The 110407-nt window shown below is 66.3% G+C and carries 115 protein-coding genes and 4 pseudogenes (2 of these 119 running past the window's edge); 57 read left to right on the top strand and 62 right to left on the bottom strand.

Features of this window, described 5'->3' with window-relative positions:
* Nucleotides 1-613, bottom strand: the 5' portion of a protein-coding gene (locus ACFW6D_RS09530) for a DUF2993 domain-containing protein (protein WP_379326509.1). It extends 83 nt beyond the left edge of the window; the window shows 613 of its 696 coding nt (coding positions 1-613); its start codon is at nt 611-613; its stop codon lies off the left edge, out of view.
* 206 nt (nt 614-819) lie between these two features.
* Here ACFW6D_RS09530 and ACFW6D_RS09535 point away from each other — a divergent pair, with 206 nt between their 5' ends.
* Nucleotides 820-1590, top strand: a complete 771-nt coding sequence (locus tag ACFW6D_RS09535; RefSeq protein WP_379326511.1) for an SDR family oxidoreductase — start codon at nt 820-822, stop codon at nt 1588-1590.
* Nucleotides 1591-1635: 45 nt separating this feature from the next.
* Here the strand turns inward: ACFW6D_RS09535 and ACFW6D_RS09540 are convergent, their stop codons facing one another.
* Nucleotides 1636-2028 (bottom strand): DUF4345 domain-containing protein, encoded by a 393-nt coding sequence (locus tag ACFW6D_RS09540; protein ID WP_379326513.1) that lies wholly within the window; start codon nt 2026-2028, stop codon nt 1636-1638.
* A gap of 271 nt (nt 2029-2299) precedes the next feature.
* Here ACFW6D_RS09540 and ACFW6D_RS09545 point away from each other — a divergent pair, with 271 nt between their 5' ends.
* The gene (locus ACFW6D_RS09545) at nt 2300-3403 is read left to right on the top strand and encodes a metallophosphoesterase (RefSeq protein ID WP_379326515.1); all 1104 of its coding nucleotides are present in this window, start codon (nt 2300-2302) and stop codon (nt 3401-3403) included.
* Here the strand turns inward: ACFW6D_RS09545 and ACFW6D_RS09550 are convergent.
* Both ACFW6D_RS09550 and ACFW6D_RS09555 read right to left on the bottom strand, forming a co-directional pair.
* Entirely contained in the window at nt 3372-4421 is a 1050-nt protein-coding gene (locus tag ACFW6D_RS09550) for a PQQ-dependent sugar dehydrogenase (protein WP_379326517.1), read from the bottom strand. The two genes, ACFW6D_RS09545 and ACFW6D_RS09550, sit on opposite strands and share 32 nt — an antisense overlap.
* A gap of 27 nt (nt 4422-4448) precedes the next feature.
* On the bottom strand, nt 4449-4880 hold the full coding sequence (locus tag ACFW6D_RS09555) for a PaaI family thioesterase (RefSeq protein ID WP_379229981.1): 432 nt from the start codon (nt 4878-4880) through the stop codon (nt 4449-4451).
* A 55-nt stretch (nt 4881-4935) separates the two neighbouring features.
* Here ACFW6D_RS09555 and ACFW6D_RS09560 point away from each other — a divergent pair, with 55 nt between their 5' ends.
* On the top strand, nt 4936-5553 hold the full coding sequence (locus tag ACFW6D_RS09560) for a TetR/AcrR family transcriptional regulator (protein ID WP_379326519.1): 618 nt from the start codon (nt 4936-4938) through the stop codon (nt 5551-5553).
* Nucleotides 5543-6259, top strand: a complete 717-nt coding sequence (locus ACFW6D_RS09565; RefSeq protein ID WP_379326521.1) for a hypothetical protein — start codon at nt 5543-5545, stop codon at nt 6257-6259. The genes ACFW6D_RS09560 and ACFW6D_RS09565 overlap by 11 nt, the downstream gene beginning before the upstream one ends.
* A gap of 4 nt (nt 6260-6263) precedes the next feature.
* On the opposite strand, the gene ACFW6D_RS09570 is transcribed toward ACFW6D_RS09565, so the two are convergent.
* Entirely contained in the window at nt 6264-6857 is a 594-nt protein-coding gene (locus tag ACFW6D_RS09570; RefSeq protein WP_379326523.1) for a TetR family transcriptional regulator, read from the bottom strand.
* A 144-nt stretch (nt 6858-7001) separates the two neighbouring features.
* On the opposite strand from ACFW6D_RS09570, the gene ACFW6D_RS09575 reads away from it, so the two are divergent.
* From ACFW6D_RS09575 to ACFW6D_RS09595, 5 genes are read left to right on the top strand one after another with little or no spacing between them, the layout of a single operon-like run.
* Complete coding sequence (locus ACFW6D_RS09575; RefSeq protein WP_379326525.1) at nt 7002-8219, top strand: acetyl-CoA C-acetyltransferase; 1218 nt, start codon at nt 7002-7004, stop codon at nt 8217-8219.
* On the top strand, nt 8216-8971 hold the full coding sequence (locus ACFW6D_RS09580) for an SDR family oxidoreductase (protein ID WP_379326527.1): 756 nt from the start codon (nt 8216-8218) through the stop codon (nt 8969-8971). The genes ACFW6D_RS09575 and ACFW6D_RS09580 overlap by 4 nt, the downstream gene beginning before the upstream one ends.
* 42 nt (nt 8972-9013) lie before the next feature.
* Entirely contained in the window at nt 9014-9769 is a 756-nt protein-coding gene (fabG, locus tag ACFW6D_RS09585; RefSeq protein WP_379326529.1) for a 3-oxoacyl-ACP reductase FabG, read from the top strand.
* Nucleotides 9766-10218, top strand: a complete 453-nt coding sequence (locus tag ACFW6D_RS09590) for a MaoC family dehydratase (RefSeq protein ID WP_379326531.1) — start codon at nt 9766-9768, stop codon at nt 10216-10218. Before fabG ends, ACFW6D_RS09590 begins: the two co-directional genes overlap by 4 nt.
* Complete coding sequence (locus tag ACFW6D_RS09595; RefSeq protein WP_379326533.1) at nt 10218-11276, top strand: phosphotransferase family protein; 1059 nt, start codon at nt 10218-10220, stop codon at nt 11274-11276. Before ACFW6D_RS09590 ends, ACFW6D_RS09595 begins: the two co-directional genes overlap by 1 nt.
* A gap of 10 nt (nt 11277-11286) precedes the next feature.
* Here the strand turns inward: ACFW6D_RS09595 and ald are convergent, their stop codons facing one another.
* Nucleotides 11287-12387, bottom strand: coding sequence for an alanine dehydrogenase (ald, locus tag ACFW6D_RS09600; protein WP_379326535.1), 1101 nt, complete (start codon nt 12385-12387; stop codon nt 11287-11289).
* 120 nt (nt 12388-12507) lie between these two features.
* Here ald and ACFW6D_RS09605 point away from each other — a divergent pair, with 120 nt between their 5' ends.
* Nucleotides 12508-13020, top strand: a complete 513-nt coding sequence (locus tag ACFW6D_RS09605) for an Lrp/AsnC family transcriptional regulator (RefSeq protein WP_379326537.1) — start codon at nt 12508-12510, stop codon at nt 13018-13020.
* Nucleotides 13021-13022: 2 nt separating this feature from the next.
* Here ACFW6D_RS09605 and ACFW6D_RS09610 read toward each other — a convergent pair whose 3' ends face one another.
* The gene (locus ACFW6D_RS09610; RefSeq protein ID WP_379326539.1) at nt 13023-13244 is read right to left on the bottom strand and encodes a hypothetical protein; all 222 of its coding nucleotides are present in this window, start codon (nt 13242-13244) and stop codon (nt 13023-13025) included.
* Between the two features lie 134 nt (nt 13245-13378).
* Between ACFW6D_RS09610 and ACFW6D_RS09615 the strand changes: the two are divergent.
* Together ACFW6D_RS09615 and ACFW6D_RS09620 are read left to right on the top strand one after the other, a co-directional pair.
* A pseudogene (locus ACFW6D_RS09615) lies at nt 13379-14156 on the top strand (transposase family protein).
* A 119-nt stretch (nt 14157-14275) separates the two neighbouring features.
* Nucleotides 14276-14485 (top strand): hypothetical protein, encoded by a 210-nt coding sequence (locus tag ACFW6D_RS09620; protein ID WP_379326541.1) that lies wholly within the window; start codon nt 14276-14278, stop codon nt 14483-14485.
* Nucleotides 14486-14654: 169 nt separating this feature from the next.
* Here the strand turns inward: ACFW6D_RS09620 and ACFW6D_RS09625 are convergent.
* Nucleotides 14655-14801 (bottom strand): annotated as a pseudogene (locus tag ACFW6D_RS09625) (IS5/IS1182 family transposase); the annotation flags it as partial.
* Between the two features lie 38 nt (nt 14802-14839).
* Here ACFW6D_RS09625 and ACFW6D_RS09630 point away from each other — a divergent pair.
* Nucleotides 14840-16144: a hypothetical protein gene (locus ACFW6D_RS09630; RefSeq protein ID WP_379326543.1), complete on the top strand. Its 1305-nt coding sequence runs from the start codon at nt 14840-14842 to the stop codon at nt 16142-16144.
* 7 nt (nt 16145-16151) lie between these two features.
* Entirely contained in the window at nt 16152-16625 is a 474-nt protein-coding gene (locus ACFW6D_RS09635) for a hypothetical protein (RefSeq protein ID WP_379326545.1), read from the top strand.
* A gap of 55 nt (nt 16626-16680) precedes the next feature.
* On the opposite strand, the gene ACFW6D_RS09640 is transcribed toward ACFW6D_RS09635, so the two are convergent.
* Nucleotides 16681-17445, bottom strand: coding sequence for a VOC family protein (locus ACFW6D_RS09640; protein ID WP_379326547.1), 765 nt, complete (start codon nt 17443-17445; stop codon nt 16681-16683).
* Nucleotides 17446-17633: 188 nt separating this feature from the next.
* Between ACFW6D_RS09640 and ACFW6D_RS09645 the strand changes: the two genes are divergently transcribed.
* Complete coding sequence (locus ACFW6D_RS09645) at nt 17634-18920, top strand: MFS transporter (RefSeq protein ID WP_379326549.1); 1287 nt, start codon at nt 17634-17636, stop codon at nt 18918-18920.
* 119 nt (nt 18921-19039) lie between these two features.
* Entirely contained in the window at nt 19040-19855 is an 816-nt protein-coding gene (locus tag ACFW6D_RS09650) for a cyclase family protein (RefSeq protein ID WP_379326551.1), read from the top strand.
* A gap of 3 nt (nt 19856-19858) precedes the next feature.
* On the opposite strand, the gene ACFW6D_RS09655 is transcribed toward ACFW6D_RS09650, so the two are convergent.
* Nucleotides 19859-21415, bottom strand: a complete 1557-nt coding sequence (locus ACFW6D_RS09655; protein WP_379326553.1) for an FAD-binding oxidoreductase — start codon at nt 21413-21415, stop codon at nt 19859-19861.
* Between the two features lie 184 nt (nt 21416-21599).
* On the opposite strand from ACFW6D_RS09655, the gene ACFW6D_RS09660 reads away from it, so the two are divergent.
* Nucleotides 21600-21950 (top strand): hypothetical protein, encoded by a 351-nt coding sequence (locus tag ACFW6D_RS09660; protein WP_379326555.1) that lies wholly within the window; start codon nt 21600-21602, stop codon nt 21948-21950.
* A gap of 5 nt (nt 21951-21955) precedes the next feature.
* On the opposite strand, the gene ACFW6D_RS09665 is transcribed toward ACFW6D_RS09660, so the two are convergent.
* The gene (locus ACFW6D_RS09665) at nt 21956-22804 is read right to left on the bottom strand and encodes a GTP pyrophosphokinase family protein (RefSeq protein WP_379326557.1); all 849 of its coding nucleotides are present in this window, start codon (nt 22802-22804) and stop codon (nt 21956-21958) included.
* Between the two features lie 196 nt (nt 22805-23000).
* Here ACFW6D_RS09665 and ACFW6D_RS09670 point away from each other — a divergent pair, with 196 nt between their 5' ends.
* Nucleotides 23001-25061: an AMP-binding protein gene (locus ACFW6D_RS09670; RefSeq protein ID WP_379326559.1), complete on the top strand. Its 2061-nt coding sequence runs from the start codon at nt 23001-23003 to the stop codon at nt 25059-25061.
* Between the two features lie 22 nt (nt 25062-25083).
* On the opposite strand, the gene ACFW6D_RS09675 is transcribed toward ACFW6D_RS09670, so the two are convergent.
* The 3 genes and pseudogenes from ACFW6D_RS09675 to ACFW6D_RS09685 form a co-directional block, all read right to left on the bottom strand.
* Nucleotides 25084-25377 carry a hypothetical protein gene (locus tag ACFW6D_RS09675; protein WP_379326561.1) on the bottom strand — a complete coding sequence of 98 codons (294 nt, stop codon included), beginning with the start codon at nt 25375-25377 and terminating at the stop codon, nt 25084-25086.
* 95 nt (nt 25378-25472) lie between these two features.
* On the bottom strand, nt 25473-25805 hold the full coding sequence (locus ACFW6D_RS09680; RefSeq protein WP_379326563.1) for an RNA-guided endonuclease InsQ/TnpB family protein: 333 nt from the start codon (nt 25803-25805) through the stop codon (nt 25473-25475).
* A gap of 121 nt (nt 25806-25926) precedes the next feature.
* Nucleotides 25927-26619, bottom strand: a pseudogene (locus ACFW6D_RS09685) (RNA-guided endonuclease InsQ/TnpB family protein); the annotation flags it as partial.
* Nucleotides 26620-26642: 23 nt separating this feature from the next.
* Between ACFW6D_RS09685 and tnpA the strand changes: the two are divergent.
* Complete coding sequence (tnpA, locus tag ACFW6D_RS09690) at nt 26643-27059, top strand: IS200/IS605 family transposase (protein WP_379326565.1); 417 nt, start codon at nt 26643-26645, stop codon at nt 27057-27059.
* 155 nt (nt 27060-27214) lie between these two features.
* On the opposite strand, the gene ACFW6D_RS09695 is transcribed toward tnpA, so the two are convergent.
* Nucleotides 27215-28012: an SAM-dependent methyltransferase gene (locus tag ACFW6D_RS09695; RefSeq protein ID WP_379326567.1), complete on the bottom strand. Its 798-nt coding sequence runs from the start codon at nt 28010-28012 to the stop codon at nt 27215-27217.
* Between the two features lie 171 nt (nt 28013-28183).
* Between ACFW6D_RS09695 and ACFW6D_RS09700 the strand changes: the two genes are divergently transcribed.
* Both ACFW6D_RS09700 and ACFW6D_RS09705 read left to right on the top strand, forming a co-directional pair.
* Complete coding sequence (locus ACFW6D_RS09700) at nt 28184-28507, top strand: hypothetical protein (RefSeq protein ID WP_379326569.1); 324 nt, start codon at nt 28184-28186, stop codon at nt 28505-28507.
* A 205-nt stretch (nt 28508-28712) separates the two neighbouring features.
* Nucleotides 28713-29942 (top strand): cytochrome P450, encoded by a 1230-nt coding sequence (locus tag ACFW6D_RS09705; RefSeq protein WP_379326571.1) that lies wholly within the window; start codon nt 28713-28715, stop codon nt 29940-29942.
* 47 nt (nt 29943-29989) lie between these two features.
* Here ACFW6D_RS09705 and ACFW6D_RS09710 read toward each other — a convergent pair whose 3' ends face one another.
* The 3 genes from ACFW6D_RS09710 to ACFW6D_RS09720 are packed head-to-tail and all read right to left on the bottom strand — an operon-like array spanning nt 29990 to nt 32876.
* Nucleotides 29990-31216 (bottom strand): cytochrome P450, encoded by a 1227-nt coding sequence (locus tag ACFW6D_RS09710; RefSeq protein ID WP_379326573.1) that lies wholly within the window; start codon nt 31214-31216, stop codon nt 29990-29992.
* Nucleotides 31213-31641, bottom strand: a complete 429-nt coding sequence (locus ACFW6D_RS09715; protein WP_379326575.1) for a roadblock/LC7 domain-containing protein — start codon at nt 31639-31641, stop codon at nt 31213-31215. Before ACFW6D_RS09715 ends, ACFW6D_RS09710 begins: the two co-directional genes overlap by 4 nt.
* Nucleotides 31641-32876 carry a sensor histidine kinase gene (locus tag ACFW6D_RS09720; protein ID WP_379326576.1) on the bottom strand — a complete coding sequence of 412 codons (1236 nt, stop codon included), beginning with the start codon at nt 32874-32876 and terminating at the stop codon, nt 31641-31643. Before ACFW6D_RS09720 ends, ACFW6D_RS09715 begins: the two co-directional genes overlap by 1 nt.
* A 434-nt stretch (nt 32877-33310) precedes the next feature.
* Here ACFW6D_RS09720 and ACFW6D_RS09725 point away from each other — a divergent pair, with 434 nt between their 5' ends.
* The 12 genes from ACFW6D_RS09725 (at nt 33311) to ACFW6D_RS09780 (ending at nt 45840) form a co-directional block, all read left to right on the top strand.
* Entirely contained in the window at nt 33311-33469 is a 159-nt protein-coding gene (locus tag ACFW6D_RS09725) for a hypothetical protein (RefSeq protein WP_379229916.1), read from the top strand.
* 237 nt (nt 33470-33706) lie between these two features.
* The gene (locus ACFW6D_RS09730) at nt 33707-34657 is read left to right on the top strand and encodes an MHYT domain-containing protein (protein ID WP_379326578.1); all 951 of its coding nucleotides are present in this window, start codon (nt 33707-33709) and stop codon (nt 34655-34657) included.
* Nucleotides 34658-35099: 442 nt separating this feature from the next.
* Nucleotides 35100-35339, top strand: a complete 240-nt coding sequence (locus ACFW6D_RS09735) for a hypothetical protein (RefSeq protein WP_379326580.1) — start codon at nt 35100-35102, stop codon at nt 35337-35339.
* 413 nt (nt 35340-35752) lie between these two features.
* Nucleotides 35753-36943: a lipid-transfer protein gene (locus ACFW6D_RS09740; RefSeq protein WP_379326582.1), complete on the top strand. Its 1191-nt coding sequence runs from the start codon at nt 35753-35755 to the stop codon at nt 36941-36943.
* A gap of 36 nt (nt 36944-36979) precedes the next feature.
* Nucleotides 36980-37420, top strand: coding sequence for an SRPBCC family protein (locus ACFW6D_RS09745; protein ID WP_379326584.1), 441 nt, complete (start codon nt 36980-36982; stop codon nt 37418-37420).
* Nucleotides 37417-38289, top strand: a complete 873-nt coding sequence (locus tag ACFW6D_RS09750) for a MaoC/PaaZ C-terminal domain-containing protein (protein ID WP_379326586.1) — start codon at nt 37417-37419, stop codon at nt 38287-38289. Before ACFW6D_RS09745 ends, ACFW6D_RS09750 begins: the two co-directional genes overlap by 4 nt.
* Before the next feature lie 12 nt (nt 38290-38301).
* Complete coding sequence (locus tag ACFW6D_RS09755) at nt 38302-39180, top strand: SDR family oxidoreductase (RefSeq protein WP_379326588.1); 879 nt, start codon at nt 38302-38304, stop codon at nt 39178-39180.
* Nucleotides 39181-39182: 2 nt separating this feature from the next.
* Nucleotides 39183-41390 carry an acyl-CoA dehydrogenase gene (locus ACFW6D_RS09760; protein ID WP_379326590.1) on the top strand — a complete coding sequence of 736 codons (2208 nt, stop codon included), beginning with the start codon at nt 39183-39185 and terminating at the stop codon, nt 41388-41390.
* A gap of 286 nt (nt 41391-41676) precedes the next feature.
* Nucleotides 41677-42360: a TetR/AcrR family transcriptional regulator gene (locus ACFW6D_RS09765; RefSeq protein ID WP_379326592.1), complete on the top strand. Its 684-nt coding sequence runs from the start codon at nt 41677-41679 to the stop codon at nt 42358-42360.
* Nucleotides 42361-42443: 83 nt separating this feature from the next.
* Nucleotides 42444-43403: a diiron oxygenase gene (locus ACFW6D_RS09770; RefSeq protein ID WP_379326594.1), complete on the top strand. Its 960-nt coding sequence runs from the start codon at nt 42444-42446 to the stop codon at nt 43401-43403.
* Nucleotides 43334-44728, top strand: a complete 1395-nt coding sequence (locus ACFW6D_RS09775) for a lipase family protein (protein ID WP_379326596.1) — start codon at nt 43334-43336, stop codon at nt 44726-44728. Before ACFW6D_RS09770 ends, ACFW6D_RS09775 begins: the two co-directional genes overlap by 70 nt.
* Nucleotides 44729-44808: 80 nt before the next feature.
* Nucleotides 44809-45840 carry an alpha/beta fold hydrolase gene (locus ACFW6D_RS09780; protein WP_379326598.1) on the top strand — a complete coding sequence of 344 codons (1032 nt, stop codon included), beginning with the start codon at nt 44809-44811 and terminating at the stop codon, nt 45838-45840.
* Here ACFW6D_RS09780 and fadD5 read toward each other — a convergent pair.
* Genes fadD5 through ACFW6D_RS09795 form a run of 3 tightly spaced genes read right to left on the bottom strand, consistent with a single transcriptional unit; the run spans nt 45830 to nt 49190 of the window.
* Nucleotides 45830-47392 carry a fatty-acid--CoA ligase FadD5 gene (gene fadD5, locus ACFW6D_RS09785; protein WP_379326600.1) on the bottom strand — a complete coding sequence of 521 codons (1563 nt, stop codon included), beginning with the start codon at nt 47390-47392 and terminating at the stop codon, nt 45830-45832. The two genes, ACFW6D_RS09780 and fadD5, sit on opposite strands and share 11 nt — an antisense overlap.
* The gene (locus ACFW6D_RS09790) at nt 47392-48207 is read right to left on the bottom strand and encodes an enoyl-CoA hydratase (RefSeq protein ID WP_379326602.1); all 816 of its coding nucleotides are present in this window, start codon (nt 48205-48207) and stop codon (nt 47392-47394) included. The genes fadD5 and ACFW6D_RS09790 overlap by 1 nt, the downstream gene beginning before the upstream one ends.
* A complete protein-coding gene (locus tag ACFW6D_RS09795; RefSeq protein ID WP_379326604.1) occupies nt 48204-49190 on the bottom strand; it encodes an NAD(P)H-dependent flavin oxidoreductase in 987 nt (328 codons plus the stop codon). The genes ACFW6D_RS09790 and ACFW6D_RS09795 overlap by 4 nt, the downstream gene beginning before the upstream one ends.
* 170 nt (nt 49191-49360) lie before the next feature.
* Between ACFW6D_RS09795 and ACFW6D_RS09800 the strand changes: the two genes are divergently transcribed.
* Both ACFW6D_RS09800 and ACFW6D_RS09805 read left to right on the top strand, forming a co-directional pair.
* Nucleotides 49361-50857 carry an aldehyde dehydrogenase family protein gene (locus ACFW6D_RS09800; protein ID WP_379326606.1) on the top strand — a complete coding sequence of 499 codons (1497 nt, stop codon included), beginning with the start codon at nt 49361-49363 and terminating at the stop codon, nt 50855-50857.
* 35 nt (nt 50858-50892) lie between these two features.
* On the top strand, nt 50893-52038 hold the full coding sequence (locus ACFW6D_RS09805; protein WP_379326608.1) for an acyl-CoA dehydrogenase family protein: 1146 nt from the start codon (nt 50893-50895) through the stop codon (nt 52036-52038).
* 49 nt (nt 52039-52087) lie between these two features.
* Here the strand turns inward: ACFW6D_RS09805 and ACFW6D_RS09810 are convergent, their stop codons facing one another.
* From ACFW6D_RS09810 to ACFW6D_RS09870, 13 genes are all read right to left on the bottom strand, one after another.
* Complete coding sequence (locus ACFW6D_RS09810; protein WP_379326610.1) at nt 52088-52792, bottom strand: class I SAM-dependent methyltransferase; 705 nt, start codon at nt 52790-52792, stop codon at nt 52088-52090.
* Nucleotides 52793-52887: 95 nt separating this feature from the next.
* Nucleotides 52888-54132 (bottom strand): TetR/AcrR family transcriptional regulator, encoded by a 1245-nt coding sequence (locus ACFW6D_RS09815; protein WP_379326612.1) that lies wholly within the window; start codon nt 54130-54132, stop codon nt 52888-52890.
* Between the two features lie 52 nt (nt 54133-54184).
* Nucleotides 54185-54853 carry a hypothetical protein gene (locus tag ACFW6D_RS09820; protein ID WP_379326614.1) on the bottom strand — a complete coding sequence of 223 codons (669 nt, stop codon included), beginning with the start codon at nt 54851-54853 and terminating at the stop codon, nt 54185-54187.
* 11 nt (nt 54854-54864) lie between these two features.
* On the bottom strand, nt 54865-56049 hold the full coding sequence (locus ACFW6D_RS09825; RefSeq protein ID WP_379326616.1) for an MCE family protein: 1185 nt from the start codon (nt 56047-56049) through the stop codon (nt 54865-54867).
* A complete protein-coding gene (locus ACFW6D_RS09830; RefSeq protein ID WP_379326618.1) occupies nt 56046-57158 on the bottom strand; it encodes an MCE family protein in 1113 nt (370 codons plus the stop codon). Before ACFW6D_RS09830 ends, ACFW6D_RS09825 begins: the two co-directional genes overlap by 4 nt.
* Nucleotides 57155-58249, bottom strand: a complete 1095-nt coding sequence (locus ACFW6D_RS09835; RefSeq protein WP_379326620.1) for an MCE family protein — start codon at nt 58247-58249, stop codon at nt 57155-57157. The genes ACFW6D_RS09830 and ACFW6D_RS09835 overlap by 4 nt, the downstream gene beginning before the upstream one ends.
* Entirely contained in the window at nt 58249-59247 is a 999-nt protein-coding gene (locus ACFW6D_RS09840) for an MlaD family protein (protein ID WP_379326622.1), read from the bottom strand. The genes ACFW6D_RS09835 and ACFW6D_RS09840 overlap by 1 nt, the downstream gene beginning before the upstream one ends.
* Entirely contained in the window at nt 59244-60266 is a 1023-nt protein-coding gene (locus ACFW6D_RS09845) for an MlaD family protein (RefSeq protein WP_379326624.1), read from the bottom strand. Before ACFW6D_RS09845 ends, ACFW6D_RS09840 begins: the two co-directional genes overlap by 4 nt.
* A gap of 4 nt (nt 60267-60270) precedes the next feature.
* Nucleotides 60271-61698, bottom strand: a complete 1428-nt coding sequence (locus tag ACFW6D_RS09850) for an MCE family protein (protein WP_379326626.1) — start codon at nt 61696-61698, stop codon at nt 60271-60273.
* Between the two features lie 4 nt (nt 61699-61702).
* Nucleotides 61703-62566 carry an ABC transporter permease gene (locus ACFW6D_RS09855; protein ID WP_379326628.1) on the bottom strand — a complete coding sequence of 288 codons (864 nt, stop codon included), beginning with the start codon at nt 62564-62566 and terminating at the stop codon, nt 61703-61705.
* 1 nt (nt 62567) lies between these two features.
* Nucleotides 62568-63416 carry an MlaE family ABC transporter permease gene (locus ACFW6D_RS09860; protein WP_379326630.1) on the bottom strand — a complete coding sequence of 283 codons (849 nt, stop codon included), beginning with the start codon at nt 63414-63416 and terminating at the stop codon, nt 62568-62570.
* Complete coding sequence (locus ACFW6D_RS09865; protein WP_379326632.1) at nt 63413-63595, bottom strand: hypothetical protein; 183 nt, start codon at nt 63593-63595, stop codon at nt 63413-63415. The genes ACFW6D_RS09860 and ACFW6D_RS09865 overlap by 4 nt, the downstream gene beginning before the upstream one ends.
* Nucleotides 63595-63819 (bottom strand): hypothetical protein, encoded by a 225-nt coding sequence (locus tag ACFW6D_RS09870; RefSeq protein WP_379326634.1) that lies wholly within the window; start codon nt 63817-63819, stop codon nt 63595-63597. Before ACFW6D_RS09870 ends, ACFW6D_RS09865 begins: the two co-directional genes overlap by 1 nt.
* 252 nt (nt 63820-64071) lie before the next feature.
* On the opposite strand from ACFW6D_RS09870, the gene ACFW6D_RS09875 reads away from it, so the two are divergent.
* Complete coding sequence (locus tag ACFW6D_RS09875) at nt 64072-64950, top strand: oxygenase MpaB family protein (RefSeq protein WP_379326636.1); 879 nt, start codon at nt 64072-64074, stop codon at nt 64948-64950.
* Here ACFW6D_RS09875 and ACFW6D_RS09880 read toward each other — a convergent pair.
* Nucleotides 64943-66226: an MFS transporter gene (locus ACFW6D_RS09880; protein ID WP_379326638.1), complete on the bottom strand. Its 1284-nt coding sequence runs from the start codon at nt 66224-66226 to the stop codon at nt 64943-64945. The two genes, ACFW6D_RS09875 and ACFW6D_RS09880, sit on opposite strands and share 8 nt — an antisense overlap.
* 112 nt (nt 66227-66338) lie before the next feature.
* On the opposite strand from ACFW6D_RS09880, the gene ACFW6D_RS09885 reads away from it, so the two are divergent.
* From ACFW6D_RS09885 to ACFW6D_RS09905, 5 genes are all read left to right on the top strand, one after another.
* Nucleotides 66339-66695, top strand: coding sequence for a winged helix-turn-helix transcriptional regulator (locus ACFW6D_RS09885; protein WP_379326640.1), 357 nt, complete (start codon nt 66339-66341; stop codon nt 66693-66695).
* 69 nt (nt 66696-66764) lie between these two features.
* Nucleotides 66765-66929: a DUF5993 family protein gene (locus ACFW6D_RS09890; protein ID WP_379326642.1), complete on the top strand. Its 165-nt coding sequence runs from the start codon at nt 66765-66767 to the stop codon at nt 66927-66929.
* 4 nt (nt 66930-66933) lie between these two features.
* Complete coding sequence (locus ACFW6D_RS09895; RefSeq protein ID WP_379326644.1) at nt 66934-67590, top strand: disulfide bond formation protein B; 657 nt, start codon at nt 66934-66936, stop codon at nt 67588-67590.
* Between the two features lie 93 nt (nt 67591-67683).
* A complete protein-coding gene (locus ACFW6D_RS09900; protein WP_379326646.1) occupies nt 67684-68808 on the top strand; it encodes a hypothetical protein in 1125 nt (374 codons plus the stop codon).
* Nucleotides 68805-69077 carry a hypothetical protein gene (locus tag ACFW6D_RS09905; protein WP_379326648.1) on the top strand — a complete coding sequence of 91 codons (273 nt, stop codon included), beginning with the start codon at nt 68805-68807 and terminating at the stop codon, nt 69075-69077. The genes ACFW6D_RS09900 and ACFW6D_RS09905 overlap by 4 nt, the downstream gene beginning before the upstream one ends.
* Nucleotides 69078-69081: 4 nt before the next feature.
* Here ACFW6D_RS09905 and ACFW6D_RS09910 read toward each other — a convergent pair whose 3' ends face one another.
* On the bottom strand, nt 69082-69540 hold the full coding sequence (locus ACFW6D_RS09910; protein ID WP_379326650.1) for a YybH family protein: 459 nt from the start codon (nt 69538-69540) through the stop codon (nt 69082-69084).
* A 154-nt stretch (nt 69541-69694) separates the two neighbouring features.
* Here ACFW6D_RS09910 and ACFW6D_RS09915 point away from each other — a divergent pair, with 154 nt between their 5' ends.
* Complete coding sequence (locus tag ACFW6D_RS09915) at nt 69695-70222, top strand: hypothetical protein (RefSeq protein WP_379326651.1); 528 nt, start codon at nt 69695-69697, stop codon at nt 70220-70222.
* Nucleotides 70223-70257: 35 nt separating this feature from the next.
* On the opposite strand, the gene ACFW6D_RS09920 is transcribed toward ACFW6D_RS09915, so the two are convergent.
* The 4 genes from ACFW6D_RS09920 to ACFW6D_RS09935 form a co-directional block, all read right to left on the bottom strand.
* Nucleotides 70258-70821 (bottom strand): VanZ family protein, encoded by a 564-nt coding sequence (locus ACFW6D_RS09920; RefSeq protein WP_379326653.1) that lies wholly within the window; start codon nt 70819-70821, stop codon nt 70258-70260.
* A 35-nt stretch (nt 70822-70856) separates the two neighbouring features.
* Nucleotides 70857-71171, bottom strand: a complete 315-nt coding sequence (locus ACFW6D_RS09925; protein WP_379326655.1) for a hypothetical protein — start codon at nt 71169-71171, stop codon at nt 70857-70859.
* A 225-nt stretch (nt 71172-71396) separates the two neighbouring features.
* A complete protein-coding gene (locus tag ACFW6D_RS09930; RefSeq protein ID WP_379326657.1) occupies nt 71397-72197 on the bottom strand; it encodes an NAD(P)H-binding protein in 801 nt (266 codons plus the stop codon).
* A 29-nt stretch (nt 72198-72226) separates the two neighbouring features.
* Nucleotides 72227-73150 (bottom strand): NAD(P)H-binding protein, encoded by a 924-nt coding sequence (locus ACFW6D_RS09935; protein ID WP_379326659.1) that lies wholly within the window; start codon nt 73148-73150, stop codon nt 72227-72229.
* Nucleotides 73151-73515: 365 nt separating this feature from the next.
* Between ACFW6D_RS09935 and ACFW6D_RS09940 the strand changes: the two genes are divergently transcribed.
* The 3 genes from ACFW6D_RS09940 (at nt 73516) to ACFW6D_RS09950 (ending at nt 75268) form a co-directional block, all read left to right on the top strand.
* Nucleotides 73516-73689, top strand: a complete 174-nt coding sequence (locus tag ACFW6D_RS09940) for a CsbD family protein (protein WP_379229844.1) — start codon at nt 73516-73518, stop codon at nt 73687-73689.
* A gap of 86 nt (nt 73690-73775) precedes the next feature.
* Nucleotides 73776-74606: a DUF1206 domain-containing protein gene (locus ACFW6D_RS09945; protein WP_379326661.1), complete on the top strand. Its 831-nt coding sequence runs from the start codon at nt 73776-73778 to the stop codon at nt 74604-74606.
* Nucleotides 74607-74614: 8 nt separating this feature from the next.
* Entirely contained in the window at nt 74615-75268 is a 654-nt protein-coding gene (locus ACFW6D_RS09950) for a DUF998 domain-containing protein (RefSeq protein ID WP_379326663.1), read from the top strand.
* Between the two features lie 348 nt (nt 75269-75616).
* Here the strand turns inward: ACFW6D_RS09950 and ACFW6D_RS09955 are convergent, their stop codons facing one another.
* The 8 genes and pseudogenes from ACFW6D_RS09955 to ACFW6D_RS09990 form a co-directional block, all read right to left on the bottom strand.
* Nucleotides 75617-76915: a diacylglycerol/lipid kinase family protein gene (locus tag ACFW6D_RS09955; RefSeq protein ID WP_379326665.1), complete on the bottom strand. Its 1299-nt coding sequence runs from the start codon at nt 76913-76915 to the stop codon at nt 75617-75619.
* Nucleotides 76916-76936: 21 nt separating this feature from the next.
* Nucleotides 76937-77227 (bottom strand): amphi-Trp domain-containing protein, encoded by a 291-nt coding sequence (locus tag ACFW6D_RS09960; RefSeq protein WP_379326667.1) that lies wholly within the window; start codon nt 77225-77227, stop codon nt 76937-76939.
* Nucleotides 77228-77240: 13 nt separating this feature from the next.
* Nucleotides 77241-78542, bottom strand: coding sequence for a cation:proton antiporter (locus ACFW6D_RS09965; protein ID WP_379326669.1), 1302 nt, complete (start codon nt 78540-78542; stop codon nt 77241-77243).
* Between the two features lie 277 nt (nt 78543-78819).
* On the bottom strand, nt 78820-81111 hold the full coding sequence (locus ACFW6D_RS09970; RefSeq protein WP_379326848.1) for a RelA/SpoT family protein: 2292 nt from the start codon (nt 81109-81111) through the stop codon (nt 78820-78822).
* 168 nt (nt 81112-81279) lie between these two features.
* Nucleotides 81280-83439 (bottom strand): annotated as a pseudogene (locus ACFW6D_RS09975) (ATP-binding protein); the annotation flags it as partial.
* 122 nt (nt 83440-83561) lie between these two features.
* Entirely contained in the window at nt 83562-84035 is a 474-nt protein-coding gene (locus ACFW6D_RS09980; protein WP_379326671.1) for a hypothetical protein, read from the bottom strand.
* Nucleotides 84036-84267: 232 nt separating this feature from the next.
* Entirely contained in the window at nt 84268-85431 is a 1164-nt protein-coding gene (locus tag ACFW6D_RS09985) for a hypothetical protein (RefSeq protein ID WP_379326673.1), read from the bottom strand.
* Between the two features lie 12 nt (nt 85432-85443).
* Nucleotides 85444-86370 carry a metal-dependent hydrolase gene (locus tag ACFW6D_RS09990; protein ID WP_379326675.1) on the bottom strand — a complete coding sequence of 309 codons (927 nt, stop codon included), beginning with the start codon at nt 86368-86370 and terminating at the stop codon, nt 85444-85446.
* 120 nt (nt 86371-86490) lie between these two features.
* Here ACFW6D_RS09990 and ACFW6D_RS09995 point away from each other — a divergent pair, with 120 nt between their 5' ends.
* Entirely contained in the window at nt 86491-87099 is a 609-nt protein-coding gene (locus ACFW6D_RS09995) for a TetR/AcrR family transcriptional regulator (protein WP_379326677.1), read from the top strand.
* A 37-nt stretch (nt 87100-87136) separates the two neighbouring features.
* Here ACFW6D_RS09995 and ACFW6D_RS10000 read toward each other — a convergent pair whose 3' ends face one another.
* The 5 genes from ACFW6D_RS10000 to ACFW6D_RS10020 form a co-directional block, all read right to left on the bottom strand.
* A complete protein-coding gene (locus ACFW6D_RS10000; RefSeq protein ID WP_379326679.1) occupies nt 87137-87682 on the bottom strand; it encodes an ABC transporter permease in 546 nt (181 codons plus the stop codon).
* A 24-nt stretch (nt 87683-87706) separates the two neighbouring features.
* Entirely contained in the window at nt 87707-88726 is a 1020-nt protein-coding gene (locus tag ACFW6D_RS10005) for a medium chain dehydrogenase/reductase family protein (protein WP_379326680.1), read from the bottom strand.
* Between the two features lie 87 nt (nt 88727-88813).
* Nucleotides 88814-89383 (bottom strand): TetR/AcrR family transcriptional regulator, encoded by a 570-nt coding sequence (locus ACFW6D_RS10010; protein ID WP_379326681.1) that lies wholly within the window; start codon nt 89381-89383, stop codon nt 88814-88816.
* A 33-nt stretch (nt 89384-89416) separates the two neighbouring features.
* Complete coding sequence (locus ACFW6D_RS10015; RefSeq protein ID WP_379326682.1) at nt 89417-90232, bottom strand: SDR family oxidoreductase; 816 nt, start codon at nt 90230-90232, stop codon at nt 89417-89419.
* A gap of 4 nt (nt 90233-90236) precedes the next feature.
* A complete protein-coding gene (locus ACFW6D_RS10020; protein ID WP_379326683.1) occupies nt 90237-91016 on the bottom strand; it encodes a crotonase/enoyl-CoA hydratase family protein in 780 nt (259 codons plus the stop codon).
* A 254-nt stretch (nt 91017-91270) separates the two neighbouring features.
* Between ACFW6D_RS10020 and ACFW6D_RS10025 the strand changes: the two genes are divergently transcribed.
* Both ACFW6D_RS10025 and ACFW6D_RS10030 read left to right on the top strand, forming a co-directional pair.
* The gene (locus tag ACFW6D_RS10025; RefSeq protein ID WP_379326684.1) at nt 91271-91690 is read left to right on the top strand and encodes a YciI family protein; all 420 of its coding nucleotides are present in this window, start codon (nt 91271-91273) and stop codon (nt 91688-91690) included.
* A 6-nt stretch (nt 91691-91696) separates the two neighbouring features.
* Nucleotides 91697-92977, top strand: coding sequence for an RNA polymerase sigma factor (locus ACFW6D_RS10030; protein ID WP_379326686.1), 1281 nt, complete (start codon nt 91697-91699; stop codon nt 92975-92977).
* A 100-nt stretch (nt 92978-93077) separates the two neighbouring features.
* On the opposite strand, the gene ACFW6D_RS10035 is transcribed toward ACFW6D_RS10030, so the two are convergent.
* Nucleotides 93078-93875: an LLM class flavin-dependent oxidoreductase gene (locus ACFW6D_RS10035; protein ID WP_379326688.1), complete on the bottom strand. Its 798-nt coding sequence runs from the start codon at nt 93873-93875 to the stop codon at nt 93078-93080.
* A 103-nt stretch (nt 93876-93978) separates the two neighbouring features.
* Between ACFW6D_RS10035 and ACFW6D_RS10040 the strand changes: the two genes are divergently transcribed.
* Nucleotides 93979-95337, top strand: a complete 1359-nt coding sequence (locus ACFW6D_RS10040) for an MFS transporter (RefSeq protein WP_379326690.1) — start codon at nt 93979-93981, stop codon at nt 95335-95337.
* A gap of 55 nt (nt 95338-95392) precedes the next feature.
* Here the strand turns inward: ACFW6D_RS10040 and ACFW6D_RS10045 are convergent, their stop codons facing one another.
* The 6 genes from ACFW6D_RS10045 to ACFW6D_RS10070 all read right to left on the bottom strand — a co-directional run bounded on the left by ACFW6D_RS10045 (nt 95393) and on the right by ACFW6D_RS10070 (nt 101717).
* Nucleotides 95393-95857, bottom strand: coding sequence for a nucleoside deaminase (locus ACFW6D_RS10045; protein WP_379326692.1), 465 nt, complete (start codon nt 95855-95857; stop codon nt 95393-95395).
* Entirely contained in the window at nt 95854-96834 is a 981-nt protein-coding gene (locus ACFW6D_RS10050) for an ornithine cyclodeaminase family protein (RefSeq protein WP_379326694.1), read from the bottom strand. The genes ACFW6D_RS10045 and ACFW6D_RS10050 overlap by 4 nt, the downstream gene beginning before the upstream one ends.
* Nucleotides 96835-96862: 28 nt before the next feature.
* The gene (locus tag ACFW6D_RS10055) at nt 96863-97789 is read right to left on the bottom strand and encodes an ABC transporter permease (protein WP_379326696.1); all 927 of its coding nucleotides are present in this window, start codon (nt 97787-97789) and stop codon (nt 96863-96865) included.
* Nucleotides 97786-98847, bottom strand: a complete 1062-nt coding sequence (locus tag ACFW6D_RS10060) for an ABC transporter permease (RefSeq protein ID WP_379326850.1) — start codon at nt 98845-98847, stop codon at nt 97786-97788. Before ACFW6D_RS10060 ends, ACFW6D_RS10055 begins: the two co-directional genes overlap by 4 nt.
* Before the next feature lie 152 nt (nt 98848-98999).
* On the bottom strand, nt 99000-100718 hold the full coding sequence (locus tag ACFW6D_RS10065; protein WP_379326698.1) for an ABC transporter ATP-binding protein: 1719 nt from the start codon (nt 100716-100718) through the stop codon (nt 99000-99002).
* A gap of 6 nt (nt 100719-100724) precedes the next feature.
* The gene (locus ACFW6D_RS10070) at nt 100725-101717 is read right to left on the bottom strand and encodes a BMP family protein (protein ID WP_379326700.1); all 993 of its coding nucleotides are present in this window, start codon (nt 101715-101717) and stop codon (nt 100725-100727) included.
* Nucleotides 101718-101897: 180 nt separating this feature from the next.
* Here ACFW6D_RS10070 and ACFW6D_RS10075 point away from each other — a divergent pair, with 180 nt between their 5' ends.
* A complete protein-coding gene (locus tag ACFW6D_RS10075) occupies nt 101898-102587 on the top strand; it encodes a GntR family transcriptional regulator (RefSeq protein WP_379326852.1) in 690 nt (229 codons plus the stop codon).
* Between the two features lie 75 nt (nt 102588-102662).
* Here ACFW6D_RS10075 and ACFW6D_RS10080 read toward each other — a convergent pair whose 3' ends face one another.
* On the bottom strand, nt 102663-103535 hold the full coding sequence (locus ACFW6D_RS10080) for a LysR family transcriptional regulator (protein ID WP_379326702.1): 873 nt from the start codon (nt 103533-103535) through the stop codon (nt 102663-102665).
* A gap of 70 nt (nt 103536-103605) precedes the next feature.
* On the opposite strand from ACFW6D_RS10080, the gene dapA reads away from it, so the two are divergent.
* Both dapA and ACFW6D_RS10090 read left to right on the top strand, forming a co-directional pair.
* Entirely contained in the window at nt 103606-104496 is an 891-nt protein-coding gene (gene dapA, locus ACFW6D_RS10085; protein ID WP_379326704.1) for a 4-hydroxy-tetrahydrodipicolinate synthase, read from the top strand.
* 65 nt (nt 104497-104561) lie between these two features.
* Nucleotides 104562-106094 (top strand): DHA2 family efflux MFS transporter permease subunit, encoded by a 1533-nt coding sequence (locus ACFW6D_RS10090; protein WP_379326706.1) that lies wholly within the window; start codon nt 104562-104564, stop codon nt 106092-106094.
* Nucleotides 106095-106144: 50 nt separating this feature from the next.
* Here ACFW6D_RS10090 and ACFW6D_RS10095 read toward each other — a convergent pair whose 3' ends face one another.
* Nucleotides 106145-106576: an SRPBCC family protein gene (locus tag ACFW6D_RS10095; protein ID WP_379326708.1), complete on the bottom strand. Its 432-nt coding sequence runs from the start codon at nt 106574-106576 to the stop codon at nt 106145-106147.
* Nucleotides 106577-106872: 296 nt separating this feature from the next.
* Here ACFW6D_RS10095 and ACFW6D_RS10100 point away from each other — a divergent pair, with 296 nt between their 5' ends.
* The 5 genes in view from ACFW6D_RS10100 to ACFW6D_RS10120 are tightly spaced (each overlapping or abutting the next) and all read left to right on the top strand, a layout consistent with a single transcriptional unit that may run on beyond the window.
* Complete coding sequence (locus ACFW6D_RS10100) at nt 106873-108249, top strand: sensor histidine kinase (RefSeq protein WP_379326710.1); 1377 nt, start codon at nt 106873-106875, stop codon at nt 108247-108249.
* Nucleotides 108227-108640 carry a roadblock/LC7 domain-containing protein gene (locus ACFW6D_RS10105; RefSeq protein WP_379326712.1) on the top strand — a complete coding sequence of 138 codons (414 nt, stop codon included), beginning with the start codon at nt 108227-108229 and terminating at the stop codon, nt 108638-108640. Before ACFW6D_RS10100 ends, ACFW6D_RS10105 begins: the two co-directional genes overlap by 23 nt.
* Nucleotides 108637-108987, top strand: coding sequence for a DUF742 domain-containing protein (locus ACFW6D_RS10110; RefSeq protein ID WP_379229794.1), 351 nt, complete (start codon nt 108637-108639; stop codon nt 108985-108987). The genes ACFW6D_RS10105 and ACFW6D_RS10110 overlap by 4 nt, the downstream gene beginning before the upstream one ends.
* Nucleotides 108962-109564 carry an ATP/GTP-binding protein gene (locus ACFW6D_RS10115; protein WP_379229792.1) on the top strand — a complete coding sequence of 201 codons (603 nt, stop codon included), beginning with the start codon at nt 108962-108964 and terminating at the stop codon, nt 109562-109564. Before ACFW6D_RS10110 ends, ACFW6D_RS10115 begins: the two co-directional genes overlap by 26 nt.
* Nucleotides 109561-110407, top strand: partial view of a cytochrome P450 gene (locus tag ACFW6D_RS10120; RefSeq protein ID WP_379326714.1) — the 5' portion only. Its footprint extends 359 nt past the window's final position; only the first 847 of its 1206 coding nucleotides appear in the window; its start codon is at nt 109561-109563; the stop codon falls past the right edge of the window. Before ACFW6D_RS10115 ends, ACFW6D_RS10120 begins: the two co-directional genes overlap by 4 nt.

A 110407-nucleotide genomic window follows, 5' to 3' on the forward strand; every position in this document is an offset into this window, starting at 1 on the left:
GCGCACCCAGTGGCAGTTCCTTCAACGGCACGACGAAGGCCAGGGATTGGCGCACCAGCGCCAGCGAGACAGTCGGCCCGCCGCCCACAGCCTGGACGGAGACCGGTGTGACCTCGATGCCCGCCTCGGTCGGCGCGACGGTGGCGAAGACCGTCGCGGGCACAGACAGCCCCGCCACCTTGAACGTCCCAGTGGCCCGCAGCCCCTCCGGACTGTTGGAGATCGACTCCACCCCCGACGGTGCGAAACGCTGCACGACATCGAAGGGAACCACGGCCGTCGCGGTCGCCGTGCCCGCGACAAGATTCGAGGTGCGATTGCTGATCACATCGGACAGCGGTGCGGCGACGTCGGCCAGTGCGACTTCGAGGTTGTGGACCGAGATATCGTGCCCACTCCAGTCCCCGATCCGGATGTCGATGTCGCGATAGGTGCCATCGACGGCCTGAGTCAGAAACGGAAACCCACCGATTTCGACGTCGGGTTGATGCGGCAGGTTGTACTCGGCCGCGACCTTGCGCCCGATCTCGTTCTGCGCCATCACGACCCCGACACGATCGCCCACGACCAGCGCGATCGCCAGCACAACGATCAATATCAGTAGCGCGCGCATACATTCACCCTCTCGGCCATCCCACCATCATGGCGCGAATCGTGGACGTGTGGCGATTTCGATCCCGCGCCCTTGTTCTTCGCGTTCCCGTTCGACACTGCGCCGCAAGGGTTTTCGGTGTGTTGTTCGGCACCGGATTGCGTGCTTCACGTCGCGTGTTCGACTCGCTACCCTTCGACTACATGCTGTAGTAGACAGGGGTTGTCATGAACGGGCTGCAGAACAAGACGGCGTTGGTCACCGGATCGAGCCGAGGAATCGGGCGTGCCATCGCGACCAGGCTCGCGCACGACGGGGCGTTGGTCGCGGTGCACTACGCGACGAACAAGGAGGCAGCGGCCCAGACTGTCGCATCGATCGAGAACGCCGGTGGCAGCGCCTTCAAAGTCCGGGCCGAACTGGGTGAGCCGGACGCGGTTTCGGAACTGTTCGCGGCGCTGGAGGCAGAACTCGAAAACCGAACCGGGGCACCGAGATTGGACATTCTGGTGAACAATGCCGCGCACGCCGGGTTCGACGAGATGGCGCCAGAAGCGGTGACGCCGGAAATCTTCGACCGCTTCATCGCGGTCAACGCCAAAGCGCCATTTTTCCTTACCCAGCGTGCGCTGAGGCTGATGCCGTCCGGCGGGCGGATCATCAATATTTCGTCGGGCATCACCAGAACTTCCCATCCTGGTCAAACGGTCTATGCGATCAGCAAAGCCGCCATGGAGCAGATCACGGTGCAACTGGCGCGGCACATCGGCCCCAAGGAGATCACGATCAACACCGTCGCGGCCGGCGTGACGAACAACGGCAGCCCGGTCTTCTCGAACCCACAGGCTGTCGCGGAGATGGCGGCATGGTCGGCCATCGGCCGCGTCGGTGAGGTCGACGACATCGCCGATGTCGTGGGATTCCTCGCATCCGATGACGCACGCTGGATCACCGGCGCGTACCTCGATGTTTCCGGCGGCATCCTGGCCGGACGGTGACGCGAGAGCACGGACCGGCTGCGGCGCCGGTCCGGCTCCCGGGACCTAAGCGGGGAGTGTGCTCGCGTCGCGTTCGAACCTCCGCACGAGGACCGCATGCGCTATCGGGATGAGTAGCTCGACGGGGATCATCAGGATGTAGAACCCGTGCGGTGCTCCCGCCACTGCCCACGCCAGGATCCGGGCCAGCCCGCCGAGAAAGAACAACAGCCCCAGCACATCGATAACTCTGGCGCGCCCGACGACATCGGCCGCCGCCCAGATGAACGCCGCACCGTACGCGGCGAAGAGCACGCTGTAGAAGCGCAGATCCGACTCCATGGTGGCGTTGACCTCGCCGCCACCGAAATACGTCACCTGGCCGAACAGCAAGTGCGCCAACGCAATACCCACCACAGCAACGCCGAACACTCGAAGCCATACCTGGAATACGCGCATCGCCAACCCCCCCTTGTTTGACAAATGTCTGATAGGGATACCGTAGCCGCCTCGAACCACCGGCACGGCGCTCGACGCCACCTTCGGAGCACACGCCGCGTCGCGCGGGACGGTCCGCTGAGGGCCCGATCTGGTGCAGCCGGTCGTGGTCCATGACCGAGCCCGCGACGTGCCAGGCGGTTCGGCCTGAAATGATCTGTGGTGGCGTGCCGCCCGGTGGGGGTGGCCTCGGCTGGAACGGGAACTCGTGAGCTCCGCTGTACTTCTGATTGTGGTCGTGCTGGTTGTGGCGGTGATGTTCGCGGTGCCGTGGTGGGTGTTGGTGGCCGCGCCGACCGGGCGGAGTGGGCGGCTGTATCGGGTCGGCACCGGGATGTGTGTGGTCGGGTTGCTTGGTGTTCCGGTCGCCATGTTCTTCGGGCACGGGCCGCCGCAGTTCGACCCGGCGGCGATCGTGGGGGACATGCTGCTCGGGGTGTTGTGGGTGGTGTTCGTGTGGTCGGTGATCGGGGCGGTGGTTCGGGGTGGGCTGAGCATTGCCGGGGTGAAGGGGGTGCGCGCGAGTCGGGGCGTGGCGCTGGCGGTGGTGGTGATCTCGGTGGGGCTCACCGGGTACGGCGTGTACGAGGCGCGGAAGGTTCCGCAGGTTCGGACCGTCGACATCGCGATTCCGTGTCTGGACGACAGGCTCGACGGGTTGCGCGTTGTGGTGCTCACCGACACCCATTTCGCGGCGATCGATCGCGAGGACTGGTCGCGCGAAGTGGTCGAGGTGGTCAACGCGCAGCGGCCCGATCTCGTGGGTCTGGCCGGGGATCTGGTCGACGGGTCGGTGGAGCAGCGGCGCGATCAGGTCGCTCCGCTCGCCGAGGTGAAGGCACCGCTCGGCCGGTTCTATATCACCGGCAATCACGAGTACCTCGATGATGCGCAGAGCTGGATCGACTACATGGCCTCGATCGGCTGGCAGCCGCTGCACAACGCGCACCAGACCGTCGAACGCGATGGTGGTCGATTGGTTGTCGCCGGTATCGATGACCCAACCGCTGACGTTCCCGGCCACGGCCCCGACCTACCGGCCGCGCTCGCGGGCACCGACCCCGCGCTGCCGGTCGTCCTGCTGGCTCATCAGCCGAAACAAGTTGCCGATGCCTCCGCCGCAGGGGTCGAATTGCAGATCTCGGGGCACACGCACGGCGGTCAGATCTGGCCGTTCAACTACCTGGTCCGGCTCGATCAGCCCGTCGTCTCGGGCCTGAGCCGACACACGAACACCCAGCTCTACACCAGCCGCGGCACCGGCTACTGGGGTCCGCCGATGCGGGTGTTCGCGCCGAGTGAGATCACCGTGCTGGTGTTGCACCCGCAGCGGTGAGGTGGACGATGCGGTCGTCCCCGGGAGCGGGGTCGCCGCGTCCGTCGGTGTTGTTCGTCAGCACCCAGAGCGACCCGTCCGGTGCGACGGCCACATCGCGAAGGCGCCCGTATTCGCCGACCAGGCTTTCGGTCGAAGATGAGAGGTTGTCGAGCGGTATTCGACGTAGCCGCTCGCCGCGCAGATTCGCGACAAACAGCGACCCGTCGACATTCGTCATCCCGCTGGGACTGGCCTCGGCCGGTTTCCACTGCTGAACAGGGTCGATGAGACCCGCCCGCCCTGCGATGCCCTCGACCTCGGGCCACCCGTAATTGCCGCCGGGTTCGATGAGATTGAGTTCGTCCCAAGTGTTCTGGCCGAATTCGCTGGCGAACATCCGCCCGTCCGGTGTCCAGGTGATGCCCTGCGGATTCCGGTGACCGTAGCTGTAGACGAGCGAACCCGGTGTCGGATTGTCGGCCGGCGCTTGCCCATTCGGCGTCATGCGCAGGATCTTCCCGCCGAGGCCGGCGCGATCCTGGGCACTCGGTCGATCGCCCGCATCGCCGACGGTGGCATACAGCATTCCGTCGGGTCCGAATGCGATCCGGCCGCCGTTATGGTTGGCGGCGGCCGGTAGCCCGGTGAGAATCGTCGTGCCGCCGCCGAGTGCGAGGTTGCCCGGCTGTCCGGTGAGGTCGAATCGTTCGATGCGGTTGTCGCCCGTGGCGGTGTAGTAGACGAACAGCTGCCCCGCACGCACGGCGAGACCGAGCAGACCACCTTCACCGGAAGCCTCGACCCCGTCGATGACCCCCACCTCGAATTGCGTTCCGTCGCCGCCGATTTCGAGAATCCGCCCGCTGTCCCGTTCGCTCACCAGCGCGGCAGTGCCGTGGAATGCGATGGACCACGGCGCGTCGAGTTCGTCGGTGACGGTCGAGTTGTGCGGGCTCGAGCGGGTGCTCGACGGGTCAGGCGCACACGCGCACAGCAGACCGAGGACGACGAGCAACGCTGCCTTGCGGAACTCCATGCATCGAGGTTAAGCCCAGCGAACAGTTCACCCCACCTTGTAAGTCCCCGCGCCCGCCGCGATGAGGCGACCGTCGTCGGTGGCGACGATGTCGACCCGGCAGGTGCTGAGTTGGCGCCCGGCGCGCAGGCGAGTGCCGATGATGTCGACGCTTTCGGCGTGTGCGGGCTGGATGAAGTCGATCGACATCGAGACGGTCACGCCGCGTAATTGTTCGGGCAGTCGGTCTCCGGCCCAGGATGCGGCCATGATGCCGATGTCGATGCAGCCCGCGAGGGCGCCGCCGTGAACCATGTTGCCGACGGTGACGAGTTCTTCGCGGAAGGGCATCCGCAGGCGAGCCCGGCCCTCTTCGATGTCGACGAGTTCGATGCCCATGTACCGAACGAAGGGGGATTGCGGGAGGAACAGAGCCATGGCTTCGCTGCCGGTTCGGGGGAGCTGCGGGGAGAGGGTCATCGGGACTCCTATCGGAAGTTGACTACGATATCAGAATAAGACTACGGTATTCGGTATGACGTTGGAACCCCCGACCGACCGACGCAAACGTCGGACCCACACCGCGGTACTCGACGCCGCGCAGGTCTTGTTCCTGCGAGAGGGCTACCGCGGCACCACCATCGACATGCTCGCCACCGAGGCCGACGTGGCGGTCAGTTCGATCTACGCCAATTTCCGCGAGGGCAAGGCTGACGTCTATGCCGCGCTGGCCTGGCGCATCGCGACCCTGCACGCGGATGCGATGTCGGCACCGATCGACGGTGAATCGACCCCGCGCGACGATGTAGCCGCCGTCTACGACCGCTACGTCGCCTTCCATCGGGAGAGCCCTCTAGCTCTGCGAATCCTCGCGCTGACCGACATCGACGTCAGCGAATCCGAACTGGCGACGACGGCGAAGGCGCGGATCGACGCCGTACTCGGCGGCTTGATCGAATCCTTCGCCACCGCAGTGCGGTTGGTGGGCTGCGATGTCGAACCCCATGCGCTGGTGATGGTTTCGTGGGCCGCGGTGAACGGGGCCTACTCCCTGTTCCAGCGCAGGATCATCGACGAATCAACCCTGGAAACCATGCTCGCCATCGCCCGAGCTGATCTGCTGTCCCACCTAGGAGATAACCGTGCGTCGTGACGGCGAACTGAGTCTGATGCAGCAGATCCGCACTGCGGGTTCAGCATTGGGCTCGCAGACTGTGGCCTTACCGCATCTGATCCGAGGGCTACGTCGGGTGGGGGACGGTTCGGGGTGGGCAGCGCCGGTGCCGCCGGATTCGAGACTGTGTCGGTCCGCCCTGGCAGAAGCCACCGAGACACTCACTCCCGCGCTGCTCGCCCACAGCTTGCGATGCTGGGAATTCGGCATGGCCCTGGCGCAGGTGGACAACGTCCGGCCCGATCCCGAGGCGCTCTACATCGCCTGTGTGCTCCACGATGTCGCCGTCGGCGAACCGGCCGATCCCACCGTGGGTTGCTTCGCGCTGCTCGGCGCACGCCACGCCCGCGCCTTCGTCCTCGACCGTGGCGCCACGCCCGAGCTGGGTGAGTGCGTCCACACCGCCATCGCCCGCCACCTGGACCCGGCGACGCCGCACACACATGGTGCGGAAGCGGCACTGCTGCACGACGCCGCCCACTTGGATGTCACGGGTTTGCGTGCCCACCAAGTGGATTCGCGCCAACTCGCCGCCATCGACGCCCGCCACAGCAGGGCCGGATTCGCCACCGAGTTCACCGCTGCCATGCGAGATGAGGCGCGCATCCGACCACGTTCGACAGCGGCGACGCTCTGGTACTCGGGCATGCGGGTAGCCATCGCGCTCAACCCGTTGGATCGCTGACAGCTCAGCGCGCCCCGACGATGCGCAGGGCCATGTCGGCGTAGGCGGCGGCGATGTCCTCCGGGCTCCAGTCGCCCTCGTCGCGGTACCAGCGGGCGATATCGATGCCGAGCGAGAGCAGGGCGACCCCGGCCATCCGCGGGTTGGGAGTGTCGAAAACGCCCGCTGCGACGCCACGTTCGACCAGATCGCGGATCTCGCGGTCGATCCGGTGGCGGATGTCGAGGATCTCGGCGTAGTGCTCAGGCGTGAGCGCGGACAGCTCGTAGTTCACGACCCTGGCGCCGGTGTGGCCCCTGGCGTGATGAGCGGCGAAGGCGTGCACTACATTTCGCAGCGCGGTGGCCGGTTCATCGGACGACTCGACCCCCTTCAGGACGAGGTCGAGTGTTTCCTCGTGCCCGGACCGCGAGATCAGATAGAGCAGCTCTTCCTTCGATTTGTGATGCACATACACCGCGGCCGGACTCAGGCCCGCGGCTGCGGCGATGTCGCGCGTGGTGGTGCCGTTGAAGCCCTTCTCGGCGAAGGCGGCGATGGCCGCGTCGAGGAGACGCGCGCGGGTCGCGTCGGAGCGGGCTTCTGTCATGTCGGTCATCGCCGGGTCATTATCTCGCCCCGGAACCGCCTCCCTCGGAGCAGGTGGTGTGACATGGATTACAGAGATCGGCATATTGACGCCCGCCGTCGGCCTGATGCACGATGCTGACTAAGCAAGCGCTTACTTAATTGAGGAGATTCGATGCCGGAAGCCGTAATCGTCGCCGCCGCCCGTTCCCCGATCGGCCGGGCAGGCAAGGGGTCGCTGAAGGACATGCGCCCCGACGACCTGACCGTGCAGATGGTCCAGGCGGCATTGGCACAGGTACCGGCGCTGAACCCCGCCGAGATCGAGGACCTGGTGCTCGGCTGCGGGCAGCCCGCGGGCGAGTCGGGCTTCAATATGGCCCGGGTGGTCGCGGTGCTGGCCGGCCTCGACGCGGTGCCCGGCACGACCGTCAACCGCTATTGCTCCTCGAGCTTGCAGACCACCCGCATGGCCCTGCACGCGATCAAGGCCGGTGAGGGCGAGGTCTTCATCTCGGCCGGTGTGGAGACGGTGAGCCGCTACGTCAAGGGCAACGCCGACGGTCTGCCCGACACCCAGAATCCGTCTTTCGCCGACGCGGTGGCACGCACCGAAACGCGGGCCGCGGGCGGCTCGACCTGGGCCGATCCGCGCATCGACGGACTGGCTCCCGATGTGTACATCGCGATGGGACAGACGGCGGAGAACGTCGCCCAGTTCACCGGCATCACCCGCGCGGAGCAGGACGCCTTCGGTGTCCGGTCACAGAACCTGGCGGAGAAGGCGATCGCCAACGGCTTCTGGGCCACCGACATCACCCCGGTCACGCTGCCGGACGGCACGGTGGTCAGCGCCGACGACGGCCCGCGCGCGGGCGTCACCCTGGAGGCGGTCTCGGCGCTGAAGCCGGTGTTCCGCCCCGACGGCACGGTCACCGCGGGCAACTGCTGTGCGCTCAACGACGGCGCGGCAGCGCTGGTGATCATGTCCGACACGCGCGCGAAGGAACTCGGGCTCACCCCGCTGGCTCGGGTCGTCAGCACCGGCGTCTCGGCGCTCTCGCCCGAGGTCATGGGCCTTGGTCCGATCGAGGCGTCGAAGAAGGCGCTGCAGCGCGCCGGTCTCACCATCGATGACATCGACCTGGTGGAGATCAACGAGGCCTTCGCGGTGCAGGTGCTCGGCTCGGCCCGCGAGCTCGGCATCCCCGAGGACAAACTCAATATCAACGGCGGCGCGATCGCGGTGGGACACCCGTTCGGCATGACCGGGGCGCGGATCACCAGCACGTTGATCAACTCACTTCGCTTCCACGACAAGCAGTTCGGTCTCGAGACCATGTGCGTCGGCGGCGGCCAGGGCATGGCGATGGTGCTGGAGCGTCTGTCGTGACCGGCCGTTTCGCGGGCAAGACCGCGATCGTGACGGGGGCGAGCCGGGGCATCGGTTACGGCATCGCTGAGCGCCTTGTCGCCGAGGGGGCGAAGGTCGTGATCACCGCCCGCAAACAGGACGCGCTCGATGACGCGGTCGAGCAGTTGGGTGGCGTGGAGCATGCGCTCGGGGTGGCCGGGCGCGCTGATGACACCGATCATCAGGCCGATGCCGTGGCCCGGGCGATCGAGGCGTTCGGCAGCGTCGATCTGCTGGTGAACAACACCGGCATCAACCCGGTGTACGGGCCGATGATCGAGATGGATCTGCAGGCCGCGCGCAAGATCATCGAGGTCAACTGCCTGGCCGCACTGTCGTGGGCGCAGCAGGTGCACAAGGCGTGGATGGGCGAGCACGGCGGCGCGGTCGTGAATGTCTCCTCGGTCGCCGGGTTGCGGCCCGCGCCGGGCATCGGTTTCTACGGTGCCAGCAAGGCGATGCTCACCTACATCACCCAGGAACTGGCTGTCGAGCTCGGCCCGAACATCCGGGTCAACGCGGTGGCACCGGCCGTGGTGAAGACGAAGTTCGCCACCGCGCTCTACGAGGGGCGCGAGGAGGAAGTCGCCTCGACCTACCCGCTCAAGCGACTCGGCGTCCCCGAGGACATCGCCGGTGCGGTGACGTTCCTGCTCTCCGCCGATGCCGCCTGGATCACCGGCCAGCTGTTGGTCGTCGACGGTGGCATGACCTTGACCGGCGGCGTCTGAAACACCCACTTGCACAGACACATCGAACCCATCAGGAGTGACATGAGTACCACCAACACCGCGATCGTCACCGGTGCCGCCCGAGGCATCGGCGCGGCCGTGGCCCGCCGCCTGGCCGCGGACGGATTCGCCGTCGCCGTCATCGATCTCGACGAAGCCGCGGGCAAACCGGTGGTCGCGGAGATCGAAGCCGCTGGTGGCCGGGCGATCGCGATCGGCGCCGACGTCGCCGACGAGGCCGCGGTCGAAGCCGCCGTCGAGCGGGTCGCCACCGAGCTCGGCGCGCCCACCGTGCTGGTCAACAATGCCGGTGTCCTGCGCGACAACCTGCTCTTCCGGATGACCGCCGACGACTGGGACACGGTCATGAACGTGCACCTGCGCGGGTCGTTCCTGATGACGAGGGCGGCCCAGAAGTACATGACCAAAGCCGGTTACGGACGCATCGTCAACCTGTCGAGCACCTCGGCGCTCGGCAATCGCGGCCAGGCCAACTACGCCGCCGCCAAGGCCGGATTGCAGGGATTCACCAAGACCCTCGCCTTCGAACTCGGCAAGTTCGGCATCACGGCGAACGCGGTCGCACCCGGCTTCATCGAAACCGAGATGACCGCGGCGACGGCGGCACGCATGGGTGTCGCGTTCGAGGACCTCAAGGCCGGAGCGGCAGCGGAGATCCCTGTGGCGCGCACCGGTGTGCCCGACGATATCGCGCACGCGGTGTCGTTCTTCGTCAGCGAGGGCGCCGGTTTCGTCTCCGGACAGGTGCTCTACGTCGCGGGCGGGCCGAAGGCATGAGGACTTTCCAGGGCATCGACGAACTCGTTGGCGCGGTCGGCACACACCTCGGCTACTCCGAGTGGCACACCGTCACCCAGACCCAGATCGACACCTTCGCCGATGCCACCGGCGATCACCAGTGGATCCATGTCGATCCGGCGAGGGCGGCGCAAGGCCCGTTCGGAACCACCATCGCGCACGGCTATCTGACGCTGTCGCTGGTTCCGGATCTGGTCGGCCAGGTCTATCGGATCGAGGGCGTCCGCATGGGAGTCAACTACGGCGCCAACAAGCTTCGGTTCCCGGCACCGGTGCCGGTCGACTCGAAGGTTCGCGCCGGTGTCGAGTTGCTGTCGGTGCAGCCGGGCGGCGGCGGACATCTGGTCACCGCGAAGGTCACCGTCGAACGCGAGGTCGGCGACAAGCCGGTGTGCGTGGTCGAGACCGTCTCGCTCGTGGTGGTGTGATGGTGGACCGGACCGAACTTCCCGGACTCGATCTCGAACGCTTCTCGGCGTGGTTTCGGGCCGAGATCCCCGGCGTCGACTCGGCGATCAGTGGTCGGCTGATCGCGGGCGGGAAGTCGAACCTGACCTACGAGGTCACCGATGGAGCCCGGCGGTGGATCGTCCGTCGTCCACCACTGGGGCATGTGCTGGCGACCGCGCACGACATGACGCGTGAGTACCGGGTGATGGCGGCGTTGCGGCCGACCGGTGTCCCGGTGCCCGAGATGTACGCGTTCTGTCAGGACTCCGAAGTGCTCGGCGCGCCCTTCTACGTGATGGAACGCGTCGAGGGCACGCCATATCGCGACGCGGCCGAGCTGATTGCGCTGGGACCTGAACGGACCAGGGCGATTTCGATCGATCTGATCGACACCCTCGCCGCGCTGCACGCTGTCGACCCGGAGGCGGTCGGGCTGGCGGACTTCGGTCGACCGACGGGTTTCCTTGCGCGCCAAGTGAACCGGTGGCGCAAGCAGCTCGACGCATCGCACACCCGCGACCTGCCCGCGGCCGTCGAGTTGCACGCACGCCTTGCCGCCGACGTCCCCGCCGAGTCACCGGTCGGGATCGTGCACGGCGACTTCCGGCTGGACAACGTGTTGACCGACGCCGACGACCGACCCGCTGCCGTGATCGATTGGGAGATGGCCACTCTCGGTGACCCACTCACCGACCTGGCGTTGATGATCGTCTACGGCCGCCTCGCAGCCGGAACCTCGGCCAACGCGAACGTGGCGGACGCCTCTGTAGCGCCCGGTTTCCTCTCCGAAGCCGAGATCATCGCGCGCTACACCGCCCGCAGCGACCGCGATATGTCGCGCTTCGGCTTCTACCTGGGTCTCGCGGCCTTCAAACTCGCCGCGATTCTCGAGGGCGTGCACTACCGCTACCTGCACGGCCAGACTGTGGGCGCGGGCTTCGATTCCATCGGTGCCGCGGTCGAACCGCTGCTCGAAACCGGCCTTGCCGCACTGGGTTCCGAGGAGAAAGCGGTCGATATCCCCAGCCCGCGATAAGACTGCCTACTCACCCGACCTGTGTCACGAGGTCGTGTGCGGCGGCGACCGGGGCATTGGTGACGTTGCCTGCGTGGGTGTTCAGGCCCAGCGCGAGGCTGGGATCTTCCGCGCAGGCGCGTTCCCAGCCCTTGTCGGCCAAGGCCACCACGTACGGCAGCGTCGCGTTGGTCAGGGCGTAGGTCGAGGTGTGCGGCACTGATCCCGGCATGTTCGCGACGCAGTAGAACGTCGACCCGTGCACCGGATAGGTCGGATCCGCGTGGGTGGTCGGGTGCGTGTCTTCGAAACAACCGCCCTGGTCGACGGCGATATCGACCAGCACCGAACCCGGTTTCATCTGCGCGACCAGTTCGTTGCTCACCAGTTTGGGTGCGGCGGCGCCGGGGATCAGGACCGCGCCGATCACCATGTCCGCCGCGCGCACCTCCTCGGCGATCGCCAGCTTCGACGACGCCAACCCGTGCACGCGATTATTGTAGCGCCAGAACGACATTCGCAACTTGTCGAGGTCGGTGTCGAGCAGCGTCACGTCCGCGCCCATGCCGAGGGCGATATTGGCCGCGTTCTGGCCCGCGACACCGGCGCCGATGATGACCACCTTGGCCTGATCGACGCCGCCGACCCCGCCGAGCAGCACCCCGCGACCGCCGTAGGGCTTCATCAACGCGTGCGCGCCGACCTGCGGCGCCAGACAGCCCGCGACCTCCGACATCGGATACAGCAGCGGCAATCCGCCGGAGGGCAGTTGCACGGTCTCATAGGCGATGGCCGTAACCCGTTGTGCCAGTAGCTGTTCGGTCAACGGCCGATCCGCGGCCAGATGCAGGTAGGTGAACAGGATCAACCCTTCGCGCAGGCGGTGGTATTCCTGCTCGACGGGCTCCTTGACCTTCAACACCAGGTCCGCGCCCGCCCAGACATCATCGGCGTCGGCGAGGATCTGCGCGCCCGCGGCCAGATATTCGGAATCCGGAATCGATGATCCCACCCCGGCCCCGGCTTCGATGATCACGGAATGACCGTTCGACACGAGTTCGTGCACCCCGATCGGCGTGATCGCGACACGGAATTCGTTGTTCTTGACTTCCTTGGGGACACCGATGCGCATGATTGCTGCTCCTTCAGGATGCTCGGGTTCTGTTACGAGCATCGAGAATTTCTGCGGCAATCGTCTATAACTCCTGCACAAGCTACGGAATTTGTTACATATGCCGAGTATTCTGCGGTGATGGCGTCGCCACAGCAACATCAATCGCACCCCGTGCAGCCGTTCCGCGGGTCGCCATCGAACCTCGACGACATCGACCGCCGCCTACTCGCCGAACTCGCCGAGGACGCCCGCGTCCCCAACAACGTCCTGGCCGCCCGGGTGGGCATCGCCGCGTCCACCTGTTCACTGCGACTACGCAGGCTCCGCGACCTCGGCGCGATCCGCGGCTTCTACACCGACATCGCCCCGGAGGCACTTGGCCTGCCGATCCAGGCGATGATCTCGGTCCAGGTCCAACCGGCCGCCCGTGCCCGCATCGGTGAACTCAGTACCAAGCTCGCCGCACTCCCGGGCGTGGTGAACGTGTACTTCCTCGCAGGCACGGTCGACTTCCTGATCCAGGTATCGGCAGCCTCCCCGGACGCACTGCGCGAGTTCGTCACCCAGGAACTCAGCGCAACCCGCGAATTCGCCTCGACCGAAACAAGTCTGGTCTTCGAACACATCCGAAGCACCCACCCCACCCACTGAGGTCAGGCGTGTGGTTCAGCGGGGGACGGTGCGGCGGCGAGGTTGGTTGCGGCCCAGTTGGCGAGCAGGGCCAACGCGTCGGCTGATGGGCTGGCGGGTTCGGGGCTGTAGAACGTCAGGACCAAGCCCGGCTCGGCCGGTAGCGGCATCGTCTCGTAGCCGACCTCGATGTCACCGACCACGGGGTGGTGGAAACTTTTGGTGCCGGTGTAGTGCAGGCGCACATTGAGCCTTTTTCATCCTGTCGCTGAACCATGTTGCACCGCAGCGTGATTGACCTACGGCTCGGGATGCGAACTGGCGAAGCCCCTGATAAGAGAGCTGATTACCACATCCACTCGTCCACCAGAGGCTTCACTTGCTGTTCTACCCTGCCGCGCTGCCGCTGTCACCTTCGACCCTGCACTTCGTCGCCGGCGTGATCCGCCGCCACCGCCGCGAAATCGGTTCACGCTGGCGGGTACTGGATCCGGGTCAACAAGCGATGCTCGTGCTGGTCTACCTGCGCAAAGGCGAACCGTTCACCGAGCTCGGGGCAGGGTTCGGCATCTCGACTACGACGGCGTGGCGCTACGTCGAGGAAACAACGACGGTGCTCGCGGCACGAGCACCAGGATTGAAATCAGCGCTGCGGACAGCGAAAGCCGCAGGTCATAGTTATTTGATCCTCGATGGCACCGTGATCGCGATCGATCGGATCGCTGCGGATCGACCGTTCTACTCGGGCAAGCATCGGTTGCACGGGATGAACGTGCAGGTCCTGGCCTCGCCGGACGGTGAGATCGTGTGGCTGTCACCGGCGTTGCCGGGCAGTGTCGATGACAGCAAAGCTGCTTGGATCTGGCAGATCGTGAGCGAGTTGGTCCTCGGCGGCTGGATAGTGCTGGCGGACAAGGGATATCAAGGTTTCGTAGGTGTCCTCACTCCGTACAAGGGCAGGAACAAGCCGACGTCGCAGAAGGAAGCCAACCGTGCCCACGCACGGCTACGCGGCCGCGGGGGAGCGGGCATTCGCCCAGCTCAAAGTGTGGAAGATCCTGAGAAAGCTGCGTTGTTGTCCCGACAAGACGACTCGGCTCGTCAAGGCGATCGGAGTTCTTCAGGACCGTGAGCTTCAGGCTGCGGCAGCAGGATGAAAAAGGCTCACTGGTCGACCGCGCTCGCCGCTGTGTCGGCAACGCTCGCGGTGGCAGTCGGCGCTGTAGCCATCTACCATTCGATGAACAAGCCCACACCCGCTTCGAAGGAGCACTCGGTGGTCAACAAGCAAAACCCCGTCGATCAGCCCACCGATCCCGAGGAGCCCACCGATCTCGAGGAGCCGATCATCGAAGGGCCCGAACCGCAAACAGCGCGGGACTTCTTCGAGGATTCCCGGCCCGGCCCGGGAACGGCCCGTGAGGAAATGTCCCCATCCGGGCCCGCTGTATCCGGTGAGGGGTGGACGGCTACCGTGCCGGAATAGAAGGATAGACCGGGCTTTTAGGCGGATCCGAATCCAATTCCCTTGACGGAATAAAGATCTTGTGAGGCAAGGAGGTCCCGCGCTAGGCGTGATCGACGCCTGGAGCGGGATCTTTTTGCACCCTCACGCGGCGAAATCGTGTGCGACCGGAACCTGCTAAGAGTTTCTATCAGGTTTGGTTGCTGAGTCGTCGCCAACAGATCAGTGCCGCACCAAGATTCAGGAATCCGTAGTGGATGTCGGTGCGGCGTTCCCTGCGGATGGCCAAGCGGCGGTACTGGTGGAGGAGGGCGAAACTCTGTTCCACGATCCACCGGCCAGCGGTGACCTTGTGCGGGCATCAGCCTGAGTGTGGTGACGAAGTGGGCCGCGCGCAAGGAATCGGTGACGTTGCCGGAATTCTTTGCAGGACTGATGCATTCGATGCTCGAACATGCGACACCGCAACAGCGGGCCATGTTCGAGCGATTGCGGGCACCAGTCGCCGCGCTGGGCACCGTGGCCGCCGACACCGATCCACCGATCTGGACCGCCGATGCCACGTCCATTGCACACGACTTGGTGCGGAAGGATCTGATGTTGGATCGCAGGACGGCATCGACCACATTGCTCGGGGTGGTCGTCGGAGTTGGGCTCCTCGAACCGCTCGAACGCTGGCTCGCGCGTGCTACTGGAGTCGAGGCGCGGCCGGTGGCAGGGGGTGGCATGTACGACATCGACCAGATCGAGCATGCTGCCCACCTGTTTCGGGAATGGGACGATACGTTCGGCGGCGGGCTGCGTCGTAAGGCCGTAGTAGGCCAGTTGGACGAGGTCAACGACCTGATCGGCAACACCGGAAGTGCTGCCGTGCGTCAGCGGCTACTCCGTGTGCTGTCGCTGTTGTCGGAGACCGCAGCGACGATGTCATGGGACTCCGGCGAGCAGCACACCGCGCAGGGGTACTACATGCTGGCGCTCCGTTCGGGCCGCGAAGCCGGGGAACCGGCACTGTGCGCGAACGCGATCGCCGGAATGGCCCGGCAAATGCTCACACTCGACACCATCGGATCGGTAACCGAACGAGCTGCCTATCGGCAGGCGCGGGCGATGGACTCATTGGAGCTGGTGCGGGTTGCACAGGACCACTTCGCAGGTGACGTAACACCCTCCATGCACGCATTGCTGCGAATGCGAGAGGCATGGTCGTATGCGGTATTGGGGCGGGCGTCAGCTTTTCGGCGCGCCGCTGAACGGGCACACACGGAGTTCTCCAAGGTCGACCGTGATCAGGAACCATCCTGGCTTGGCTATTTCGATTCGGCCGAGATCGACGGCACGATCGGAGGACGGCTGCTCGAGCTGGCGCGTCACCAGTCCGACTGCGCTGGAGAAGCTGCTGAGACTATCGACCGCGCCATTGCTGCTCGGCGGCCCAACATGTGGCGGTCGTCTTCACTCGACAGGCTTGGCTCGGCGGAAGCGCGTCTGATTCAGGGCGAACATGAAGAGGCCTATCGGATCAGTGCGCTTGCGCTGGAGTCTGTGGCGCAGACGAATTCGCACCGCGTGCGCGCCAAGGTATCCGAGCTCTATACCCGTGCCGGTGAGTGCGGAGATTCGCCAGCGGCGGCGGGGCTGCGGGAACTGCTGGGACCTTTGGTGGCCTCCCCGGCATGATGTGGGTATGAGGATCAGCGTCACCGGGCACATGGACATCAACGCGGCGACGGCGAAGCTCGTCCGCGCCGAGCTGGACCGGTTACTTGCTGGAGTGCCGGATTTGGTCGGAGTCTCCTGCATCGCGCGTGGTGCCGACAGCGTATTCGCCGACGCCGTGCTCGCTGCTGGCGGAAAGTTGGAGGTTGTGTTGCCATGTCGTGGTTACCGAGAGGCGAAGGTGAAGCCAGATCACCTCGAACAGTTCGATCGACTGCTCGGCATGGCCGATACCGTTCGGGAGATGCCGCATGAGGTCGCCGGGCGGGCGGCGTACGAGGAAGCGAACGCGGTCATCGTCCGCGAGGCGGACCGACTGATCGCGGTGTGGGACGGGCAGCCCAGCCAACGGGGCGGAACCGGCACCGTCGTAGACCTGGCACGGGCGGCCGGTGTGGTGGTGGAGGTCGTGTGGCCAGAGGGCGCTGGAAGAGGGCACTGATCTCGGTCGGCCCCGGGGCAGGTCTGGGATTTCCTCTGGACGGTCCAAACGGTCGCTAGGACGATTCGGACTGGTTGGTCGGGACTGTGAGCGGCGCCGGCGCGAGTCCGACGACGGCCTCTAGGTCTTCGAGGCCGGCCAAGTGCGCAGTGAGTTCGCTGCGTTCGGCTTCGGTGAGGGGGACGGCGCGGGCACGGGTGAGGGCGTCGACCGCAGCGGTGGTGTCGTCGGCGCGGATGGCGAGTTCAGCGCGGTAGGCCAACGCCTCGACCAGTTCGGCGGCCGGTGCGCGACCCTGCTCCCGGGCCAGCGTGGCGTCCAGGATCTTCGCTGCCTGCTGATTGTCGCCCTTGGAGTCGCCGAGAACGACGGCGCTCTCCAGCGCCCTGGCCAGCTTGCCGACCGCGGACGAACCGGCGCCGCCGCTACCTGGCGACGCGAAGATCCGGATCCAGTTCCCGCCGGGGTCGATGACCGTGAACCCGGAGTAGTTGTCGGCATTATTGCGTTTCCGTGGGCGGGTCATCCGCGGGATGCCGGAGACCAGGAGTTTGCCGTGGACCTCGCGCATGCCCGCGGCGAACGCCTCGAAGAGCTGCTGGGTGTCGGGCACGAGGACGATACAACTGCCGTAGGAGTCCTCGGGTCTGAAGTCCGGCATGCCGAAGAACTGCAGCTGGAGGTCTTCTCGCTGTAGGCCCACACACGGGTTCGGGCGGACCTGGTAGTAGGTCTGGGTGAAGCCGAGCATGGTGTAGAACTCGACGATCTCGTCGATGGACCCGCAGGGTAGCAGCGGGACGGTTATCTCGTGGGCCATGACATTTCTCCGTCTCGAAGGGAGGTTTCGTTGACGCGCGGCTGTACCTCGGCCGACTGTGTGCGCAGCGCTCCGTTGACCAGAAGTCGTACCGGCTTCATCTAACCCATTCCCGCATAGTAGACAAATTTGACTACTGTGAGAAGCGTACCCGGCGTCGGGACGGATCCTCTGCGACGATGTGGGCCATGAGTACCACCGCCCGACCGGGTGTGATCACGGCTGGCACGTTGGTTCTGTTGTCGTCGCTGTACTTCGCGCAGGGGTTGCCGTTCGGGTTCTTCACTCAGGCGTTGCCGGTGGTGCTGCGGGAATCGGGGTTCTCGCTGGTGGCGATCAGTGCCTCGGGGGTGCTGTTTCTGCCGTGGGCATTGAAGTTCCTCTGGGCGCCCTGTGTCGATCGGTACGGCACTCGGCGGACCTGGCTGCTGGTGTTGCAGTTGCTGTCGGCCGCGGTGGCGATGGTGTTGGCCTGTCTGGATCTATCGGCTTCGCTGCGGTGGTTGTTCGTCGGCATCGTGGTGGTGAATCTGTTGTCGGCGACGCAGGATGTGGCCACCGACGGGTTGGCCGTGCGGATGTTGGGGTCGCGTGAGCGCGGGCTGGGCAACGGCATACAGGTCGGTGCGTATCGGGTCGGGATGATCGTCGGTGGTGGTGCGCTGCTGTGGTTGTACGCGCTGGCTGGGTGGCGGGCGTTGTTCCTGGCGATGGCGGTGTTGATCGTGGTCACCACGGTGCCGGTGTGGTTGATGCGCGAGCCGGTCGCGGATCGGTTGCCGCGTCCGAAGCCCGCGCAGTTGCTCGGCGGGTGGTGGATCAGATTGCGCCGCCCCGGGATTCTGGCGTTCATCGCGTTGATCGCCGCGTTCAAATTCGGGGACTCGATGGCTGCGGCGCTGACCGGGCCTTTCCTGTCCGACGCAGGGCTCGACCTCGGTGAGATCGCGCTGATCAAAGGTGTGCTCTCCTCGGCGGGCGCGCTCGCGGGCGCAGCTCTGGGTGGTTGGCTGGCCTACCGTTTCGGTCGCCGGAAGGCTCTGCTGATCGGTGGCGTCACCCAGACCGCCAGCATCGCGCTGTACCTGGTCGCCGCGCTCGGTCTCGGTGGTTTCGAACTGCTCGTCGCCGCGAGTCTCGCCGAACACGTCTTCGGTGGCGCCGCCACCGTCGCCGTCTTCGCGCTCATGATGGACGCCTCCGAACCCGACCACGCGGGCAGCGACTACACCCTCATGGCCTGCGCCATCGTCGTCGTCCAGGGTGTGGCGGGCATGGTCGCGGGACTCGTCGGCGATGTGGCCGGTTACCCCGCCATCTTCATCACGGGGCTGGTTCTCTCCGGACTCGGCTGTGGCGCAATGGTTCTCGGCCTCGATCGAGGTCTCGGGCCCGCGAACCTGTACTCCGGCGAGCCGCAGGACGGCGGCTCAGGTGTCGTCGGACAGCACCGCGGCAAGGAATTCGCCGAGTAATCAGCGGTGATGGGTGTCCACGCCTGGGTCGCGGCGATCGGACGCGTCTGGGCGCCGACACCGGGTTCGTCGGCCGCAATCAGGCGCCGGACCCGGTTCCCTCGGCTATCTTGAGTCCGATGTGTTCGCCCGAGATCGTTCGTTTCGCCCGAGAGCGCGCCCCGCAGCCGAGTCGGCGGGCGATGCTCGGTCTCGCCGGGCTCACCGCACTGGCCGCGGTGGCTCCCGCGCCCGCTGTCGCCGCGCCGCGCTCCGGCGTCGTCGACCTCACCCACACGCTCACCCCGCACCTGCCGGTGTGGCCGGGTAATCCGCCGATGGTGATGGTCCCGGTGGCCTGGCATGCGACGGGTGGGTTCGGGCAGTTCGCGCTCGGATATTGGGAACACACCGGCACCCACATCGACGCGCCTGCCCACCGGATTCCCGGTGGCGCCACCACCGAGGCCATCCCCGTCGACGATCTCGTCGCGCCGCTGGTCGTCATCGATATCAGCGCCAAGGCCGCCGTCGACGCCGACGCGGTGGTGACCGTTGCCGATATCGACAACTGGCGCTCGCAGCACGGGGACATCCCCGAACGTGCTTTCGTCGCGATGTATTCGGGGTGGGAGCGGCGCATTGCCCAATCGTCGACTTTCCTCAATCTCGACGAACGAGGAACGCCGCACGCGCCGGGATTCGCCGCCGAAGCCGCGCAATACCTTGTCGCCCAATGTGGGATCGTCGGAGCCGGTGTCGACACACTCAGCCTCGATTGCGGCGCCGACCCCGAATACGGTGCGCACACAGCCCTTCTCGGTGCGGGCCGCTACGGCGTGGAGATGCTCGCCAACCTCGCCGCGGTACCGGCGGCCGGTGCGACGATCATCGTCGGGGCACCGAAACACGCAGGCGGTACGGGCGGACCGTGTCGGGTACTCGCACTCACCTGAGCGTCACCAGTCCGGTCGACCGATCGAAAGTCGGTGCTGGAAAACATTTCTCGGATCAGCGGCGGCCTTGGCCCGAAGCAGTCGCTGGTAGTTGTCGCCGTAATAGAAGGCGTGCCACGGCAGCCCGGAAGTGTTCCATGCGGCATCGGCCAGATCGGGGTCCGGATAGTTGATATAGCTGCCGCCGTAGACCTCGTTCGGAACCGGAACGCCGCCGGTATCGGCATGGACGTCGCGGTACATCTCACGCGCCCACCGCACATACCGATCATCATCGAAAAGCAGTCGCCACGACGCGTGGATCAGCATCTTCATGAACGAATCCCGGGCAGGCATGGCCGTCGCGTCGGCGGCGACAGCATTGATCGCGCCGCCGAACGGCAGGAATTCGAGCTGGGATTCGCCGAGGAAACCGAGATCGGTGATGTAGCGGTAGAAGATCCTGAGCTGTTCGGGGGAGTAGGCCTTACGCAGATACGCGGCTTTCACCTTGACGCGGGTGGTGTTGACGCCCTTCGCGTAATACACCTGGTTCACCGTGTCCGGGTAGGACAGCTGGGTGACCGGGGTGAGTATCGGCGGCGGGAACACACCCTCGCTCACGGTCGCCACGAATTCGTCGAAACGGGTTCGCGCATCAGGTGTTTCGGCATCGAACAGGATCAGCATCTCGGCCGCGCCGGTGCCGGTCGTCCTGATCATCAGCGGCGCGTAGAGCCCGGCGAACTCGTTGCCGGGCGCACTGTGACGTTCGAAGAACCCGAGGTAGTTGCCGAGCAACCGGACGAACGAGTCCTCGGTGGTGACCGGCAGGATCAGTCGCGCATTCAGCATGCTGCCAGGCGGTTTCGGCAGTGCGCGTGCGGGATCGGAGCCGTCGGAATCGGGAGACCGGAGCAGGTACCGGGTCACCACACCGAAATTGCCGCCGCCACCACCGGTATGTGCCCACCAAAGATCATGGTGGGGACCGTCTTTGGTCGCGACCACGACTTTCGCGGAGCCATCGGCGTCGACGGTGACAACCTCCACCCCGACCAGGTGATCGGCTACCAGGCCTAACCGCCGCGACAACGGACCATAACCACCACCGCAGACATGCCCGCCCATCCCGACGCCGAGACAGATCCCGCCCGGCACCGTCACACCCCAGCGGTGCAAGGCGTTGTAGACGGTGCCGATGTCGGCGCCCGCGTCGACCGAGAACGCCCGGTGATGCTCGTCCCAGAACACCGCGTTCAGCCGACCGAGGTCGATGATCGACCGGGTCTGCGCGCTGTCGACGAAATCGTCGAAGCAATGCCCGCCCGAACGCGCCGCGATCCGCGAGTCCGCACCCACCGCCGAGGCCACCGCCCGACGAACGTCCTCGGCGCTGGTCGGCACATAGATCTTCGCCGGTTGCGCCACGAACCGCCGGTTGTACCCGCGCGCAGCGAGGGACTCGAAATCACCCGCACCGACCACACGCCCTTCGGCGCGCACCGTGGGCATTCCGAGCGCGACCACCGCACCGCCCGCCACGGCCGCGGTGATCAATTTCCGACGTGAGAGCGACACCGGATTCCTTTCCCGCCACGATCTTCGCGATGACCTGCTCGGACAGTAACGGAGTTGCCGATGCGCGGACGGCAGAAATGCGGAGCGTCGTAGGGTCGGCGAACTCTTCGATGGGTGGGCAGGGCGTAGATCCTGTGCTCTGATGGAGGTAGGACCGCCGCCCCACTCACGGGAGGTACCAGCATTGGCTGACGACGTCGCGAAGACCGAGGACCAGGCTTTTCGACTGGCCGTGCGCTATGGCCTGTCGGTGATCGCGGCGGCTGCGGTGGTGTGCGCGATCGCCACCGTCTGGGCGGCGAACAGAAACGCCTGCGCGACAGCCGACACCCGACTGTGCGACGACCCGGCCAAGATCGCGGTCCTGTTCGGTCCCGGCCTGATCCTGCTCGCGGGAGGCATAGGCGCGTTCGTGCACACCTATCAGCGGTGGCGCGACGGTCGGAGCTGGCGGGCGTGGCAGGGCGCGGGCTGGTTCCTGTTCATCCTGATGACCGCCTATCTGGCGATCGGCGCCGGTTCGTTCACGAACTGAACCAGTCAGGCCGGCGGATCGGCCGGGCGCAGGTAGACGGGGTGACCGCCGGTGATGCTGTTGTACAACATGCTGAGGTCGAGCGAGTCCGTGGACGGTTTCGGCTTCGGGTCGCCGCTGCGGTCGACCTGGCGATGCAGGGCTTCCATCTTCTCGTCCAGTTGTGTGGCGACCTCGGCCGCCTGGGCGAGATCGGCGCGCAGATTCGGGGGCACCTCGCCGCGGTACTTGTAGTAGATCTTGTGTTCGAGGCTGGCCCAGAAATCCATCGCGATCGTGCGGATCTGGATCTCGACCGGAATCAGCTCGGTGCGGTCGGAGCGGAACACCGGGATCGACACGATCAGGTGCATCGACTGGTAGCCGTTGGGCTTGCGATGGGTGATGTAGTCGCGCTCCTCGAGGACCGTGATGTCCTCCTGACCGGCCAGCATGTCGCGGATCGTCCCGATATCGGAGATGAAGCTGCACACCACCCGCACCCCGGCGATGTCCAGGACGTTCTCCCGGATCGCCCCCAGGTTCATCGCGTAGTTCTTGCGACGGACCTTCTCGAGGACACTTTCGGGCGACTTGAGCCGCGACCCCACATGCTCGATCGGGTTGTACTCGTGGGTGTTGTTGAAGTCCTCACGCAAGATGTTGATCTTGGTCGTCACTTCGTCGATGGCGAACTTGTAGCCGAGCATGAAGTCGACGAACTGTTCCCTGAGCACTCGCAGGTCGTCGATGCCGACACCGTCGCCGTCGCCGAGCGGGCCGTTACCAGTGCTGGGGTCGCGCTGCCACTGTTTCATCAGTTCCCATTGTGCCGTTCTTCCGGCGAACACCTCGACCAGTGCGTTCGGCGTCACGTTGGCAACTGTCACAGCTATCGGTGGTTCGGTTCGTTCGGCGAACAGAATCGGAAGATTTTTCATTTGCCCACGGGTCGACCGGCCGAGGATGAGTTCTGGTGCAGTGCCTGACGACGGGCACCGTCACGGCACGGGGGCCGAGGCGAGCAGGCACTACCCGGCAGTGTGGCCGGGCTGAGGAAAGCGCGCAGCAATGCCGAGTGATGTCGTCGATGTGTCCGTGGAGTTCTCCGTCTCGCGCCGGGCGCTGTGGGATGTGTTGCTCGAACCGCAGAGTTATCCGCGGTTGTGGGCCGGTATCGGGGGCTGTGACCGGCTCCTGAACCCCGACGGGAGCACCGTGTGGGAGGTCAGAATCGGGGACCGGGCGGTCGGTGTCCGGCGGACCGGGCTGGCGCTGACCATCGGGCGATGGTACGAGAGTTTCGAACTGCACAATCCCGAATCGGGGAGTTTCGCCCTGATCCGGCTCACCGGCGACGAGCAGCGCACCAGGGTGAGCGTGACAGTCTTCGCGGTACCTCGGCTGCACCCGTCGCTGGCCGGTGTGACGAACGCCGTGATCATCGGGTGGGTCAAGGACGGTTTGCGCCGCGCGGCCGACGTGGTGGCGGGCGCGCGAACCTCGGTGGTGGCCAATGGCAATCGGGCGCCGATCCGGCGCAAGTCCGAAATTGTGCGCTGGTGGGTGCATTCGGGTCAGGTGGCGCCGCCGCTGACCTCGGCAAGGCAGCTACGTTCGCTGTACCGCTGGGGCTTCAACCTTGCGGGCGGTTACGCCGCGGGTGCCGCGCACAGCCCGGATCAGGTCGCCCTGATCGACGACGGCAGCACCGCCACTTTCGCCGAGACCGACAAGCGGACCACCGCGTTGGCGGGGGCGATGTACGAGATCGGGCTGCGCGCCGGTGACGCGGTGGGGCTGCTGGCCGGAAACCATTGCGGCATGGTCGAATCCATGGTCGCGGCGGGCAAGCTCGGGGTCGATGTCGCGCTGCTGAACTCGGGTCTGTCGGGGCGGCGGATCGAGGATGTCGTGCAGCGGCATCGGTTGTCGGCGTTGTTCGTCGACGCCGATCTGGCGCATCTCGTGCAGTACCTGCACACCGATCTGCCGCGCTTCTTCACCGACGACGCGCCCGCCGACCCGTCGCGGATCACCATCGAAGACCTCATCGCGATCCGCCACACCAAGTTCCCCGTCCCGACGGTGCCCGGCCGACAGATCGTGCTCACCTCGGGCACCAGCGGCACCCCGAAGGGGGCGCGACGCCCGCACCCGAAGGGCTTCGACACCCTGGTCGCGCTGCTGTCGCAGATCCCGATCCGCGCGGGCAGCACCATGATGATCCCGGCGCCGCTGTTCCACACCTGGGGGCTGTCGGCACTGCAACTGAGCACCGCGGTGCGGGCCACGGTGGTGCTGACCCAGGGCTTCGACGCCGAGGAATGTCTGCGCCGCATCGCCGAACACGGGGTGCACACGCTGATCGCCGTGCCCACGATGGTGCAGCGACTGGTCGACCTGCCCGCCGAAGTGCGCGGTCGGTACGACCTGAGCACCCTGCAGCACGTGATCAGCTGCGGCGCGCCACTGGCGGCTGTCACCGTCGACCGCTTCCTCGACGACTACGGCGACGTCCTCTACAACCTCTACGGTTCCACCGAGGTCTCCTGGGCCAGCGTCGCAGGCCCCGACGACCTGCGCGCCGCCCCGACCACGGCGGGCCGTCCACCGCTTGGCACCAAGATCGCCATCCTCGACGCCGACCACAAAGCGGTCCCGATCGGCGTGGTCGGGCGGATCTTCGTCGGCAACCACATGCTCTTCGACGGCTACGTCAGCGACACCCCACCGGACGAATCCGACGGCATGATGGACACCGGCGACCTCGGCTACCTCGATGCCGCGGGCAGGTTGTTCGTGGCCGGACGCGACGACGAGATGATCATCTCCGGCGGCGAGAACGTCTTCCCACGCCCCGTGGAGGAAGCACTGGCCTACCTGCCGCAGGTCACCGATGTCGCCGTGGTCGGCGTCCCGGATCGCGAATTCGGCCAGCGACTGGCCGCGTTCCTCGTCAAGAACGAAGGCTCAGGCCTCGACCCGGAAATGGTCCGTACCTACGTCCGCAACCGCCTCAGCCGCTTCTCGGTCCCCCGCGACGTCACCTTCCTCAACGCGCTGCCGCGCGGCGAGACCGGCAAGGTGCTCAAGCGATTGCTGGTCGATCCGGAAGGGCTGGCCGGCTGAGCCAGCCCCTCCGTCGACGTGGTCAGGGGCGCGGGTTGGCCTGGAACAGCTGCCACATCCGGGTCAGCATCTCGGTCTGCCGCGAGCCCGACGGCCAGGCATGGCTGCCGTTGTTGTAGACCCGCCACAACACTTCGGTGCCGGACGCGCAGTCCCAGTGCCTGGAATCCTTCACGTCGGTGCCGCCGCCGGGCTGCTCGTTCTGGCACGGGCGGTTTTCCCAGCTCCAGTACATGAGGTGGCTGTAGGCGACGGGCTCGAGGACGATGGGGTCGTTCGCCGAGGCGAACACGCCCCACGACAGGCTCGGACGCATGTCTTGACGTCTTCTCCGGCCAATGCCGGACATTCCTACCAGCACCCTCGCGGGCGCTCTCGGTGAGTTCCTGCTTCACAGGGAATCGCTTTGCGCTAGGCGCAAAGACTTACGGTCCCTCCACGGGCATTTAACCTCTCCGCCCGTCCGGCGGCGAGGATGTTGTTGGCGGCGTTCATATCCCGATCCAGTATCGTGCCGCAACCTGGACACGACCACACCCGCACCGACAGAGGTTTCGGGCCGTCACGGTGCCCACAAGGGTGGCAGATCTGCGACGACGGGTAAAAGCGGTCGACCTTGCCCAGATGCCGCCCGTACCTGGCTGCTTTCTCCTCCAGCATGCGGGTGAACATGCCCCACCCGGCGTCGTACACCGATTTCGCCAACCGGGTCCGCGCCAAGCCCTTCACGCACAGGTTCTCCATGTACACCGCTTGGTTTTCGCGGATGATGGCCGTGGAGTGTTTGTGCGCGAAGTCGTGGCGTGTCAGCCACTCGGGCGTGGAGTTTCGCGACCCGGACCCGAGCTTTCGCCCGGTTCCGGCTGCCTCTTTGTTTGCGTGAAAGTGCTTGCTGTGCTTTACGTAAGCGTCGTTCGGCCTGGCGTAGGAACCGGGGCGAGCTGATCGATTTGCCGTTGGACAGGACCGCGAACGTGGTCAACCCTAGGTCTATACCGACCTCGGTGTCCGACTCCGGGAGATGCTCGGTGTTCACCTGCACGACAAACGATGCGAAGTACCGGCCGCTGGCATCCTTGATCACCGTCACCGACGACGGCTGGCAGGGAAGCTCGCGCGACCACCGGACCGCGACGTCCCCGATCTTCGGCAGCCGCAGCTTCCGACCCGAGGTCACTGTGAATCGGGCGTTGCGGGTGAACCGGATCGACTGACGGTTGTCCTTGCGGGACCGGAACCTCGGTGGTGCGACCTTATCGCCCTTGCGCTTGCCTGTGATGGACTGAAAGAAGTTGCGGTAGGCGGTGTTCAGGTCGGCCAAGGCCTGCTGGAGTACCACTGACGACACCTCGCCCAGCCATGCCCGTTCCGGGGTGGCTTTGGCTGCGGTGACCCTCTTGGACAGTTCACCGTCGCTGATCCGTTGCCCTGCCTCGAGTGCATCCCGGCGTGCCCGCAGAGCATCGTTGAACACCACACGGGCGCAGCCGAATGCCTTCGCCAACGACACCTGTTGTCCCACTGTGGGGTACAGGCGGAAGTTGTATCGAAGCTGCACCCCGCTGAGATTACCCTTGGTTTATGACTGATGAAAGCGATATTCGCACTGGTAGACACTGCATTTTCGCCCTACACGCGCATTTGGTTTTCGTCACCAAGTACCGGCATCAGGTTTTCTCCGGCCCCCACCTCGCACGGATTGAGGAGATCATGCGGGCGGTCTGCGCCGACTTCGAAGTGGAGCTGTTCGAGTTCAACGGTGACGCCGACCATGTGCATCTGCTGGTGAACTTTCCCCCGAAAGTCGCGCTGTCGAAGCTCGTCAACTCACTCAAGGGGGTCTCCTCGCGTCGACTTCGCCAAGAGTTCCCCGACCTGGTCCAGCATTACTGGAGGGGACAACGGTTGTGGGCGGGTTCCTATTTCGCCGGATCCGTCGGCGGGGCACCGATCTCGGTACTGTGCCAGTACATCGAGTCCCAAGGTCGGCCCGCATAGGGCACGCTCGGGCCATTGCAGTCCTCCTGCGTTGGCCTTCATCGCCTATGGAAAGGCAGTGGACCGGTGGCGCAGCGGCTTGCGAATTTGCAGCTGACCGACCCTGTCGGCGGGACCTGTTCGAAGGCCCCGCCGAGCTCGCATCGCGGCGTAGATCAGGGTTTGCGCGCGACGGCGCCGTAGGCCGAGATCGGGCGGACCTCGCCGACCTCGGTGGCCTCCGATCGCCACTGGGTGATCGAGGTGAAGCCCGGCTCCACCAGTTCCAGGCCGTCGAAGACGCCACGGATCTGCGCCTGCGGGCGCGGGATGTACGGTGTGCCGCCGGTGCCGGTGTAGTTCTCGCACAGGGTGACGTAGGCCTGGCTGTCGTCGGTGCCGTCCCACATGATCAGGTAGCTGCCCGAAGGCACCGCGCCGATGACGGTTCCCACGATGCGCAGCAGGTCCTCGTAGGTCCTGGCATGGCCGAGAACGCCCATGAACATCACGGCGATCGGCTCGTTGAAGTTCAGTACGTTGCGGGCGTCGGCGACGATCTGTTCCGGATCGTGGAAGTCGGAGTCGATGTAGGTGGTGACACCTTCGTCGGTGGTGCTGGTCAGCAGGGCGCGCGCGTGGGTGAGCACCAGCGGATCGTTGTCCACGTACACCACCTTGGCCTCTGGCGTGACGCCCTGGGCCACCTCGTGGGTGTTCTGCATCGTGGGCAGCCCGGTGCCGATGTCGAGGAACTGCTTGATGCCGCGCTCGCGCGCCAGGAAGCGAACGGCCCTGATCAGGAACTGTCGCGACTGCACCGCCATGGTCGAAATGTCCGGGTCGACCGCGAGTCCGGCGTCGCCGGCGATCTTGTCGATCTCGTAGTGGTCCTTACCGCCCATCCAGTAGTTCCAGATCCGTGCGGAATGGGGGATGTCGGTCCTGATCACGGGGGTTTGCACGTCAGTCATGGGCCTTGCTCCTCTGCGACTGTGACAGTGGCGCACCCACCCAGGGGAGAACCACCAGTGGCATAGCATCTGATCTGTTTGCGACAGTACAAGATTCATCACGAACCGGTCGGGCCAATTCGTGAACCCCGATGCCTGCGTTCATCGGCCGGAATCGGGTACTGCCGCAGCATGAGAACTCTGCGCAGAAATGCTGTGGCCACCGCGCTCACCGCGGCCGCGATCGCCGTGCTCGGCACCGGTTGCGACCAGGTGGAGAAGGCCGTCAACAAGGGCGGCGATACGCCGTGCAGCGAATACACCGCCCAGTCCTCGGAAGACAGGCGTGTCACGGTGACCAAATTCCTCGAACAGGAACGCGGGGACGACGCGAAGTCCGATCCCGACACCATCGACCTGTCGGTCGCCGCCATCGATCTGATGTGTGGCGCGCAGGCCAACCCCGACACCCCCATCCGTGAAGCTGACCTGACGGGTGTCCTCGTGCCGAAGTGACACCCCGAAGCCCGGGTGGATACCCCGTCCGACAGCGGCGATAGGCCGATCTCACTGTGCGTCACCCATTTCAAGTGTTCACTGCGACAGACACGTTCGGCCGGTAGCATCGCTAACGGACCCTAAGGGCCAGTCCAGCAAGATGTTTCGTCGTGATCGCCGGATTCGGGGTCCGCGAGGCACCGGGTGATCGAGAGGTTTCACAATGGAAACAGTGACGAATCGGGTGGTTCTCGACCCGACCGGAAAAGACATTCAGGGTGAGATCGCCGAGATCAGGAAGCACGGCCCCGCCGCGCCGGTGGAGTTGCCGGGCGGGGTGGCCGCGTGGTCGATCACCGACGCCGCGCTGCTGGAGAAGCTGCTCGTCGATCCGCGGGTCTCCAAGGACGCGAGCACGCACTGGCCCGCGTTCGTCGCCGGTGAGATTCCCGCGGATTGGCCGCTGTTCCTCTGGGTCGCGGTGGAGAACATGTTCACCGCCTACGGCACCGAGCACCGCAGGCTGCGCAAGCTGGTGGCGCCCGCGTTCACCGCCCGGCGCACCGAGGCCATGCGCGGACAGGTCGAGCGCATCACCACCGACCTGCTCGACGCGCTGGCGCAGACCCCGGCCGGTCGGCCCGTGGATCTGCGCGAGCAGTTCGCCTATCCGCTGCCGATCCAGGTGATCTCGGAGCTGATGGGTGTGCCGGAATCGCTCAACGACGGCCTGCGCACCTGCGTCGACGGCATCTTCGACACCACGCTCACGCCGGAGCAGTCGCAGGCCAACTACATGGAGATGTACCGGATCCTTGGCGAATTGGTGGCGTTGCGCCGCGAACAGCCCGGCGACGACATCACCAGCCTGCTGATCGTCCAGCGCGACGAGGACGAGGGCCAGCTCACCGAAGTAGAACTGATCGGCACCCTGCTGCTGGTGATCTCGGCGGGCCACGAGACCACGGTGAACCTGCTCGACCAAGCCATCACCGCGTTGCTCACCCGCCCCGAGGTGCTCGCTCGCCTGCGCGACGGCTCCATCACCTGGGCCGAGACCGTCGAGGAAACCCTGCGCTACGAGTCGCCGGTGGCACACCTGCCGTTGCGGTACGCGGTCTCCGACATCGATATCGACGGCGTTCATATCGCCAAGGGTGACGCGATCCTGGCGAGCTACGCCGGTGCCGGTCGCGATCCGAAGCGCCACGGCGCGACCGCCGACGAGTTCGATCCGACGCGAGACAACCAGTCGCACATGGCTTTCGGCTACGGGGTGCACCACTGCCTCGGCGCGCCGCTGGCCCGCTTGGAGGCGCTGGTTGCGCTGCCCGCGCTGTTCGAGCGGTTCCAGCAGATGCAGCTGGCCGTGCCGGTGTCCGAGCTCGGCACGGTGTCGAGCTTCATCTCCAACGGTCACCGCAACCTGCCGGTGTACATTCACGGCGAGTAGGGGGTGAACCTGCTCGGCCGGCTCGTCCTGGCCGGCCGAGCACGGGTTCAACTGCCGGGCACCACCAGTGGGGGAGTGCTGGGGAACACCACCGGCAGTGCGGCCAGCGACCGGTGGAAAGGCCCTGGCCGCCACACCAATTCGTCAGCGGGCACCGCCAGTTCGAGTTCGGGCAGTGCGTCCAGGAGTTGGTCGATGGCCTCCTGGGCGATCAGATAGGCCGGGGATTTCGCCGGGCAGCCGTGCGGGCCGGTGCTCCACGCCAGGTGCGCGCGGTTGTCGAGGAAATCGCCGGTCCCGATCGCGGGATCGTTGTTGCACGCGGCCATGCTGATCACCACCGGCTGATGCGCGGGCAGCCACACGTCGTCGACGAGGATCGGCTGACGCGGATAGGTGGTGCAGAAGTTGGCCAGCGGCGGGTCGGTGTAGAGCACCTCGTCGAGTGCGTCGCGGGTGGACAGGCTGCCGCCGAGCAGGCTGCCCGCGAAACGCTGGTCGGTGAGCATCAGCCGCACCGTGTTGAGGATCAGGTTGAGCATCGGCTCGATTCCCGCGCCGTACATCGTGAGCACCTGGTTCATCAACTCTTCGTCGGTGAGCTGCTGTGGGTGCTGCACCAACCGGCTCGTCACGTCGTCGCCGGGTTCGCGCTGCTTGAGGCGCACCAGGTCGTAGAGCGCGTTCTCCATCATCTGGGTGCCCGCGGCCGCGTCGGTGCCCTCGAACATCTGCGCCATCCCGGTGGCGACCTTGGCGCCGATGTCGTCGGGGACGCCGAGCATGGCGTTGATGGTGGCGAAGATGACGGGAAAGGCGTACTGGCTCAACAGATCCGCGCTGCCGTCGGCGCAGAACGAGTTGATCACCGGCATCGCGATCTGCTCGACGGTGCGGTGCAGCTGGTACAGGTCGACCCCCGCCAGGCCCGCGACGGTGACCTGCCGATGGCGGGTGTGCTCGGTCCCGGCGGTGCGAAGAGCGTTGGGGCGGTAGCACATCATCGGCAGCACCGGGCAGTCGGCGGGGATGTCGCGCTGCCACATTCGCGGGTCGGCCGGGAAGTGGTCGGGATCGTTGAGGATCTGGACCGCCGTGCGGTAACCGATCACCAGCGTGGCGGGCACGCCGGGTACCAGATCGACGGGCACCAGCGAACCGAAGCGGTGCCGCATGGCGCGATAGGTGCCCTGCGGGTCGGCCGCGTATTCGGCCGAGTACAGCGGCACCCGATCCTGGCCGCTCCGGGAATCCAGCGAAATGTCCAGTGTCACAGCGCGTACTCCTGATTCGACGATCGGTGCCTCGGCGACGCGCCGAGTTCGTGGCCGACCCTGGCGGCCAGTTCGTTCATGCGATGGGCGACGAGCGCGAGGTCCACGTCGGGGGTCGTGGCGACACCGAGCAGGGTGCCCGCGCCCGCGGCCGTGATCAGGACCATGCCCTCGTCGTATTCGGTCATGTTCTGGCGCACCGTGTTCGCGAGCCCGCCACAGAATTCGCCGAGCACCTTGCCCAGCGAGCGCAACCCGCACGCGGCGGCGGCGAAACGTTCCGCGTCATCGGTGGTGATCTCGCCGGAGTGGGCCACCCGTAGGCCGTCCTCGGATAACAACACCGCGAAGCGGACGCCGTCGAGTGCCAGGTCGTCGAGCAGCCACGCCATGCGGTTGGTGCTGTTCGCGATCGGAGTACTCATCAGCTGTCGTGCCCTTTCGTAGAACGCGCGGCCGCGGCGCGGCCGTGTCGGGAGCCGCTGTGCCAGGCTGCGGCGAGTTCGGGGCGGGCGAGTACCTCGCCGGTGTCGACGCGCTCGTCGGCCGCGGCGACGGCGCGGCGGGTGCGCTTGGGCAGGCCGCCGGTGGTCCGGTCGTGCTCGATCGGCTCCGGCCCCTGAATCTCGGAAACCGGTTGCAGGGCTTGCGGTTCCGGTACCTCGGCATGTTTGGGCTGGTGGACCTCGGTGGCCGTGACGAGCAGGGCCGCGGGCACGAACACCATCGCCCTGGTACCGCCGTAGATATTGGGTCCGTCGACATAGGCGGCGAAGCCGTAGCGGCGCGCGAGCGCGGCGACGCCGGGGAACCCGACTCGCGGTGACGGCCCGAGCGCGTTGATGTCGACCACGCGCTCACCCGAGAGCACCTGGCGCGCCTCCTCCATCTGCTCGCGGCTCATCCGCACGCCCGCGTCGTCGATGATCACCGTGACGCCGTGATGGCCCTGCTGGTAGGAGATGTCGACGAACGACGAGGGCGGTGAGTAGCGCAGCGCGTTGTCGAGCAGCGTCGCGACCGTGTGCACGAGCGGTTCGACCGCCCGGCTGATCACGACCTGCTCGCAGTTGCCCGTGCGCACCCGCAGGAAATCGCGCACCCGGCCGGTCGCGCCGCCCACCACGTCGCCGATGGTCTGCTGCGGCCATCGCCTGCCGGGCAGCCCACCCGAGACGATCACGTAGGCCTGGGCCTGGCGGATCATCTGCTGGACGGTGTGGTCGATCCGGATCAGCGTCGCGTAGACCTCGTCGTTGCGGTTCTCGCGCAACGCGTTGCTCACGACCTGGCCCACGTCGGCGCCGAGACTGACCACGGTGGTGCCGAACGCGCGGACCGCATTGCTGGTGGCGGCGCGCGCGTCGGCCGAGACCTGCGCGCGCGTCGCTTGCTGTGCCGCGTCCAACTGCGCGGCGGTGCGTTCCTGCGCGGCCTGTTCGGCCATGGTCGCTTCGTGTGCGAGCGCCCGCAGCTCCTCGGCGTGGACGAGCGACATCTGTTCCATCGCCAGGTCTTTGGCGTGGAGTTCGTGCTCGGCGACCACCAGGCGGGCGCGGACCCGGCGTTCGTTGCGCAGGGCCTGCAGCGCCACGGCGACCGCACCTAGCAGGACCAGTGTCGCGAGGGAGAACAAGAAGACCGCGAGCGTCGGAGTCATCGGTTCCTTTGTCGTTTTGTACCGACCGAAGAGCCGTGGTGGCCGGGTCCTCGCCGGTCTCTCCGACGAGACTTCGCGCCGCTGACCGATACTCACAACACAAGCGCTGCAGCACAATTGGGCACCGCGCGCGTGAGTTTCGGCCGAGTCCGGGCGCACTGCCCGGCGTTTCGGCGCCGGGGGACACGTTAGCAGTGCGAACCGCTGAGTGCACGAAACGAACTGTCGCAGAACGTAACTCGCACTGTGGTGGCGGCCGGATGAATTGATACCGGCGGTTTATCCTCGCCGTGTACGGTTGAGCACATACAGGTCAGCCGCGGACCAGCGGTGACCAGCGCGTCGTCGCCGCACTCGGCCTCGAGTCACCGGCTTTCATTCCTTTTCTCGTCTCACCGCAGCGGCGCCGTCGATCGATCCGAGGAAGAACCTGCATGACCAGCGATCTCGACGACGACCCGTCCGACATCACGCCCGCGGATCCCGAGGAGGAAGACCCGACCGTCCACTGGCCCGAGCCGAGCCCGCTGCAATCGTGGTGGACCGACATCATGGGCGCGAAGAAGCCCCGCCGGTTCGGCCAGCAGAGCTGATCTGGATTGCTGGTCGGATGCCATGGCCCGCATGAATGGTCGCCCACGTTGGTAGTTAGCGTAGTTAAACGTGTAATCACTCACATCTCCGCTGAATAATCCCTGGTGGGATCGAGAAAGCAAACTGGACGCTCGTTCAGAGCCAAAAAGTTGCTCACGGCACCGTATTGTCTGTCGTCGGTCGGATTTCGGTGTGCCGTGGCAGAGCTGCGGCACTGATTCGAGGGTTCTCACGGCGTGCTCGACATCTATCACTTCTCCTACGGGTGGATCACCCCCGTCCTGGCTTTCTTCATGTCGTTCGTCGGCTGCCTGCTCGGGTTGCAGTGCGCCGCGCGCGGGCGCAATGCCGAGCAGGGGCGAACCGGCTGGCTGGTGAGCTCGGCGATCGCGATCGGCGGCACCGGCATCTGGGTGATGCATTTCATCGCGATGCTCGGCTTCACCATCGAGGGCTCCGAAATCCGTTACGACATACCGCTGACGCTGTTCAGCGCGGTGACGGCGATGGTCGTGGTCGGCATCGGGTTGTTCATGGTGAACAAGCCGCAGCCGACCCTGGCCGCGCTGGTCGGCGGTGGCACGATCGCCGGCCTCGGTGTCGGCAGCATGCACTACACCGGCATGTACGCGATGAAATCCACTGCCGCCGTCGGTTACAACATGTGGGTGGTGGCGGTGTCGATGGTGATCGCGGTGGTCGCCTCCATCGTCGCGCTGTGGTTCACCTTGCGGGTGAAGGGCCTTCCTGCCACGATCGTCGCGGCCGCGATCATGGGCGTGGCGGTGTGCGGAATGCACTACACCGGCATGGCGGCCATGCACGCGCACGCCGGTCACCAGAACGCGCCGCCGCCCTCCGGCGCGCAGGCGATGCAGCTGCTGGGGCCGCTGATCGGGGTGATCTGCGTGGTCACCATGTTCGTGCTGATCATCGTGAGTCTGTCCGAGGTCGAGAACAAGGAATCGCTGCCCAAGATGCGTCTGAACGCGACGGTGCGCCCGCATGCGCACGGTTCATGGCCGGTGGCATCGGCCGAGGAGCGCGACAGCGCGCCGACCTACCCGGCGTTCTCGTTGGCCGCGTCCTCCGCGGCGTCCTCTGTCGGGAAGGCCAACGGCAAGTCGCTGACCTGGCCGAGGAACACCCCGAACGGGCCTGCCGACATCTCGGACATGGTGTCGTAGTAGTCCTGATCGAACTCGACCTGGCCGGTGCCGTCGTAGAAGAATTTCAGCGGGATCGACGGGTGGAACCAGTAGTAGTTGCGGACCGGATTTCCCGCGCTGTCCACGCCGGTCAGGCCGACTTGGAACCCCTCGTCGGTCTGGAACTTCACCTCGGTCACCAGTTGCAGATGGGCGAGAAACTTCGCGTCGCCGTCCGCGATGCTCAGCGAGACGATTTCACCGTTGTACACGAATCCCGACATCGACAGCCTCCCTCGTAGACAACCTCTGACGGGCCCATTTTAGGCACCGCCGCCGACCGGGTGTGGATCCCCGTGGCACGGCGATCCGCACAATCTTCGCAATAAGAACGCTTGTTCAGCCTGCCGGTGCGTGTTGTAATTCGCCCGAGATACGCGACGCGAGACTGTGGGGTGACTGTGTGTTTGCACTGACGGCGATGGATTCGCAAGAGCTGGAACGAAACTGGCCGGTCCCGGAGGTGGCCGAACTCTACGGCGAGGACTTCGCTGCAAGCCCGTTGACCTCGGACCGGGTCGGTAGGCTGAGTCCTACTGCGCGCCACCGGATCGCGGCATTCGTCCATACCACACTCGCCGACCTCGAGGAGATGTACGAGTCGCGCCCACCCGTGCGTGAACGTCCGCTTTCGCTGATTGTTTGCAATACCGACGAGTAGGCGAATTGCTTCACAAAGACCGGAAAGTATTCTTCGTGAATTCCCGTGACATGGCACGAAATTCTGTTGCATGCTTTCGTCGCTCGATCGTTCGAATCTGATGAAGTTTCGCCACCACCGAGGAGGGGCTCTACCGATGACCGAAACGATGACCGGATCCGCTGCCGACTTCCTGGCCGACGTGATCTCCAAGACGCTCGTGAGTCTGGCGACGTCGATGAGCGCCGCCTGAGTCGATGAGCGCCGGCTGATCGATGCCGAACCCGCAGGGGCCGCACCGTTCCAGGTGCGGCCCCTGCGGCGTTTTCGAACCAGTGTTGCCCGGGGTATTGACCTGGACGACGTGTCCAACCTAAATTACGTGGACACCGTGTCTCAGGTATCCGGGACACACGGCACACGGGAGTGCGTTCATGACACAGAAGGTGTTCGTCGTCGGCGTCGGCATGACGAAGTTCGAGAAGCCGGGCTCGCTGGAGTGGGACTATCCGGACATGGCCCGCGAGGCGGGCACCAAGGCGCTCGCCGATGCCGGAATCGACTACGACCAGGTCGAACAGGCCTACGTCGGCTACGTGTACGGCGAGTCCACCTCGGGCCAGCGCGCGGTCTACGAGCTCGGCCTCACCGGTATTCCGGTGGTCAACGTCAACAACAACTGCTCCACCGGATCCACCGCGCTCTACCTCGCGGCACAGGCGATCCGTGGCGGACTTGCCGAGTGCACCCTCGCCCTCGGCTTCGAGAAGATGCAGCCCGGCTCGCTCGGTTCGACCTACGACGACCGCGAACAGCCGATGATGAAGCACCTGCTGGCGCTGGCCGAGCTGCAGGAGTTCGCCATGCCGCCCGCGCCGTACATGTTCGGCGCCGCCGGTAAAGAGCACATGGAGCTCTACGGCACCACCGCCGAGCAGTTCGCCAAGATCGGCGTGAAGAACCACAAGCACTCGGTGAACAACCCGTACGCGCAGTTCCAGAAGGAATACAGCCTCGAGGAAGTCCTCGGAGCCAAGCAGATCTACGGCCCGCTCACCAAGCTGCAGTGTTCGCCGACCTCCGACGGTTCCGGCGCGGTCATCCTCGCGAGCGAGGCCTTCGTCGACCGGCACAACCTGGCCGACCGCGCTGTGGAGATCGTCGGACAGGCGATGGTCACCGACCTGGCGTCCACCTTCAGCAGCCCGACCGCGATCAACCTGGTCGGCTCGTCCATGTCGAATGCCGCGGCGCTGAAGGTCTACGAGCAGGCCGGCATCGGCCCCGACGACATCGACGTCATCGAACTGCACGACTGCTTCTCCACCAACGAACTGCTCACCTACGAGGCCCTCGGCCTGTGCGCGCCGGGTGAGGGCGGTCGTCTCGTCGACGACAACGCCACCACCTACGGCGGCAAGTGGGTCGTCAACCCCTCGGGCGGGCTGATCTCCAAGGGTCACCCCCTCGGCGCCACCGGCCTGGCCCAGTGCAGCGAACTCACCTGGCAGCTGCGCGGCGACGCCGACGCCCGCCAGCTCACCGACGCGCGAATCGCCCTGCAGCACAACATCGGTCTCGGCGGCGCCGTCGTCGTGACCGCCTACCGCCCCGCAAACCGCTGATCTTCTCCCTCACCGAATCACATCAGGAGTAACACCATGGCATCTGTTTCCGTTTCCACCGCCCTGCCCGTCGCCCCCGAGGTCGCGTGGGCCCGTCTGAGCGATCTCGCGAACTGGGAAGAGTGGCTGACCATCCACGAGGGCTGGCGCGGCGATCTGCCCGCCGAACTGGCCGCGGGTTCGCGTTTCACCGAGGTCGTCTCGGTGATGAACATGGCCAACAAGATCGAGTGGACGGTCGCCGAGGTCGTCCCGAACTCGTTCCTGCGCATCACCGGCGCCGGAATGGCCGGTGTCACCATCGAATTCGCGCTGAAGGTGGAGCCGACCGACACCGGCTCCACGGCCGCGTTCGACGCGAGCTTCAAGGGCGCGATGATCGTGGGCCCGATCGGCAAGGCCGTGGCCAAGCACGCCGAAGCCGACCTGAAGGAATCGATGGACAAGTTCAACGCGCTCGTCGGATCGGCCGCATGACCACCTCGGAATCGGCCGGAGTCGTCTTCGACGGCTCCGCCCTGGGGGAGTGGACCGACGAAGAGCGGTTCTCGGTCACCAAGGAACGGATCGCGGAATACGCTGCGGCGACCAATGATCCGATCCCCGCGCACCGCTCGGGCGAGATCGCCCCGCCGGTGTTCGCGGTGGTGCCGGTGTTCACCTCGATGGCGCCCGCAGCGCTGTCGGTCGCCCCGGTGGAACTGCTGATGAAGCTGGTCCACGGTGAGCAGGACTTCCTGTTCCACCGCCCGATCCGGGCCGGTGACGAACTGGTGGTGAAGGCCAAGCCGATCGGCTACGTGGGCCGGCCCAACGGTTCGACCGTGGTCATCTACGCCGAAACCCGTGACGCGGCAGGCGAACTCGTCAACGAACAGTGGATGACGGCGTTCTTCCGCAAGGTCGACGCCGGTCCCGGGGAAGGGGAGCTCGCGCCCACCCACCGGATCACCGACGAGGACCGGGCCGCCGAGCCCGCCGCGAAGGTGACCGCGCACATCGACGAGGATCAGACCTTCCGCTACTCGCCGGCCTCGGGTGACCCGATGCCGATCCACCTCGATGACGAGATCGCCCGGATGGCAGGGCTTCCCGGCATCATCAACCACGGTCTGTGCACCATGGCGTTCACCTCGTGGGCCGCGCTGACCGAGCTCGCCGACGGTGACACCGCACGCCTGCGCAGGCTGGCCGTGCGCTTCGCCAAGCCGGTGCTTCCCGGTCAGGACATCACCACCACCTTCTGGCCCACCGCGTCCGCTGATCCCGCCGTGCGCGCCTTCGCCTTCGAGACCGAAGCCGTGGGCGAGATCGCGATCACCGACGGCCGCGTCGAAATCAACTAGGAGACAAGTCTTATGGGAAAACTCGACGGTCGCGTCGCGGTCATCACCGGTGCCGGTCGCGGCATCGGCCGCGAACACGCCCTGCTGTTCGCCCGCGAGGGCGCCAAGGTCGTGGTCAATGACCTCGGTGGCGCCAACGACGGCACCGGCACCGACGCGGGCCCCGCCCAGCAGGTGGTCGACGAGATCGTCGCCGCCGGCGGTACCGCGGTCGCCAACACCGACAACATCGCCACCTGGGACGGCGCGAAAGCCCTTGTCGACCAGGCGATCAGCGAATACGGCACGCTGAACATCGTGGTGAACAACGCGGGCATCCTGCGTGACGCGTTCATCGCGGGCATGGACGAATCGCAGTGGGATTCGGTCATCGCGGTGCACCTCAAGGGCCACGCCGCCACCCTGCATCACGCCGCGGCGTACTGGAAGGCGCAGTCCAAGGCGGGCACCCCGGTGTCGGCCTCGGTGATCAACACCGCCTCGGCCTCCGGCACCTTCATGCCCAACGCCGGCCAGGCCAACTACGGTGCCGCCAAGGCCGGCATCGCCGCGCTGACCCTGGTCGCCGCCGACGAGCTCGAGCGCTACGGCGTGCGGGTCAACGCGATCGCCCCGATCGCGCGCACCCGCCTGACCCTGGCCACCCCCGGCATGGGCGCGTTGTTCGCCGCCGAGGTGCCAGAGGGTGAGTTCGACGCGTTCGCCCCGGCCAACATCTCCCCGCTGGTCGCCCACCTGGCCGAGGCCGACTGCCCGATCACCGGCAAGGTGTTCGCCGTGCAGGGTGGCGCGATCGTCGAACTCGCCGGCTGGCACGACGTGCGCACCGTGGAAACCGACGGCCCGTGGACCATCGACGAGGTGGCCGCCCAGCTGAAAGCGACCAACTAGCCATGGCGCGCAACAGTTATGAGCTCGGTGTCGGTGTCAGCGAGGACCACCTGGCCCTCGCCGACGCGGTCGCCGGTTTCGTGGAGCGGACCATCACGGCCGAGGTCGTGCGGTCCGCGGTCGAGTCCGCCGACACGGGCAAGCTCCCGTTCTGGGACGCACTCGTCGGGCAGGATCTGCTGAGCCTGCACATCGCCGAGGACCTCGGCGGTCAGGGCGCGGGCCTGCTGACGCTGGCTGTGGCGCTCGAGCCGCTCGGCCGGGGAGTTCACACCGGGCCGTTCGTGCCGACGGTGCTCGCCTCGGCAGTGCTGGCCGCAAGCGCCGGGGACAGCTCGGCCCGGCTCGCCGGATTGGCCGACGGATCGCGCACCGGTGCGGTGGCGCTGTCGTCGAACCTGACCGGCACGCTCACCGATGGTGTGCTGACCGTGAACGGCACGGCCGACGGTGTCCTCGGGGCACTGACCGCCGATGTGATCATCGCGCCGGTGACGGTGGCCGACGAGCAGCGGTGGGTCGTCTTCGAGAACATCGAGCTGACGATCAGCGCGCAGGACAGCATCGACGTGCTGCGCGGTTCCGCACGGCTGCAAGCGGATTCGGTCGAACTCGCCTTCGATCGGGTGCTCGACGTGAGTTCGGCGCGCGTGCGTTCGCTGGCCGCAGTGGTGCTCGGTGCCGAGGCGGTCGGCGTGATGTCGTGGTGTGTGTCGACCGCGTCGGAATACGCCAAGACCCGCGTGCAGTTCGGTCGCCCGATCGGTCAGTTCCAAGGTGTCAAGCACAAGTGCGCCCAGATGGGCATCGCGCTGGAGAAGGCGCGCGCGGTGTTGTGGGATGCAGCGTTCGCCCTCGATCGCGACGACGACACCGCCGATTACGCGGCCGCCGTTGCCGCGCTGATCATTCCGGACGCCGCCGTCACGGTGGCCCAGGAGTGTATTCAGGTGCACGGTGGTATCGGCTTCACCTGGGAGCACGACGCGCACCTGTACTACCGGCGGGCGCTCGCGTTGCGTGGGCAGCTCGGTGCGCGTGACGTCCGGGCCGAAGCGGTGGCCGGTTACGCGCTGTCCGGGCTCACCCTGTCCAGCGAACTGGAACTGCCTGCCGAGGCCGAGCAGATCCGGGCCGCCGTCCGGGCCGAGCTCGCCGAGATCGCGGCGATCGACGACGAGGACGACCAGCTCGTCGCCCTCGGTGACGGTGGCTGGAACCTCCCGCACCTGCCCCGACCCTACGGCCGGTCGGCCTCGCCGCTCGAGCAGGTCGTGATCGCCCAAGAGATCAAGGCCTCCGGTATCCAGATGCCGCAGCTGCTGATGGGCACCTGGGCGGTCGGCGCGATCGTGCCGCACGGTGACGAGCGCCAGAAGCAAGAACTGGTCGTGCCGACCCTGCGCGGTGAGTTGGTGTGGTGCCAGCTGTTCAGTGAGCCGGGTGCGGGTTCGGACCTGGCGAGCCTGACCACCAAGGCCACCAAGGTCGACGGTGGCTGGCGGGTGACCGGCCAGAAGATCTGGACCACGGTCGCGCAGTTCTCGGACTGGGCGATGCTGATCGCGCGCACCAGCCCCGACAAGCCCAAGCACGAAGGCATCACCTACTTCGTGCTTGACATGTCCTCGCCCGGCATCACGGTGCGTCCCCTGCGGGAGATGACCGGATCGGCACTGTTCAACGAGGTGTTCCTCGACGACGTGTTCATCCCGGACGAGAACGTGGTCGGCACCGTCGACGGCGGCTGGCACGTGGCCCGCACCACCCTCGCGGGTGAGCGCGTTGCCCTGAGCCAGAAGATGGAGGCCTACGCCACCGATACGGACCTGCTCCGTTTCGCGACCGGCCGCGACCTCTCCCCGGTGGCCCGCTACCAACTCGGCGAACTCATGGCCGAGAGCCGGGCGGTCGACGTGATCAGCTCCCGAGTGGTGCTCAAGCAGCTGTCCGGCATCGACGTGTCCACCACGTCCAGCGTCGGAAAACTGCTGGGAATGGCACTCGGACAGGCGATTTCGGAGTACGTTGTCGCCGAACTCGGCGTCGCCGGGGTGGTGTCGGTCCCCGGTGAACGCAGCGACCACGCGATGGAACAACTCATCGCGGGCCGTGCCACCACCATCTACGGCGGCACCACCGAAGTCCAGCTCAACGTCATCGGCGAACGCATGCTCGGCCTCCCCCGAGACGCCGCAGCCACCGCGTAACCCCCCGGTCGGGCGTCGGCACCCCCGACGCCCGACCATCCCCACCCGGATCACCGCACCCCCTGGACTACAGTTCGTAGTCACAATTACATCCACCCTGGGTCGGGTAATCACCAGGAAGTCTCTACCAAAGGGGCCCGCCCCGATCTGGACTGACCGGAGGGTGCGACGAAGGAGTACCCGGAGGGAGGGAAGATCGGGGCCCCGGAGGGCCCCGCTCGAGCGCGCCAGCGCTCCAAAAACACAGCCCCCAACTACCCGGGCTCGGCAAACAGTGAGGAGGGACATGACCGCACAGCACACCGACGGCAGAGCCACCCGCTGGGACCGCCACCGTGCCGATCGCCGCGAACTAATCCTCGCCGCAGCCCTCGAGGCCGTCCAAGCTCAGGGCGCTTCAGTAGGTGTACAAGAGATCGCCGACCTCGCCGGCGTCCCCCGCTCGGTCCTCTACCGCCTCTTCAAAGACCGCCAAGACCTCGACGAACAGCTCCGCGCCCGCATCATCGACGATCTGATGGCGGCACTGGCCCCCACGCTGAACCCCGAAGGTACCGTCACCGAGGCGATCGCCCGTTCCATCGACGCCTACGTCGGCTGGATCGCCACCAACCCCCGCCTGCACTACTTCCTCGGCGCGGGCTCGGATGCGACCAAGGGCCGCAACTCGCCCATCGTCTCCGGCACGAAAATCGCCATCGCGGGCACCCTGCGCGAGATCTTCGAAACCGCGTTGCGCGCCCAATCGGCCCCCGTGGCGGTCGCCGAACCGATGGCCTTCGGCTTGGTGAGCTTCGTGGACGGCAGCGTGAACCGCTGGCTGAGCCGCTCGATGCAGCCCATGGACGCCGAAGAATTGTCGTCCTACCTGCAGATCGCCATCTGGGCGGTCATCGACGCCAGCTTGCGCGAAGTGGGTATTTCGCTCGATCCGCTGACCTCGATCGCGGAGTTCACTGCCGCGAATTAGCTGTGACACGCAGTATCGTCAACCCTTGTATGGGACCGCCGGTACCATTAAACTGGTAGGTGGAACCACCTGAGGAGACACCGATGACGTTGTCCAGCTACCACGAGACCCTGCGGAGCCTGTCCGAGGGCTCGGTCACCAAACACTTCGATCCCTACGTCGACATCGACTGGGATTCGCCCGATTTCGCCGTGCGCACCGACGATCCGCGCTGGATCATTTCCGAAGAGGACCCGCTCGGCCGCCACCCCTGGTACAAAGCGCAGCCGGTCGAACGGCAGATCGCGATGGGGATGTGGCGCCAAGCGTGCATCGCGAAGGTGGGCATCGACTTCGAGCAGCTGCTGATCCGCGGTTTGATGCAGTACCTGATCTCGGTGCCCAACGGTGACCCGGAGTTCCGCTACGCCACGCACGAGGCTGCCGAAGAGTGCAACCACACGATGATGTTCCAGGAGATGATCAACCGCATCGGCTATCGCGATGTGGTCGGCATGGGCACCATCGATCGCAAGCTCACGATGGTCATCTGGCCCGCGGTGAAGTACTTTCCCAACTTCTTCTTCACGATGGTTCTCGGTGGCGAGGAGCCGATCGATCACTTGCAGAAGGCGTTGCTGCGCAGTGGAACCGACCTGCACCCGATGGTCCACCGAACCATGGAGATCCACGTGGCCGAGGAAGCCAGGCACATCTCGTTCGCGCACGAATATCTGCGCCGCAACGTGCCTTCGGCGAGCCCGGTAGCGAGATCCGTACTGTCGGTGGTCTTTCCGATCACCATGCGGGTGATGCTGTCGATGATCGCGACCCCGCCGAAGCAGTTCGTCGACAAGTTCGCCATCCCCGCCGAGGTGATGCGCGAGGCGTACTGGCGCGACCCCGGTTCCCAGCACATCAAGCGTGACGTGTTCACCGATGTGCGCGCGCTGGCCACCGATATCGGCCTGATGAACCCGGTCGCCAAGCGGGTATGGCGGGTGCTCGGTATCGACGGACCGGTCTCGCGCTACCGCAGCGAGCCCGCGCGCAGGGCCGTATGAAGGCCGAAAGCTGGTCCGCGCCCACTCGAGCCGTGGTCCCGGACAAGGATCCGTTCTTCACCCCTCGGCCGGGCTTCGAAAGCCTGGCCGAGGGCACGATCCTGCGCTCGCGCCCGGTCGAACTCGCGGCCTTCGGCCTGATCGGGCTGAAGGTGCGGGCCTGGCAGTTGCTCTATCGCACAACCGATCTCAACGGCATGCCCGAGGCCACGGTCACCACCGTGGTGGCACCGCTCGGCGGTGTCGCGCCCGGTGCGCCACTGCTGTCGTTCCAGTGCGCGATCGACGCCATCTCACCGCGCGCGTTCCCGTCGTATGCGTTGCAGCGCGGCTCGCGCGCCATCGGCACCTTCGCCCATGTCGAACTCCTGTGTTTCGCCGACGCGCTGACCAGGGGTTGGGCGATCTCCATCCCCGATCACGAAGGCATGCTCGGCGCGTGGGGCGCACCACGCGAGCCGGGCTACCGCGCACTCGACGGCATCCGCGCGGCACTGGCCTTCGAACCCGGCGGGCTCGACCCGTCGGCGCAGGTCGGTCTCTGGGGATATTCGGGTGGCGGGTTGGCGACGGCGTGGGCCGCGGAGATGGCACCGTCGTACGCGCCCGAACTCGACATCGCGGGTGCCGTGCTCGGGTCCCCGGTGGGCGATCTGGTGTCGACCTTCCACCGGCTCAACGGCAGCCTGCACGCGGGCCTGCCGACGCTCGTCGTAGCCGGTCTGCGCCGGGTGTATCCGGCCTTCGAAGAGCTCGTTGCCACCCATTTCAGCGACGAAGGCCGCGCGGTGCTCGACAAGGCCGCCCGGTCGACGACCGCCGCCGCGGTCATGCGCCTGGCCCGCTACAACGTCGACCGGCACAGCGGCACTCCGATCGCCGAGCTGCTGGCCATGGAAGCGATGTTGGGCGTCTTCGCCGACCTCACGCTCGGTGACCGCGCGCCCACCGTCCCGCTGCTGGTCGTGCAGGGCGTGCACGACCAGATCATCGCGGTCGAGGATATCGACGCGCTGGTGCAGCGCTACCGCGACCGCGGCGCGCACGTGACCTATCTGCGAGATCGGGGGAGCGAACACATCAGCCTGCTGCCGCTGTCGACACCGCTGAGCCTGAACTGGCTCGCCGACCGGTTCGCCGGTCTCGCGGTGACACCCTCGCAAACCCGCACAGTGCGCAGCGTGCTCGCGCTGCCGGCGGGGAGTCGCGGACTCGGCGCACTCGTACGCACCGCGTTCCGGGTCTTGTTCGGGCGGCCGATCACCGCGTCGGCGACCGGGCACGGCAGTGATCGCAGGGTCGGTGAAGCACGTCACGCGGCGTGAAATCAGAACTTACTCACTGGTAAGATCGGCGATAATGGGTCTGCCGACCGGCAGCAACTGGTGAGGTAAGGGGTTTGCCGATGGGGATCGTTGCCGAGCTGCCGCGCGCAGTGCGCAATGTGTGGTCGGTGTCGTTCGGTCGGGGACTCGAGTCCTATCAGCCCGCGCCGTCGACGACGGTGTACGACGGGGCGCACCGCCACCTGAAGCGCTACGACCGCGCCACGTCGGCGACGGGCAATCCCGTGCTGCTCGTGCCGCCGCTCGCGGTGACAACCGCGTGCTTCGACCTGCGTCCCGGCCAGAGCCTGGTGCGCTTCCTGCTGGAACAGGGCAGGCAGCCCTACGTGATCGACTACGGCGAATTCGGTTATGCCGACCGCGATCTCGGCCTCGAGGACTGGACCGACGACATTCTGCCCGAGGCGATCGCGCGCGTGTCCGAAGAGCACGACGGCCGCGGCGTCGACATCATCGGCTGGTCACTGGGCGGTGTACTCGCCCTGCTGACCGCCGCCTCGCACGCCGACCTGCCGATCGCCTCGATAACCTGCCTGGCCGCACCGATCGACCAGGCCCGCACCGCGTTCCTGATCCCGCTGCGTCTGGTCTCCAAGGTCACCGGCGGCCGGGAGATGGCCCTGGCCACCAAGATCATGGGCGGCATCCCGCAGGAATTCGTGCGGCTGGGGTTCCGGATCCAGGCCATCGACCGCGAGCTCGCCAAGCCGATGTACTTGGCCCGCAACGCCTTCGACACCGAAGCGCTGGCGAAGATGGAGGCCACCGACCGGTTCATGGCCAGCATGCCCGGCTACCCCGGTCGCTCCTACTGGCAGATCTACCGCAGCCTGGTGCTGCGCAACGAACTCGCGAGCGGGTCGATCCGCTTGCGCTCGGACCTGGTGATCGAACTGTCGAAGGTCACCTGCCGGGTGCTGCTGGCGGGCAGCCGCAGCGACGTGGTGGTGCCCGCGGCCTCGGTGCGCCGCGGCCTCGATGTGCTGCCCAACGCCGAGGTGGAGTTCGTCGAGGTCAGCGGCGGACACCTCGGATTGGTGTCCGCCGCCGACACGACCTGGCCCGCGATCGAGGAGTTCCTCAGCCGCTGACCACGGCCGTCCCGTGCTGCGCGCGCAGCTCGTGCTTGATCACCTTGCCGCCCGCATTGCGCGGCAGCGCGTCCACGACGACCAGCGCTTTCGGGTGTTTATAGCGGGCGAGGTGTGCGTCGAGGTGATCGGCGAGATCGGCCAGGCTGATCTCGCCGTCCTCGGCGGCGACGACCGCGACGGGCACCTCGCCCCACCGGTCGTCGGCCCGCCCGATCACCGCCGCTTCCCGGATCAGGGGATGGGCGAACAGTACGTTCTCGACTTCGGCGCAGTAGATGTTCTCGCCGCCGGAGATGATCATGTCCTTCTTGCGGTCCACCACATAGACGAAACCCTCCTCGTCACGGCGCACCAGATCACCGGAGTGGAACCAGCCGCCCGCGAACGCATCGGCGGTGGCGCGCGGGTTGTTCCAGTACTCGCGCATCAAAGTCGGTCCGCGATAGACGATTTCGCCGATCTCACCCGGCGCGACATCGTGCATCTCGTCGTCGACGATGCGGGTGGCGATGGTGGGGATCGGCTTGCCGACCGAGCCGAGCTTGCGGATGGCGTCCTCGCCGTCGAGCACACAGGTGATCGGTGACATCTCCGTCTGCCCGAAGACCGCAACGTTGAGGGCGTTCGGGAAGGTCTCGGCCATCGCGCGCAACACCGTGTCCGAAGCGGGCGCGGCACCCCAGCTGATCACCCGCAATCGCAGTTCACGCTGTGCCACAGTCGGATCGGCGCACACCAGCTGCCACTGGGCGGGCACGAGGAACACCGAGGTGGCGCCTTCGCGTTCCCAGGCATCGAGCACCTCGGTGACGTCGAAAGCTTTGAGCGGATGGATCACCGTCAGCGTGCCGAGCACGAAACAGGCTGCGACACTGCCCAATCCGGCGATGTGGAACAGTGGTGACGCGCAGAAGGCGACATCGTCGGTGCGGTAGTGCATGGCCCGGATGCAGGTGAGGGCCTGGGCGTTCATGTTGAGGTGGGTCAGCACGGCGCCCTTGGGGTTTCCGGTGGTGCCGGAGGTGTACATGATCAGTGCGGCGCTGTCCTCGGCGACATCGCGCGGCTCGTGCGGTGCGCAGTCCTCGGCGAGCAGGTCCTCGTAGCCGAGGATTCCGTCACCGGTCGGGAGCCCGACCACGATGCGGGTGGCGAACGCGTCGGTCAGCGACGACACGGCACCGACCAGCGGCGCGAGCACGACATCGGTGATCACCACCGTCGCACCGCTGTCGCCCACCTGGTACGCGATCTCGGGTGGGGTCAGCCGGAAGTTGACCGGGACGGCGATCGCGCCGAGGGTGTTGATCGCGAAAACGGACTCGATGTACTCGGTGTTGTTGAGCATCAAGATCATCACGCGGTCGCCATCGCCGACCCCGCGCCGGGCGAGCGCGTCGGCGAGACGTTCGACCCGCCAATGCAATTCACCCCAGCTGGTGGTCTTGCCGAGGAAGCGCAATGCCGGGGCATCGGGCCGGGTGGTGGCGTGCATCGCGATCTGGTTCATCCAGTGGTTGCGGCGCGAGCGTAGAGGTTCCGTGGACATCAGGCCTCCTGGGCCGGGTCGGTGATCGGGCGGGCGGCGCCGTCGAAATGGGGTGCGCGGTGGGTCAGCATCGCGGTCATTCCCTCGTAGAAATCGGCGGAGGTGAGCAGTTCGACCTGGCCGGTCTTCTCGCGGGCGAGGGCGTGATCGAGTTGGGCGAGGGTCGCGGCGTTGATCGCCGCCTTGGTCAGTTGCAGTGCGCGCCGTGGGCCCGCCGCGAGCTGAGCGGCGACCGCGTCGACCTGGTCGGTGAGATGTTCGGCGGGCAGCGCGCGGGTGATCAGCCCCGCCGCGGCGGCCTCGGTAGCGGGCAGTCGCGCACCGAGCAACGCCAGTTCGGCCGCCCGCGCGCGACCCATCGAGGCCGCCACGATCGCCGACGAGCCACCGTCGGGCATGAGCCCGATGGAGGTGAACGGCAGCAGCAGATACGCGGTGTCGACGGCGTAGATGAGATCGGCGGCCAACGCGAGGGAAGTGCCGACCCCGGCGGCAGGCCCGTTGACGTGCGCGATCACCGGCACGGGGGAGTCGACGATCGCGCGCACCACATCGTTGGCGCGATCCATCACCACCTCCGGCGACGCCTCGTTGCCACCGGCCGCAGCCGCCGCGGCCAGGTCGGCGCCGGTGCAGAACGACTTGCCCGCCCCGGTCAGCACGATCACCCGGACCTCGGGCCGGGTCTCGGCCCCGATGATGGTGTCGCCCAGTTCGCTCATCGTCTCGAGGTCGATCGCGTTCATCCGCGACTGGCGGTCGATCGTGATCCGCAGAATTCCGTGCGTTTCGCTGATCCGCAGGCTCTCGCTCATCGGGCCACCGCCTCGACGATCGAGCCGGCCAGCCGACCGGCGATCAAGGACTCGGCCTCGCGCACCATCGTCTCGATCAGCTCCGCGCAGGTGGGAATGTCGTGGATCAGGCCCTGGCACTGGCCCACGCTCCAGATCCCCGCGTCAAGGTCGCCCTCCTCGTAGACCTTGCGGCCGCGAGCGCCCGCCACGAGTTCGCGCACATCCTCGAAAGTGCCACCGCCACGCTCGATCTCGACCACCTGCCTGCTGACGGCATTGTCGGCGACCCGGGCGGTATTGCGCAGCGTCCGGAAGATCAGCTTGGTGTCGAGTTCGGTATTGGTGACGATCCGCTCCTTCACCACCTGCGCGATCGGCGACTCGACCGTGCACAGGAACCGGGTGCCCATGTTCACCCCGTCGGCACCCAGCGCCATCGCCGCGACCAGGCCACGCGCGTCCGCGATACCACCGGAGGCGAGCATCGGGATCTCGAGCTCGCGAGCCGCCGCGGGGATCAGCACCAGTCCCGGAGTGTCGTTCTCGCCTGGGTGACCGGCACATTCGAACCCGTCGATGCTCACCGCGTCGACGCCGACCTGCTGGGCCTTGAGCGCGTGTTTGACGCTGGTGCACTTGTGCAGCACCTTGATCCCCGCGTCCTTGAGGAACGGCAGATGTGTGGCTGGATTGGCGCCCGCGATCTCCACGATCGGCGCTCGGGAGTCGATGATCGCCTGGCGGTACTCCGCATACGGCGGCGGCGAAATCGACGGCAGGATAGTGAGATTCACCCCGAACGGCTTGTCGGTGAGGTCCCTGGTCCGGGCGATCTCCTCGCGCAAGGCCTGCGGGGTGGGTTGGGTGAGGCCGGTGATGATGCCGAGCCCACCCGCCTGCGAGACCGCGGCCGCGAGTTCGGCACGGCCGACCCACATCATTCCGCCCTGCACGATCGGGTGCTCGACTCCGAAGGCTTCGGTGAATCGGGTGCGCAGCATCGCGCCCTCCGTCCGGTTTCGACGTTCTCGACGGTTGCCGCGAAAGCTCTGTGCAACCCACGAGAATCATGATTAACTTAGCGAGAATTGGGATTAACTTAACGGCCGCTGAGGTGGACTGTCAACAGTGTGCGCAAGTCCGCGTCGTGTTACTCGAAGGATGGTCGAAGATGACCGAAACGCCCACTACCACACCTGTTTCTGCGACAATGCTGACGACCGTCGACGCCGTTTCCGGCGAGCCGATCGGGAGCTGGCCGATCGACGACGCGGCCGCTGTCGCCACTGCTGTCGGGCGGGCCAGGGCGGCCGCGCCGCTGTGGCGTGAGCTCGGTTTCACCGAGCGGAAACGGGCATTGCGACGGTGGGCCGCGCAGATCGTCAACAATGTCGACGAGTTCTGCGCGCTGATCAGTGCCGAGAACGGCAAGCCCACCGACGACGCCTATCTCGAGGTGATTACCGCCGTCGAACACCTCAACTGGGCGGCCGCGAACGCGCAGAAGGTCTTGAAGCCGAAGTCGGTGTGGCCGGGGTTGATGATGGCCAATGTCGAGGCGGTGATCGAGCAGCGTCCGCACGGCGTGGTCGGGGTGATCGGCCCGTGGAACTACCCGGTGTACACGCCGAACGGGTCCATCGCCTACGCGCTGGCCGCGGGCAACACCGTGGTCTTCAAGCCGAGCGAGCTCACCACCGGGGTCGGCCACTGGTTCGTCGACGCGTTCGCCAAGGCCAATCCCGCACTGCCCCATGACATTCTGAGTGTCGTCACCGGATCCGGCGATACCGGTCGCGCGCTGGTGGAGTCCGGGGTCGACATGATCGCGTTCACCGGCTCGACCGCCACCGGCAAGCGGATCATGGCGGCCGCGGCGCAACGGCTCACGCCCGTGGTCCTGGAATGCGGCGGCAAGGACGCGGCGATCGTGGCCGAGGACGCCGATCTCGCCGCCGCTGCGGACGCGATCGTCTGGTCGGCGATGGCGAACTCCGGCCAGACCTGCGTGGGCACCGAACGCTGCTATGTGGTCGACTCCGTCCTGGAAGAGTTCCTGGCCGAGGTCACGGCGCGGGTTCGCGAACTCGCGCCAGGGCAGTCCTACGGTCCGATGACGTTGCCCAGCCAGGTCGACGTGGTCGCCGAGCACGTCGACGACGCGCTCGCCAAGGGCGCCACTGCCGTATTCGGTGGGTCCGACTCGATCAGGGCGCCGTTCGTCGGCCCGATCGTGCTGCTCGACGTCCCAGAGGACGCGCCGGCGGTGCGCGAGGAAACCTTCGGACCGACGCTGACTGTGCGCGGTGTGCGCGATGTCGAGGAAGCGATCGCGCTGGCGAACGCCTCCCGCTACGGCCTGGCCTCCTCGGTGTACTCGCGCAAACGCGGCATGGAGATCGCCCGCGCGCTGCGGGCAGGCGCCACCTCGGTGAACAGCCCGTCCTCCTACGCCGCCATTCCCGCCCTGCCGTTCGGCGGAGTGGGGGAGTCCGGCATCGGCCGCATCCACGGCGCCGCCGGCCTGCTCGGCTTCACCCGCCCGCATTCGATCGCCCGCCAGCGCTTCGCGATTCCTGGCATGGCACTGCAGTCCTTCGCCCGCACCGAATCGACCATGGCGCTGGTTCGCAAGATCACCGCCCGCCGTTTCGGGCGCGCCGAATAATCACCCACCACAACGAAAGACGAGGAATCACCAGCATGGGCGTCGAATTCAGCCAAGAACACAGGGATTTCGCCGCGGCCGTCGCCGCATTCGCCAAGCGTGAGGCGGGCACCCGCGAACAGCGTGACGCGCTCACCGCCAACGACACCGAACAGCACAATCCGGGCGTCTACGCGAAAATGGCCGAGCTCGGCTGGCTCGGTTTGACCGTGCCGGAGGAATACGGTGGGTCCGCGGCCACCATGGTCGACATGTGCATTCTGCTGGAGGAATCGCTGCGCGGAATGCTGCCGATCGGGGCGATCGGACCGACTCTCATCACCGGCGGCGCCTACGCCAAATTCGGCACCGAAGCGCAAAAGGACTCCGTGCTGCGTGGCATCGTTCGCGGTGCGTCCCAATCGATTTCGATGTCGGAGCCCGAGGCGGGTTCCGATGTGGGAAATCTGTCGACAAAGGCGGTGAAGACCGCTGACGGCTGGTTGATCAACGGCCAGAAGACCTGGTGTTCCAACGCCCATATCTCCGAGAACATCCTGCTCGTCGCCCGCACCTCGAAAGACGGCGGAAAACACGAGGGGCTCACCATGTTCCACGTCCCCGCGGGCACCCCCGGTCTGCAGATCACCCCGATCGAGCTGATGGGCAACCAGAAAGAAACCAACGACCTCTACTTCACCGATTGTCTGCTCCCCGAGGACGCGGTGGTCGGCGAAGAAGGCAACGGCTGGCGCCAACTGATGACCGGCCTCAATTTCGAACGCCTCATCCTCGCCGCCATGAGCCTGGGCGCCGCCGAACGCGCCTTCGAGGACACGCTCGAATTCGTCACGCAGCGTAAGCAATTCGGGCGCCCGGTCGGCACGTTCCAGGCTTTGCGGCACCGCCTGGCCGACCTCGCCACCGAGATCGAATGCACCAAACTACTGGTCTACAGCGTGGCGCGCGAAGCCGACGCCAACCCGAACAGGATCCTCGCCAGGGAAGCCTCGATGGCCAAGCTCAAGGCCACCGAAGTCGGCAAGCGGGTGGCCCTCGAAGGTATGCAGATGATGGGCGGGTACGGCTACGCCCGCGAATTCGACATGGAAAAGCACGTCCGCGGTGCACTGGTCTCCACCATCTTCGGTGGAACCAGTGAAATCCAGCGCGACATCATCGGCCGCACCCTCGGACTCTGACCCGCCGACCTCGTCGCCACCGCCGGGGGGTGGCGACGAGGACCGCTGGTCAGGGCTTCGTGGCGACGACCAGAACGTTCTTGCCGATCAGCTTTCCGGTGATGCGCTGCAGTGCTTTGCTGAGCGGGAACACCGCCCGGTCGTAGAGCTTCAGTGCCCGCGTGTTGATCGTGCCGTCGTCATTTCCGGCGAACTTGTAAGCCAGGGTGGCGAAGAATCCGATCGGATCGCAATAGCTGGACTCCACGACATCGAGACCGGCATTGCGCAGAATCCGGTTGAGCTGGGTGCGGCGATAGCGCCGGTAATGTCCGACTTTGGTGTCCATCGACGTGAACAGCACCTCCAGCGCGGGCACATAAATCACCATGGTGCCGCCGGGGCGCAACAGCGAAGCCAGGTGTTCGGCGGCTTCCTGATCGTTCTTGATGTGTTCGAAAACGTTGAAAGAGTAAATCAGACTGTACATTTCGGATGCCGACGCCGGCGGAGTCTCGCAGTCGACGACGTGATAGCCCTTCGACGCCAGCAACTCCTGCAACTCGCCGTCGGGCTCGAGACAATCGGGCTTGGTGCCCCGCTCGGTCAACATGTCGGCATACGTGCCACGACCGGCGCCGAAGTCCAGAATTCGTTCCTCCGGGGACGTGACGCGTTTATCCACGCAGTCGATCAAGAACCTGTTGTAGTTGACCGCTTCGGTCATCGCCTCCAGGTTGTCGCACCCGGTGTACGCGAATTCGCTGCTGGTCACGCTTGATCCCCTCAATTCTTCGATGGGCGGCAATGGCGCCCCAGCGTAGTCCGGTTACATTGCGGTGCCACGACATCGCCGAAACCAACGCGAATTCAGCGGGGGAGCGGCCGCCCGAGCAGGATGGTCTGAAGCAGGCGGATCACCGTCTCCTGCGGGCAGATCCCGTCGTCACCGAAGGTCCGGCCGAGGTCGACCACCAGGCTGAACGCCGCGTGCACGAGAATTCTGGCCTCGCCGATCGAGAGCTCCGGTCTTGCCTGCGCCACGAGTTTGGCCCATTCGGTGATGATCAACTGCTGCAGGTGGCGCAGGGTCACCTGATCGGCCTGGTCGACGTGGGTGAACTCGGCGTAGTAGACGAAGGTCAGCGCGCGTTCTTCGAACGACCCGGTGACGTAGAAGTCGATCAGTGTCCCCAGCGCCTCGGCGGGGGTATCGGCGGAGGTCACCGCGGGCGTGATCGCCCCGGACACCCGGTCGGCCGCACGCCGGAAGGCCGCGGCCAGCAGATCGCTCTTGCTGCGGTAGTAGCGATACACCGCCGAGGCGGCTGACAGATCCGCCGCGACCGCGATGTCCTCCATGCTGACGTTCGGATAACCGCGCTCGTGGAACAGCTCCACCGCCTTGCGCAGCAGCAGTTCGTGTTTGAACGGCTGCACCAGTTCGGCGGCCCGCCTGGCAGGCGCGGCGCCGCGCTCGCCCGACAGATCGGCATCGATCAGCGCCCAACTGGTCGACTTCAGCAGCGGAGCAAGCAATTTCACCGAAACGGTCGCGTGGTGGTCGCCGATGCTGCTGATCATCGCCAGGATCGACACGGTGCGGATCACGCGGTCATAGCCGTCGAGTTCTGGACGCACTGCACGGATGAGAGCGCGAATGGCGGCGAGCGTCCTGGTGAACTCGTCGGTGAGCCGGTGGAAGTCGGCGGGCTCGAGGTAGCGGCGCTCCCACCGTGCCAGCGCGACGGTGGGGCGGTTGGTGATGGTCAGGTCGATGATCGCGTCGAGGACGTGTTCGAGGCGCTCACGCGGCGTCCAGCCGGCGGCCTCGTCGGGCAGTTCGACCGCGCTCAGCGCCAGCCCGGACAGTCGCAGCAGTTCCTCGCGGAACAGCGCGTACTTGCTCGGGAAATGACGGTAGAGGGCGGTGGAACTGATCTCGAGCCTGCGGGCGATGTCGTCCATGCTCACACCGTGGTAGCCGTGCGCGCCGAAGGCGGCCGCCGACTCCGCCGCGATCTGCGCACGCCGATTCTTCGGCCTGCGCTTGACCACCCGTGGTGGCGCGTCCGGTGTCGACTGTGCCGCGTGCTCGTTCGTCGTCCTGCCCATCTCGACTGTCATGTTATCGCCCAGCTACCGCAGGCCCGCGCATCGGATTCGGTCACTGGGCCTGCGTGGGCGGCGTCGGGGAATTCACCTTCTCCACGAGCCAGCTACCGTTGTCGTTGCGCAGGCTCAGCACCATGGCGAGCTGGCCGGGCTTGGGTTTGTGCCCGGTGCCCAGGCTGGTGATGGTCTGGCGGATCACCACGATCGCCTCGGCCGAGTCCTCGTCGGCGGTGCGGATCGCGCACTGGGTGTCGGTGACCTGCGAGGTGACCTCGCCCTGGGTGAGCACTTCCCGCAATTCGGTGCTGGTCGATTCGAACTGCTTCTTCCAGTCGCCGACCGCGCCGTCGAGCACCGCCTTGAAGTAGGTGTCGAGGTTCTTGCTGTCGTAGTCGGCCAGCACGGGCCCGTAGTGGCAGGCGGCCTCGCGTGCCTGTTCCTGGGCTCGCAGCAGGTTGTTGCTGTGCTGGTTCTGCACGAACATCACCACCGAGGTGGCGAGCGAGGCGCACACGACCGCTGCCACGCCCACCCGTGCGGCGACCGTGGCGGAACGTCCGTGCCACCACGACACGATTGCCTCGTCCTTCGCCGCCGTCGGCTCAGCGTCCACGGCGGATTCGGATTCGACGACCTTCGTCATCTCGACAGCGGTGTCGGCGGTGGTCGCGCCGGAATCGGTGGCCGATTCGTTCGGGGTGTCGGTTTCGTCGTTGCTCATAGTCGAATTCCTCAACGGGGTGCGGGTACAGCGGGTTGGGACAGTTCGTTTCCGGTGACGCCGGGCGGTGGCCCCGCACCGTTGTCGGGCCCCGGCGGCCTCGGTGCGTTGGCCGAACCACGCACCTGCAGCGCCGGATTGGAGGTGACGCAGTAGTTGTAGAGGCGCACCCTGGTGTCGGTGGTCTCGGTAGTGGGCACCACGGGCACGGTCTCGTATTCACACGAAGGCCGTGGCCACGGGTCGATGAGGGTGAAGAAGCCGCCGTCGTGGGCCGGGACGCCGACCGCTTCGGCGAAGCGGCTCAGCGACGGGAACAGTGCCTCCAGTGCTGGTTGCCGGAGTTTGGCGGCTTTGGTGATGGCGACGAAGTTCGTCACCAGGTCGGTGATCGGATCGTGGGTGCGCGCGACGAACCCGCCCAGCGTCGCCAACTGTCCCGGCCCCTGTTCCAGGAGGTGGCGCACCTCGGCGTCGGCGGCGCTGAACTGCCGGAACAGGGCGGTGCCCGACCGGGTGAGTGTGGTGAGGTCCGGTTGCGCGTGCGAGGTGGTTTCGGCGATGACCTGAAGATTGCGCAGCAACTGTTGGGTCTGTGGCAGCAGTTCGGTGAGCCCCGCCATCGCCCTGCTGATCCCGGAGATCATGTTGCGCAACCGATCCGGGCCCCCGGCCAGCGCTTTGTCGAGCTCGTCGACGATGACCGTGAGCCGCTCGGGATTCATCCCCCCGACCAGCCCGCTCATATTGGCCAGCACCGACTGTATGGGCACCGGCACCGAGGTCCGCTCGCGCTCGACCACCGAGCCGTCGCGCAGATAGGGCCCGCCCTCGGAGACGGGCCGGAAGTCCAGGTACTGCTCGCCCGCTGCGGACAACCGGTTCACGGCCACCGTGCCACCGACGGGAATCCTTGTCCCCCCGTCGATCTCGGCCACGGCCGCGACACCGTCACCGGACACCCGAACCGCGCTGACCCGGCCTACTCTCCACCCACGGAAGGTGACATCGCTACCCACCGACAACCCACCCGAGGTCGCCAACTGCACGGTCACCGAATACTGCGAACGGCTCGGATCGATCCGCAGCACCGCACCACCCAGATACAGACAGCCGAGCACGAGCACGACGACCAGCCCGGCATTGGCGACCGCAATCCGCTTGCGCACCAACCAGTTCCACAGTGGTGAATTCATCGCGGACCCTCCTGCGGTGCGGGTTGCGGGACGCTGGTCACACGGCCGAACACCTTCGCGAGGACCTCGGCGAGACTGCCGATGAACGCGGGCACATCGCTGCCTTCGGGCCAGCGGCTGCCCGACGGGTCGGTGAGGGCGCCGATGTCGAGATAGGACACCGTTGCCGCCACCGCCAAGGTCGGGCCCTGCAGCGAGGCCATCAGCGAGGGGTAGAGGGTGTGCAGACCGTCGAGGGTGCCGGTGAGGTCGTCGCCCATGCTGGTGAACCCCGACATCAGGTTCTGCACGCTCTGGAACAGGCTCACGAACTGCGGCCCGTTGCTGGTGCTGAAGTCCCCGAGCGCGTCCATGGTGACCGCCACCTTGCCGATCAGATCCACGATCGACTGGTTGTTCTCCGCGACCAGGCCGATCAGCTGCGGAAAGCTGTCCGCGACGGCACCGAGTTCGGCCTTGCGTCCGGCGAGCTCGCCGGTGAGCACCTGCAATCCGTGCAGGGTGGCGTCGAGATCGCCGGTGCGTGCATTGAGCGCGCCGATCACGTCGGTCATCTCGGTGACCAGGTGGCGCAGTTGCGGCGCGTGCCCGGCGAAGATCGAATCCAGTTCGGAGGTGATCCGCGCGGCCTGGTTGATGCCGCCACCGTTGATCAGCATCGAGATCGACATCATCAGCTGTTCGACCGAAGCGGCCGAGCCGGTGTGTTCGATGCTGATGGTCTCGCCCGCGCGCAGCGGTGCGCCCGCCTCGGCATCGGTGGGCAGGGTCATCGCGACGAAGACATCGCCCAGCGGCGTCGCCTGACGCAGTTCGGCGGTGGTGCCGCGCGGCAACTGGATGTCCTCGCGGATCAGCATTTCGACATCGGCGAGAAACGAGCTGGCCGAAATGTCGGTCACCACACCGATATCGGTGCCGCCGATCTTCACCTGGGCCCGGTCGGGCAGGTTGAGCGCGTCGCGGAAGGTGGCGTGCAGGGTGTAGCCGGGACCGCCGATGCCGGGTTCTGGCATCGGCAACTCCCGCACCGTGAGCGAGCAGGCAGTACTCGCCGACACCACGACCGCAGCACACACCGCCGCTGAAACCCGTGTGCGCACGTTCATTTCGTAATTCCCAGCAGTGCGGCGGTGAGTCCGAAGTCGGGGCCGAAGTCGGCGATCTTTCCGGTGCGGCAGCCGTCGTGGCGCATCTGGACGCGTTCGCAGAACAGCGACAGTGCCTCGCCGTCGAGCGCCGCCTTCTCGAGCAGTCCGTGCAGGCGTAACGCTTGGCGTTCGCGGCTGACAGCGTTGTCGATATTGTCGAAGAACAGCGGTCCGACATCGACGATCTCGGTGAGTCCGCGGGCGTTGGCCCGCATCTGGGCGGCGATGGCGACGAACTTGGTGAGCGCGCCCGCCAGCTGATCCTGGTTCTGCCCGACCACCGAGGCGGTATTGGTGACGAAATCGTCGAGCTGTTTCAGCACGGCCTGCAAACCGGGTGCCTGATCGCCGAGCAGGGTGATCAATTCGGTGATGCGGCCACTGAAATCGCGCACGGTCTGGTCGTTTTCGGCGATGATCTGGGTGATCTCCTCGAGCCGGATGACCGTGTTCGCGATCTGATCCTTGTTGGCCAGGGTCACCTCGAAGGCCCCCGACAGCGCGTCGAGGGTTTCGCGGAGCCGGTCGCCGTTGCCGTCGAGCAGCGGGAACAGCACCCGGCTGGCCATCGGACCCGCCTCGCTGTCGCCTTTGAGCGCGGCGCCGAGCTGGTCGAAGTTCTCCAGGATGCGGTCGAGTTCGACGGGAGTTCTGGTGCGCGCCAAGGGAAGGTGCGCGCCGTCGGCGAGTTCGGGCCCGGACCCGGTGTAGGCGGGCGCGAGTTCGACGTGCCGGTTGGTGATCAGCTGCGGGGAGATCAGCGCGGCCATCGCGTCGGCCGGGATCCGCACGTCACCCTTGATCGACATCACCACCTCGACATAACTGCCGCGCGGCGTCACCGATTCGACGACACCGACCGGGACGCCGAGCACCGCCACCTCGTTGCCCTCGTACAACCCGGCCACGCTGTCGAAATCGGCGCTGATCCGCTTGTTCTCGCCGAAGTACCGCTCGCCCAGATTCGACACGCTGCTCGGTAGCAGCGAGCAGCCCGACATCACCGCGGCGGCCACACACAGCGCGGCCAGTTTCGCTTTGCTTCTCATCAGTTGCACCCCTGTAGGGCCTGCGCGAAGCACAGCCAGTTGTCGGGAAAGAGCCACGGTGCCCACACGTCGCCGTACGGGCCGTTGCCGACCACGTTGTTGAACTGGCGCAGAGTGACCGGGGTGATCTCGTAGAGCCGGTCGAGGTTTTCCTTGTTCTTGGTCAGCCCGTCGGCCATGGTGTCGAGGTTGGTGATCAGCGGCCCGAGTTCACCGTTGTTCTCGATGCCCATGTCCTGCAACAGTTTCGACAGTGCGGCGACATTGTCGAGTAGCTGCGTCAGCAGCGTCTGTCTGGTCTGCACCGCGGCGCCGATCGCCTCGCCCCGGGTGAGCAGCACGAGCACGCTGTTGCGGTTGTCGGAAGCGAGCTGCGACACCTGGTCCATGCTTTTGAGCAGGATGTCGACCTCGTCGCGGCGGGCATTGATCACCTGAGCCAGCGAGCCGATGCTGTCGAGCGCCTGCACGGCCATCGCGGGGGAGTCGCCCATCTGCTTGTCGAGCAGGTCGAGCGCGGTCCGCAGCTTGCTCGGGTCGAGGCGCTCGATCCGTTCGAACGAGGACGTGTACTGCGGGTCCTGGATCACCTTGCTCAAGTTGTATGGCACAGAAGTGTTTTCGATGGTGATCCGGTTGCCGGCAAGGGTGCCGCCCTTGCCCGGCTTCAGGTCGATGTGGAGCTTGCCGAGAATGGTCGACATCTTGATCGCGGCCGTGGCATCAGCGCCAAGGCGCAGGTCGCGGCGCACGGCGAGAGTGACGACGACCCGGTCGTTGACCAACTCGACCGCGCGCACCGCCCCCACCTCGATTCCGGAGATATCGACGGTGGCACCCGCCCGCAACCCGGCAGCCTGCGCGAACTCGACCTGTATTGTCTTGTCGCCCAGTCGAAGCTGCGCGAGCAGACTGGAACCGCCGAGCAGCACCGCCACCGCGAACACCGCGCCGAGACCCAAGCGCAGATTGCGGTTGTTGCGCAGGATGGCGATCATCGGCACACCCCCGACTGCGATTCGCCGCCCACCTGGGAGAAGATCCCCGGCGGCAACACCACGTTCCACAGCGACACATCGAGCCGGCAGATATAGGCATTGCCGTAAGCCCCGTAGCTGGTGAACCGGGCGACACCGTTGAGGAAGTCGGGCAGCTCCACTGCGGCCCGATCGAGCGCGGCACCGTTATAGATCAGCATCATCACGCCCTGGGTGGCGGTGCGCTGCGCCTGGCCCATGCCCGGTTTCACCTGGCCGATGAGCGTGACCAGGGAATCGGTGGCGGTCGCCACCCGGTCCACCGAACTCTTCAACGCTTGTCCTTCCGCGTAGAGCCCGTCCATCAGGCTGCGGGTCTGGGTGATCAGGGTTTCCAGCTCGCCGCTGCGGTTGGCCAGACCCGCCATCACGGAGCTGAGGTTGACCAGCACGTCGCCGAGGATCTCGTCGCGCTGGCCGAAAGTATCGGCAAGCTCTGCCGCCTGGGTGATCAACGCCGACAGCGAGATCTCGTTACCCTGCAGCGCCTGGATGAGCGTTTCCGACAGGGAGTTGATCTGGTCGGGTTGCAGCACGCTGAACAACGGCTCGAAACCCGACAGCAGCGACGACACATCGAAGGACGGCTCGGTGCGGGTGAGCGGAATCTGCGACCCCGGCGGCACCCGCACGCCCGCTGCCTCACCGGCTGCCAGGGCGACGTAGCGCTGGCCGATCAGATTCTGGTAGCGGACAAGGGCTTTCGTCGTGTCGGTGAGGTGCTGGCGGTCCTCGATCTGAAAGTCGACCCGCGCCAGGTAGTCGTCGGTGAAATCGATCTTGTCGACGCGGCCGACGCGCACCCCGGCCATCCGGACGTCATCACCCACGCGCAGTCCTAGCACATCGGTGAACAGCGCCGAGTAACTGTTGGTGGTGCCCGGCACGCTGCGTTGCAGTGTCGACCAGACGGTGTAGGTGAGCACCACCGTGAGGACGACGAAGCAGCTGAACCCGAGCAGTGCTCTGGTCGATTTCATCGCGCTACACCGCACTTTCGGAGACGAGCGGGATATCGCCCAGTATCGGACCGAGCAACAGGCGTTGGATGACGGTGGGGCGTCCACCGACCAAGGCTGCCACCGCAGCGGGACCTCGCACCGAGATCGGTGTGGCCGCACCGGGATTCGACAGTGGCGCGGCGGCCGGTGCGGTGAGACCGGGGATGGCGGGCAGTCCGGGAATCGACGGCAGGCCCGGAATCGCAGGCAGGCCCGGAAGCCCGGGCACGCTGGGAAGCACAGGCGAGCTGGGTAGGCCGGGTATCTGCACGGTCGGCGGCGGACCCGCCGCATCGAGGCGCTGCGGCAGCTGCTGAGCCGGATACTCCTGCGGCGGTGCGACTTCCGGCACCGACGGGCCGCCGCAGCGCGGCCCGGTCATGTCGCCGTAGTGCGGACAATCCGCCGCCGTGTACTGCTGGAACGGCGTGAACGACACGTCCATCTTCCACACCATCTGCTTGCGTGGCCCGAAGTGGAACACCTGCTGTAGCTTGCGCAGCGACGCATTGAGGTTGGCGGCGGTCGTCTGCAGCGCACCCGGATCCTTGGCCAATGCTCCGAACACCGTGTCCAGACCGGCGACGAGTTCCTTGCCCGAATTCGGGTTCGCGGCGAACAGCTTGTTCACCGCCCCGACGGTGGAGTTGCCCTCGGTGAGCAGCGCGACCAGCTGGGTGCGCTGCTCGTTGAGGGTATTCGCGGCAGTCAGCGAATCACTGAGCATGCCGACCAGTTCGGGTGCGGACTGACTCAACGCCATCGACGCACGGCCGAGATCGCCGAGCAGGCCACCGATTTCGGGAATCCGGTGCACCTCGGTCACCCAGGTGTCGAGACGTTCGATGGTGGACCCCGGCACACGCGCCCCGCCGTCGAGTGCGGCCGCCAGGGTCGCCAGCACGCGGCCGAGTTTCTCCGGCTGGATGGTGGTGAGCACATCACGCAGCGTGTTCAGCGTGGACTGCAACTGCACGGTCGCCGCGCTGGTGTCCTCGCGGATGGTGGCGCCTGCGCGCAGAGTGGTGGCCGAGGTTCCGTTGTCCACCAACTGGATCGAGGTGACGCCGAAGATGTTGTCCGGGATCACCCGTGCGGTAACGGTGTCCGGAATCGTCTCGGCCAGACCGGGTTTCAGTTCGAGGGTGGCGTGTTGGAGCCTGCCTTTGGCGACCATGTCGACCGCCGAGACCGCACCGACCAGCATCCCGCGATACTTGACGTCGGCGCGCTGCGGCAGGCCGTCGCCGGTGCTGGTCAGCTCGGCGCCGACCACGACGGTGTCCTCGAACTCGCCGTTGTAGCGCATGCCGAGCAGATACATCGCGACCGCGAGCGTCAGCCCCACGGCCAGGCCTGCGAGGGTGAGCTGGAACGGTTTGGGCCCGCGGCCGCTTGGATCGAGAATCATCGACCTATCCCGAGATCCGGAATCCGGGGTCGATGCCCCAGATCGCAAGGGTGAGAAACAGATTCGTGAACACCATCACGACGATGACCATCTTGATCGCCCGCCCCGCCGCGACCCCGACACCTTCGGGACCGCCGGTGGCGGTGTACCCGTAGTAGCACTGGATGAAGGTGGAGATCAGCACGAAGATCACGACCTTGAGCACCGAGAAGAACACGTCGCCGCCCACCAGGAACTGGAAGAAGTAGTGGTCGTAGGTGCCCGCGGTGGTGCCGCCGAGGAACAGCACCGACAGTTTGGTCGCGATGTAGGCCACTGCGAGGCCGAGCGTGTAGAGCGGGACGATGGTGACCGTGGCCGCGATCATCCGAGTGGTGACCAGGTAGGGCAGCGGGCGGATGGCGATGGATTCGAGGGCGTCGATCTCCTCCGAGATCCGCATCGAGCCGAGTTGGGCGGTGAAGCGGCAGCCGGACTGGATGGCGAACGCCAGGGTGCCCAGGATCGGCGCGATTTCGCGGGTGGTGGCGAAACCGGAGATGGCGCCCGTGAGCGGGCCCATGGTGAGCAGGTTGAGCGCGGTATAGGACTCCACGCCGACGGTGATGCCGCCGAACGCGCACAGCACCACCACCACACCCACGGTGCCGCCGCCGACGATCAGCGACCCGTTGCCCCACCCCACATCGGCGACCAGACGGGCCACCTCCTTGCGATAGTGGCGCAGCGCGAACGGAATCGCGAACAGCGCCTGAAAGAACACGATGGCCTGATGTCCGACGCGCTGATTGGCCCGCACCGGCACCTTGGCCGCCTCGCCGACCATGCGCACCGGGCGCATGACGGGCGGAATGTATTCGGCTGCCATCTCAGACCACCTTCGACGGGAAGAAGGTGTTGTAGAGCTGGGTGACGATGATGTTGGTGGCGAACAGCATCAGCGCCGACGACACCACCGCCGAGTTCACCGAGTTGGCTACTCCGCCCGGCCCGCCTTTGGTGTGTAATCCGATGTCGCAGGCGATGATCGCGGTGAGCACGCCGAAGAGGGCGGCCTTGAACAGTGCGACGATCAGGTCGTCGGCCACCGCGAACGAGGCGAACGAACCGATGAACGAACCCGGAGTGCCGTGCTGGGCATAGACATTGAACAGATACGCCGTCGCGAAGCCGACGAACACGATGAATCCACACAGCAGCATGCTCACCAGCACGGCGGCGGCCAGTCGCGGCGCGACGAGCCGACGCACCGGATCCACGCCCATCACCCGCATCGCGTCGATCTCCTCACGGATGGTGCGCGAACCGAGGTCGGCGCAGATAGCCGACCCGACCGCGCCCGCGATCATCAGCGAGGTGACCAGCGGCGCGCCCTGGCGGATGATGCCGAGCCCGGCCACCGCCCCGATGAAGGTGGTCGCACCGACCTGATTCACCAGCGCGCCGACCTGGATCGACACCACCACCGCGACCGGGATCGCGACGAAAACGGTCGGCAGCGCGGACACGTTCGCCATGAACGCGCACTGCTTGATGAACTCGTGGTACGGAAACCGCCGCTGCACAAGGGAAAGGAACAACTGCCCGATTGCCGCCCTGGCGAGCAGCACCTGCCTGCCCAGCGTCTCGATCGACTGCTGCGGGTGCCGTCGCCACAGCCCGGTGGCGCTGTCGACGATCTTGTCGATTTCCGACGGTTCGACCGCGGGTCCTGTCATGCGCTCAACCCCCGCTCGAGCAGAACGAGCAGTGCGCCTACCGCGGCGACGCCGAGTGTGACAACACACAACACCGCGATCCACATTCCCACGCGGAGAACAGGATTCACCCGCGTGTGCCCGCCGAGGATCTTGACTACGATCACCACGATGTCGATGAACCAGACCACCGCCATCATCAGGTCATCGTCACGTTCGCGAAGGTGAGCACCGGCCAGCACACGATGGATCCGAGGAAGGAAATAACCAGGTCGACGCCGTGTAGACCGCGCAGATGGTCGGTGTGGGTGAGACTCCAGATGACCCCGACGAGACCGTAGGGGATACCGATGATGATGAGCGTGCCGAGGAACTCCGACACCTTCATCTCGTAACTGAGAAACCTGTCCAGCCGTCGCAGCATGGCGATACCGCTGTTCCTTCCGTCGAGAACCGGTCGGTGACGCACGCCGGGAGGCGAGTCGTCGACGGTCCGGCGATGTAGCCGACATTTCGTCGTCGATCCGGCGATGTTGCCGGTTATTCTTCGAAGTGGGCTGATGGCGACGTCGAGATCGACGCTGTGTCACCATGTGTGCGAGTCATAAGTTACTAGAAATTCTCTCCACCGTAGCGAGAATGGTGATTAACTTAGCGGCGGAAGGATGTGATCACTATGACCACCGACACCCTGACCCTCGACCGCGTGCGCCTGCATATCCCCGACACTCACCGATCCCCTCGCAAACGGCCCGCCCAGCTCGCCGATGCCCTGGACTTCTGGATGTTCGCCGGCGCGGCCGCGAACGTGGCGATGCAGTTCGCGCACCAGGGCGTCGCGGCCGGGGTGATGGAGAGCAAGGTGGAATCCGGTGCGCTGATGGTGCACCCGTGGAAGCGCCTGCGCACCACCTCCGCCTACCTCGCCGTCGCCGTGCTCGGCACCGACGAGGACAAACTGGCCATGCGGGAGGCGGTGAACGTCGCGCACCGTCAGGTCCGATCGGGCCCGGAATCGAAGGTGAAATACAACGCCTTCGACCGTGACCTCCAAATGTACGTGGCCGCCGCCATCTACATCGGCTTCGAGGACACCCATCAACTCCTGCACGGCAAGATGACCACCGCCGAACTCGAAACGTTCTACCAGGGCGCCGACACCTTCGGCACCACCCTCCAGGTCCACCCCGACATGTGGCCGAAAACCCGCGCCGAGTTCGACCGATACTGGCTCGGCGCCTGCGAACAGGTCGTCTGCGACGACGAATTCCGTTCCTACATAGACGATCTCCTCCACCTACGAATGATCAACTGGCCCTTACGAATCCTGGCCGGCGGCCTACTACAGTTCCTCACCGCAGGCTTCCTGCCCCCACACTTCCGCGACCAAATGGCCGTCGAATGGACCCCCACCGACCAACGCCGCTTCGAACACCTCTTCCTCTTCGTAGGCTTCGTCAACCGCTTCATCCCCAAATTCATCAGATTCGCAGGCACCCACGCCATGATCCGCGACGTCCGCCGCCGAATCCGAAAACAGAAGCCCCTCATCTGATTCGGGAGCCGGTGGTGCCGAGGGCGGCGGCGGTGAGACAGGCGAGGGCGGCGGTGATCCAGAGGGGGGTGTAGGAGCCGTTGAGGTCGCGGATCAGGCCGCCGGTCAGTGCCATCGCGCCCGCGCCGAGTTGGTGGAAGACGCTGATCCAGCCGAAGGTGAGCGCGCTGTCGGCGCCGAAGTAGTGGCGGCACAGGGTCAGGGTCGGTGGCACGGTCGCGACGTCGAGAATGCCGAACACCACGGCGAAGACGACGAGGTCGGGCGACCATCCGCTGGTGAACAGCACCGGAAGCAGGGCCAGCGACACGCCGCGGCCGAGGAAGAACACCGCGAGCAGTAGTCGCGGCTCGATCCGATCGCTGAGCCACCCTGCGCCCACGGTGCCGAGGATATTGGTGACACCGATGATCGCCAGTAGACCCGACGCGGCGGTGGCGGCCATGCCGTGATCGTGCGCGGCGGGCGTGAAATGGCTCCACATCAGGCCGTTCGTGGTCGCCCCGCACAGTGCGAACATCGAGGCGAGAACCCAGAACCGGGTATCGCGCAGGGCGCGGAGCAGGGCGGCGATCGTGCGGGCGAACGGGTTGACCTGTCGATCCGTGGCGGCCGGATCGGCATCGGGATCCGCGCCGTACCGGATCGTGCCGATCGCGGCCGGGCTCTCGCGCAGGAAAACCAGCACGCCGAACAACGCCACCGTCGCCAGCGCACCGCACGCGAGCACCGGCGCCCGCCAGTCGGCCCGCTCGAGCAGCACCGACAGCAGCGGCAGCATCGCGAACTGTCCGAAAATGCCTGCCGCGGTGAGCAATCCGGTCGCGAGGCCGATCTTGCGGTAGAACCACCGGTTCGCCACCGTCGCGGCGAACACCGTCGTGATCGACCCGGTCCCGACCCCGATGGCGAAGCCGAACCACAGCACGAACCACACCACCGACGGGGTGAACGTCGCGGTCAGCACCGAACTCGCGATCAGCGCGAGCAGCGCCGACGTTGTGACGCGGCGGATCCCGTAGCGGTCCATCATCGCCGCGGCGAACGGCCCGACCACCCCGTAGAGCACCATGTTCACCGCCACCGCGGCACCGATTCCGGTGCGACTCCACCCCTTCGTCGCCACCAGCGGCTCGGTGATCAGACCCGCGATGGTGGCGAAGCTTCCCGCCGCGATCAGCGCGAGAGCGGCGACGGCCACCATCGTCCACGCGGGATGAAAACGGGGTGCCCGTCGGATCGTGCGCTGCTCGATATCGACTTCGGAAATGCTCACCGGAATCCTTCGCGTTGCTCGACGTCCTTACTCTCGTTTCTACCAACGAACGATCAGATTCGACAGTATGCACAATCTTGTCCATATGGACCGATCGGATACCATCGAGCGTATGGCAACTGAAGTTCGGGCGCCGATCGTGCGAGCGATGCGGAGCTGCCCCGTCGAAGTGAGCATCGCCGTGCTCGGCGGCGCCTGGAAGATGACAATCGTCAAGTACCTCCTCGACGAACCTCTGCGCTACGGCGAACTGCGCCGCAAGGTCGGCGAGGTGACCCCGCGGGTCCTCACCCGCCAACTGCGCGAACTGGAACAGGACGGCATCGTCAACCGCCACGCTTTCGCCGAAGTCCCACCGCGCGTGGAGTATTCGCTCACCCCGACCGGCGAAGCCCTACGCGGCTTCGTCACCGAACTGAACCGGTGGGGCGCGGAATACGTCGAGAGTGTGGCCGGTGCCTTGCGATAACGTCCTGAACTGGTATTTATCCGGCGCGTTCGATGGATTTCCCGGCGCTGCCCAGTAGCGTCGGAGCGCATGGATACAGTGATATTCGCGGCACTGCTGCTCGCGTTGGTGCTGATCTTTCGTGACAGTTCCCGGCGCGCGGTCCTGACCGCATGGTGGGTCGGCTTCGTATTGTGCGCGGTGCTGTTGAAGGTGCACATCACCAGTGGCCTCGGCCTCGGATTGACGTGGTGAGACGATGAGCGAAACAGCCGCCGTCGCTGTCGTCGAGGAGAAATCGGGTCCGCTCGGGTCGCTGCAGTATTGGCTCGCGGTGATTTTCGTGGTCGGGTGGAGTGCTGTCATCTGTGGCGGTTTCGCCGTCCAATTTCTGAACTGGGAGTATCCCTGCCCGCTGTGCATGCTGCAGCGCATGTTCATGGTGCTGGCCGCGCTGGGTGGCGCGTTCATCGTCCGCAAGGGCATGAACGGGACGATCGTCGCGCGCGATTACGCGGTCGGGTGGGGTCTGGCCATAATCGGTTGTGTCGGTGGCGCTTTCACCGCCTGGCGGCAGACGATGCTGCACATTCTGCCCGGCGATCCCGGCTACGGCGGTGAAGTCCTCGGCCTGCATCTCTACGTCTGGGCCTTGGTCCTCTACGTCGCCGCCATCACCACCCTCGGTGTGGTCCTCAGCCTCTCGTACTCGACCGCCGCGACCAGGATCCCGTCCTCGTTCGCGGTCATCGGCAAATGCGCACTGTTGTTCTGCGGCTTGGTGATTGCCGCGAACCTGGTAGTTGTGTTCGCGCTGGAGGGCTTCCACTGGAAACTTCCCGACGACCCGTCCTGCTACCAACTCTTCTACGATCTGGGCATTCTCGACGACGGTTGCGTGCTGCCCGAGAAGTAGGCGAATTCCGGTTCGAAGTGGAAGTTCCTGCCGCGCATGTACCTTCGGGGCATGGGGAGTTCAGTCGGACCGGTGTTCAGGTTTCGCGGTCCGGTGACGGTAGTGATCGCGATGGTGGTGGCGATTTCGGTCGTGTGCGTGCTGCCGAGGTGGTGGTGCGGCCAGGACGCCGACGGCTGGTATCGAGGTGACCCAGCGTTGCTCAGTGGACTCGCCGAGGAAATGGTGGCCTTCGAAGCCGCCGACGATCATCGACGAGCCACCGGCGGGGGAGACGGGATCGTCGGCATGTGGGGGCTGCTCGCCCATCAGATGACGGCGCAGGGTTTGGCGCAAGTATGTCTGGAACATCCCGAGTGGCGGGAACGGTATGCCCCGATCATCACCCGCGCTGCGGCCAAAAGTCTCTTGCCTCAGATGCGTGCCGAGTTCACCTCAGCGTGGCACGGCCGCGACGGGCTCGCCGATCTCGACAGCGCCGACGGTCACGCCTACCTCTCCTATCCGGCCCTCGCGCTCGGGATGGCGCGATGGATCGATCCGGCCTTCCCCGCAGACCTGGCCGTTCAGCACGATGCGATGGTCACCGCGCTCGAGCGGCGGCTGCTCGCCTCACCGACCGGGCTGCTCGACACCTTTCCCGGCGAGGCGTATCCAACCGATGTGGCGGCGGTCGCTGCGGCAATCGCGGTGCACGGCAGGGTGACGGGAGCCGATCACACGGTGGTCCTCACACATTGGGCGAAACAGGTGCGCGCGGTACAGATCGATCGGGACACCGGACTGGTGATCCAGCGGATGGGCACCGACGGCCGGGCCCACGACGCACCACGCGCTTCGGGAACCGGCCTGGCGGCCTATTTCGCCGGCTTCGCGGACCGGTCGCTCGCCGAGGAACTGGCAGCAGGGCTGTTCGGTCAGGAAAGAACCGTCCTCGGCTTCAGCGCGATCGATGAATACGGCGACGGCTACAGCGGTCCCGGCGACATGGACAGCGGCCCACTGATACTCGGAATATCGGTGTCAGCCACAGGTTTCGCCCTCGCGCCCGCCCGCGCCTTCGGCCACCAGGACAAGTTCACCCGCCTGTTTCGCACAGCCGACCTCTTCGGACTACAGCTACAGAGCGGAACCCGCACACGTTTCGCGACCGGCGGAGTGATCGGCAACGCGCTCATGCTCGCGTTCCTGTCCTCGGGACCGGAGCTGGCCCGATGAAAGTCCCGAGCGCACTGTCGGCCACGTGGCGCCTGTTCCGCATTCCGATTGTCCTGGCCGTGGTGTACCTCGCGTTGCATGCGATCCTGGCGGCGTCGTCGGCCCGACACGGGTATGGGTCACCCGATGGCCTCGGCGCAGGCTTCGTGATCCTCGCTGTTGTCGTGGTGGCGCTGCGCCTGGTGTTGATCATCGTCGTCCCAGCGGTTCTCGCTTACCGCATCGTGACGCTGGTCCTGGCAAAGGTCTCGCCGGTCGACGCGGAATAGGCGGCTATGGTGCCTCCACCGCACGCCGTTGCGCGCTGCCCGCCACATTCGTATTGTGCACCGAGCAGACCCACCAGCTGTCGTCACGTTCCGTGAAAACCCATGTCCCGCAGTTGGTTACCGAGAAATCCGGTGTCCGCAGCGTCTGCTCGACAGTCACGATCGCATGTCCGCCGGCAAGGAACCGCACCGCCAGAACCTCGAAGTGCGCCTCGGCGTCCGGACTCTTCCCCATCGCGGCCAGGTGGTAGGCGTGTAGTTCGTCCCAGTTCAGGAAGATCGAGCCCGCCGGATTGACGAAAACCACGTCGTCGGTGAAGACGCTGTCGAACGCCGCGGCATCCTTCGCCGCGAGCGCGGCCTCGAGACGCCCGAACACCCTCGTGATCGCAGCCAGGGCTGCGTTCTGATCTGTTGCGACGATGGCGGCTGTGGGACGCCCGGCATGTGTATCGACAGTCATCGTTCCAACATACGACTACCGCCCCGATGCTCTGCGGGCGCGAACAACGTAGTTCCGCGCGGAGATTCGAGCACAGCGCCGATTCGATGATCGAGATCAACCGGCTGGGCGGATGGAGCGTGATTGTGTCGGTCCGCGGTCATACCATGACGCCATGTGGGTTAGTGACGGGCAGATGTCGCGGCCGGACACGGTGTATCGGTCGTCGGGTCCGGGGTTCGGCGCAATTCTTATGTGTGCGTTCTTCTCCGTCTGCTGCGCGGAAGCCCTGACCGAGGGGCCGATCGGACTGATCGGGGGAGTGTTGGGGCTCCTCATTTTCGTTCCGATCACCCTGGGCTCCGCCTGGGAGTCCATCCGGCGCAAGCCCCTTTTGGTCATCTCTGATCGGGGTATCTGGCATCGAACGTCCGGTGAGGTCCGTTGGGACGCAATTGATCACGTACGAGTTCGCCGGGATCTTCCAAGTGGCATCGAACTCGACCTCGTTCCACTCGACCGCGATCCGGCCTTCGCGCAGGCGGCCGCCAGGTCGATTCCGCTGTCGGAACTGCAACTATCGACCGAGGCCGTGCTCTACGCGATGCGCAGGCACTGGCCGTCGATGGTGGCGTACGAGGTCGGTGGGTACTCAGAATCCGACGACGACACCGATGACGAGCATTGGTGCGAACTCTGCTGAGGATTCGACCGTTCAACTCGAACGGGCCGATGTGCTCACTGAACCCGAATATCTGGTTCTGCAAGGGGTCGAAACCTCCACAACTGTCTGACCATCGACACCAGATGCGCGCCGATGCCGGCGCCGGCCGCGTTCATCAGCACATCGTCGACTGATGACACCCGTCCGATGTCCAGGACATATTGGGCGATTTCGAGTGTCGCCGACAGCGCGGCACCGAGTATGAGCATCCGCCATACGCCGGTGAAGCGAGGGAATCGCAAGGGCAGCAGGAAACCCAGTGGGACGAACATCGCGGTATTCGCGCCGATCTGCACGATCGTGTCGAACGAGAACTCGCCCATTGTGGCGGCGAGATCGCGCAGCGGAACCACGCTGACGGACCGCGTACCGCCGGTCGGTGTCAGGATCATCCACACCCAGGGCAGCGTCCCCGCGACGATTCCCACTTCGGTCAGGCTGCGCTGCAACGCGATCGGCCGTTCGATTCCCGCGCGGGACCTCCACTCGAGCAACAACAACACGATGAGGGGAATCGCCGTGACCCCGATTCCCCACGCCACCAACACCGGCCCCCAGGCCTCCCATACTCGCCCCACGCAGGAAACTTACGTCGCCGCCATGCGTGCATGTGTCATCGGCTCTGCGACCGATCCGACTCGTCTCCCGCATGGGGCAGGCGCGCGATGCCCAGCGAAAGGTCCACTCCCAGTGGGCTGTCGCCACTGTCGAGCTGCTCGCCACGCACTTCCCGGCTTCGAATCTCCTGCTGCGTGTGCTGACTCGACGGAGCGAACAACGCCTGCAACTCCCCGAAAAGACCCGCAGCACTACCGGACCCGACCTTGCCCCGAGGCGCAATCCACCCCCGCACCTCAGCCAAGACGAACAAGCGGTCGAGGACCACGCCGAACACCACAACGCCGACAACCATCCACACCAACGGCATTTCCGTCCCTCCCGTCCGCTCTCCCGACGGTACCCCCGCAGGACACGAATGCGCCTCTAGAGCTCGCGCCGAACGATCTCGCCGCTTGTCGTTTTGCCAGGTGCCCGGACAACATCCGCAGCCTGCCCACGATCCAGCAGTGACCACCGGGCCGTGCGACTGAGAAGCCGTCAGTACAAGGCCATCGAACTGATCCTTCGCGGCACCGCACGCCGACTGATCGACTCAGCGGAACAGGTCGGCGTTCGCGGCGGCCCATGCGGCGAATGTAGTGGCGTAGCCGGTGAGATCGGCCACGGTGGTGGTAGCGAGCTGCGGGTTGTCCACCCTGGTGGCGAGGCCTTCGACGTACCACGGCGCGAAGTCTCCCATCGTCGGCTCGAGAAGTGCGATGTACTCGTGGGGTGACACCGTCACCAATGACAGGTCGCGGTCGATCGCTTCGGCCAGGTGCTGGAGAAGGCTTGCCCTGGTGAGGGTTTCGGGGCCGGTGAGGTTGTAGGTCATGCCGAGGTGCCCGGTGCCGAGTAGGATCGTCGCAGCGACACGAGCGATATCGTCCATGGCGATGGGGGCGTTCGCGGAATCCGGATACGGTTCGCGCACTTCGCTTGTCGCGCGAATCTGCGCCACCCAGTCGGTGGTGTTCTCCATGAATTCGCCCGTATACAGGTGAGTCCAACCGACACCCGACTTTTCAACCGCCTGCGCGATGGGCTGCCACTGGGTGGTGTCGTCGCCGGACAGATCGACAATGTGCCCGACCCCTGCCCGATGCGCCAAGTCGACTACCGCGGTGACGGTTTCGAGAGACGGTGCGAGATACATCCGGTCGATGCCCTCGAAGGCGGCGGGTAGGGAGGCCGGCCGCTTGAGGTAGCCCTCGACCACCTCGACCTCGGGCGGGAAGGCGGTGCGTTCCGGGTGGTTCGACAGTGCGCGAATGTCGTCGGCCCCCAGACTCACAAGGTGGTCTACGACCATACGGCCGATATTTCCGGTGGCACCTGTCACGAGAATCTTCATAACTCCTACTTCGGTCAGGGAGCCGCCAGTCACAGAAAGTCAGCCCGGTGATCACTGGCCCATTGCGCGAAGCTGCGCGGTGCTCGTCCGGTGATCTGATGGAAGGTGTCGGTGGGTGGAATGCACCCGGGGCCGTTGATCGAGTCGGCCCGCAGTTCGAGCATCCAGTCGGCGTACTCGGCCGGGACCCCGTCGCGGATCCAGTGCTCGAGCGCCTGCTGTGGGGTCAGCTCCTCGAATCGGATGATGTCGTCGATCGCCGTGGCGATGGTCTGGACCTGCTCGGCGTGGGTGATCTTGTCCGGTCCCGTGAGCGTGTAGGCGGCCCCGACGTGTGCGTCGGTCAGCAAGGCCGCGACGGCGACTTCGGCGATATCGGCTTCATGCACCCATGGGTATCCGGATGTGGGGTACGGCTCCCGGACGACGCGCTCGGCGCGGATCGACTCCGCCCAGCCCAGTGCATTGACCGCCAGCAACCCGGGCCGCAGATGGGTCCATTCCGCCCCGGTGGCCTCCACCCACTGCTCGAGTTCTCGATGGGCCTGCCGTTCTACGGCCAGATGCTGTTTGAGGTACTGCCGACCTGGTCCGGCCGGCTCATCGCCGGGCGGGAAACCGGCCGCTACCGCGGAATGCACCACGAACCGGCGCACGCCCGCCCGGACCGCGTGATCGACGAAGCGGCCGCCGGAGGCTGAATCGATGAAGCGGGCGCCCGACGTCGCGGCGACGTCGACGTGCGGGAACAGATAGACGCGCTCGACGCCCTCCAGAACGCCGGGCCAGGTATCGGGTTGCTCGAAGTCCCCATATCTCACATCAACCGCGGCGGGAAGGTGCGCGGTCTGCGGGGCGCGGGTCATCGCCCGCACCGCCTGCCCGGCATCGACCAGCTGGTGAACGAGGCAACGTCCGGTATTTCCGGTCGCGCCGGTAACGAGGATGGTCACAGTACTCCTTATCGAATCCGCTGATCAGCGAAAATCGGCCGCGTGATCGCGTGCCCATTCGGCCACGGTCGAGCACGTGTCGACCCGCTGTTCCGGTGACACCTGCAACCAGAGTCCTCAGGTAATCCTCCGACTCGAATCGCTACTCGATCGAAAGTAGTGCGGGTCGGAGCGCCTGCGCACATAGCTGTCAGTCTTCCCACACACTCTTGTGCGCGGCAATTTTGGTCTATCTCCGGGCGCTCTGGTTTGGCCGCGCGTGTCGATCTGCGCGATCGGCGCACAGTTCCCCATGTCGAAGATCAACATCGTTGACAGCTGGGGGATTACGGCGTTGACTTGGTTCACACAGCGAGGAAACTGCCATGAGTACGAGTAAGAAGATCGCGAATTCTGTCGAGGCCACCAAGGGGCGGGTGAAGAAGGTGATCGGGCGGGCTACGGGGAATCGGCGGCTCGAGGCTGAAGGTCGGGTCGAGCAGGTCAAGGGCAATTTGAAACAGTCCGGTGCCAAGATCAAGGACGCCTTCAAGAACTAGTTTCGTCGAACGAGACCTCGCAGTAGATCCTGCGCCGACCGTCGTGGACCGACCTCGACGGATCAACCACACGCAGGGTGATCAACATGCCGAAATCCTCATCGTCGTACGACAACTCGTCCACTGCCGTAGCCAGGGTGGCCCAGAACAGTATCTTCGAACGATTCGCCCGCGCGGGCTTGGTGATGAGCGGCATCGTGCACCTGCTCATCGGCTACATCGCCATCCGGCTAGCACTCGGCGGCGGATCGGGCACCGCCGACCAATCAGGGGCCATGACCGAACTCGCCGCCAAGCCGGGTGGAGTCTTCGCACTCTGGGTCGGTGTCGTCGCGTTCGGGCTGATGGCGTTGTGGCGGCTGGCCGAAGCGGCGCTCGGCAGTTCGTCCAGAGCTGACTCCGACAGCAAGAAATCCGAGGCCGTCAATCGTGTGAAGGCGTTCTCCTTGGCGGTGGTCTATCTCGCGTTCGCCGTCTCCGCCTTCGGATTCGCCCGGGGCGCAGGCACATCCAGTAGCGCACAGAGCACCGGGATCACCGCTGAGATGATGCAATCCTCCGTGGGCACGGTCGCTCTCGTCGCCGCCGGACTGATCATCATCGCGATCGGCGGCTACCACGTCTACAAGGGAGCGACCCAGAGTTTCCTCACCGACCTGCAAGGCGGCACGAGCACCCTGGTTCGCAGGTTGGGCACGGTGGGGTACGTCGCGAAGGGTCTGGCCGTAGCGGCCATCGGATTGCTGGTGATACTCGCGGTCGGCCGCTCGGACCCCGGCGAAGCCACCGGACTCGACGGCGCGTTCAAAACCCTTGGCGCACAACCTTTCGGCGCGACATTGTTGATCGCGGCGGGCGCGGGCATCATCGCTTACGGCCTCTACAGTTTCGCCATGGCGCGATACACCAAGATGTAGTCGACCTCGTGCATCACGGTCTTCGGCACATCGCCGCGGGACTGACGTGGACGCTGGCATTCACCTACCTGCTCGCCGAACTCGTCACCGCCACCGCCTGGAAAACGCCCTACAGCTTCCGCCACGACACGATCAGTGATCTCGGCATCACCACCTGCACTCAGAATGCCTGCTCGCCACTGCATTTGGTGATGAACGCGACCTTCGTCGCGCTCGGCGCACTCACCGTCGTCGGTGCGGTCGGACTGATCGACTACCTGCCCCGCGGCCCGCGCCAATGGTCGATAGTCACCCTTGCGATCGTCATCGGACTGAGTACGGCGGCCACCGGGCTGTTCCCGTCCGACGACGGCATCGTCGTGCACTTCCTCGCGGTGCTGCCCGCGTTCGTCTCCCGGCACATCGTGCTGATCCTGCTGGCGATCTGGCTCTGGAAACACCGCCGCCTCGCCGCGATCTGGTCAGGCTTGTGCGCCACCGCAGGCCTCACCGGCACCGTCTTGATGACGATCGGCCTGCAGATCGGCATCACCGAACGCCTCGTCTTCTACCCCCTCCCGATCTGGATGGCCGTCACCGGCACAGTCATCGCATTCACCGCCGTCCGCAGCGCGATACTGCGGCGGCCGACAAGGCTGCCGAACAAGGTGCTCCGCACGTAACCCCGCGAGCTGCCTGCTTACCGTCCTGTGACGAAAAGGATCGTGAGCAGGGGGAAAACCACCAGTGGTGTTGCGAAGACGAGGTTGGCGGGGGCGGAGTGGTAGAGGGCGTCGATCGGGATCCACGCCAAGACTGCCGCGAACGACTGACCGAGGACCACCAGCCACGCTCCCACCAACAGCGGGCCGCGCCCAGACTCCTGTCACCCGTGCAACCGCCGATTCGTTCCCAACCATCAGTTCCCCTCGTTCCCCGTTTCTCCTTCGCGCGCAACAGTATCGGCTCGATGTGGCGAGAACTCCTCGATTTCGACACGACCGCAATCCGGTCGGCCCCTGGTTCGCCGCTCAGCGATATGCCTTCTCCCACAGTCGGGCCCAGTCCCAGGTCGGTGCGGCGGGCTTGACGCCCGGCCTTGTCCTGGGGACCCGTACTCGTAGGGCGCCCGGTGCGATCGTGCACCGGACCGGGGTGCGTAGCAGGACGGACTCGCCGTCTACGCCGACCGGAATCTCCGGGGTGTCCGCGTCGACGATCAATTCGACCGCTGTCGCTTGCGAGAGGCCGCGCAGGCGGGTGCGGCGTAGGAGGTTGACCGCTTCCCGAGTGCTGGTCACCGACAGCGTCACCGCGCCGAGGACACCCCGATCGAGACGCGTGCGTCGGCTCAGGCCCGCCAGATCGCCGCTGCCGTACGGGTTGTTGCTCACCAGAATCGCCTGCGGACCGGCCACTGCGGTCGCGCCGATCCGGGCGACCAACTTCGGGCCGCGGTGTCCGGTGAGCAGGTCGGGCAGCAAGGCAAGCACTGTCGCGGTTTTGTCGTCGCGGTAGGCCGGGCTCCGCACGATCTCCGCGTAGACCCCGAACGAGGCGTTGTTGACGAAGGGACGGCCGTTGATCGTGCCGAGGTCGGTGCGCAACTCCACGCCGTCGTCGAGTGCGTCGAGTGAGCGGGTGGGATCGGCGCGATCCAGGCCGAGGTCCATGGCGAAGTGATTGCGGGTCCCGGCGCTGATCACCAGAAAGGGTACATCGTGTTCGACCGCGACCGCCGCGACGAGCGCCTGTGTCCCGTCTCCGCCCGCGACTCCGAGCAGATCGGCACCGTCGGCGACCGCTCGTCGGGCCAATGCGGTGACGTCGACGAGATCGGGCCCGTCGAGCAATGCGACCTCGGCGCCCAATTCCTCAGCCTTGCGCACCAGATCGAACTTCGCGACCTTGCCGCCACCCGAACGTGGATTCATGATCAGGAACGGTCGCTGCGGAGGCGGAACCGAATACTCCGGGACGGCCGCGTCGGCACCGCTCTCGCGCAGGGCAGCGTGGGCACAGCCGACAGCGCACAGCGACAACGCACCCGCGACCAACACGACCCACAACAAATTCGCCCGGATGAACAAGGCCACCACGATGATCGGCGCCAGCACCGCGACCGCCAGCGCGACCCACCGCAACACCCCGATCCGGGTGAGGAACCAATAGAGCGCCGCCACCGTGACAACGGCACCCGCCGCACCGGCGACGAACAAACTCACCACGCCCATCACGCCCGCGCTGACCACCGGCACCAGCACCGCGGCGACCACACAGGCGATGGCGGCGCGGGCCCACCACCGTTGACCGCGCTCGCTGGTGCTCACCCCGCTCACCCGCCTGCCGGTCTACTTCTTCGGAGCCGCTTTACGGGGTCGCGCACGACGAACGGGCTTAGCCGGGGCTTCCGCTGGTTCGTCACGCCAGCTGATCTCGATCTCGATTTCGGTCTTGTCACCGTCGATCTCGATTTCGATCTCCCACTGGAGTTGGTCGGCGACAGCGATTTCGATCGAGTCGCCGCCTGTCCCCAGCTCGACTTCGGAGCCATCGGCGAGGGCCTGCCCGATCGCGATGAGCCGCTCGGCGACCTCTCGACGGGAAAGCTCGGACTTCCGCTTGATCTCGATTTTCGGCACGACAACTCCTGTCTCAGTGGGACGTGCGGTGGTTTTCGGGCGAATCGGCCTGCAGGGCGATCCGCCGTGTCGAGGGCGGCGTGACCGCCATCTTCTCCGGTGCGTCGTCGGGCAGCGTCGACGCCCATCGGCCGTATCGGGCAGCGAGGGGAGCGGCGCCGAAACCGTGCGCCACGATCGACAACAGCACCGTCACCGAGGCGACGTCGACGAGGTGATCGGTGACGGCGGTGTTTCCCAGCTCCTCGAGTGCGATGAGCGCGAAGATCACGGTGGCCAGCCCGCGCGGGCCGAACCACCCGACGAACAACACCGTCGGCGGTCCCCAGCCGTAGCCGGCCATCGCGATGGCGACCGGAACGATCCGGACCAGCGTCAAGGCGCCGACCGCGATCACGTACGTGCGGACGGTCGCGTCGGCGAGCGCGGGCCCGACCAGTGCGGCACCGAAAGCGATCCACACCACGTACGACGCGAGAAGCCCTGTGGTCTCGGTGAATTCGGTTCGCGCGCGCAGTTCGGCGTTCGCGAGGTAACCGAACATGATGCCGCCGAGGAAGGCCGCGACGAATCCGTTGCCGTCGATGGCGACCGCCGCGAAGTAGCACAGCAGCGCCAGCGCGAAAACCGCCACCTGCTCGGAGAGCGGGGAGGTCCACCCGTGACCGCGACACCACCGCAACACCGCACCGCCCGCACCGCCGACGGCAACCGCCACCCCGACAGCGATCGACAGCGACCGCAGCGCGTCGATCAACCAGTTCTGATTGCCCAGCTGTCCCGTTTCGGAGGCGACAACAACGATGAGCACGGTCACCACCGGGGTGGCCAGGCCGTCGTTGAGGCCGCTTTCCACATTCAGCAGCCGACGGACCCGGGACGGCACCCTGGTGTCGGTGACGACGGCGGCGCCGAGCGCGGCGTCGGTCGGTGCGAGCATTGCCGCGATCAACGCGGCCGCCGCCCAGCCGTGCTCGGGGAACATCCAGTAGGCGAGTAGCGTCCCCGCGACAATGCTGAGCGGCAGGCCGATCAGCAGCAGGCGCAGCGCCGGTCCGCGATCTCGGCCCACCTCTCGCAACTGCAGGTGAGAGGCGTCGGAGAAGAGCAGCAGGGCCAGGGTGACCTCCGCGACGGTGAGCAGCCAGCCGACGTCCGCGTCCACCTGGACGATGCCGGTGTTCCCGGCGACGACACCGACCACCACGAACACCATCGGCGCGGTGATGTTCGCCCGGCCCAACCGACGTGCAGCGAGGGAATAGACGAGCACCGCGCCCAGCAGCAACAGCGTGATCGCCGTGTGATCGTCCATCGCTCCTCGTCTCGGTGGCACCATCGCCATACGCCCACCCTGTGTGCACGGTAGGCGCCGGAGACCGGACAGTCCTCACCCGTTTCGGGTGACCATCGTGGTGCGTCAGCTGGGCACCTTCGACGCAGTCGACACAGGAGCGTCCGGGCTCGTGCGGGGGTGGGGCACGGTGAAGGTGGCTAGGACCGAGGCGATGGCGACGGCGGAACATGACTGTGCATCAAGGCAATTCGATGCTGGCAAATTGTCGAATCAGCGAGCTCGCGGGTGGCGTGGGTCAGGCGGCGGAGGTCACCCGGTACGCGTCGTAGACGCCTTCGACGTTGCGCACCACATTGAGCAGGTGGCCCAGGTGTTTGGGGTCGCCCATCTCGAAGGTGAACTTGCTGATCGCGACGTGGTCGCCGTGGGTGGCGGCCGAGGCGGACAGGATGTTGACCTTCTCGTCGGTCAGTGCTTTGACAACTCCCAGGAGCAGGCGCGCGTGGTTGAGCGCCTCGATCTGAATGGCAACCAGGAACACCGACGAGGATGACGGCGCCCATTCGACGGTGACGATCCGTTCTGGCTGTACCTCCTGTAGCGCACCGGCATTCGTGCAATCGGTTCGGTGCACGCTCACCGCGCTACCGCGGGTCTTGAAGCCCAAGATTCCGTCGCCCGGTACCGGCGTGCAGCACTTGGCGAGCGCCGTGTGCCTCGTCGGGGAGCCGGGGACGAACACGCCCGAGTCGCCGGTGACACGCGGCCGGTTGGGAGTGGTCGACGGCGTTGAACGCTCGGCCAGCTCGTTCTCGATATCGTCGATTCCGCCAAGTTGGGCAATGAGCCGCTGCACTACATGACGTGCCGACACCTGATGCTCGCCGACAGCGGTGTAGAGCGAAGAGATATCGGTGAAGTGCAGTTCGTGCGCGACCGCGGCCATCGCTTCGCTGCTCATCAGACGTTGCAGTGGCAGCCCGATGAGGCGGATCTCCTTGGAGATCGCACGCTTGCCGCCTTCTAGAGCCTCGTCGCGACGCTCATTGGCGAACCACTGGCGAATTCTGGCCTTGGCGCGCGGGGAGACCACGAACTTCTGCCAGTCGGGACTGGGTCCGGCGTTCTGCGCTTTGGAGGTGAACACCTCGATGACTTCGCCGTTTTCCAGCTGTCGTTCTAGCGGCACCAGGCGCCCGTTCACCCGCGCGCCGACGCACTTGTGCCCGACCTCGGTGTGCACCGCATATGCGAAGTCGACTGGAGTGGACTTCTGCGGCAACGTGATCACGTCGCCCTTCGGGCTGAAGACGAAGATCTCGGGGACGCTCAGGTCGAAGCGCAGCAACTCCAGGAACTCCGCCGGGTCGGCGGCTTCTCGCTGCCAGTCAAGTAGCTGACGCATCCACGCCATGTCGTCGACCTCGGTGAAATCGCCGGAGCGCTTGCCCCTGGTCTCCTTGTACCGCCAGTGCGCGGCGATACCGAACTCGACCGCGTGATGCATGTCCTTGGTGCGGATCTGCACATCGAGAGACCTCCCGTCGGGGCCGACAACAGTGGTGTGTAGCGACTGGTACACCCCGTACCGTGGCTGGGCGATGTAGTCCTTGAACCTGCCCGCCATCGGCTGCCACAGCGAGTGCACGACGCCGATCGCGGTGTAGCAATCGCGCACGTCGTCGCACAGTATGCGTACGCCGACCAGATCATGGATGTCGTCGAAGTCGCGACCCTTCACGATCATCTTCTGGTACACCGACCAGTAATGGTCCGGGCGCCCCTCGACCACCGCAGTGATCCGCGCCGCGGCCAACGTGCGGTCGACAGCCGTGCGCACTTTTGTCAGGTAGGTGTCACGCGCGGATACGCGGTCGGCGACGAGGCGCGCGATCTCGTCATACTTCTTAGGGTGCAGGATCGCGAAGGCGAGGTCCTCGAGTTCCCATTTGACCTTGGCCATCCCGAGGCGATGTGCCAGTGGTGCGATCACTTCCAGGGTTTCCTTGGCCTTCTTGGCCTGCTTCTCCGGCGGCAGGAAACGCATGGTGCGCATGTTGTGCAACCGGTCGGCGACCTTGATCACCAGCACCCGCGGGTCGCGCGCCATCGCGATGATCATCTTGCGGATGGTCTCGGCTTCGGCGGCCGCGCCCAGGTTGACCTTGTCGAGCTTGGTGACACCGTCGACGAGGTGAGCGACCTCCTGCCCGAACTCTTCCTTGAGCTGTTCCAGGGAGTAGCCGGTTCCTTCGATGGTGTCGTGCAGTAGCGCGGCGACCAGGGTAATCGTGTCCATGCCGAGTTCGGCGAGGATGTTGGCGACGGCGAGGGGGTGGGTGATGTAGGGGTCGCCGGACTTGCGGAACTGCTTGGCGTGGCGTTCGTCGGCGACGTCGAAGGCACGCTGAAGCAAGCCGAGGTTGGCTTTCGGGTACAGCTTGCGATGGACGGTGGCCAGGGGTTCGAGGACCGGCTCGACCGCCGTGATGCCGCGCGGGCCTGGCATCCGGCGGATCAAGCGAGCGCGCACACGCCCGAAGACCGAGGTGGTCGACCCCGCCGAGGCATCGCCAGGTTCCCGCATCGGTGCACGCTGATGCGGATCGGCGACTTGCCCGTATCCCTCGGTGAGTCGGCGCAGGGCATCGATAGCGTCGACGGCGTCGGCCTCGCCTCGGCGATAGCCGATGACGCGGTAGAGCGACAGGGCCCGCATGTAGAGCTCAGCGGCCGCGCCGTATTCCTCTGTGGTCTCACGTACCTGGCCGAGGTTCTTGACGGCGTCGGCTTCGCCGAGCCGGAAGCCGAGGCCGCGGTAGATTATTAGGGCTTTCTGGTGCAGGTCGTCGGCCTGCCCATAATCCTTTGTCAGTCGGCGTAGGTCGCCGAGAGCGTTGAGGGCGTTGGCTTCGCCGTGGCGGTGGCCGAGGGCACGGTACAGAGTCAGCGCGTGCACGTACAGTCTGGCGGCTTGTTCGTAGTCACCGGTGATTTGTCGGATGTGGCCAAGGGCGTCGGAGGCGTCGGCTTCGCCCAGGGAGTGTTCGAGGTGGAGGTAGATGTTGAGTGCTTGCTGGTGGAGGTCGCCAGCTTGTTCGTAGTCACCGGTGATTTGTCGGATGTGGCCAAGGGCGTCGAGGGCGTCGGCTTCGCCCAGGGAGTGTTCGAGGTGGAGGTAGATGGTGAGTGCTTGCTGGTGGAGGTCGCCAGCTTGTTCGTAATCTCCCGTGGTCTCGCACAGGTGGCCGAGGGCGTCGAGGGCATCAGCTTCGCCGAGACGGTCGCCTAGCGTGCGGTAGATGCCGAGCGCCTGTTTGAACAGGTCACCAGCGCTCTCGTAGCTATCGGCCAGCCGGCGCATACGACCGAGATTCTTGAGGGCCGCTGCCTCGCCCGCACAGTGGGAGATTGCGCGGTACATGGTGAGTGCCTGTTCGTGCAGGTCGGTAGCTTGCTTGTAGTCTCCGCTGAGTTGTCTGATGCGGCCAAGGGCGTCAAGGGCATCAGCTTCCCCGAGACGGTCACCGAGCTGGCGTGCGGTAGTAAGCGAACGCTGGTGCAGTGTCGCGGCCAACGGCCACTGCCCATCGAATTCGAGCGATCTCGCCACCGGTGTGGTTAATACGACCATTCGGGCGCGGTCGCGACCGGCGGTGTGGTCCAGACAGGCCAGCAGGTTGTCCCGCTCGATGCGTAACCAGGTAAGTGCACGCAGTTGATCGTCGAATTTCGGCACAACAGCATCGCGTGCTCCGGCGGATGCCCGGGTGTCGTCGGCGCCGGTATGGATCGACGATGTCGGCCATCGGTCCGCGTGAGCGGCGGTGTACTGGTAGTAGTCCAACAGTCGGTGCACGGCGCTGGCAGTGTCAGCTTCCGAGTCCGAGTCGGTAGTAAGTCGATTTGCGTAGGAGCGCAGCAGATCGTGCAGCAGGTATCTGCCTCGGCTCGTCTCGTTGAGAAGATGATTTTGGTAGAGAGCGCGCAGCTCCCGCCCGGCGGTCGCGACATCCACCTCGACCAGTGCTGCCGCCGCGTACGCGTCCACCTCGCGCCCAGGGTGGAGGCCCAGCCGCCGAAAGATCTTCTGGCGCTGCGGTGGCAGAGCGCGGTAGGACAGGTCGAACGCGGCGCTGACCGCGGGGGCGTCGTCATCTAGCGCGGCCAGTCGATTGGCCGCCGCTCCGACCTCAGCGGCGTAGTCGCCGATGTCGGCCGCGGTCCATGTCTTGTGGTGCGCGAGCTGCCCTGCGACCAGCACAATCGCCAGCGGAAGGCATCCGCAGACATCGGCAATGCGAGCTGCCGCGTGCCGTTCGGCTTGGCCTGTGGAGTCGCGGCCGGTCACGGTGAAGACCAGATTCACCGCTGCGGAACGTTCGAGAACTTCCAGCGGCAGGGGGTTGGTGTCGGGCAGCATTAGCCGGTGCCTACTAGTAACCAGGGTCAGGCATCCAGAACCGCTCGGCAGTAATGGCTCGATCTGTTCGCGGTCGGCTGCGTCGTCGAGCACCAACAGCATCTTCCTGCCCGCGAGCAAGTTGCGCCACTGATCGCGACGCTCTGCCACGGTGCTGGGAAGGTTGCGTGGGTCGAAACCGATCGCGATCAGGAGGTCGGCCAGGACGTCGGCCGGATCCGACGTGGCTTGTCCAGGAGTGTGGGCGTGCAACTGGACGAAGTATTGCCCATCGGGGAACTGCGGTGCGAGTTGGTGGGCAGCGTGGACGGCGAGGGTGGTTTTGCCGATGCCAGCCATACCGTTGATCGCGTGAACCGCCACCGCTCGACTCCCGGACGCGGCGTCCAGGATCTGTCGTAATTCCCGGTCACGGCCCAGGAGATCACGCGGACGGGCGGGAAGGCTCGAGGTGACTGGTTCCCTCGGCGGCGGTGCTTGCGACGGGACCATCTGGATGGGTAAGTCGTCGCCGACACGCGCAGGTGCCGGGGCGATTGTGACGTTATGAGCGAATATCCGGTCGAGATTGATCCCCGATGGCAACTGGTTTGGCGACGCGGTCGGAGTGGGGGCTACCGGCGCGCCGAGGAAGGGTCCTGCGGGTCGGACTTTCCCGCCTTCACCGAGCCGATCTCGATATCGCCGTCGAAGGTGCCGCCTACGACCCGTACGCCAGTCCCGGTCGACTCGACGTGCTGAATTCGCAACGCCGCCGCGGTTACTCGCTCCAAATCCACACCCACTGCAGCGCCGGCCCCCGTCTCGTGGGCACGCACGGCCGCGAGTAGCGCTTGTGCTGCCGCGAGCAACTCGTGATCACTGTCAGCATCAGCGCGCTGGAGATCCTCGGCCAGGACCGAACGGCGAGCGGCCGAAGCGGGTTGCTGCTCCACTGATTCCACACCCGCCGACCCGACCCGATCCGACACAAGAGCCTTCAACTTCTCATACGCATCGGTCACCGCCTGCTTGGCGGTATCGCTCAACCCCGCGACCGCACCCACCGCTATCGCCTCGGCCACGATCGCGGGCACTGACTCCAACACGAGATCCCTCCCAGCTCCCCACACCGTGCTACCGGGCGCGGTCATCGATGTTCTGACCGCCGGATTCTACGCCCCCACCTTGAGCAGTCGAGCCGTATCCGCACCCGACAAAACCAGCGTTGAAGCTTGAAAAATACGGTGGGCCAACTGTATCCAGGCCGAGCACGTAGAGACAGGCGACGCCCAATGTAGCGCGTAGTTCACACCGAGGTGTTCGATGGTCGCCGCCGAGTCACGGCGCCCGATCAATCGCCGCCGTCGAAGTGGTCGATGCGGCCGTGTCGGCGGTCGTGTGGGGGCGCGGGACGGTGAAGGTGGCCAGGACCGAGGCGATGGCGACGGCGAAGCAGGCTGCCGTGTACCAGAGGTTTCCGGTGGGGTCGCCGTTGGTGGTCTCGCCGTCGACCGCGGCGAAGAAGTCGGGTATGGAAGCGATCCAGAGGGCGGCGAAGACAATGAGGTAGAGGGTGCTGAATCGTTGGACGAAGGGGTCGGTGTACTGCGGGAGTGTCGGAGTGCCCCGGCGCAATCGGGTCCACTGGCGAACCATCACGAAGGTGGCGACTACCGCTAGGACAGCCAGCTCCAGTGCGTAGACGATGCCGCGCACGGTGGTGCTGCTCATGCCGATGACGGTGGCCGGGAGGGGAAGCAGAAAGGTGCCGACGGAGGCCAGGAGGCCGATAACGAGTGTCCGCCAGGTCAATTCGAGGCCGGATAAGGACTTGCCCTCGTCGACGTGGCGACCGACGAAGTACTGCACGCAGAAGGCCAGCGACATCGGCCACAGTGCCGCGAACACGACCACGCTGCCCATCGGGACCGAATCGAACATCGGCTGATTGATGGGATTGTCGAGAGACCATTCCCACCAACGCAATTGGGGTCCGAGATGGTCGAAGATCTCGTAGAAGGCGTGGTGGACGAAGCCGACACAGGTGGCGCCGAGCAGCACGCCGTAGCGGCGGAAGATGCCGAGCATCCGGACGATGCCGAACGCCATCGTCGCCATCAGCGGGTAGATCGCGACGATGTAGAGGGGTAGGCGGCCCCAGAGGAAGTCGACCGTGAAGACATTGTGGGCGAACATCGTGTCGACGTGGGCCTCGATGCCGAACGCGGCCGGGAAGTACAGCGGCGGTTCGATGACGAACAGGTAGGCGGTGGCGCCGAACCACAGGACCAGGTTGGTGGGGTCGCCGTGGCGGTGCAGGCGCACGATCGCGTACCAGAGGGCGAGGACCGCGCCGACGACGATGGTGAGTTCGAGAACCGGCAGGGTCCAGTTCTCCAGGGCGAACGGGCTGCGGAACTCGACGAGTCCGCCCATCTCCGCGCAGGAGAAGCCGAGTTCGTGCGCCAGTTCGGCGAAGGTGGGGGAGCAGTGGTCGGGCATCGGGATCACCTTCTACGAGCTGACGGAATCAGCGGTGTACCAACGGGTTACGTCACAACCCTCGTCGTAGCGACGGAACCATTCGTCGGCCAGCGCGGGCAGCTTCTCGTGCGCCGGATTGTGCCCGGGCGTCTGACTGCGGATGATGCCGCCGAGGGCGACGAGTTGTTCACCCAGTCCGAGATCGTCGAACGCGCGCGGCATCGTCCCGTTGTCGGCGGGCTGGAGGAACGGCAGCCACCGGCGCAATGTCTGCGCCCTGCGGTAGTTGGCGAACATCGACAGCGCGTCGACCTGCCGATCCTCCAGCGGCACATGCTCGTTGAAGCCCGCGCACGCCACCCGGATCACGTGCAGCACGTGCCGGAAGATCGACACCGCCACCCGCATCCGGTACAGCTCGCTGTCGACCACCGAATTGAAGATGATCAGCGCCGAGCTGCGATGCTCGACCTCCTCGACGAAATGCCAGATGAACAGGGAGGCGACCCGGTCATCGCCCGGGGCGAACAGATTTTTGTCGTTGTCGAGCATCAGCTTGAACACCGGTGTGAACGTCGCCTCGAGGTCGGCGGTGTAGGCGAGGCGGTACTTCACCGGGGTCTCGGCGGTGAGCTTGTCGAACTCGCCGATCACCGCGTCCAGTGTCTCCTGTAGTCCGGGATAGCGGCGGATCAGCGCCTTCACGTGCTGGCGGTGGGCGTTGGAATGCTGACCCTCCTGGCGCATGAACGCATCGGCCTCCGCGGCCACTTCGGGGTCGGTGATCTGCGGTTTCGCCTGCGTGATCAGCTGCACGATCATCTTCTCGAAGCCGATCGCCAGGAACGAGACGGCATTGGCCATCGACGAGAACGCCGGATTCTGTGGGTTCCACAGAAACGGCACGTCGTAGTCGGCGAACGCGAAATCCATTTTGCGGACATGAAGGTCGGTCACGGTGGGTTACCTCGTTGTTCGGCCACTCGGTTGATGACGCAATCATACGAATGGTCCTTCGAGTGTATGATCACTTTGTTGGAATTCGCCCTGACCTGGGCTTGTGCTAGCGTCCACCCGGTGGCGCGTAGACGTGGGTGGGGCGGCAGTCCGCCGGGTGACGATGCGGAGGCCGCGCGCCGAATCATCGCTGCCGCAGTCGAACTCATCGGCCGAACCGGTGCGGAGATCAGCATCGCCGACGTGGCGGAATCGCTCGGCGTCATCCGCCAGACCGTCTACCGGTATTTCCCCAGCGCCGACGCGCTCATGACCGCTGCGGCGATCGCCTCGGTCGACGATTTCCTCGACCGTCTCGCCGGGCAGGTGAGTGGCCTCGGTGACCCCGTCGAGGCGATGACCGAGGCCGTCGTCTTCACCCTCACCGACGTCCGCCGCACGCCCCACCTGGGTATTCTGCTGTCGAGCTCGTACTCCAACGCCAATCCCGACAGCCTCACCTCCGAGGAGGCACAGGCCTTCGGCATGACCATGATCCGCCGCTTCGACGTCGACTGGACCGCCCACGGCTACGACGAGCCCGCCCTGCGCGAACTCGTCGAATACGTACTGCGCACGATGCAATCGTTCTTCCTGTCACCGGGCAACCCGGCACGTTCTGATGAAGAACTGCGCCGCTACCTGCGCCGATGGATGGGATCCGCGATCGGCGCGCAGCAACCGAACTGAGCGTGCCCGCCCGGATTTCGGACGGGCACGCTGGGACTCAGTTCGCCGCGGCGATTCTGCGCGGCTCGAACGCCGCCGCGAGCAGGTAGCTGCCGCCGCCGGCCAGCGCGAGGGCCCAGTACAGGTAAGCGCCGTCGAGAAACAGTGCGGCGGTGGAACTTACGGCGAGCCACGCGCCGAGCGTGTATTGCAGCACGTCGCGATAGGCGGCGCCGCCTGCCAGGTAGAGCAGTCCGACGATCAGCCCGGAACCCGTCGGCCAGAGCGTCGCGGCGGTGTCGGGACCGAGCGCCGTGATCAGGAAGAACAACGCCGCGAATCCGATCAGCCAGGATGCGCCGAGCAGATTTCCCACCACCGCTTCGCGTCCCGTCGCGCCCCGTTGGGCTCTCATGGAGACAACTGTCGTGATGACCATGGCCGCGAGCAGACCGCTGCCGAGGAGCACGGTCGGCACCATGTCGGGCAGGTCGAGCAGGGGATTCGTGCCATGGGACAAGGCGAAGGAACCGTGTCCGATCAGCCAGGCGAAGCCGAAACTCAGGTAGATCGGGCGGTTGTCGAGGATGGGGGATGCGTACATGATCGATCTCCAGGGTGTGAGCGGTCAGGCGCTGACGAGGACGACTTTGCCGGTGACGGTGCCGGATTCGGCGAGCTCGAGTGCTCGGGCGGCATCGGTGAGGGGGATGCGGGCCGCGACCTGCGCGGTGACGGTGCCCGCGGCGGCGAGCGCGAGCACCTGGGTCAGGTCCTCGGCGATGCGGGCGCGGAAGCGGGTGATGTTGCGCTTGCCGGCCCAGAGGTTGTAGAAGTGCGCACTTCGCTTGTTGGGCAGCATGTTCCACCACAGCAGCCGGGCGAACAGTTTCAGGACGGGGAGCCGGGAGCCGCCCTCGTCGTTCTTGGTGGCCGCGGTGCCGTAGGAAACCAGCGTGCCGCCGTCGGCGAGCAGGTCGAAGGAATCGGTGATGCCGGGCCCGCCGACGTGATCGAACACGGCATCGACGCCGTGCGGTGCGAGAGCCTGAACCTGGTGCGGCACATCGCCTCGATAATCGACCCAGGTGGCGCCCAGTGCGGTGACCGCGTCGGCATGACGAGCGGACGCGGTGCCGATCACGTGAATGCCTGCGGCACGGGCCAATTGGACCAGCGTCGAGCCGACACCACCGTTGGCGCCGTGGACGAGAATCGTCTCGCCCGGCGCGACCTCGGCGACCCGGTGCAGCATCTGCCATGCGGTGATCCCGTTCACCACAAAGGTTTCCGCCTCGGCGGCGTCGAGGGAATCGGGCACCGGGATCAGGTCGGCGGCGTCGAGGTCGACGTGGCTGCTCCAGCCGCCGATCTTGGTCAATGCGGCGACCCGCCGGCCGACGAGCGTGGCATCGTCGGCCTCGATCACCGTGCCGACCAGGTCGTAGCCGGGCACGAACGGGAACGGTGGCTGGTCGTAGTACTTGCCGCGCCGCATCTGCTGCTCGGCGAACGACACCCCGGAGGCGTCGACACGGACCAGCGCGCGGCCGGGGCCGGGGGCGGGGAGTTCGCGATGGGTGACGAGCAGGCCGCTGGGGTCCACTCGCCCGGGGAGGACGATTTCGGTGGCGGTCGTGGTGTTCATCAGGTGGGCCTTTCGGTGGTGTGTGACTGGTCAATCACTCTTGATGTAAAAGAAAGCTCCAACCGCGAAAAGGCTGGAGCGCGAAGGTCAGTGGGCGTTCGGGTGCCGCATGCCGGTGGTGAGGGCGGTGGCCCACGCGCTGTCGTTGTCGTCGAGTCCGAGGGTGGTGACGAGGTGGCAGAGCTGGCCGTAGGCGATGAAGTACTGGATCTGTTCGGGACTGGCGCCGGAACGACGCTGCACGAAGGTGGTCACCTTCTCCAGGCCTCGACGCAGTGCGTCGGCGATCTCGGGAATGTCGGTGGCGGACTGGGCGTGCACCTGCAGCATCAACAGACTCTTGTCGGCGATGAGTCGGGCGTAGGCGCCGCCCATGTCGTGCAGGATGTCGGCGGGGTCGGTGGCGGTGGAATTGGCTGCGCCCGTTGACATTGCGCGTTCGACCAGTTGGAAACAATGGTCGAGCGCGGCGACGAACAGGGCGACCTTGCCGGGGAAGAGTTTGAACACGTAGGCGGGGGAGATGTCGGCCCGCGCGGCGACCGTGTTGATCGGGGTGCCGTGGTAGCCGGTCTTGGCGAACTCGATGATCGCGGCGTCGACAACCGCGTCACGCCGGACGTCCGAGGTGGAGAGGGTGGCACCGCGCTTGGTCATGTGAGTGACTGTACACTCACTCTTTTTGGAGTGTCAACACTCTGACTTGAGATCGGCGAGGGCGGTATCCACATCCAGGCCGGTGAGACTGTGCCGGATACTGCGCATGACCAGGCGTAATGGCCGCGGACAGTCCTGGACGGCGGAGAATCGATCGGTCGCCACGATGCGCGCCGGTGCGGCGAGGTGGTCGCGGACCCGGGTCATGAGTTCGTAGCGGCTCAGGGTTTCCGCGCCCGCGATGTGCACGACACCCGACATGTCGGCGAGCTGCTCGAGCGCGGGGGCCAGGCTGGGTAGATACAGCGGATTGCACACGATATCGGTGCGCGCCTGGATCTCCGATGTGGCGAAGCGGGCCAGGAATTTGTTCGACAGTGGGCTGCGTCCGTAGACGAGGGGAAGGCGGACGACCAGGTGGCGGTCGTGCGCGAGGACCAGGTCCTCGGCGGCCACCTTGGTCTCGCCGTAAATGTTGATCGGTGTGCGCGTTGCGCTTTCGTCGTAGTGGTCGGCCGTGCCGTCGAAGACATTGTCGGTCGACAGGTACACGAGTTTCGCGCCCGTGTGGTCGATGGCGTCGAGCAGCGGCTGCATCGGAGCGACGTTCGCGACATGGGCCGCGACTGGATCACGCTGCGCGGCACCGAGATCCACGACTCCGGCGGTATGGACCACCACATCGAAACCCTGCTCGACGAGTGTCCGTACCCCGCCGGAATCGGCGAGATCCACCGGGACGAGCCCGTGCCCGCCCCGGCTGGTCCCGACGACCTCGTAGTTCTCGGCAAACTGCGCGTGCAGTGCGCTGCCGACGAAACCGGAGGCGCCGAGGATCAGGATCCGCATCGGGTCAGCGCGCCTGCCAGTTCGGCTTGCGCTTCTGCGCGAAAGCCATGGCGCCCTCGCGCATGTCCTCGGTCTGGGCGACCGCCACGATCTCGCGGTTGGTCTGATCCCAGGCGGCGTCGTCGGCGAGCTTGCCGTCGATGATGCCCAGCGCCACCCGCTTGCTCGCCTGCACCGCCAGCGGCGCGTTCTCGGCGATCCGCTCGGCCAGCGCCAGTGCCGCGTCGAGTACCTCGGCGGCAGGCACGACGCGGTTGATCAGGCCCAGTTCCAGCGCGCGGGCCGCGGTGATCGGCTCACCGGTGAGGATCATCTCCATCGCGACCTTGCGTGGCAGCTGCTCGGGCAGGCGGAACGCGCCACCGGCCGCGGCGAACAGGCCACGGGCAACCTCGGGCAGGCCGAAAGTGGCGGTCTCGGCGGCGACGGCGAGATCACTGGCCAGGACGAGTTCGGTGCCACCGCCGAGCGCGAAACCGTTCACCGCCGCGATCGTCGGCTTGCTGATCGGGTGCCGCACATACCCGGCCAGACCCCAATCCTCGTGTCCCGCAGCCAGAATCGACTCGCCACGGCTCAGCGCCTTCAGGTCCGCGCCCGCACAGAACGCCCGCTCGCCGGCACCGGTGAGGACCACCGCGCGGATCTGCGGGTCGGCGTCGGCCCGCTCGAGCGCCTCGCCGACGCCGGTGCTCAGTTCGGCGTCGACCGAGTTCATGGCCTGCGGCCGATTCAGCACGATCACGAGCACATGCCCGCGTTGCTCGACGAGAACTGCGCTCACGAGTGACTCCTTCACTAGGTGGCTGTCAGCATGACAAACCCCGTCGATCTGTATCACGCCGGATGGTCTCGGATATCCGAATCGGGGATTCGTGTCGGTTCGTCGGCGCGCGCACGTCCCGCTCGTCGTAGGCTGCCGAACACTCGCGAAAAAGAATTTTCGGCCGGGTGTCGATCCGCAGTGGTGCCCGTTCGACCTAGGGATGAACGCAGGGCCCGGCAGGCGGGTCCACACCGAATCGAGGAGACGAAACCATGAAGTACATGCTGATCATGCGCGCCACCGACGAAGCCTGGGCCGCGGCGGCCGATATCGACTTCAACGAGATGCTCGAGACGATGGGCAAGTTCAACGACGAGTTGATCAGCGCCGGGGTGCTCGTCGCGGCAGAGGGGCTCGAGGACGCGGCCGAAGGCGTGGTCGTCGACTACTCGTCGGAGCCCCCGGTCGTCACCGACGGGCCTTACGGTGAGACGAAGGAACTGTTCGGCGGTTTCTATATTCTCAACGTGGCCTCCAAGGAAGAGGCGATCGAGTGGGCCAAGCGCATGCCGGTTGTCGTACCGGGCACCAAGACCGAGATCCGCAGGGTCCCGAGCATCGACGAATTCCCGCAGGACAATGTCTACGTCGCCAAGGAACGCGCGTGGCGTGAAGCCACCGGCCAGCTCTGAAACACGATGAGCGACAACCACACCGGCCGTGAGGCCGTCGCCGCCGTCTGGCGGATCGAATCGGCTCGCATCGTCGGCGCGCTCGCCCGCTACACCCGCGACTTCGCGATGGCCGAGGATCTCGCCCAGGAGGCACTGGCGGAGGCACTGGTGACGTGGCCGCGTGAAGGCGTGCCACGGCAACCGGCCGGGTGGTTGCTCACCGTCGGCAGACGCCGGGCGATCGACGCGTTCCGGCGCCGCGCCGCCCTCGACGACCGCTACGCCGCCCTCGCCGCAGACCTCGGCGAGGGCGACGCGCTCACCGGTGGCGACCCGGTGCGCGCGGCGCGGGACGTGCTGTGGGATCCCGACCAGATCGACGACGACGTGCTCGCACTGATGTTCATCTCGTGCCATCCGGTGCTCTCGCGCGAGGCGCGGTTGGCCTTGACCTTGCGTGTGGTCGGCGGCCTGACCAGCGACGAGATCGCCAAGGCGTGCCTGGTGCCGACCGCGACCGTGCAGGCCAGGATCACCAGGGCGAAGAAGACGCTCGGCGCGGCCGAGGTGGCGTTCGAGGTGCCGCCCGTCGGCGAACGCCGGGCCCGGCTTGGTTCGGTGCTCGGCGTCATCTACCTGATCTTCACCGAGGGATCCTCGGCCAGCACCGGCGACGACCTCATCCGCTTCGACCTCGCGGGGGAGGCGCAGCGGCTGGCCCGCGTGCTCTCGCGGCTGATGCCCGACGAACCCGAGGTCTACGGCCTGCTGGCGCTGCTCGAACTGACCGCGGCGCGGTTTCCGGCTCGCATCGGGCCCGACGGTGAGCCGGTGCTGCTCGAGCAGCAGGATCGCCGCCGCTGGGATCGGTCGGCGATCCGGCGCGGACGGGCCGCGCTGGTGAAAGCCGGTGAAGTCGGGCGTGGACTCGGCGCCTACGGTCTGCAGGCCGCGATCGCCGAATGTCATGCTGTCGCACCGTCTGTCGAGCGGACCGACTGGGAACGGGTGGTGGTGTTGTACGAGGCACTTGGTCGACTCGCCCCCTCTCCGGTGGTGGATCTCAACCGGGCGGTGGCTGTGTCGATGGCCGACGGGCCCGCCGCGGCCCTGCCGATCGTCGACGAGATCGCCGCATCGGGGGCCATGTCCACCTCGCATCTGCTGCCGAGCGTGCGCGGCGAACTGCTCACCCGCCTAGGTCGCGCCCCCGAAGCTCGTGCCGAGCTGACCGAAGCCATTCGCCGGTGCGGCAACGAACGCGAAAAGGCGGTTCTCGCACAGAAACTCGCTGCCCTCGCCTGATCAGCCGCACTTCTGCGCGATGCAGGCAGTGTCGTCGCCCCGGCCGCGCGGTGCGGGCAGCGCTGTAGGACTATGCCGCAACGGAATTCGGCGGGACCACTCAGCTGGGTCCTCGGCGCACGCGGGTGATCGCTTCCGCCTTCGTGCACCGCATCGGCAACTCGGCCAACCACCAAGTGGCGCCGGCCTTTTCGTAGGCGTCGCGGTCACGGTCGGTGGGTGCGGCGATCACCACCTCGAACCCGTTCAGGTCGCCACGGTGTTCGGCGATGATCGCCAACATGTCGACGAGCTCGCTCGGACTCGCTTCGGGGCAGAGCCCGTCGGATCGCGCGGCCCGTCGTAGCGGGGCCTGACGGACGGACTGAGCGGCGACCCAGATCGGGATGCGTGGACGTTGGACGGGCCGAGGCAGAAATCGCACACCGTCCACCCGGTAGGCGGGCCCGTCGTGATGGACGACCTCGCCGGACCACAGTGCGGTGATCACTGTCAGCGCCTCGTCGAGCCGTTTCGCCCGATCGCGCGGGGCGCTCACCTCGCCGAGCAGGGAGAACTCGCCGGTCGCGTCGGAGCCGAGACCGACGCCGAGCACCAGCCGGCCGTTGCTGAGCAGATCCAGGGCTACAGTTTCGCGAGCCACGTCTTGCGGTCGTCGACGTGAGAGCGGGGTGATGCGCGGACCGAACACCACCCGGGTGGTCGCGGCGGCGATCGCGGCCAGCCCGATCCAGGCATCGCCGACCGCCAGATCCGGTTCGTGCGGGCGAGCCACGTGGTCCCAGACGAACACGCCGTCGAAGCCCGCCGCCTCCGCTTCCGCGGCGATCTCGGCCAGTACTCGCGGGTCGGCGAGTTCACCGAACGGCGGCAGATATACCCCGTGTCGAAGGCGCATAACCGCAGTGTAGAGGCATTCGGGGGCGGTGTTCGTATGGCCGTAACGTTTGTTCGCGAGCCGGCCGGGTAGCCCTTATTGGCGACGACGAGAGGTTTTGTGGATGTCACAGGAATCGAAATCGGTGCTGCACCGGGCTATCGGTGCATCGGCGATCGGCAATGCGGTCGAATGGTTCGACTACGGTGTCTACGCCTATCTGGCGACCTACATCGCGAAGTCGTTGTTCCCCGGCGACGGCGAATCCGGGATGGTCTACACGCTGCTGGGCTTCGCCGTATCGTTCCTGATCCGGCCGGTCGGCGGCATGATCTGGGGCCCGCTCGGCGACCGCATCGGGCGCAAACGGGTGCTCGCCATGACGATTATTCTGATGGCCGGATCGACAATGGCCGTCGGCCTGATCCCGAGCTTCGAGACGATCGGCATCGCCGCCCCGATTCTGCTGTACGCGCTGCGCATGATCCAGGGACTTTCCGCCGGTGGTGAATACGGTGGTGCCGCGACATTCATGGCCGAATACGCCCCCGATCGTAAACGCGGCTTCTACGGCAGTTTCCTCGAGGTCGGCACGCTTGCCGGGTTCACCCTCGGCAATCTGGTCGCGCTGCTGCTGGTGAATGTGCTCGACGACGCGTCGATGAATTCGTGGGGCTGGCGTATTCCGTTCCTGATCGCCGGTCCGCTCGGCCTGATCGGCATGTACCTGCGCAGCCGGGTGGAGGACACCCCGGTGTTCCGCGAGGTCGAGCGCAAGGACGAAACCGAGGAGGTCGCGGGCGTCTACCGCGATCTGGTGACGAAGTATCTGCGCCCGGTACTGACCCTGTTCGGCCTGGTCATCGCGTTGAACGTCGTCAACTACTCGCTGCTCAGCTACACCCCGACCTACCTCGGTTCCACCCTCGGCATGGAGGAATCCGATGCGTTGCTTGTGCCGTTGATCGGCCAGGTCGCGATGCTGTGCACCTTGCCGTTCCTCGGCGCGCTCTCCGATCGGATCGGGCGCAAACCCATGTGGATGTTCTCCTGCGCGGCAATGATGATCGCGGTGATCCCGGTCTACCACCTGATCGGCTCCTCACTCACCGGCGCCATCGTCGGCTTCGCGATCCTCGGCCTGCTCTACGCACCCCAGCTGGCGACGATCTCGGCGACCTTCCCCGCGATGTTCCCCACGATTGTCCGCTTCGCCGGCGTGGCGATCGGCTACAACGTCGCCACCTCGATCTTCGGCGGCACAGCCCCGGTGATCAACGAGGCCCTCATCGCCGCCACCGGCGACAACATGATCCCGGCCTACTACATGCTCGGCGCCTGCGCGGTCGGCCTGATCGCCTCCTTCTTCCTCATCGAAACCAAGGGCGTCTCCCTACGCGGCACCCAGGTCCCCGGCACTCCCGAGGCGATCGAGGAACAGCGCGAACTGGGCGAGCCCGAGGAGTTCGTCGCGGTGAAGTAGACCGCACACCGGGGGCGCGGCATCGACATGATGGCGCGCCCTTCGTGTGTCCGCGCTAGGTGTTCGCGGCCGCGCGGAAGACAGTGAGTGCTTCCTCGCCGAGATGTGGTCCGCTGACCTCGACCGCGATGTTCGAACTCGCGACGACCTCGGCGCAGGTGAGTGCGAAACTCGGGCCCGGCGGCAGGATAGGGCCGAATTCGGTTGCGGCCGCGGCGAAGACGATGCGGCCGACCCCGGCCCACACCATCGCGGCGGCGCACATCGGGCACGGTTCGCCACTGGCGTAGACGGTGGCGCCGCGCAGGTCGGCGGCGGTTGCGCGGGTGACGGCGACCAGTTCCGCGTGGGTGGTGGCGTCGCCGGTGGTGTGCACCGCGTTCACGCCTTCGGCGACGACAGCGCCGTCGACGGCCACCGCGACGGCGCCGAAGGGGCGGTCGCCGAGCGCGAGTGCCTGCCCGGCGAGGTCGATGGCGCGCCGCAGATGGGTGCGGTCGATATCGGTGAGTTCGCTCATGCGGTGAGATCCACTTCCGTTCCGATGCCGTTGGCGCGGGCCTTGTCGATGAGCAGGCGGGCGGCGGCCAGGTCCTGCAGGCCGATACCCACCGAATTGAACAGGGTGATGTCACGGTCGCCGCGACGGCCGGGTGCCCGGCCCACGATCACCTCGCCCAGCTCGGTGCCCACCGCTTCCTGGGTGATCGAGCCCTCGGCGATGGCCAGCAGGGTGTCCCCGGATTTGGTGAGCGTGGTACCGACCGAGTCTACGACGACGACGGATCGGCTCATGGCCTCGCCGTCGACCTCGCGATGATCGGCGCGTGGCGGCGCGCCGACGGCGTTGACGTGCAGACCGTCGCCGAACCAGGAGCCGTGGACGATCGGTTCGCGGGAGGGGGTGAGGGTGCACAGCACGTCGGCGGCGCGGGTGACGGCCTCCGGGGATTCGAGGCCACGGACGTCGAGACCGAGGTCGCTGATCGCGGTGCGGAATCGGTCGATCGTGGCAGCCGTGCGTGACCAGACCACGACGGTCTCGAGCTCGCGAACCGCCGCGATCGCGCGGGTGTGTTCGACCGCCAGGTTGCCAGCGCCGATCAAGCCGAGCACTGAACTGTCCTGGCGGGAAAGGTATTTCGTGGCGACCGCGCTGGCCGCCGCCGTGCGGACGGCGGTGACGAGACGGCCGTCGATCAGCGCCTCGCACGAACCGTCGGCCGCGGAGGTCACCACGATCACCGACCGCTGCACCGGCAGTCCGCGTTCGCGATTGGCGGGTAGGTCGGCGAGCAGTTTCACCGCGGCCGCCCCCGCGGATTCGGCGGCGGCGACCATCGGAACGAAGGCGGCCTCGCCCAGCGCCATCGCTGGAGGTGCGGGCACGAACGCGGTGCCGAGTGCAAGGTCGGCGTGTGCGCGCTCGACGGCGGCGAGCACCTCGCCACGGTCGAGGACAGCGGTCACATCGGAATGCGACAGGATCAGAGTCAACGGTGGCTCCTACGAAAGTGGTGGCAGGTCAGGAAGTTCGGGCGAAGGCGACGGTGAGGTCACGCGGCGAGCGGCTGTTGCCGACCAGGCCGCTGACGGCGACGATCGCGATCACATAGGGCAGCATCACCAGCAGTGCGAAGGGCACATCGACACCGAGCGCGGGCAGGGCGAACTGCAGTGCCTGGGCGATACCGAAGAACACCGACGCCCAGATCACGCCGAGCGCACGCCAGCGGCCTGCGATCACCGCGACCACGGCGAGATAGCCGATGCCGCCGGTCATGTTGTCGCTGAACGAATGCACTTCCGACAGTGCGAGTTGCGCACCGCCGAGGCCGGCGGCGAACGCGGCCAGCAGCACGCACCCGTAGCGGACGGCTTTCACGGGCAGTCCGGTGCGGTCGGCGGCGACGGCGTCCTCACCGATCGCGTCGATCACCAGGCCGAGCTTGGTGCGTCGGGAGAACACGAAGGCCAGGACGGCGACGACCGCGATGCACAGGTAACCGAGCGCTGTCTGCCCGAACAGGGCCGGACCGATCACCGGGATATGGTGCAGCGCAGGTACTTTCAGCGCGTCGAAACCCGGCACGCTGTGGCCCTTGCCGTCGGCGAGCAGCAGACGCGCACCGTAGGTGGTGGCGCCGAGTGCGAGGGCGTTGCTCGCGATGCCGACGACGATCTGATCGGCCCGAAGGCCGATACTCCAGATCGCCTGCAGCGCACCGAAGATCAGCGCGGCGAGCACCGCGGTGGCCGCGCCGAGCACCGGCGAACCGGTGGTGACCGCGCCGAGCACGCCGGCGAACGCGCCGGTGAGCATCATCGCCTCCAGGCTCAGGTTGAGCACGCCCGCGCGCTCGCTGACCAGCTCGCCACTCGCGGCGACGAGGATGGGCAGGGTGAAACCGATTCCGCTGGTAGCGATGTCGGTGACCGTGTCGAGGCTCATCGTGGCGCTCCTGCCGGATCGGCGGTGTCCACAGCGGAAACCGGTGGGGGTGCAGCGGGTTCGGATGGGCGTGTGCGGTAGGTCCAGAGCACGGCGCCCGCGATGAACACGATCATCAGCGACTCCACGACCGAGATGGTCGACGCGGGCACGTTCGCGGCCAGTTGCAGGTTGATCCCGCCGGAGACGAGGAACCCGAGCAGCAGCGACACCGCCACGACCGCGGCCAGTGAGCCACGCGCCAGCAGGCCGACGACCAGACCCGAGAATCCGTACCCGGACGAGAACCCTTCGGCGAGGACGAACGGCGCCGTCGCCACGAGCAATCCGCCCGCGACACCGGCGAACGCGCCCGCCGCCGACAGGCTGAGGAAACGCAGCCGCTGTACCGGCAGTCCGAGCCGGGCCGCCGCATCGGGATTGAGCCCGACCGCGCGCAATCGGGTGCCGAGCGCGCTGTGGCGCACCAGGATCGCGGTGCCGAACGCGGCCAGCACGGCGATCCACAGGGCAATGGTCGCGGGGGAGCGTTCGATGCCGAGCAGGGGCAGATGCGCCGCCGCAGTGAGCTGCTCGGATTGCGGCAGGGTCTCCGAGGACGTGACCGGCTGGCGTAGCAGCGCGGGCTCGTGCACGACCAGCAGCACCAGCGCCAGGCCGACGAAATTTAGCAGCAGCGTGGTGATGATCTCGCTGGTGCCACGCGCGACCCGCAGATACGCCGCGATGGCGGCCCACAGCCAGCCCGCGGCCGCCGCCCCGAGCAGTACCGCGGGCAGGGTGATCGCGGCGGGCGCGCCGGTGAGCGTGGTGCCGATCGCGGTGGCGGCGATGCCACCGGCGCAGATCTGGCCCTCACCACCGACATTGACCAGCCCGGCACGGTGGGCGATGGTGAAGCCGACTGCCACCAGCATCAAGGTGGCCGCGACATTGAGCGAGGCGCCGATCGCGTAGTCGCTGCCGAACATGCCCTCCCACAGTGCCGTCATCGTGGCGCCGGGGGCGGCACCGGCGACGGCGGCCAGGGTCAGCCCGATCACTCCGGCCGCGAGCATGGCCGCGACAGCGACGACGATCGGGTGGTGTGCCCACTGGCGCAGGCATGACGGGTGCTGCTGTCCCGGGGACAGCTTGCCGAGACCGCGTAGGACGTCCAGCGAGGTTCGCCGAGGTGAGTGCTCGGTGGTCGTGGTCTGACTCGGTGCGCTCATGCCGCGACTCCCATCATCAATTCGCTGATCTGTTGTGCCGCTGCGGGATCGGAGGTCTCCACTGGTCCGGCGAGGGCGCCGCGATACGCGACGAACACCCGGTCGCACAGCGCCAGCAACTCGGGCACTTCGCTCGAGACCACCAGCACCCCACAACCGGTGGTGGCTGCGCGACGCAGCTGGGTGAGCACGAAATCGACTGCGCCGATGTCCAATCCGCGCGTCGGCTGGGCGGCGACGAGGCAGCGCAGGTTCGCGGCGGACAGTTCGCGGGCCAGCACCACCTTCTGCTGATTGCCGCCCGACAGCGAGCTCATCGGCACCCACGGTCCGGCCGCACGCACATCGAAGCGGTCGAGTTCAGCCTTGGCGGCCCGGCCCATCGCCTGTTTGTCGAGGAGTCCGAAGCGCCGGAAGCGCCCCAGTCGGCCCAGGAAGAGGTTTTCGGCCAAGGTCATCTCGGCGACCATCGCGTCGCGGTGGCGATCCTCCGGCACGATACCGATGCCGAGTCCGGTCCGGGTCGCGGGGTTCGCGGTGGTGATGTCGGTGTCGGCGAGGGTGACGGTGCCGCCGCTCACCGGGGTGCCGCCGGCCAGGACCGCGACGAGCTCGCTCTGCCCGTTGCCTTCGACGCCGGCGATCCCGACTATCTCGCCGGGGTACACAACCAAGCAGGCGTCGTTTAGTGCGGTGCTGCCATCGGCGCGATGGACGGTGACCCGGTCTACGGTGAGAACTGCTGCTGCGGAACCGGATTCGTTGTCCACTCGCGGTGCGACCGATTCGGCGCTGTGCTCGACAATTGGTGCGCGCGTGAGAGTTGATGCGGTGGAACCGGTTTCGCCCATCGGCACCGAGATTTTGCTCGTGGTGATGGAACGCGGTTCAGCAGCGTCCGGTCCGCTGATCGAGGTAGGTGCCGCGCCGACCCGGTGAGTCACCGCGTCGGCGGGATCGAGCCCGATGGTCGCGGCGACGGTCGGGTCGAGGTCGGCGGCGGTGCGCCCCACCATCGCGGTGAGCAACTGGGCGATGCTCGTAGTCGACATCCGACCACCACCCGCCACCGTGCCGCGTCGCAACACGGTCGCCGCGTCGGCGACCCTGGCCACCTCGCCGAGCTTGTGCGTCACCAGCACCACGGCCTTGCCGTCGGCGGCGATGGCGCGGCAGGTGTCGATCAGCGCGTCGATCTCGGCCGGATCGAGCACTCCCGTCGGTTCGTCGAGCAGGATGAGCGACGGATCGCGCAGCAATGCCTTGACGATCTCGACCTTCTGCCGGGCGCCCACCGGCATCGTCGCGACCTGCTGGTCGAGTTCCACGCGTAGGCGGTAGCGCCGCGCGATCTCGTCGAGTCGGTCGGTGAGATCCTGGCGGCGCAGCCGGAGTCCGTGCTGGGTGAGCAGCAGGTTCTCCGCGACGGTCATGGTGGTGACCAGGCTGAAGTGCTGGTGCACCATCGCGACACCGGCGGCCATCGCGGCGGCGGGGGAGTCGGGTCGGAAGTCATTGCCGCTTAGCTCGATCAGTCCCATGTCGGGTCGGAAGCCGCCGAAGACGAGGTTGCACAGCGTGGACTTGCCCGCGCCGTTCTCGCCGAGAATGCAATGGACAGTGCCGGATTCGACGGTGACGTCCACATCGTGGAGCGCCTGGACGTCACCGAAGCGCTTACCGACCCCGTGCAGAGTCAATGCGGGAGTGCTCATCGCGGATCAGTACGGCTTGACCGCGCCGGTGGACAGCGCCGTTTTCGCCTTCGCGAGCGCGTCGGCGACCCCGGAGTCCTTGCTGCACAACACGAAATCGGTGCCGTCGTTGGGCGAGGTGAGCCCGAATCGCACGTTCTCGGCCCTCCACGAGTTGTCGAGAGCGGCATTCACCGCGAACTCGACCTCGGCGCCGATATCGGTGTGTACATAGCCCAGATACGCGGGGTTGGTGCAGTCGCCGGGGATCGGCCCGCCGACCAACGTCGCGCCGGACTGGGTCGCCGCCTGTTCCATACCCGCCTTGCCCAGGTTCACGATCTGACCGAGCGTGCCGGCGCCCGCGCCGTAGTCGGCCAGCGCGGCCTGCTTGGCCTTGGCGGGATCGTTGAAGTCGCCCAGATACTGGGGAGTCAGCACCGTCGCCTCGGGCTTCGCGAAACGCGCACCGTTGCCGAAAGCCTTGGCGGCGTTGACAATCGCGGGCAGTTCGACACCGCCGATGAAAGCCACCGTGCCCGACTTGGAGCCCGCCGCCGACACCGCGCCGCTGAGGAATTCGGCCTCGGCCTGCTGCGGGTCGTAGTAGGCGAGGTTGGCGAGGGGCTTCGCGTCGGCAGGGCCACCGATCTCCACGAACTTCACGTTCGGGAACTGCGGTGCCACCTTGCGTACGTCGGCATCGGTCTGGCCGCCGAGGGAGATCACCAGGTCGTTGGTGGAGGCGAAGCGGACCAGCGCCTGCTGGTAGTCACTCGCCGCGACCTGCTCGACTTTGCTGAGTTCCACCTTGTCGCCGAGCTTGTCGGCGATGCGCTGGTAGCCGAGATACCCCGACTGCATGAAGCCGGTGTCCGAGAGCGAGCCGGGGAAGAAGACGCCGACCTTCAGCTTGCCGCCCGATGCCGAAGTCTCGCCGGAACCGCAGGCCGACAGGAGGGCGGTGGCGGCCAGGGCAGCCGAACCGAAGGCGATCGCGCGCCGGGTGGACTTGTGCACGGGGTACTCCTTGATCGAACGAACCGCCCACTTAGCGGTATACCGTTAAGTGTCAGCCTGGGGCTGGTTGATGACGGGCGGATTACCGAAAAGTAAGAAACGATCGCCTACCGCAGACGGGCTACGGTGGTGGACGTGCGAGAGCGGAAGGACGGTGCGGTGGCAGCGGAACCGGCGAAGATGTCGCTGCGGGATCGGGCCTACGAGGAGTTGCGCGACCGGATCATCGATCTGCGCCTGAGCCCCGGTCAGCGGCTGGTGGAACGCGACCTCGCCACCGAACTGGCCATCTCACGGATCCCGCTGCGCGAAGCGCTGCAGATGCTCGAACGCGAGGGCCTGGTGGTCATCGTGCCGAGGCAGGGTGCGATCGTCGCACCGTTCACGGTGACCGATGTGCGCGACCTGTTCGATGTGCGCGAGAGCCTCGAGGTGCTAGCGGCGCGACTGGCTGCCGAACGTGCCGAACCGGCCGACCTCGCCGTCCTGCGCGCGCAATTGACCGCGGCCCGCCGGGCCACCGACCGTGGCGATCAAGCCGCGATCGCCGCCGCGAACGCGGGATTCCACGCCGTCATCGTCGAGGTCTCCGGCAACCCGCTGTTGCAATCGCTGTTGCGCCCCTTGGAATCCCGAGTCCGCTGGCTGTTCCACCTGACCAAGGAACGCGACCCGGGCACCCAGTGCGACGAACACGAAGCCCTCTACGCCGCCATCGCCGCCAACGACCCCGACGCGGCGGCCGAAATCGCCTACCGTCATGTGGCTTCCGGCCGTGAACCCAGTCTGGCCCTGTCCTCGCAGTGGTCCATGCCCGACATCGATCCCGTGTCGGCTACCCGCAGCCGCCAGCGCGGCAAGAGTGCCTGAGGGCTTCACCCATTGTTCGATACCGCGTGCCTGCCGACCCGCCCGATTGCCACATCGGCCGACGGAATCGGGTACCTAGCCCGCGGCGTGTAGAGCGGTGCGGGCGGCGTGGATGGTGGGGTGTAGGCCGGTGCCGTTTCGGTAGGCCAGGTGGGTGTGGCGGTGGATGGGGAGGGGGGTGAGGGTGATGGATTCAGGGGGTGCGTAGAGGGCGAGGGCGGGGACTATTGCGGTGCCTGCTCCTGCGGCGACCAGGGTGAGGACGGTGTCGAAGTCGTCGGCGTGGTGGCGGATGTGGGGGGTGAAACCTGTTGCCTGGCAGGCGCGGAGGGTGAGGGTGTGGCACAAGGTGCCGGGTGTGCCTGCGATCCAGGGGGATTGGCGGTGGGCGCGGAGGGAATCCGTGGCGGACACGGGGTCTCGGGTGGCGAGGAAGACGGTTTCGGTGTGGAGGGGCTCGGTGTGTAGGGAGGGGTCGGAGTCGGCGGGAACCAGGTCGTAATCGTGGGTGAGGGCGATGTCGAGAATGCCGACGCGCAGGGCGTTGGGGACGTCGGCGGGGTCGATCTCGGTGACGGTGAGTTCCAGGCGCGGATGGTCGGTGCTCAAGGTGACAAGGGCGGGGGACAGGAGGGTGCGCGCGGCGGTGGGGAAGGTGCCGATGCGCAGGGTTCCGGCCAGTTCATCACGGGTGCAAGCCAATTCGGCGTCGGCGTGTTCGAGGGCGGCGAGGATCGTTTCGGTGTGGCCGACCAGGAGTTCGGCGGCGGGCGTCAACGTGACGCGGCGACCCGAGCGTTCCAGCAGTGCGACGCCCGCTTCGCGTTCGAGCGCGGTGAGCTGTTGGGACACCGCCGAGGGCGTATACCTGAGCGCCTCGGCGACAGCGGCGATGGTGCCGCGATGGGCGAGTTCACGCAGCAGGCGAAGTTTGCGGACATCGAGCATCAGTCCAGCTTACGGTCGACATCACGAACGTGTACTGGACCTGATGATTGCCAACCCCGACGATGGAACTATGACATCGCTGCACGGACTCTTCGTCCCCCTGATCACCCCGTTCACCGCGGACGGGGCACTCGACCCCGCCGCGCTGGAACGCCACGCCAACGCCGTCCTCGATGCGGGCGCCACCGGTTTGGTCGCACTCGGCACCACCGCCGAGCCCTCTGCGCTCACCCCGATCGAGCGGGCGCGAGTCCTCGACATCTGTGTGCGAGTGAGCACCGAGCGCAACACCCCGCTGATCGCCTGCGCGGGCGGCAACGCCACCGCGGAATCGGTGGATGCGATCACCTCCCTGCCACATCCCGTCGCGGCGATTCTCGCGGTGGTGCCCTACTACGTGCGACCCAGTGAGGAAGGCGTGATCGCGCACTTCACGCAGTTGGCGGCCGCCAGCCCGGCCCCGCTGATCGTCTACGACGTCCCGTACCGCACGGCCTGTCCGCTGAGTGGTTCCACCCTGATCCGCCTCGCGAACACCCCGAACATCGCCGGCTTCAAACACGCTCTCGGCGGGATATGTACGGCCACAGTCGAATTGATGGCGGCCGACACGCAGGCGACCGTGCTCAGTGGCGACGACCGATTCGCCTCCGCCCTGCTCGCCCTCGGCGCCCACGGCGCGATCCTGGCCGCCGCCAATATCGCACCCCGCGAATACGCCGACCTCATCGAGGTCTGGCGCACCGGCGACATCACCCGGGCCCGCACCATCGGCAACAGCCTCGACAGGCTCGGCGCCGCCCTGTTCGCCGAGCCGAACCCCACTGTCATCAAGGCGGTCCTCGCCGAGCGCGGCGAGATCGCCAGCCCCGCCGTTCGCCTGCCCCTGCTGCCCGCCTCGTCCGTCGCGACCAGGGCAGCGCTGCTGGCCAGCGAGGCCGCGGCGATCACGCGGGTGTGACACCGAAAAGTCACGAACAGTCGCTTTCGCTGGTCAACGGAGCCGAAAAGTGCTTGGCTCGAGCGGTGACGAAACCTCCGGATATCGGCGCCGCCGGGCCCGATCCCACCACTGACAAGCTGGATGCCGCCGTACTCAAGGTGGCAGGCGTGGTCGTCCTCGGCGCGGTCATGTCGATTCTCGACATCACCGTGGTCACCGTGGCGATCCCGACGTTCATGCAGGACTTCCAGGCCACGGTCGAGGTGGTCGCCTGGACCATGACCGGCTACACACTGGCGCTGGCCTCGGTGATTCCGATGACCGGCTGGGCCGCCGACCGCTTCGGCACCAAACGCCTCTACATCGCCGCGCTGAGCTTCTTCATCCTCGGCTCGGTGCTGTGCTCGATGGCGTGGAGTATCGAATCGCTGATCGCGTTCCGGGTGCTGCAGGGGATCGGCGGCGGCATGCTGATGCCGCTGGGTATGACGATCATGACCCACGCCGCGGGCCCGCAACGGATCGGCCGGGTGATGGCGGTGCTCGGCGTGCCGATGCTGCTCGGACCCATCTGCGGTCCGATTCTCGGCGGCTGGCTGATCGACTCGTTCAGCTGGCACTGGATCTTCCTGATCAACCTGCCGCTGGGTCTGCTCGCCCTGGTGCTCGCGTTCGTGGTGTTCCCCGCCGACAAGCCCAAACCGTCGGAATCGTTCGACTTCGTCGGCATGTTGCTCGCCTCGCCGGGTCTGGCGCTGTTCCTGTTCGGTGTCTCCTCCATTCCGGAGAAGGGCACCGTGCTCGCCGCGCGCGTGTTGATTCCCGCGATCGTCGGCGCGGTGCTGTTGGTGCTGTTCGTGTTCCACGCGCTGCGCACCGAGCACCCGCTGATCGACCTCCGCCTGTTCGCCAACTCGTCGCTGCGCTACGCGGTGCTGACCATGTCGCTGTTCGCCATCGCCTTCTTCGGCGCGGGGTTCCTGCTGCCCAACTATCTACAGCAGGTGCGCGGTGAAACGGCGTTCGACACCGGTTTGCTACTCGCGCCGCAAGGCATCGGCGCGATGCTGACGATGCCGGTCGCGGGCTTCCTGGTCGACAAGATCGGGCCGGGCAAGATCGTGCTGTTCGGCGTCACCTTCATCACCATCGGGCTGGCCGGGTTCACCCAGTTGCACGCCGACACGTCGTATCTGATGGTCGGCGGCGCGCTGTTCGTGATGGGTCTCGGCATGGGCTGCACCATGATGCCGGTGATGACCGCCGCCATCCAGACGCTCACACACGGTCAGGTCGCGCGCGGTTCGACGCTCATGAACATCATCAATCAGACTGCGGCTTCGATCGGCACCGCGCTGATGTCGGTGGTCCTGGCCGCCCAGATCAACGACCACCCCGAGGCTCAGCTGGCCATGGCGTCGCAGTCCAGACCCGAACTCGCCGAAGGGGTGCCGCAGTCGATCATCGACAACGGGTTGGAATTGGCCGCGCGCGCGTTCAGTAATACCTACTGGGTCGCGGTGATCCTCGCCGCGCTGACCTTGCTGCCCGCGTTCTTCCTGCCGCGGACCAAGCCGAAGGCGCCGATCGACGCCGAAGCTGTGGCGTTGGCCTGATCACGAAAGCCCGGGCGCAGACACTCGCGCCCGGGCTTTCGTGCGGTAGATCAGCCGTAGAGTTTGACGAACGTCTCCAGGGAGCGCTCGATATCGCCGCGCAAGGCCTTCGCGACGGTCGACCCGATCGGACCGAACAGCGGTGCGCCGCCCAGGTCGATGTCGAGGGTCACCTTGGATCCGGTGCCGCTCGGCTCGACGAGCAGGCCGAGGCCGAACTTGGTTCCGCCGATGCCCTTGCCGGTGAGGGCGAGCTTGCGGGGCGGCTCGGCGGTGCGCACGGTCCAGGTGACCTTGTTGCGGAAACCCTTCACCGAGGCGATGCCGACAAGCACGGTGCCCGGCGTCAACTCCTCGGGCAGCGTGCCGCGCCACGCCTCGTGAATGGTCAGCCAATCGCCGAGGTGCGGGAGATCGGACGCGTGCGCCCAGGCCTGGTCCGGCGGGACGGGGACATCGACGGAGAGCTTCAGTTTCGCCACGTCGGGATAGTATCCGGTACCCGCGGTTCCGGACTGATCGGACCAGAGCATGGTGAGCCATAATATATCAACCGTCCAGTAGTCTGGAGCGTTTCACAGCGCAATCCTGGTGTCGGACAGTACGATCCACGTCGCGATCCGACTCCGTGCTGTTAGTGTATGCGGGTCGCTGGAACCGGGGCGTGTGAATCGGATATCCGAATCCATTCTTTCGGTGGACGGCGAATGCCTCGGCGGGCAGGCCGGCGAGGGCCACCGGCGAGGTCGTCGTGTGGTCGAGGACTACGAAAGATCTGATGAACTCAGGAATTGCGGTGCTGTTGCTCGTCATCGGTGCGCCGCTGTTACTGCTCGCGATCGCGGTCAGTGTATTGGCCATGCGTAACGAGCGCCGACAGCGGCAGCGGGCCGACGCCGCCATCCGGGAACGCCTCGCCTGCGAGAACGCGTTGCTGCAGCTGGCCCAGACCACGCTGCCCGCGATCACCGCCGCCGTGCGCCGCCACGAGATCCCCTCGATTGTCGTGGATGTGCCGGTGGAACTGGGTGATTCGCAGTTCGGCCAGGCGCTGCAGTGGATCGCCACGGGTCACGCGGAGGATCTGCGCGTGGTCACCGAGGAGACCAGGGCGATGGTCGAACGCTACGGCGAGCAACGCCGCGTGAACGAGGTCGCGGCCGCCCAGGAACAGACCCGCGCCGAGCTCTCGGCGTCGTCGCGGGCGGCCACCAGCGCCGCGGTGCGTTCCTTCGGCACCTCGGTGGTGAGCCTGGGCACCGACCTCGGCCAGGTGGTCAGCGCCGCCCTGCGCGAACACCGTGACGACGCGATCTACGAAACACTCACCCGGATCGACCACACCGTGCAGCAGATGATCCGGCAGGCGCAGTCCTATGTGATCGTCTCCGGTGGTCTGCCCGGACGCCGCTGGCCGCAGCAGTCGCTGACCGACGTGGCGGGCGGTGCCACCGGGCGGGTGCGGGAATTCCTGCGCGTGCGCGCGGCCCAGTCCGATCGGATCGTGCTCAGTCGCGCCGTCGAACCCCTGGTGCACACGATGGCGACGCTGCTCGACAACGCGCTGCGCTACTCGCCGCCGTCGTCGTTCGTCGAGATCGGTTTCCAGGAGGGCCATCACGGCGTCACCGTCATCATCGACGACGCGGGCATGCGCATGAGCCCGGAACAGTTGGAGGACGCGCGCCTGGTGCTCAGCGGTGAACGCGCCGTCGACATCCACGACCTCGGCCCCGCGCCGAAGGTCGGCTTCCCCGGCATCGCGGCGCTGGCTCGACGCTACGGATTCTCCGTGCACGTCGACGGGCCCAATATCTTCGGCGGCATGCGCGCCATGGTGTACGTGCCGTCGGCACTGCTGGTGAGCGGGGACGCACCGCGCCTGCCCGAGCCCGAACTCGCCGCCCCCGCGCACATTCCGGTGCCGGTGGCCGAGATCGAATCGCCCGGCGCCGACGTGCACGAGATCACCAGCGGTGGGCTGCCCAAGCGCCGCCGCCGACCTGTTGCCCCGGATTCGGCGGGGGTAACGACCGAGTCGGCGCCCGCGCGGCCCGACCTCGCCGCTGCCTGGCGCAGCGGATCCCGCAGCGGACGTGCTGCGGCCGAGCGAACCACGGAAGGGAAAGCCGATGAGCACACCGGTAGCCGATAGCACCAATCGATTGGCGTGGCTGCTCGAGGATCTCGAGATCCCCGGCGTCCGCTTCGCGGTGTTGCTGTCCGATGACGGACTGCGCATCGCCCACCTCCGTGGCGTGACCAAAGACGACGCCGAACGATTCGCCGCCGCCGCGTCCGGCCTGCGCTCGCTCGGCAAGGCGCTCGGCGAGTTCTGCGGCGGTCCGGCGAATACGGTGCGCCAGAACATGACCGAGTACGACGAGGGCATGATCATGATCACCGCCGCGGGCGCGGGCGCCCTGCTCGGGGTCGCCACCACCGCCGATGTCGACGTCGCGCTGGTGGCGCATCGGATGAACGAACTCGCCTCGCGTGTCGGTCACGAGATCGGTAGCGCGCCCCGCCTAGGCGGGAGGAATTGAGCCGCGGCAGACGCGATCCCGACCTGGTGCGCTCCTATGTGCGCACCGGCGGCCGGGTGCGCGCCGCGCATGACCTGGACCTGGTGACCCTGGTCCGTGCCGTCGAGGACGCGCGCCCCGATCACCGCCCCGACGAGCGTCGCCTGCTGGCACTGACCAGCCGCCGCGGCGCACTGTCGATCGCCGAACTGTCGGCCTATCTCGATCTACCCGCTTCCGTCGTGAAGATCATCGTCTCCGATCTGCTCGACAGCGGTCACCTGCACTGCCCCACCCCGGCACAGGTGAAGCCGGAACTCGCACTGATCAAGGAGGTGCTGCATGGCCTCCGCGCCCTTGCAGGATGAGGTCGACTACGTCGCGGAAACCGTGACCCGGTCGGTGAAGATCCTCGTCGCAGGCAATTTCGGCGTCGGCAAGACCACCTTCGTGTGCGGAGTGTCCGAGATCAGGCCGCTGCGGACCGAAGAGACGATCACCGAGGCCAGCATCGGCGTCGACGACATGGCGGGCCTGGGAACCAAGGTATCGACCACTGTCGCACTGGATTTCGGCCGCCTCACCCTCAATCCCCAACTGGCGCTGTATCTTTTCGGCACGCCGGGACAGGAGCGGTTCGCCCCGCTGTGGGAGGAACTCGCGCGCGGGGCGCTGGGCGCGCTGGTGCTCGTCGACACCCGGCGCATCGAGAAGGCCGACGACGTGCTCTCGGCGCTCGAACAGCGTGGCGTGCCGTACGCGGTGGCGGTGAACGAATTCGAAGGATTCCGCCGCTATCCGCTCGAGGAAGTGCGCGAAGCGCTCGACCTCGCCCCCGAGACGCCGGTGATCGCGCTCGACGCACGACGGCGTGATCAGGGCCTGCGCGCGCTGATCACGTTGGCGGAGTATCTCTTTCGCAGACAGGAAGCAACAGCGTCATGACGGTCGATATCGCCGCCGACGAACGGGTGGCGATGTGGGCGCCCGAATTCGCCGCCGATCCGCAAGCCGCCTACCAGCGGATGCGCAGCCGGTTCGGTTCGGTGGTGCCGGTGGAACTCTCGCCGGGCATCCGGGCCACGCTGGTGATCGGCTATCACACCGCTGTGCGCATCCTCAACGATCCCGAGCACTTCCCGGCCGACCCGCGCATGTGGGAACGCGACATCCCGCAGGACTGTCCGGTCCTGCCGATGCTGCAGTTCCGGCCGGCCGCGCTGCGCACCACCGGCGCCGAGCACACCCGGTACCGGCAGGCCAATGTCGCCGGGATCGCCGGGGTGGATCTGTACGCGATGCACAGCACCGTCGAACAGTTCGCGATCCCGCTGATCAACAGCTTCTGCGCGAACGGTTCGGCAGACCTGTTGAGCCAGTACGCTTTTCCCCTGGTGTTCCAGGCGCTGAACTCGATGCTGGGCTGTACGCCCGAGATCGGGCAGCAGGTCGCCACCGGGATGGCGCAGATCTTCGAGGGCGACGACGCCGAAGCGGGCAACAATCTGCTGGCCTCCGCGCTGGCGGATCTGGTTGGCCTGCGCCAGCGCGAGCCCGGTGACGATGTCGCCACCCGCCTGCTCCACCATCCCGCGGCCCTGTCCGACGAGGAAATGGTGCACCAGCTGCTGGTGCTCTACGGCGCGGGCATCGAACCCATGCTGAACCTGGTGGTCAACACGCTGCGGCTGATGCTCACCGACGATCGCTTCGCCGGCGATGTGCTGGGCGGCAGCCTGTCCACCCGCGATGCGCTCGACGAGGTGCTGTTCACCGACCCGCCGCTGG

Origin of the sequence: Nocardia sp. NPDC058705, assembly GCF_042749305.1 — a bacterium.
GTDB lineage: Bacteria > Actinomycetota > Actinomycetes > Mycobacteriales > Mycobacteriaceae > Nocardia.

What these genes read in the sequence shown, in the direction of transcription:
- ACFW6D_RS09535 (WP_379326511.1), top strand. Translation starts at nt 820, where the DNA reads ATGAACGGGCTGCAGAACAAGACGGCGTTGGTCACCGGATCGAGCCGA.
- ACFW6D_RS09540 (WP_379326513.1), bottom strand. Translation starts at nt 2,028, where the DNA reads ATGCGCGTATTCCAGGTATGGCTTCGAGTGTTCGGCGTTGCTGTGGTG.
- ACFW6D_RS09550 (WP_379326517.1), bottom strand. Translation starts at nt 4,421, where the DNA reads ATGGAGTTCCGCAAGGCAGCGTTGCTCGTCGTCCTCGGTCTGCTGTGC.
- ACFW6D_RS09555 (WP_379229981.1), bottom strand. Translation starts at nt 4,880, where the DNA reads ATGACCCTCTCCCCGCAGCTCCCCCGAACCGGCAGCGAAGCCATGGCT.
- ACFW6D_RS09560 (WP_379326519.1), top strand. Translation starts at nt 4,936, where the DNA reads ATGACGTTGGAACCCCCGACCGACCGACGCAAACGTCGGACCCACACC.
- ACFW6D_RS09570 (WP_379326523.1), bottom strand. Translation starts at nt 6,857, where the DNA reads ATGACCGACATGACAGAAGCCCGCTCCGACGCGACCCGCGCGCGTCTC.
- ACFW6D_RS09575 (WP_379326525.1), top strand. Translation starts at nt 7,002, where the DNA reads ATGCCGGAAGCCGTAATCGTCGCCGCCGCCCGTTCCCCGATCGGCCGG.
- fabG (WP_379326529.1), top strand. Translation starts at nt 9,014, where the DNA reads ATGAGTACCACCAACACCGCGATCGTCACCGGTGCCGCCCGAGGCATC.
- ACFW6D_RS09590 (WP_379326531.1), top strand. Translation starts at nt 9,766, where the DNA reads ATGAGGACTTTCCAGGGCATCGACGAACTCGTTGGCGCGGTCGGCACA.
- ACFW6D_RS09595 (WP_379326533.1), top strand. Translation starts at nt 10,218, where the DNA reads ATGGTGGACCGGACCGAACTTCCCGGACTCGATCTCGAACGCTTCTCG.
- ald (WP_379326535.1), bottom strand. Translation starts at nt 12,387, where the DNA reads ATGCGCATCGGTGTCCCCAAGGAAGTCAAGAACAACGAATTCCGTGTC.
- ACFW6D_RS09605 (WP_379326537.1), top strand. Translation starts at nt 12,508, where the DNA reads ATGGCGTCGCCACAGCAACATCAATCGCACCCCGTGCAGCCGTTCCGC.
- ACFW6D_RS09635 (WP_379326545.1), top strand. Translation starts at nt 16,152, where the DNA reads ATGAGGATCAGCGTCACCGGGCACATGGACATCAACGCGGCGACGGCG.
- ACFW6D_RS09640 (WP_379326547.1), bottom strand. Translation starts at nt 17,445, where the DNA reads ATGGCCCACGAGATAACCGTCCCGCTGCTACCCTGCGGGTCCATCGAC.
- ACFW6D_RS09645 (WP_379326549.1), top strand. Translation starts at nt 17,634, where the DNA reads ATGAGTACCACCGCCCGACCGGGTGTGATCACGGCTGGCACGTTGGTT.
- ACFW6D_RS09650 (WP_379326551.1), top strand. Translation starts at nt 19,040, where the DNA reads ATGTGTTCGCCCGAGATCGTTCGTTTCGCCCGAGAGCGCGCCCCGCAG.
- ACFW6D_RS09670 (WP_379326559.1), top strand. Translation starts at nt 23,001, where the DNA reads ATGCCGAGTGATGTCGTCGATGTGTCCGTGGAGTTCTCCGTCTCGCGC.
- ACFW6D_RS09675 (WP_379326561.1), bottom strand. Translation starts at nt 25,377, where the DNA reads ATGCGTCCGAGCCTGTCGTGGGGCGTGTTCGCCTCGGCGAACGACCCC.
- ACFW6D_RS09680 (WP_379326563.1), bottom strand. Translation starts at nt 25,805, where the DNA reads ATGGAGAACCTGTGCGTGAAGGGCTTGGCGCGGACCCGGTTGGCGAAA.
- tnpA (WP_379326565.1), top strand. Translation starts at nt 26,643, where the DNA reads ATGACTGATGAAAGCGATATTCGCACTGGTAGACACTGCATTTTCGCC.
- ACFW6D_RS09695 (WP_379326567.1), bottom strand. Translation starts at nt 28,012, where the DNA reads ATGACTGACGTGCAAACCCCCGTGATCAGGACCGACATCCCCCATTCC.
- ACFW6D_RS09700 (WP_379326569.1), top strand. Translation starts at nt 28,184, where the DNA reads ATGAGAACTCTGCGCAGAAATGCTGTGGCCACCGCGCTCACCGCGGCC.
- ACFW6D_RS09705 (WP_379326571.1), top strand. Translation starts at nt 28,713, where the DNA reads ATGGAAACAGTGACGAATCGGGTGGTTCTCGACCCGACCGGAAAAGAC.
- ACFW6D_RS09715 (WP_379326575.1), bottom strand. Translation starts at nt 31,641, where the DNA reads ATGAGTACTCCGATCGCGAACAGCACCAACCGCATGGCGTGGCTGCTC.
- ACFW6D_RS09720 (WP_379326576.1), bottom strand. Translation starts at nt 32,876, where the DNA reads ATGACTCCGACGCTCGCGGTCTTCTTGTTCTCCCTCGCGACACTGGTC.
- ACFW6D_RS09725 (WP_379229916.1), top strand. Translation starts at nt 33,311, where the DNA reads ATGACCAGCGATCTCGACGACGACCCGTCCGACATCACGCCCGCGGAT.
- ACFW6D_RS09735 (WP_379326580.1), top strand. Translation starts at nt 35,100, where the DNA reads ATGGATTCGCAAGAGCTGGAACGAAACTGGCCGGTCCCGGAGGTGGCC.
- ACFW6D_RS09740 (WP_379326582.1), top strand. Translation starts at nt 35,753, where the DNA reads ATGACACAGAAGGTGTTCGTCGTCGGCGTCGGCATGACGAAGTTCGAG.
- ACFW6D_RS09745 (WP_379326584.1), top strand. Translation starts at nt 36,980, where the DNA reads ATGGCATCTGTTTCCGTTTCCACCGCCCTGCCCGTCGCCCCCGAGGTC.
- ACFW6D_RS09750 (WP_379326586.1), top strand. Translation starts at nt 37,417, where the DNA reads ATGACCACCTCGGAATCGGCCGGAGTCGTCTTCGACGGCTCCGCCCTG.
- ACFW6D_RS09755 (WP_379326588.1), top strand. Translation starts at nt 38,302, where the DNA reads ATGGGAAAACTCGACGGTCGCGTCGCGGTCATCACCGGTGCCGGTCGC.
- ACFW6D_RS09760 (WP_379326590.1), top strand. Translation starts at nt 39,183, where the DNA reads ATGGCGCGCAACAGTTATGAGCTCGGTGTCGGTGTCAGCGAGGACCAC.
- ACFW6D_RS09765 (WP_379326592.1), top strand. Translation starts at nt 41,677, where the DNA reads ATGACCGCACAGCACACCGACGGCAGAGCCACCCGCTGGGACCGCCAC.
- ACFW6D_RS09770 (WP_379326594.1), top strand. Translation starts at nt 42,444, where the DNA reads ATGACGTTGTCCAGCTACCACGAGACCCTGCGGAGCCTGTCCGAGGGC.
- ACFW6D_RS09775 (WP_379326596.1), top strand. Translation starts at nt 43,334, where the DNA reads ATGGCGGGTGCTCGGTATCGACGGACCGGTCTCGCGCTACCGCAGCGA.
- ACFW6D_RS09780 (WP_379326598.1), top strand. Translation starts at nt 44,809, where the DNA reads ATGGGGATCGTTGCCGAGCTGCCGCGCGCAGTGCGCAATGTGTGGTCG.
- fadD5 (WP_379326600.1), bottom strand. Translation starts at nt 47,392, where the DNA reads ATGTCCACGGAACCTCTACGCTCGCGCCGCAACCACTGGATGAACCAG.
- ACFW6D_RS09790 (WP_379326602.1), bottom strand. Translation starts at nt 48,207, where the DNA reads ATGAGCGAGAGCCTGCGGATCAGCGAAACGCACGGAATTCTGCGGATC.
- ACFW6D_RS09795 (WP_379326604.1), bottom strand. Translation starts at nt 49,190, where the DNA reads ATGCTGCGCACCCGATTCACCGAAGCCTTCGGAGTCGAGCACCCGATC.
- ACFW6D_RS09800 (WP_379326606.1), top strand. Translation starts at nt 49,361, where the DNA reads ATGACCGAAACGCCCACTACCACACCTGTTTCTGCGACAATGCTGACG.
- ACFW6D_RS09805 (WP_379326608.1), top strand. Translation starts at nt 50,893, where the DNA reads ATGGGCGTCGAATTCAGCCAAGAACACAGGGATTTCGCCGCGGCCGTC.
- ACFW6D_RS09815 (WP_379326612.1), bottom strand. Translation starts at nt 54,132, where the DNA reads ATGGGCAGGACGACGAACGAGCACGCGGCACAGTCGACACCGGACGCG.
- ACFW6D_RS09820 (WP_379326614.1), bottom strand. Translation starts at nt 54,853, where the DNA reads ATGAGCAACGACGAAACCGACACCCCGAACGAATCGGCCACCGATTCC.
- ACFW6D_RS09825 (WP_379326616.1), bottom strand. Translation starts at nt 56,049, where the DNA reads ATGAATTCACCACTGTGGAACTGGTTGGTGCGCAAGCGGATTGCGGTC.
- ACFW6D_RS09830 (WP_379326618.1), bottom strand. Translation starts at nt 57,158, where the DNA reads ATGAACGTGCGCACACGGGTTTCAGCGGCGGTGTGTGCTGCGGTCGTG.
- ACFW6D_RS09835 (WP_379326620.1), bottom strand. Translation starts at nt 58,249, where the DNA reads ATGAGAAGCAAAGCGAAACTGGCCGCGCTGTGTGTGGCCGCCGCGGTG.
- ACFW6D_RS09840 (WP_379326622.1), bottom strand. Translation starts at nt 59,247, where the DNA reads ATGATCGCCATCCTGCGCAACAACCGCAATCTGCGCTTGGGTCTCGGC.
- ACFW6D_RS09845 (WP_379326624.1), bottom strand. Translation starts at nt 60,266, where the DNA reads ATGAAATCGACCAGAGCACTGCTCGGGTTCAGCTGCTTCGTCGTCCTC.
- ACFW6D_RS09850 (WP_379326626.1), bottom strand. Translation starts at nt 61,698, where the DNA reads ATGATTCTCGATCCAAGCGGCCGCGGGCCCAAACCGTTCCAGCTCACC.
- ACFW6D_RS09855 (WP_379326628.1), bottom strand. Translation starts at nt 62,566, where the DNA reads ATGGCAGCCGAATACATTCCGCCCGTCATGCGCCCGGTGCGCATGGTC.
- ACFW6D_RS09860 (WP_379326630.1), bottom strand. Translation starts at nt 63,416, where the DNA reads ATGACAGGACCCGCGGTCGAACCGTCGGAAATCGACAAGATCGTCGAC.
- ACFW6D_RS09865 (WP_379326632.1), bottom strand. Translation starts at nt 63,595, where the DNA reads ATGATGGCGGTGGTCTGGTTCATCGACATCGTGGTGATCGTAGTCAAG.
- ACFW6D_RS09870 (WP_379326634.1), bottom strand. Translation starts at nt 63,819, where the DNA reads ATGCTGCGACGGCTGGACAGGTTTCTCAGTTACGAGATGAAGGTGTCG.
- ACFW6D_RS09875 (WP_379326636.1), top strand. Translation starts at nt 64,072, where the DNA reads ATGACCACCGACACCCTGACCCTCGACCGCGTGCGCCTGCATATCCCC.
- ACFW6D_RS09885 (WP_379326640.1), top strand. Translation starts at nt 66,339, where the DNA reads ATGGCAACTGAAGTTCGGGCGCCGATCGTGCGAGCGATGCGGAGCTGC.
- ACFW6D_RS09890 (WP_379326642.1), top strand. Translation starts at nt 66,765, where the DNA reads ATGGATACAGTGATATTCGCGGCACTGCTGCTCGCGTTGGTGCTGATC.
- ACFW6D_RS09895 (WP_379326644.1), top strand. Translation starts at nt 66,934, where the DNA reads ATGAGCGAAACAGCCGCCGTCGCTGTCGTCGAGGAGAAATCGGGTCCG.
- ACFW6D_RS09905 (WP_379326648.1), top strand. Translation starts at nt 68,805, where the DNA reads ATGAAAGTCCCGAGCGCACTGTCGGCCACGTGGCGCCTGTTCCGCATT.
- ACFW6D_RS09910 (WP_379326650.1), bottom strand. Translation starts at nt 69,540, where the DNA reads ATGACTGTCGATACACATGCCGGGCGTCCCACAGCCGCCATCGTCGCA.
- ACFW6D_RS09915 (WP_379326651.1), top strand. Translation starts at nt 69,695, where the DNA reads ATGTGGGTTAGTGACGGGCAGATGTCGCGGCCGGACACGGTGTATCGG.
- ACFW6D_RS09925 (WP_379326655.1), bottom strand. Translation starts at nt 71,171, where the DNA reads ATGCCGTTGGTGTGGATGGTTGTCGGCGTTGTGGTGTTCGGCGTGGTC.
- ACFW6D_RS09930 (WP_379326657.1), bottom strand. Translation starts at nt 72,197, where the DNA reads ATGAAGATTCTCGTGACAGGTGCCACCGGAAATATCGGCCGTATGGTC.
- ACFW6D_RS09940 (WP_379229844.1), top strand. Translation starts at nt 73,516, where the DNA reads ATGAGTACGAGTAAGAAGATCGCGAATTCTGTCGAGGCCACCAAGGGG.
- ACFW6D_RS09945 (WP_379326661.1), top strand. Translation starts at nt 73,776, where the DNA reads ATGCCGAAATCCTCATCGTCGTACGACAACTCGTCCACTGCCGTAGCC.
- ACFW6D_RS09965 (WP_379326669.1), bottom strand. Translation starts at nt 78,542, where the DNA reads ATGGACGATCACACGGCGATCACGCTGTTGCTGCTGGGCGCGGTGCTC.
- ACFW6D_RS09970 (WP_379326848.1), bottom strand. Translation starts at nt 81,111, where the DNA reads ATGCGGGAACCTGGCGATGCCTCGGCGGGGTCGACCACCTCGGTCTTC.
- ACFW6D_RS09985 (WP_379326673.1), bottom strand. Translation starts at nt 85,431, where the DNA reads ATGCCCGACCACTGCTCCCCCACCTTCGCCGAACTGGCGCACGAACTC.
- ACFW6D_RS10000 (WP_379326679.1), bottom strand. Translation starts at nt 87,682, where the DNA reads ATGTACGCATCCCCCATCCTCGACAACCGCCCGATCTACCTGAGTTTC.
- ACFW6D_RS10005 (WP_379326680.1), bottom strand. Translation starts at nt 88,726, where the DNA reads ATGAACACCACGACCGCCACCGAAATCGTCCTCCCCGGGCGAGTGGAC.
- ACFW6D_RS10010 (WP_379326681.1), bottom strand. Translation starts at nt 89,383, where the DNA reads ATGACCAAGCGCGGTGCCACCCTCTCCACCTCGGACGTCCGGCGTGAC.
- ACFW6D_RS10015 (WP_379326682.1), bottom strand. Translation starts at nt 90,232, where the DNA reads ATGCGGATCCTGATCCTCGGCGCCTCCGGTTTCGTCGGCAGCGCACTG.
- ACFW6D_RS10025 (WP_379326684.1), top strand. Translation starts at nt 91,271, where the DNA reads ATGAAGTACATGCTGATCATGCGCGCCACCGACGAAGCCTGGGCCGCG.
- ACFW6D_RS10030 (WP_379326686.1), top strand. Translation starts at nt 91,697, where the DNA reads ATGAGCGACAACCACACCGGCCGTGAGGCCGTCGCCGCCGTCTGGCGG.
- ACFW6D_RS10035 (WP_379326688.1), bottom strand. Translation starts at nt 93,875, where the DNA reads ATGCGCCTTCGACACGGGGTATATCTGCCGCCGTTCGGTGAACTCGCC.
- ACFW6D_RS10040 (WP_379326690.1), top strand. Translation starts at nt 93,979, where the DNA reads ATGTCACAGGAATCGAAATCGGTGCTGCACCGGGCTATCGGTGCATCG.
- ACFW6D_RS10045 (WP_379326692.1), bottom strand. Translation starts at nt 95,857, where the DNA reads ATGAGCGAACTCACCGATATCGACCGCACCCATCTGCGGCGCGCCATC.
- ACFW6D_RS10055 (WP_379326696.1), bottom strand. Translation starts at nt 97,789, where the DNA reads ATGAGCCTCGACACGGTCACCGACATCGCTACCAGCGGAATCGGTTTC.
- ACFW6D_RS10060 (WP_379326850.1), bottom strand. Translation starts at nt 98,847, where the DNA reads ATGCTCGCGGCCGGAGTGATCGGGCTGACCCTGGCCGCCGTCGCCGGT.
- ACFW6D_RS10065 (WP_379326698.1), bottom strand. Translation starts at nt 100,718, where the DNA reads ATGAGCACTCCCGCATTGACTCTGCACGGGGTCGGTAAGCGCTTCGGT.
- ACFW6D_RS10075 (WP_379326852.1), top strand. Translation starts at nt 101,898, where the DNA reads ATGTCGCTGCGGGATCGGGCCTACGAGGAGTTGCGCGACCGGATCATC.
- ACFW6D_RS10080 (WP_379326702.1), bottom strand. Translation starts at nt 103,535, where the DNA reads ATGCTCGATGTCCGCAAACTTCGCCTGCTGCGTGAACTCGCCCATCGC.
- dapA (WP_379326704.1), top strand. Translation starts at nt 103,606, where the DNA reads ATGACATCGCTGCACGGACTCTTCGTCCCCCTGATCACCCCGTTCACC.
- ACFW6D_RS10100 (WP_379326710.1), top strand. Translation starts at nt 106,873, where the DNA reads ATGAACTCAGGAATTGCGGTGCTGTTGCTCGTCATCGGTGCGCCGCTG.
- ACFW6D_RS10105 (WP_379326712.1), top strand. Translation starts at nt 108,227, where the DNA reads ATGAGCACACCGGTAGCCGATAGCACCAATCGATTGGCGTGGCTGCTC.
- ACFW6D_RS10115 (WP_379229792.1), top strand. Translation starts at nt 108,962, where the DNA reads ATGGCCTCCGCGCCCTTGCAGGATGAGGTCGACTACGTCGCGGAAACC.